The 115,343-nt window shown below is 37.8% G+C and carries 112 protein-coding genes and 2 riboswitches (1 of these 114 cut by a window edge); of the genes, 4 read left to right on the top strand and 108 right to left on the bottom strand.

The window, feature by feature from the left end:
• The 4 genes from LY28_RS04830 to LY28_RS04815 form a co-directional block, all read right to left on the bottom strand.
• Positions 1 to 164 carry the 5' portion of a hypothetical protein gene (locus LY28_RS04830; RefSeq protein ID WP_110461046.1) on the bottom strand. The gene continues 460 nt to the left of window position 1, outside the view, so 164 of the gene's 624 nt are visible here — the first part of the coding sequence; it begins with the start codon at positions 162 to 164; the stop codon falls past the left edge of the window.
• A gap of 200 nt (positions 165 to 364) precedes the next feature.
• The gene (cphA, locus tag LY28_RS04825; protein ID WP_110461045.1) at positions 365 to 3,067 is read right to left on the bottom strand and encodes a cyanophycin synthetase; all 2,703 of its coding nucleotides are present in this window, start codon (positions 3,065 to 3,067) and stop codon (positions 365 to 367) included.
• 19 nt (positions 3,068 to 3,086) lie between these two features.
• Positions 3,087 to 3,902: a cyanophycinase gene (locus LY28_RS04820; RefSeq protein ID WP_110461044.1), complete on the bottom strand. Its 816-nt coding sequence runs from the start codon at positions 3,900 to 3,902 to the stop codon at positions 3,087 to 3,089.
• Between the two features lie 45 nt (positions 3,903 to 3,947).
• Positions 3,948 to 4,205 carry a hypothetical protein gene (locus LY28_RS04815; protein ID WP_110461043.1) on the bottom strand — a complete coding sequence of 86 codons (258 nt, stop codon included), beginning with the start codon at positions 4,203 to 4,205 and terminating at the stop codon, positions 3,948 to 3,950.
• 356 nt (positions 4,206 to 4,561) lie between these two features.
• On the opposite strand from LY28_RS04815, the gene LY28_RS04810 reads away from it, so the two are divergent.
• Positions 4,562 to 5,590 carry an SAM-dependent methyltransferase gene (locus tag LY28_RS04810; protein WP_110461042.1) on the top strand — a complete coding sequence of 343 codons (1,029 nt, stop codon included), beginning with the start codon at positions 4,562 to 4,564 and terminating at the stop codon, positions 5,588 to 5,590.
• Between the two features lie 145 nt (positions 5,591 to 5,735).
• On the opposite strand, the gene LY28_RS04805 is transcribed toward LY28_RS04810, so the two are convergent.
• The 29 genes from LY28_RS04805 to LY28_RS04680 form a co-directional block, all read right to left on the bottom strand.
• Positions 5,736 to 6,332, bottom strand: coding sequence for a hypothetical protein (locus LY28_RS04805; RefSeq protein WP_110461041.1), 597 nt, complete (start codon positions 6,330 to 6,332; stop codon positions 5,736 to 5,738).
• A 114-nt stretch (positions 6,333 to 6,446) separates the two neighbouring features.
• Positions 6,447 to 7,721 (bottom strand): SpoIID/LytB domain-containing protein, encoded by a 1,275-nt coding sequence (locus LY28_RS04800; protein WP_110461040.1) that lies wholly within the window; start codon positions 7,719 to 7,721, stop codon positions 6,447 to 6,449.
• A 643-nt stretch (positions 7,722 to 8,364) separates the two neighbouring features.
• The gene (locus LY28_RS04795; RefSeq protein WP_110461039.1) at positions 8,365 to 9,423 is read right to left on the bottom strand and encodes a D-alanyl-lipoteichoic acid biosynthesis protein DltD; all 1,059 of its coding nucleotides are present in this window, start codon (positions 9,421 to 9,423) and stop codon (positions 8,365 to 8,367) included.
• An 18-nt stretch (positions 9,424 to 9,441) separates the two neighbouring features.
• Complete coding sequence (locus LY28_RS04790; protein ID WP_110461038.1) at positions 9,442 to 10,908, bottom strand: MBOAT family O-acyltransferase; 1,467 nt, start codon at positions 10,906 to 10,908, stop codon at positions 9,442 to 9,444.
• Positions 10,909 to 11,386: 478 nt separating this feature from the next.
• Positions 11,387 to 12,673: a sensor histidine kinase gene (locus LY28_RS04785; protein ID WP_110461037.1), complete on the bottom strand. Its 1,287-nt coding sequence runs from the start codon at positions 12,671 to 12,673 to the stop codon at positions 11,387 to 11,389.
• Positions 12,674 to 12,682: 9 nt separating this feature from the next.
• Positions 12,683 to 13,372 carry a response regulator transcription factor gene (locus LY28_RS04780; RefSeq protein WP_110461036.1) on the bottom strand — a complete coding sequence of 230 codons (690 nt, stop codon included), beginning with the start codon at positions 13,370 to 13,372 and terminating at the stop codon, positions 12,683 to 12,685.
• 200 nt (positions 13,373 to 13,572) lie between these two features.
• Positions 13,573 to 15,726, bottom strand: a complete 2,154-nt coding sequence (locus LY28_RS04775) for a hypothetical protein (protein ID WP_110461035.1) — start codon at positions 15,724 to 15,726, stop codon at positions 13,573 to 13,575.
• Between the two features lie 74 nt (positions 15,727 to 15,800).
• Entirely contained in the window at positions 15,801 to 17,927 is a 2,127-nt protein-coding gene (locus LY28_RS04770) for an efflux RND transporter permease subunit (RefSeq protein ID WP_165835498.1), read from the bottom strand.
• 475 nt (positions 17,928 to 18,402) lie between these two features.
• Positions 18,403 to 19,401: a cobalt transporter CbiM gene (cbiM, locus tag LY28_RS04765; RefSeq protein ID WP_110461110.1), complete on the bottom strand. Its 999-nt coding sequence runs from the start codon at positions 19,399 to 19,401 to the stop codon at positions 18,403 to 18,405.
• A 260-nt stretch (positions 19,402 to 19,661) separates the two neighbouring features.
• Positions 19,662 to 19,841, bottom strand: coding sequence for a hypothetical protein (locus LY28_RS04760; protein WP_110461033.1), 180 nt, complete (start codon positions 19,839 to 19,841; stop codon positions 19,662 to 19,664).
• Between the two features lie 608 nt (positions 19,842 to 20,449).
• Positions 20,450 to 21,526 carry a 3-isopropylmalate dehydrogenase gene (gene leuB / locus LY28_RS04755; RefSeq protein ID WP_110461032.1) on the bottom strand — a complete coding sequence of 359 codons (1,077 nt, stop codon included), beginning with the start codon at positions 21,524 to 21,526 and terminating at the stop codon, positions 20,450 to 20,452.
• An 88-nt stretch (positions 21,527 to 21,614) separates the two neighbouring features.
• Complete coding sequence (gene leuD, locus LY28_RS04750) at positions 21,615 to 22,103, bottom strand: 3-isopropylmalate dehydratase small subunit (RefSeq protein ID WP_110461031.1); 489 nt, start codon at positions 22,101 to 22,103, stop codon at positions 21,615 to 21,617.
• 102 nt (positions 22,104 to 22,205) lie between these two features.
• Positions 22,206 to 23,468 (bottom strand): 3-isopropylmalate dehydratase large subunit, encoded by a 1,263-nt coding sequence (leuC, locus tag LY28_RS04745; RefSeq protein WP_110461030.1) that lies wholly within the window; start codon positions 23,466 to 23,468, stop codon positions 22,206 to 22,208.
• A gap of 321 nt (positions 23,469 to 23,789) precedes the next feature.
• Complete coding sequence (locus LY28_RS04740) at positions 23,790 to 24,692, bottom strand: AraC family transcriptional regulator (protein ID WP_110461029.1); 903 nt, start codon at positions 24,690 to 24,692, stop codon at positions 23,790 to 23,792.
• 46 nt (positions 24,693 to 24,738) lie between these two features.
• Complete coding sequence (locus tag LY28_RS04735; RefSeq protein WP_110461028.1) at positions 24,739 to 26,115, bottom strand: DEAD/DEAH box helicase; 1,377 nt, start codon at positions 26,113 to 26,115, stop codon at positions 24,739 to 24,741.
• A gap of 65 nt (positions 26,116 to 26,180) precedes the next feature.
• Positions 26,181 to 28,118 carry an ABC-F family ATP-binding cassette domain-containing protein gene (locus LY28_RS04730; RefSeq protein WP_110461027.1) on the bottom strand — a complete coding sequence of 646 codons (1,938 nt, stop codon included), beginning with the start codon at positions 28,116 to 28,118 and terminating at the stop codon, positions 26,181 to 26,183.
• A 180-nt stretch (positions 28,119 to 28,298) separates the two neighbouring features.
• Complete coding sequence (locus LY28_RS04725) at positions 28,299 to 29,171, bottom strand: radical SAM/SPASM domain-containing protein (RefSeq protein ID WP_110461026.1); 873 nt, start codon at positions 29,169 to 29,171, stop codon at positions 28,299 to 28,301.
• Between the two features lie 202 nt (positions 29,172 to 29,373).
• The gene (locus LY28_RS04720; protein WP_242981152.1) at positions 29,374 to 30,135 is read right to left on the bottom strand and encodes a hypothetical protein; all 762 of its coding nucleotides are present in this window, start codon (positions 30,133 to 30,135) and stop codon (positions 29,374 to 29,376) included.
• Positions 30,068 to 30,511: a hypothetical protein gene (locus LY28_RS04715; protein ID WP_110461025.1), complete on the bottom strand. Its 444-nt coding sequence runs from the start codon at positions 30,509 to 30,511 to the stop codon at positions 30,068 to 30,070. The genes LY28_RS04720 and LY28_RS04715 overlap by 68 nt, the downstream gene beginning before the upstream one ends.
• Before the next feature lie 142 nt (positions 30,512 to 30,653).
• The gene (locus LY28_RS19065; protein WP_165835497.1) at positions 30,654 to 30,806 is read right to left on the bottom strand and encodes a hypothetical protein; all 153 of its coding nucleotides are present in this window, start codon (positions 30,804 to 30,806) and stop codon (positions 30,654 to 30,656) included.
• Between the two features lie 41 nt (positions 30,807 to 30,847).
• Complete coding sequence (locus LY28_RS19060; protein WP_165835496.1) at positions 30,848 to 31,018, bottom strand: hypothetical protein; 171 nt, start codon at positions 31,016 to 31,018, stop codon at positions 30,848 to 30,850.
• A 72-nt stretch (positions 31,019 to 31,090) separates the two neighbouring features.
• Positions 31,091 to 31,249 (bottom strand): hypothetical protein, encoded by a 159-nt coding sequence (locus tag LY28_RS19055; RefSeq protein ID WP_165835495.1) that lies wholly within the window; start codon positions 31,247 to 31,249, stop codon positions 31,091 to 31,093.
• 61 nt (positions 31,250 to 31,310) lie between these two features.
• Positions 31,311 to 32,510 carry a hypothetical protein gene (locus tag LY28_RS04710; protein WP_242981151.1) on the bottom strand — a complete coding sequence of 400 codons (1,200 nt, stop codon included), beginning with the start codon at positions 32,508 to 32,510 and terminating at the stop codon, positions 31,311 to 31,313.
• A 27-nt stretch (positions 32,511 to 32,537) separates the two neighbouring features.
• Positions 32,538 to 33,587, bottom strand: a complete 1,050-nt coding sequence (locus tag LY28_RS04705; protein ID WP_242981150.1) for a type II secretion system protein F — start codon at positions 33,585 to 33,587, stop codon at positions 32,538 to 32,540.
• Positions 33,588 to 33,590: 3 nt separating this feature from the next.
• Positions 33,591 to 35,144, bottom strand: a complete 1,554-nt coding sequence (locus LY28_RS04700; RefSeq protein WP_110461024.1) for an ATPase, T2SS/T4P/T4SS family — start codon at positions 35,142 to 35,144, stop codon at positions 33,591 to 33,593.
• Positions 35,095 to 35,982 (bottom strand): P-loop NTPase family protein, encoded by an 888-nt coding sequence (locus LY28_RS04695; RefSeq protein ID WP_110461023.1) that lies wholly within the window; start codon positions 35,980 to 35,982, stop codon positions 35,095 to 35,097. The genes LY28_RS04700 and LY28_RS04695 overlap by 50 nt, the downstream gene beginning before the upstream one ends.
• A gap of 60 nt (positions 35,983 to 36,042) precedes the next feature.
• Positions 36,043 to 36,696: an SAF domain-containing protein gene (locus tag LY28_RS04690; RefSeq protein WP_110461022.1), complete on the bottom strand. Its 654-nt coding sequence runs from the start codon at positions 36,694 to 36,696 to the stop codon at positions 36,043 to 36,045.
• A gap of 105 nt (positions 36,697 to 36,801) precedes the next feature.
• A complete protein-coding gene (locus LY28_RS04685) occupies positions 36,802 to 38,463 on the bottom strand; it encodes a serine/threonine-protein kinase (protein ID WP_110461021.1) in 1,662 nt (553 codons plus the stop codon).
• A gap of 351 nt (positions 38,464 to 38,814) precedes the next feature.
• Positions 38,815 to 39,705: a radical SAM protein gene (locus LY28_RS04680; RefSeq protein ID WP_110461020.1), complete on the bottom strand. Its 891-nt coding sequence runs from the start codon at positions 39,703 to 39,705 to the stop codon at positions 38,815 to 38,817.
• Positions 39,706 to 39,910: 205 nt separating this feature from the next.
• On the opposite strand from LY28_RS04680, the gene LY28_RS04675 reads away from it, so the two are divergent.
• Positions 39,911 to 40,891 carry an alpha/beta hydrolase gene (locus tag LY28_RS04675; RefSeq protein ID WP_110461019.1) on the top strand — a complete coding sequence of 327 codons (981 nt, stop codon included), beginning with the start codon at positions 39,911 to 39,913 and terminating at the stop codon, positions 40,889 to 40,891.
• Positions 40,892 to 40,902: 11 nt separating this feature from the next.
• Here the strand turns inward: LY28_RS04675 and flgN are convergent, their stop codons facing one another.
• The 38 genes from flgN to LY28_RS04490 form a co-directional block, all read right to left on the bottom strand.
• Positions 40,903 to 41,385, bottom strand: a complete 483-nt coding sequence (gene flgN, locus LY28_RS04670) for a flagellar export chaperone FlgN (protein WP_110461018.1) — start codon at positions 41,383 to 41,385, stop codon at positions 40,903 to 40,905.
• Between the two features lie 269 nt (positions 41,386 to 41,654).
• Positions 41,655 to 42,059, bottom strand: a complete 405-nt coding sequence (gene fliS / locus LY28_RS04665) for a flagellar export chaperone FliS (protein WP_110461017.1) — start codon at positions 42,057 to 42,059, stop codon at positions 41,655 to 41,657.
• A gap of 108 nt (positions 42,060 to 42,167) precedes the next feature.
• Entirely contained in the window at positions 42,168 to 44,126 is a 1,959-nt protein-coding gene (fliD, locus tag LY28_RS04660; protein ID WP_242981149.1) for a flagellar filament capping protein FliD, read from the bottom strand.
• Positions 44,127 to 44,131: 5 nt separating this feature from the next.
• Complete coding sequence (locus LY28_RS04655) at positions 44,132 to 44,560, bottom strand: flagellar protein FlaG (RefSeq protein WP_110461015.1); 429 nt, start codon at positions 44,558 to 44,560, stop codon at positions 44,132 to 44,134.
• A 111-nt stretch (positions 44,561 to 44,671) separates the two neighbouring features.
• Positions 44,672 to 45,829, bottom strand: a complete 1,158-nt coding sequence (pseC, locus tag LY28_RS04650; RefSeq protein WP_110461014.1) for a UDP-4-amino-4,6-dideoxy-N-acetyl-beta-L-altrosamine transaminase — start codon at positions 45,827 to 45,829, stop codon at positions 44,672 to 44,674.
• Positions 45,830 to 45,932: 103 nt separating this feature from the next.
• Positions 45,933 to 47,153 (bottom strand): PseG/SpsG family protein, encoded by a 1,221-nt coding sequence (locus LY28_RS04645; RefSeq protein ID WP_165835494.1) that lies wholly within the window; start codon positions 47,151 to 47,153, stop codon positions 45,933 to 45,935.
• The gene (locus LY28_RS04640) at positions 47,146 to 48,057 is read right to left on the bottom strand and encodes a methionyl-tRNA formyltransferase (RefSeq protein ID WP_110461012.1); all 912 of its coding nucleotides are present in this window, start codon (positions 48,055 to 48,057) and stop codon (positions 47,146 to 47,148) included. The genes LY28_RS04645 and LY28_RS04640 overlap by 8 nt, the downstream gene beginning before the upstream one ends.
• 2 nt (positions 48,058 to 48,059) lie before the next feature.
• Positions 48,060 to 49,115 carry a pseudaminic acid synthase gene (gene pseI, locus LY28_RS04635; RefSeq protein ID WP_110461011.1) on the bottom strand — a complete coding sequence of 352 codons (1,056 nt, stop codon included), beginning with the start codon at positions 49,113 to 49,115 and terminating at the stop codon, positions 48,060 to 48,062.
• 37 nt (positions 49,116 to 49,152) lie between these two features.
• Positions 49,153 to 49,842 (bottom strand): pseudaminic acid cytidylyltransferase, encoded by a 690-nt coding sequence (gene pseF, locus LY28_RS04630; RefSeq protein ID WP_110461010.1) that lies wholly within the window; start codon positions 49,840 to 49,842, stop codon positions 49,153 to 49,155.
• A 44-nt stretch (positions 49,843 to 49,886) separates the two neighbouring features.
• A complete protein-coding gene (gene pseB, locus LY28_RS04625) occupies positions 49,887 to 50,894 on the bottom strand; it encodes a UDP-N-acetylglucosamine 4,6-dehydratase (inverting) (protein ID WP_110461009.1) in 1,008 nt (335 codons plus the stop codon).
• A gap of 60 nt (positions 50,895 to 50,954) precedes the next feature.
• The gene (locus tag LY28_RS04620; protein ID WP_110461008.1) at positions 50,955 to 51,224 is read right to left on the bottom strand and encodes a hypothetical protein; all 270 of its coding nucleotides are present in this window, start codon (positions 51,222 to 51,224) and stop codon (positions 50,955 to 50,957) included.
• A complete protein-coding gene (locus LY28_RS04615) occupies positions 51,225 to 53,027 on the bottom strand; it encodes a motility associated factor glycosyltransferase family protein (protein ID WP_165835493.1) in 1,803 nt (600 codons plus the stop codon).
• An 86-nt stretch (positions 53,028 to 53,113) separates the two neighbouring features.
• On the bottom strand, positions 53,114 to 54,313 hold the full coding sequence (locus LY28_RS04610; protein ID WP_110461006.1) for a flagellin N-terminal helical domain-containing protein: 1,200 nt from the start codon (positions 54,311 to 54,313) through the stop codon (positions 53,114 to 53,116).
• 226 nt (positions 54,314 to 54,539) lie between these two features.
• The gene (gene csrA, locus LY28_RS04605) at positions 54,540 to 54,761 is read right to left on the bottom strand and encodes a carbon storage regulator CsrA (RefSeq protein WP_110461005.1); all 222 of its coding nucleotides are present in this window, start codon (positions 54,759 to 54,761) and stop codon (positions 54,540 to 54,542) included.
• A gap of 2 nt (positions 54,762 to 54,763) precedes the next feature.
• Positions 54,764 to 55,210: a flagellar assembly protein FliW gene (fliW, locus tag LY28_RS04600; RefSeq protein ID WP_110461004.1), complete on the bottom strand. Its 447-nt coding sequence runs from the start codon at positions 55,208 to 55,210 to the stop codon at positions 54,764 to 54,766.
• A 42-nt stretch (positions 55,211 to 55,252) separates the two neighbouring features.
• Positions 55,253 to 55,834, bottom strand: coding sequence for a DUF6470 family protein (locus LY28_RS04595; RefSeq protein WP_110461003.1), 582 nt, complete (start codon positions 55,832 to 55,834; stop codon positions 55,253 to 55,255).
• Positions 55,835 to 55,896: 62 nt separating this feature from the next.
• Positions 55,897 to 56,853, bottom strand: a complete 957-nt coding sequence (flgL, locus tag LY28_RS04590) for a flagellar hook-associated protein FlgL (RefSeq protein WP_110461002.1) — start codon at positions 56,851 to 56,853, stop codon at positions 55,897 to 55,899.
• Positions 56,854 to 56,935: 82 nt separating this feature from the next.
• Positions 56,936 to 58,564: a flagellar hook-associated protein FlgK gene (gene flgK / locus LY28_RS04585; protein ID WP_110461001.1), complete on the bottom strand. Its 1,629-nt coding sequence runs from the start codon at positions 58,562 to 58,564 to the stop codon at positions 56,936 to 56,938.
• A gap of 113 nt (positions 58,565 to 58,677) precedes the next feature.
• The gene (gene flgK, locus LY28_RS04580; protein ID WP_110461000.1) at positions 58,678 to 60,780 is read right to left on the bottom strand and encodes a flagellar hook-associated protein FlgK; all 2,103 of its coding nucleotides are present in this window, start codon (positions 60,778 to 60,780) and stop codon (positions 58,678 to 58,680) included.
• Between the two features lie 53 nt (positions 60,781 to 60,833).
• Complete coding sequence (locus LY28_RS04575; protein WP_110460999.1) at positions 60,834 to 61,334, bottom strand: flagellar protein FlgN; 501 nt, start codon at positions 61,332 to 61,334, stop codon at positions 60,834 to 60,836.
• 41 nt (positions 61,335 to 61,375) lie between these two features.
• Positions 61,376 to 61,663, bottom strand: a complete 288-nt coding sequence (locus LY28_RS04570; protein ID WP_110460998.1) for a flagellar biosynthesis anti-sigma factor FlgM — start codon at positions 61,661 to 61,663, stop codon at positions 61,376 to 61,378.
• Positions 61,664 to 61,889: 226 nt separating this feature from the next.
• A complete protein-coding gene (locus tag LY28_RS04565; protein WP_110460997.1) occupies positions 61,890 to 62,312 on the bottom strand; it encodes a MerR family transcriptional regulator in 423 nt (140 codons plus the stop codon).
• 59 nt (positions 62,313 to 62,371) lie between these two features.
• Positions 62,372 to 63,061: a ComF family protein gene (locus tag LY28_RS04560; protein ID WP_242981148.1), complete on the bottom strand. Its 690-nt coding sequence runs from the start codon at positions 63,059 to 63,061 to the stop codon at positions 62,372 to 62,374.
• A 135-nt stretch (positions 63,062 to 63,196) separates the two neighbouring features.
• Complete coding sequence (gene recD2, locus LY28_RS04555) at positions 63,197 to 65,620, bottom strand: SF1B family DNA helicase RecD2 (RefSeq protein WP_110460996.1); 2,424 nt, start codon at positions 65,618 to 65,620, stop codon at positions 63,197 to 63,199.
• Positions 65,621 to 65,838: 218 nt separating this feature from the next.
• On the bottom strand, positions 65,839 to 66,177 hold the full coding sequence (locus tag LY28_RS04550; RefSeq protein WP_242981146.1) for a glycosyltransferase family 2 protein: 339 nt from the start codon (positions 66,175 to 66,177) through the stop codon (positions 65,839 to 65,841).
• Positions 66,178 to 66,685: 508 nt separating this feature from the next.
• Positions 66,686 to 67,876 carry a methionine adenosyltransferase gene (gene metK / locus LY28_RS04545; protein WP_110460995.1) on the bottom strand — a complete coding sequence of 397 codons (1,191 nt, stop codon included), beginning with the start codon at positions 67,874 to 67,876 and terminating at the stop codon, positions 66,686 to 66,688.
• A gap of 85 nt (positions 67,877 to 67,961) precedes the next feature.
• Positions 67,962 to 68,084, bottom strand: coding sequence for a hypothetical protein (locus LY28_RS19660; protein ID WP_278302676.1), 123 nt, complete (start codon positions 68,082 to 68,084; stop codon positions 67,962 to 67,964).
• A gap of 12 nt (positions 68,085 to 68,096) precedes the next feature.
• A riboswitch (SAM riboswitch) is annotated at positions 68,097 to 68,195 on the bottom strand.
• Between the two features lie 109 nt (positions 68,196 to 68,304).
• On the bottom strand, positions 68,305 to 68,694 hold the full coding sequence (locus LY28_RS04540; protein ID WP_110460994.1) for a thioesterase family protein: 390 nt from the start codon (positions 68,692 to 68,694) through the stop codon (positions 68,305 to 68,307).
• 265 nt (positions 68,695 to 68,959) lie between these two features.
• Positions 68,960 to 70,822: an ATP-dependent zinc metalloprotease FtsH gene (ftsH, locus tag LY28_RS04535; RefSeq protein WP_110460993.1), complete on the bottom strand. Its 1,863-nt coding sequence runs from the start codon at positions 70,820 to 70,822 to the stop codon at positions 68,960 to 68,962.
• A 255-nt stretch (positions 70,823 to 71,077) separates the two neighbouring features.
• Entirely contained in the window at positions 71,078 to 71,614 is a 537-nt protein-coding gene (gene hpt / locus LY28_RS04530) for a hypoxanthine phosphoribosyltransferase (RefSeq protein WP_110461104.1), read from the bottom strand.
• Between the two features lie 129 nt (positions 71,615 to 71,743).
• The gene (gene tilS / locus LY28_RS04525) at positions 71,744 to 73,168 is read right to left on the bottom strand and encodes a tRNA lysidine(34) synthetase TilS (RefSeq protein WP_110460992.1); all 1,425 of its coding nucleotides are present in this window, start codon (positions 73,166 to 73,168) and stop codon (positions 71,744 to 71,746) included.
• A gap of 18 nt (positions 73,169 to 73,186) precedes the next feature.
• Positions 73,187 to 74,530 carry a replicative DNA helicase gene (dnaB, locus tag LY28_RS04520; RefSeq protein WP_110460991.1) on the bottom strand — a complete coding sequence of 448 codons (1,344 nt, stop codon included), beginning with the start codon at positions 74,528 to 74,530 and terminating at the stop codon, positions 73,187 to 73,189.
• Positions 74,531 to 74,584: 54 nt separating this feature from the next.
• The gene (gene rplI, locus LY28_RS04515; RefSeq protein ID WP_110460990.1) at positions 74,585 to 75,031 is read right to left on the bottom strand and encodes a 50S ribosomal protein L9; all 447 of its coding nucleotides are present in this window, start codon (positions 75,029 to 75,031) and stop codon (positions 74,585 to 74,587) included.
• A gap of 55 nt (positions 75,032 to 75,086) precedes the next feature.
• Positions 75,087 to 77,090: a DHH family phosphoesterase gene (locus LY28_RS04510; protein ID WP_110460989.1), complete on the bottom strand. Its 2,004-nt coding sequence runs from the start codon at positions 77,088 to 77,090 to the stop codon at positions 75,087 to 75,089.
• Positions 77,091 to 77,106: 16 nt separating this feature from the next.
• Complete coding sequence (locus tag LY28_RS04505) at positions 77,107 to 77,451, bottom strand: MazG-like family protein (RefSeq protein ID WP_110460988.1); 345 nt, start codon at positions 77,449 to 77,451, stop codon at positions 77,107 to 77,109.
• A gap of 124 nt (positions 77,452 to 77,575) precedes the next feature.
• On the bottom strand, positions 77,576 to 78,442 hold the full coding sequence (gene pheA / locus LY28_RS04500) for a prephenate dehydratase (RefSeq protein WP_110460987.1): 867 nt from the start codon (positions 78,440 to 78,442) through the stop codon (positions 77,576 to 77,578).
• A 288-nt stretch (positions 78,443 to 78,730) separates the two neighbouring features.
• Positions 78,731 to 79,078 carry a putative signal transducing protein gene (locus LY28_RS04495; RefSeq protein ID WP_110460986.1) on the bottom strand — a complete coding sequence of 116 codons (348 nt, stop codon included), beginning with the start codon at positions 79,076 to 79,078 and terminating at the stop codon, positions 78,731 to 78,733.
• 158 nt (positions 79,079 to 79,236) lie between these two features.
• The gene (locus LY28_RS04490) at positions 79,237 to 80,715 is read right to left on the bottom strand and encodes an amino acid permease (protein WP_110460985.1); all 1,479 of its coding nucleotides are present in this window, start codon (positions 80,713 to 80,715) and stop codon (positions 79,237 to 79,239) included.
• 455 nt (positions 80,716 to 81,170) lie between these two features.
• Between LY28_RS04490 and LY28_RS04485 the strand changes: the two genes are divergently transcribed.
• Positions 81,171 to 81,851, top strand: a complete 681-nt coding sequence (locus tag LY28_RS04485; protein WP_110460984.1) for a DUF2461 domain-containing protein — start codon at positions 81,171 to 81,173, stop codon at positions 81,849 to 81,851.
• Between the two features lie 107 nt (positions 81,852 to 81,958).
• Here the strand turns inward: LY28_RS04485 and rpsR are convergent, their stop codons facing one another.
• The 17 genes from rpsR to LY28_RS04400 form a co-directional block, all read right to left on the bottom strand.
• Entirely contained in the window at positions 81,959 to 82,252 is a 294-nt protein-coding gene (gene rpsR / locus LY28_RS04480; protein ID WP_110460983.1) for a 30S ribosomal protein S18, read from the bottom strand.
• A gap of 128 nt (positions 82,253 to 82,380) precedes the next feature.
• The gene (locus LY28_RS04475; RefSeq protein ID WP_110460982.1) at positions 82,381 to 82,815 is read right to left on the bottom strand and encodes a single-stranded DNA-binding protein; all 435 of its coding nucleotides are present in this window, start codon (positions 82,813 to 82,815) and stop codon (positions 82,381 to 82,383) included.
• Between the two features lie 11 nt (positions 82,816 to 82,826).
• Complete coding sequence (gene rpsF / locus LY28_RS04470; RefSeq protein WP_110460981.1) at positions 82,827 to 83,111, bottom strand: 30S ribosomal protein S6; 285 nt, start codon at positions 83,109 to 83,111, stop codon at positions 82,827 to 82,829.
• A 261-nt stretch (positions 83,112 to 83,372) separates the two neighbouring features.
• A complete protein-coding gene (locus LY28_RS04465) occupies positions 83,373 to 84,095 on the bottom strand; it encodes a tryptophan synthase subunit alpha (RefSeq protein WP_110460980.1) in 723 nt (240 codons plus the stop codon).
• Positions 84,096 to 84,143: 48 nt separating this feature from the next.
• Entirely contained in the window at positions 84,144 to 85,289 is a 1,146-nt protein-coding gene (locus LY28_RS04460; RefSeq protein ID WP_110460979.1) for an iron-containing alcohol dehydrogenase, read from the bottom strand.
• A gap of 62 nt (positions 85,290 to 85,351) precedes the next feature.
• Positions 85,352 to 86,140, bottom strand: a complete 789-nt coding sequence (locus LY28_RS04455) for a BtpA/SgcQ family protein (protein ID WP_110460978.1) — start codon at positions 86,138 to 86,140, stop codon at positions 85,352 to 85,354.
• The gene (locus LY28_RS04450) at positions 86,137 to 86,895 is read right to left on the bottom strand and encodes a nucleoside phosphorylase (protein WP_110460977.1); all 759 of its coding nucleotides are present in this window, start codon (positions 86,893 to 86,895) and stop codon (positions 86,137 to 86,139) included. The genes LY28_RS04455 and LY28_RS04450 overlap by 4 nt, the downstream gene beginning before the upstream one ends.
• A 4-nt stretch (positions 86,896 to 86,899) precedes the next feature.
• Positions 86,900 to 87,856: a carbohydrate kinase family protein gene (locus LY28_RS04445; RefSeq protein ID WP_110460976.1), complete on the bottom strand. Its 957-nt coding sequence runs from the start codon at positions 87,854 to 87,856 to the stop codon at positions 86,900 to 86,902.
• Complete coding sequence (locus tag LY28_RS04440; protein ID WP_110460975.1) at positions 87,856 to 88,425, bottom strand: cysteine hydrolase family protein; 570 nt, start codon at positions 88,423 to 88,425, stop codon at positions 87,856 to 87,858. Before LY28_RS04440 ends, LY28_RS04445 begins: the two co-directional genes overlap by 1 nt.
• Positions 88,418 to 89,335 (bottom strand): ABC transporter permease, encoded by a 918-nt coding sequence (locus LY28_RS04435; protein WP_110460974.1) that lies wholly within the window; start codon positions 89,333 to 89,335, stop codon positions 88,418 to 88,420. Before LY28_RS04435 ends, LY28_RS04440 begins: the two co-directional genes overlap by 8 nt.
• Positions 89,336 to 89,347: 12 nt before the next feature.
• Positions 89,348 to 90,430 carry an ABC transporter permease gene (locus tag LY28_RS04430; RefSeq protein ID WP_110460973.1) on the bottom strand — a complete coding sequence of 361 codons (1,083 nt, stop codon included), beginning with the start codon at positions 90,428 to 90,430 and terminating at the stop codon, positions 89,348 to 89,350.
• 19 nt (positions 90,431 to 90,449) lie between these two features.
• Entirely contained in the window at positions 90,450 to 91,970 is a 1,521-nt protein-coding gene (locus LY28_RS04425) for an ABC transporter ATP-binding protein (protein WP_110460972.1), read from the bottom strand.
• A 311-nt stretch (positions 91,971 to 92,281) separates the two neighbouring features.
• The gene (locus LY28_RS04420) at positions 92,282 to 93,499 is read right to left on the bottom strand and encodes a BMP family lipoprotein (RefSeq protein ID WP_110460971.1); all 1,218 of its coding nucleotides are present in this window, start codon (positions 93,497 to 93,499) and stop codon (positions 92,282 to 92,284) included.
• Positions 93,500 to 93,701: 202 nt separating this feature from the next.
• Positions 93,702 to 94,430, bottom strand: a complete 729-nt coding sequence (locus LY28_RS04415) for a GntR family transcriptional regulator (RefSeq protein WP_110460970.1) — start codon at positions 94,428 to 94,430, stop codon at positions 93,702 to 93,704.
• Between the two features lie 493 nt (positions 94,431 to 94,923).
• Entirely contained in the window at positions 94,924 to 95,730 is an 807-nt protein-coding gene (locus tag LY28_RS04410) for an ABC transporter ATP-binding protein (protein ID WP_110460969.1), read from the bottom strand.
• Positions 95,727 to 96,782, bottom strand: coding sequence for a FecCD family ABC transporter permease (locus LY28_RS04405; protein WP_110460968.1), 1,056 nt, complete (start codon positions 96,780 to 96,782; stop codon positions 95,727 to 95,729). Before LY28_RS04405 ends, LY28_RS04410 begins: the two co-directional genes overlap by 4 nt.
• 7 nt (positions 96,783 to 96,789) lie before the next feature.
• Complete coding sequence (locus tag LY28_RS04400) at positions 96,790 to 97,767, bottom strand: ABC transporter substrate-binding protein (protein WP_110460967.1); 978 nt, start codon at positions 97,765 to 97,767, stop codon at positions 96,790 to 96,792.
• A gap of 513 nt (positions 97,768 to 98,280) precedes the next feature.
• On the opposite strand from LY28_RS04400, the gene LY28_RS04395 reads away from it, so the two are divergent.
• Positions 98,281 to 99,315, top strand: a complete 1,035-nt coding sequence (locus LY28_RS04395; RefSeq protein ID WP_110460966.1) for a cysteine peptidase family C39 domain-containing protein — start codon at positions 98,281 to 98,283, stop codon at positions 99,313 to 99,315.
• A gap of 31 nt (positions 99,316 to 99,346) precedes the next feature.
• On the opposite strand, the gene thiE is transcribed toward LY28_RS04395, so the two are convergent.
• From thiE to LY28_RS04300, 20 genes are all read right to left on the bottom strand, one after another.
• A complete protein-coding gene (gene thiE, locus LY28_RS04390) occupies positions 99,347 to 99,985 on the bottom strand; it encodes a thiamine phosphate synthase (protein WP_110460965.1) in 639 nt (212 codons plus the stop codon).
• Positions 99,972 to 100,796: a hydroxyethylthiazole kinase gene (gene thiM, locus LY28_RS04385; RefSeq protein WP_110460964.1), complete on the bottom strand. Its 825-nt coding sequence runs from the start codon at positions 100,794 to 100,796 to the stop codon at positions 99,972 to 99,974. Before thiM ends, thiE begins: the two co-directional genes overlap by 14 nt.
• 26 nt (positions 100,797 to 100,822) lie before the next feature.
• On the bottom strand, positions 100,823 to 101,620 hold the full coding sequence (gene thiD / locus LY28_RS04380; protein ID WP_110460963.1) for a bifunctional hydroxymethylpyrimidine kinase/phosphomethylpyrimidine kinase: 798 nt from the start codon (positions 101,618 to 101,620) through the stop codon (positions 100,823 to 100,825).
• An 83-nt stretch (positions 101,621 to 101,703) separates the two neighbouring features.
• Positions 101,704 to 101,800: riboswitch (TPP riboswitch) on the bottom strand.
• 78 nt (positions 101,801 to 101,878) lie between these two features.
• Entirely contained in the window at positions 101,879 to 102,820 is a 942-nt protein-coding gene (locus LY28_RS04375; RefSeq protein WP_110460962.1) for a C-GCAxxG-C-C family (seleno)protein, read from the bottom strand.
• A 182-nt stretch (positions 102,821 to 103,002) separates the two neighbouring features.
• Positions 103,003 to 103,476: a DUF134 domain-containing protein gene (locus LY28_RS04370; protein ID WP_110460961.1), complete on the bottom strand. Its 474-nt coding sequence runs from the start codon at positions 103,474 to 103,476 to the stop codon at positions 103,003 to 103,005.
• Positions 103,477 to 103,613: 137 nt separating this feature from the next.
• On the bottom strand, positions 103,614 to 104,450 hold the full coding sequence (locus tag LY28_RS04365) for an MBL fold metallo-hydrolase (RefSeq protein ID WP_110460960.1): 837 nt from the start codon (positions 104,448 to 104,450) through the stop codon (positions 103,614 to 103,616).
• 43 nt (positions 104,451 to 104,493) lie between these two features.
• Positions 104,494 to 105,207, bottom strand: a complete 714-nt coding sequence (locus LY28_RS04360; RefSeq protein ID WP_110460959.1) for a thioesterase II family protein — start codon at positions 105,205 to 105,207, stop codon at positions 104,494 to 104,496.
• Between the two features lie 27 nt (positions 105,208 to 105,234).
• The gene (locus LY28_RS04355; RefSeq protein WP_110460958.1) at positions 105,235 to 105,597 is read right to left on the bottom strand and encodes a NifB/NifX family molybdenum-iron cluster-binding protein; all 363 of its coding nucleotides are present in this window, start codon (positions 105,595 to 105,597) and stop codon (positions 105,235 to 105,237) included.
• A 68-nt stretch (positions 105,598 to 105,665) separates the two neighbouring features.
• The gene (locus LY28_RS04350) at positions 105,666 to 106,556 is read right to left on the bottom strand and encodes an ATP-binding protein (RefSeq protein WP_110460957.1); all 891 of its coding nucleotides are present in this window, start codon (positions 106,554 to 106,556) and stop codon (positions 105,666 to 105,668) included.
• On the bottom strand, positions 106,528 to 107,388 hold the full coding sequence (locus LY28_RS04345) for a nucleotide-binding protein (RefSeq protein WP_110460956.1): 861 nt from the start codon (positions 107,386 to 107,388) through the stop codon (positions 106,528 to 106,530). The genes LY28_RS04350 and LY28_RS04345 overlap by 29 nt, the downstream gene beginning before the upstream one ends.
• A 34-nt stretch (positions 107,389 to 107,422) precedes the next feature.
• Positions 107,423 to 107,785 (bottom strand): NifB/NifX family molybdenum-iron cluster-binding protein, encoded by a 363-nt coding sequence (locus LY28_RS04340; protein WP_110460955.1) that lies wholly within the window; start codon positions 107,783 to 107,785, stop codon positions 107,423 to 107,425.
• A 20-nt stretch (positions 107,786 to 107,805) separates the two neighbouring features.
• Complete coding sequence (locus tag LY28_RS04335) at positions 107,806 to 108,660, bottom strand: Mrp/NBP35 family ATP-binding protein (protein ID WP_110460954.1); 855 nt, start codon at positions 108,658 to 108,660, stop codon at positions 107,806 to 107,808.
• 81 nt (positions 108,661 to 108,741) lie between these two features.
• Complete coding sequence (locus LY28_RS04330) at positions 108,742 to 109,158, bottom strand: MerR family transcriptional regulator (RefSeq protein ID WP_110460953.1); 417 nt, start codon at positions 109,156 to 109,158, stop codon at positions 108,742 to 108,744.
• Between the two features lie 322 nt (positions 109,159 to 109,480).
• Positions 109,481 to 109,657 carry a hypothetical protein gene (locus LY28_RS19050; RefSeq protein ID WP_165835492.1) on the bottom strand — a complete coding sequence of 59 codons (177 nt, stop codon included), beginning with the start codon at positions 109,655 to 109,657 and terminating at the stop codon, positions 109,481 to 109,483.
• A 36-nt stretch (positions 109,658 to 109,693) separates the two neighbouring features.
• A complete protein-coding gene (gene feoB / locus LY28_RS04325) occupies positions 109,694 to 111,706 on the bottom strand; it encodes a ferrous iron transport protein B (protein WP_110460952.1) in 2,013 nt (670 codons plus the stop codon).
• On the bottom strand, positions 111,703 to 111,942 hold the full coding sequence (locus LY28_RS04320) for a FeoA family protein (protein WP_110460951.1): 240 nt from the start codon (positions 111,940 to 111,942) through the stop codon (positions 111,703 to 111,705). The genes feoB (LY28_RS04325) and LY28_RS04320 overlap by 4 nt, the downstream gene beginning before the upstream one ends.
• 156 nt (positions 111,943 to 112,098) lie before the next feature.
• Positions 112,099 to 112,269 (bottom strand): FeoB-associated Cys-rich membrane protein, encoded by a 171-nt coding sequence (locus LY28_RS04315; protein ID WP_110460950.1) that lies wholly within the window; start codon positions 112,267 to 112,269, stop codon positions 112,099 to 112,101.
• 13 nt (positions 112,270 to 112,282) lie between these two features.
• The gene (gene feoB / locus LY28_RS04310; protein ID WP_110460949.1) at positions 112,283 to 114,436 is read right to left on the bottom strand and encodes a ferrous iron transport protein B; all 2,154 of its coding nucleotides are present in this window, start codon (positions 114,434 to 114,436) and stop codon (positions 112,283 to 112,285) included.
• 201 nt (positions 114,437 to 114,637) lie between these two features.
• Positions 114,638 to 114,865, bottom strand: coding sequence for a FeoA family protein (locus LY28_RS04305; protein ID WP_110461103.1), 228 nt, complete (start codon positions 114,863 to 114,865; stop codon positions 114,638 to 114,640).
• A gap of 162 nt (positions 114,866 to 115,027) precedes the next feature.
• The gene (locus tag LY28_RS04300) at positions 115,028 to 115,246 is read right to left on the bottom strand and encodes a FeoA family protein (protein WP_110460948.1); all 219 of its coding nucleotides are present in this window, start codon (positions 115,244 to 115,246) and stop codon (positions 115,028 to 115,030) included.
• Positions 115,247 to 115,343 lie beyond the last annotated feature (97 nt).

The raw sequence follows: 115,343 nt of genomic DNA, 5'->3' as shown, positions 1-115,343 counted from the left end.
CCGTATAGTTCCATGTCATCCTTAGGATTCAGAAGTGCAGAAAAGCACTGTTTTTTTTCATTTTCAATTATTACTTCCTTATCATAAAATTCAGACAGCTTAAGCCCGCAATCAGTAATATCCGATACCTCTTCCAGCTTAACATAATAATAAACCTCCGGCATTGCTACCCCCCAAGTGCTTATATACTGCTTTTAAAGCTTTTCTATATAAAAGCCCGTACACGTTACATTATATTACATATTCCTCTATTGTACCATATAAAAAGTTAATTACTATCGACCGAAAGGCCCGTTCCATCGGACGATAATCGGGGTTAAACGGATTAAAATGAAATCCTTTATATTACAGGTAAAATTAATATTCAATTTTTATACGAAGATTTAAAAGAAGGCTTTTCTCTCTCCGTCACATCAGCCTTACCTGTATTTATACTGTTCCGGATGATGAAATCAGTACTTTCCTGCTCCTGCTTAAATTTAGATATCAATTGAATAGCCTTGTCCAGTTCTTCAAAAAACAAAGCTATCATATCTCCGGGCCGTGCATCCAGCATAGCCTTTTCAAGAGCCTCGGTTTCACTTAATATTATTTCAACATCTTCTTTTTTTCCCCCTGAATTTATTATACTGGTTTTGAGAATATCCGCAACCTCTCCTTTTTTACGGCCTCTTAAATCAATATCTTCTTTGATATAAAGCTTTTCAAAGGCTTTCGCGCAGAGCTCTCCAACCTCTTTTATATTAGAATCCAGCCTGTCTCCGGGCATTCCCACTATACCCACCAGCCGCTTGGCCTTCAGCTTTTGTACAAATTTTATAACTGCGGTATAGCCTGCTATATTATGGCTATAATCCAGCATAACTTTAAATTCGCCCATATCAAATATGTTAAACCTGCCGGGATTAAGCTCTATATCCGGCCGGAAGGTTTCCATACCCTTTTTTATAATTTCCATAGGCACTTTCATTCCAACCAGCGCCGATACTGCTGCCAAGGCATTTTCAATATTGCAGTCAACAAGACCTCCAAAGGTTATAGGGATATCATTCAGGTCTATAAGAGGGATGCTTTTTGCATTTACTTTCACCCAGATGTAGCCTTCTCTTACGAATACCGCAATATTACCGGAGTTTTTGCAATGCTTTTTAAGAAGGGCATTAGTTTTAGTCCTGCTAAACATAATGACATTACTTCTAACCTTACTTAGCATATAAGGAGTCATATCGTCATCGGCATTTAAAACAGCATATCCATCGGGCTTTATAGCCTCAATAACAAGTGCCTTTATATCCGCAAGCTCCTCTATGGTATTTATACCGTCAATGCCCAGATGGTCATCACTTATGTTGACTAAAACACCTACATCGGCAAGATCATAGCCAAGCCCTTTCCTGACTATACCGCCTCTTGCAGTTTCCAGCACTGCCACATCTACCGACTTATCCGACAAAATGATGCCTGCACTGGCCGGCCCTGTCATATCACCTCCTTGAACACATGTATTCCCAACGTATATTCCGCTGGTAGAAGTCATTCCGACATTCAAGCCCATTATTGAAAAGGTATGCTTAATAAGTCTTGTGGTGGTAGTCTTGCCATTTGTACCTGTAATAGCTGCAATTGGAATACTATAGTCCTTTTCCTCAGGATATATCATTTTCAGTATATCCTCCGCAACCTCTACAGGCTCACCCTCACTTGGATGAAGATGCATTCTGAGTCCCGGAGCAGCATTCACCTCAATAATTGCTCCTTCATTCAAATCTATCGGACAGGAAATATCCTCCGCGGCAAAATCAATTCCTGCAATGTCCAGCCCCACGGCTCTGGCAGCCGCTACGGCATAGGATACATTCCTGGGGTGAATTTGATCCGTACAGTTTCTGGCAGTTCCGCCGGTGCTTATATTCCCGTTTTTTCTAAGTCTCACTGTTTCTCCCTGCATCGGAATGCTATCCGGTGTATATCCCTGAGACCTGATATAATTTACAGCTATTTCATCAAGACGTATATAGGTTAACGGCTTTTCATGGTCTGCCCCCCTCAAAGGGTTCAAATTCTCCCGCCTGACCAGCTCAGAAATTGTGCTGCAGCCATCGCCTGTAACTTCCGGAGGCCTTCTTTCAGCAACTGCACAAACCCTGTTGCCCACAACCAAAACACGATAATCTTTCCCGTGAATATATTTTTCTATAATTATTTTCCCGGAATATTTTTTAGCCTCACAAATAGCAGCTGGTATTTGTTCTTCAGATACTATATTTACTGTTACTCCTTTCCCTTGGTTTGCATCTGCCGGTTTAACAACCAATGGAAATCCAACTCTTTGTATTGCTTCAATGGCATCTTCCTCGGTCTGAACAACAACTCCATATGGAACGGGCAGCATATTATCCATTAATATTTTTTTTGTAAGCTGCTTGTCAGATACAATATCCGCAGTAATGCAGCTGGTACTGTCTGTAAGAGAAGCTTGGATTATCCTGCTGCCTCTTCCATACCCAAGCTTTAAAAGACTTCCTGTACCAACTCTGGAAACAGGAATATTTCTTCTCCTTGCCGCCTCGTATATTGCTCTTGTGCTGGGTCCCATATCCGTTTCTAAAGATATTTTTTTTAAATCATTAAGTATTTTGTCAATATCAATAAGCTTGTCCTCTGCAAACGCTTTAACTATTTCTATAACCTTTTTGCCGCACTCAACAGAAAAAGCTTCATTTATATACTCAAAAATTATATAATATCTGGATGAATTTCCAATTTGCCGCGTTTTACCATACTTCACAGAATACCCCATAATATTATGAATTTCTAAAATCAAGTGTTCGGCAACATGACCAATATAAGTACCTTCAATCAATCTTTCCCCGAAGCCTCCCGCATAACCCAAGCCACAGGTATGCTCCGCTATTTTAGGAAATTTTTTAAGCAGTTTTTTGTTAAAACCGGGTATCTCTCTGGTAGGACCGGCTTCAAATATTCCTATGTCTACTACCATACGGATTACCGGCTTATGACTGTATATATTTCTACCTTGAAAGCAATAAATGCTTTGAATCTGCACCTGAAAAGACCTCCTAAGATTAGATAACTCTAGTTTTTTTTACTGTTCTGTTGATTAAATCAAATCCGAAGCCACAAGGCAGGACATGGATTGTAACATTTGATAATGCTATCATTTCCTCCGGATTAAGCTCTGAAACATTAGATTTTTTTATAGTAGTTCCATCAATTACAGTAACACAGTTTGTGCCGACTACTTCGAAAGAAGCATTAGACTGTACCTTAATTGCCGTATCCTCATCTATCCCTATACCCAATATTGAAGGATTCTGGGCAACTCCTACAAGAAGTCTGCCTAACCTCCCCCTCTGTTCGAAATGCTGGTCAATTATTACTTGATTAAGAAGCCCCAATCCGGGAGACATCCCTAATGTACATTTTCTGGCAGCTGAATTACTGTTTCCGTCTACAATCATTGTGCTGCTCATTGCCGATGCACCTGCGCTCGTCCCAATAATAGGAACCCCGTGCATATAAGCCTCCAATAGCCCCTTAAATGCTTTTGTTCCGCCCAATATACTCGTAATCCGCAGCTGGTCTCCTCCAGTAAAAAAAATACCTGCCGCACCTGATATTAGTTGTGCCACAGAGTCTTCATTTGCATCATTTCTATTATCAATATTTAAAATATCAAGCTTTTTGACTCCCAGACGTGTGAATACTGTCCTGTATTCTTCTCCTACCTCTTGCGGTTTCTGCGTCGCAGTGGTTAAAACAATTATTTTTGACTCAGCACCTCCGCACATTTCAATCGCATGCTTTAATACCGAGCTTTGCCCCCACTTGTCCTCTGCTCCCCCGATTATTAAAAGGTTACCATTCACCAATTCACTCATTATTCCCTCCAGCATATCCCGGAGCCATACCGGTTACTATTATTGTTAAATTCCGGGCATAATTCTGGCATTTAAGGCCAATCCCACTCCCATAAGAACAATCGAAGATACAACAAGGTAAATTCCGATTCTGCTCCTATTATTCTTTGTAGCAAGGATACCGCAAATTACACCCATCATCCCAAAAACAAACGGAAATATAAACAATGCTAAAACAGCAGATGTCCAGCCTGTCAAAAGTAATAATGTCTTTTTAATGCTTTCACTGGCACTCAGTCCCAAAATATTTTGAATATTATTCATAATACCCTCCACGCCCAGTTCGGGCATAAATTTTTAGTAAGGCTTTCGTGGCGGTACGCTCTTTATTATTATGCTACCGCATTTTTGCCAGTATCACCGGCGACACAAATCCACAAAAAGCCGCTCGCTGCTTTTTGATATGCGAAGAGAACAATGAATGCACAAAATATAAACTTCGCATTTTTCAAACCAGCCTCAATTTGCATATATTAATTTTTTTTGCTACCATTGCGTATTATTTACATATTATAAAATTTATATTCAACTTTTATTAGTATCTGGATTTAGATATAATAATTGTATTAAAATTAAATTTTTTACTATGTTTTGTACCCAAATCAGGCGTGGAGGTTTATATGCAAAAAAACACCGAGAAATTACATAATATAACTAGGATTCTGCTTAATCCGGAGGATAATTATCCGGAGTTGACCAAAGCGATTGATGCCTTATATTCACTATTTTTGAGCACATCCGGGTTAGATGCGGATGACGATAAAAACAGGGAGGATGTATATCTTGCAAAAGGAAAAGCGATAGGTGCCACATGGGCTGCCATGTGTGTGAAAGAAATACTGAGAACCAAATATTTCATAAGAGGGCTTTACTCAGCAATAAAAGCTGCCCGGGAAAAATTCCCCGACACCCGCATACACATATTGTACGCAGGCACAGGCCCGTTTGCCACGATTGCTATGCCAATGACTACTGTCTTTACAAGCGAAGAAATCAGCTTTACCCTCCTTGAAATAAACCCGGAAAGCATAAGGTTTCTAAAAAGCAATATTGCCGCCTTCCAAGCGAAGGACTATGTAAATAAGATTGTGCAGTGCGATGCTACAACTTATCAGGCTGACAAGCTTAATCCGATACATATAGTTCTGACTGAAACCATGCAGAATGCCTTGCAAAAAGAGCCTCATGTTTCAATAGCCTTGAATCTTGTTTCTCAAATGCTGCCCGAGGGCATCCTGCTTCCTCAAAATATTAAAATAGACGCAGTATTAATGAGTCCTTCAAGGGTTATGAAAAGGCTTGCCGATCCCTGCTCCGGCAGGCAAAAATACTATCACCCGCTAAAAACAATATTTGAGCTGAATAAATCAACCTTCTCAGCCTGTGCTGTCAAGAATGCACCAGACGGCTCATGTGAATTCCCCGAGGTTATTGCAGAATTACCTTCTGATATAGACAGCGAATATAACGACTTAAATTTATTAACATATATTCAAGTATTTGGTGATATTGAATTAACTGACTACCAGTGCTCTCTGAATCTGCCTAAAAGATTGATATCCTTAAAGCAGAGCCGGATTCCGTCAGATAAGATAAGCTTTCAATATGTTATAAGCGAAAATCCCGGTTTCCGGTATAAATTTGTATAAATATGCAAAGCTTCTTTGTTATTTGCTATTCAAACAGTATTATAATTAATTATATATCGGGTACAAAGCTTTGCAGAAGTTCGAGACTAACTTGAATCGGGAGCTTGATAAATTGGTGGTTTGAATAAAATTTTAGTTTATGGAATTATGTACCAGAGCTTAATTTAAAACTCTTTGCTATATTTAGAATATTACTTTCATCAATAAATTTAGTATTAAAGAAGATTTCATAAACAACTTCTTTATCTTTTACGAAGAATACATATATCCAATTTTCGCTATTACTATCTCCTGAAACAGCTGGTTCCGTGCTAACTACATGCATTTCTTGTGTTTCAGTAAAGAAGCCTGTTAATTTTTTTGAATCAATAATTTCAGTATGATTAGGAAGCAAGCTACTTACAGGCTCTTCTACATCCTTATAGTATGGCTGAATATATATTCCCCCAATTTGGACATTATCTTTTTTTAGATTCAAAATATCACTATTAACTTCTTCATAAGACCAGCTTTTAGGAATAGATACTGAATAGCTGCTAGTTTCTATTTTTTTGTCAAGTAGTAATTCAATTGATTTATTAGTACTCCCAGCATCTGTTTGCTGCGTAGCAGTACTATTTTCATCATTATATTGAGTACTACCTGCTTGCTGGTTAGAATTGCCATTAGAAACCTTTTCTCCGCAAGAAGTAGTCAGAACCAATAAAAAAAACATACTTAAAATTACTATTAATTTTCTCATAAAACCTCCAAATTAAATCCTACTACTATTTGTTGGAGAGAAAAATTGCATTCTAATATAGCGTATGCAATTTTCTCTTCAATATTTTTAATTTTAAATTAAATACAATAAAAGTTATGGATAATTTACATTAAAAATTTTAATATCTCCTGAAGATTTGTCTGAATAGCTATAATAATATCTTAAAATAGATATAGCATTAGAGTATCCACCAGTTGTCGCAAGATACTGTGTTCCATATTGGGAGAGTACTCCACCATACTGTGTACCTGGACTTCCTGATGTTCCGGCTCTGTATTGTGCGTTAAAAATATTATCACTAGAACTTCTAATACATATAGATGTTTCAAGAATAGCGGCATTGTTACAATTAGGAGCTAGAGTATGCGAATTATACTCATACCTTTGATCTGATACTGTATCAACTACATCTGCTCCATATGTTGATGCAGGTGTCTTAGGATGTAAAATATTATACCAACCATATTCTTTAACAGCTAACGCACAAGCACAAAGAGCTTTTATGTCCCAAGAATCATAAACCTCAACAGGTAAACAGTCACTAACATATTCAACATCAAAAGATGGGTATGTTGTTGTGTGATAATACGGGTCTGCTTTACCTGTTAACGATGAATTACCATACATATGATACACAGCAATTATTGCTGGTTCTTGTAAAGTAAAGGATGACACAGAACTACTTTGAACAGCACTTACCTCAAGTATTTTAGCATTAGTGCTGGTTTCTGAGACTTTCTTGTTTGTAGATAATAATGCCCCTTTTTTATTAATGATATTGCCTTTATACTTCTCTTGTATAACTTTCAATGATGATGTTTCATCATCGCTATTAAAACCGTATCCTTTAGGGCGTAGAACTTCAAGAGGGGCATCTCCATTAAAAACTATTTTCCATTTATCATTTTCTTTTCCTACTAAAATTATGTTATAGTTAACTCCATTCAAAAAGTACTTGCTTTCTTTTTTTACTTTATATGTAGTACCAACTAAAAAGGAATAGACATCACCGTATTTTAATGTGTAACTTTCTAAATCAACAATACCTGTTAAAGCTGCTTTTGGAAGTGCTTTAATTTCCTTTATTGATGCAGATTGCACACTTAATATTCCGATGCTGGATTGCTGGTTATCAGTATTAAGTAAAAAATCCTTTAAACTATCCTTGTATTCATCTAGTTGCAATTCAGAATATGTGCCCCAGTCTTTATTGTTTATAGATTGAACCATTTGGTATATTATACTTTGTGCGACATCTGAGTTTATATCTATATCAGAATCAGTAGCAAAAACAAAACTAGACATGAGTAATGTGCAACAAAGTACTAATAATAAAGTAATAATAATATACTTCTTTTGTTTATTCATAGATTTTAATCCTCCAATTATTTTCAGAATGCATCCAATCAAATAATCATATCATCAATAATAAAGAGAATCAACTATTTTTTTACATTTAATTAAATTTTTGGTATACTTAGTCAAGTAGACTTACATTTTACAGGGTAATGCCATCTCAAAATCAAACACAACCAATTCAGTAGCTAACCAAAGTGATTGATGACTTATATTCACTATTTTTAAGCACATCCGAGTTAGATGCTGATGAATATAAAAAAACAGGGAGGATATATATCTTTCAAAAGGAAAAGCGGTGCCACATGGGCCGCTATGTGTGTGAAAGAGATACTGAAAATCAAATAGTTCATAAGGGGGGCTTTACTCAGCAAAAGCTGTCCAAAAAAACTCACCAACACCCGCATACACATATTGTACTCAGGCACAGACCCGTTTGCCACGATTGCTATGCCAATGATTACTGCCTTTACACGTAAAGGAATCAGCTTTACCTTCCTTGAAATAAACCCGATAATAATACAGTTTCTGAAAATAAATATTGAGCAATATTATATATAAGGTACAAAGCCTTGCAGAAGTTCGAGAAATCCATGTAATTTATGGATTTCTCAGACTCTGTAAGCTTTTATCTTTCACAATCAAATGGTACTTTTTAGTTCAAATATTTTTTTATTACCGGAATCAGCAAATTATCAAGAAATTCCGAACCATTTTTATTAAGATGATTACTATCAAAGAAAAACTCATTTTTAAAATTACCTTCTTTAATATTCATACTATTATAATCTATATATTCAAGTCCAAATTTCTTTGCAATATTCATTATTTTACTGCTATATTTTTTATAATCTTTGATATAGTCCATTGAAGGTTTGGGTAGTGGCGCAGTTATCACTAACACCTTAATATTATTATCGTTACATAACTTTATAGTCTTCTTAAAATATTCAATTTGAGTTTCATTCCATTTAAAGTACAATCCTGCTTTTTCAAATGGATTATTTTCAAATAACTTTTCATTATTTACGACCTCATCACTTTGAAAGTACCCATTTTGGTGGTATGTAAAATCAGCATATTTAATATGCTTAGACGGGGAAGAAGGTTTAATAATCCTTCCGGTTAAAACATTTTTAATTGTAGGGAAAAAACTATCTCTATACTTATATGTTCTAGACAAAGCTTCTGCTAAAAAGGAAGAAAAATTTCTATTGTCATATATACTTGCCAATAATTGTGATCTAGTATCAAATCCTTTAATATAGTCATATACAAAGTATGCAGTTGTCGTGTTGTCGTCAATGCCAAATACCCTCCAGTATGCTTCATATACCAATAGCTTAGGCTTTTGATTTTTTAAAACTTCCTTTAATGCATAATATCCGACTAAGGGTGTTTGTTCTGAACTTGATAGGTTAAAGGACTTTATATTTAAATTATTATCAAAGGTTTCTGTATCAAAAGCGAACCTTGCATGTGAAGATCCCAAAAATATCACATCAATAGAATTCGGCTCACTTTTATAGAAGTCATCCCACATTAATGAATTCATATTGGGAGTATCAAAATGATCATAATAGCTTAAAACCTCACCTATTACAAAGTCAAAAGCAAAAAAAAAGAAAACAAAAGTGATGCACAATAAAAAGTTTTTATGCTTTAGTAATAGCCCTCTTTTTAACAAATTATTTAACTGCATTTCTTTATTCATTTAAGTAACCCTCTCTATTTAAAACTGAAAATAAATAAACTGTGCTTTAGAAAACTGCCCCAAAATAATAACTGCAAATATTCCAGCATAGTATATTAACCAACATATATGAGGGAATCTCTTATCAATGGTCTCACGTATTACAACATTACGTTGTAGCAATTCTATTATTATCAAAAATAGAATTAAAACAAATGATAAAATAAGGCCTTCATTATTAAATGCCTGTATTCCTTCAGCCACCTTTATAACAGCTTCAAAATTACGTATATCAAAAATTCCAACAAACATGTTCCTTATGATATATATGGCTTGTCTAATATTTGCCGCTCTAAAAAATATCCATGCGAACATTGTAAGCGAAAATGTAAATACAATTTGAATAGATTTATGAATATTAGGGACCTTCTCTAATTTTGTAAATACTAAAATTTTATTTCTAATATTCCTTGTCATTAATGAAATTATTTGATAAATCCCATTTAGTGCTCCCCAAATAATATATGTCCAATTTGCACCGTGCCAAAGTCCGCTAAGCATAAATGTAATAAATAAATTAAAGTACCTGCGTGGTGCAGAGCACCTGTTTCCACCCAAAGGAATATAAACGTAATCTTTAAACCATGTAGAAAGTGAAATATGCCACCTTCTCCAAAACTCAGCTATAGACTTAGATAAATATGGTCTGTTAAAATTGGTCATTAAGTTAAAGCCCATAACTTTAGCTGCTCCAATGGCAATATCCGAATAACCGGAGAAATCACAATAAATTTGAAAGGCAAAGAAGAATGTAGCAGAAATAAGAGGCATTCCGTAATAATTTTCAGGATTTCCGTAAATTTGGTTAACAAACAATGCCAATCTATCTGCAATAACAACTTTCTTAATCATTCCCCATAACATCATTTTTAAGCCATCAGCTACTCTGCTGATTTCAAAATAATGTCTTTCATGGAATTGAGTCAAAAGATTCTGAGGCCTTTCTATAGGTCCGGCAACAAGCTGAGGGTAAAACATAACAAATAAGGCATAAATGCCAAAATTTCTTTCTGCCTTTTGCTTACCCTTATATACTTCAATTATATAACTTAAACTTTGAAAAGTATGGAACGACAATCCTATCGGTAAAATTATTTTTAAACTTTCGATTGGATAATTCCAATGAAAAAAGTCCGCGACCTTAACTATATTTGAATTGAAAAAATTAAAATATTTAAATACAAACAGTATTCCTATATTTGATAAGATACTTATTATTAAAAATAATTTTCTTTTTTCTCCATCTATTTTTTCTAATGCAATTCCCACAAAAAAATCTATAAAAATTGTAAAAGCTAAAATAAATATATACTTTGGAACAAATGCCATGTAAAAGATACAACTACTAGTTAAAAGCATGAACCATCTAAATTTATGTGGTAAAATAAAATACAATATTGTTACAATTGGGAAAAATATCAAAAACTTAAATGAATTAAATAACATTTTGCTTTCCTTTCATTTTTTTCAAATTAACATTATTATTTTAATGACATAAAAGATACTTGTCAAGATAATATACAACGTATCTATTCGAAATAAAGCAAGGTTTATAAATCTTGCAGCTAATATTTACAACAGTTTAAATGGGAATATCGCTGGAAGAATTCATTTACATTTTGGACAAACAAATTTTTAACTGGCAATCCAAGATATATATTTCAGATGCTACAAATGCTATATGTCTATTTTACTAGCTTATGAATATGTTATGAGGTGGAAGGAAAATACCGATATTTATGTTTATAGGTAATAATACAAATAGGGAGTGTGAAGTATGATAAAAATAATTAGAATCTTTATTGCAGTATGCATTTTAGGAATTGTAGCAGGTTTCTCTTTGCAACAAAAAGACGATATTCAAAGCTACATTGGAAAAACATTTAAATATAAAACTACCAAACCTGTAGATAAAACTGTTCCTTCAGTGAAAACAGATTGGCAGGGAGAATCGAACCGTCAGCCCTCCAAACTGATTGCTTTCTGCCCAGATATCACCGCCATGCGTATTTATGATTTCCTTGCATATGGCTAAGCCCAATCCTGCTACCGAGCGGCCCGCATCTGAAGTGTACAGGGGTTCAAAAATCTGGGACATCAGATTTTTCTCCACACCTGTTCCATTATCTGCAACAGAAAAAATAACGGTATTCTTTTCCTGCCTGCACCCCACAAATATTCTTTTAGCTTCGCCGGAAAAATGCTTCAGGCTGTTACCGATTATATTGCCAAATACTCTGCGCAGCTTTGAAATATCAACCTGCAGAGATAACCCGGGACAATGGTTTTCCACTTCCAGCTTAACACCTATATGCGAAAGCTCATCATCATAATCCATAAGGATAGCCTTCATTATCTCATTTACCGTAATCTCCTGCTTTTTAAAGGAGCGTCTGAGATTGCAGCTCAGATAGTCATCAAATTCCTCTATTAAATCTTTAATAACCAAGGATTTCAAATATATATTATCAACATACCGTTCCACACGTTCAGCTGTAAACTTTCCTTTTTTCAATCGTTCCGCATACCCCATGACAGATGTAAGAGGTGTTTTTATATCATGAGATATTGAAGCAATTATACGGTTTTGCTTTTGCCTCTCCTCCTCCAGATTCTCTGTCAGTGCAACAAAGGAGTTCTGAAGCTTTCCTATTTCATCTGCGCGTCGGGTACGCTCTGCCTTATTACAGCCTTGATAATTCACTATATTTCTCTGAAGATTCTCTATAGGTCTTACAAATCTGAAATACAAAACCAAGGACAATGCCAAAGTGATAATAAGTATTATCATAAGCTCAACATAAAACATATTCTTTACAGACGGCAGCCCCAGCACTTCATTTTCCAGCAATGGCTTCGTTGCTCTCAGAAGGTATATCTCATTATTTAATTTAACCGGCTTAACGGATGTAATATAAAGAAATTCAATCCCCCGGAGCTTACTTTCAAAGAATACCTTACCATTCAAATCCTCCAGCCGGAATATAAAATATTCCTTTTCCGAATAGCCATCCAGAATACTTCGATAATCGAGGTTATTACTGATGTCTTGTGCAATTTCATAGGTCTTATTGTCAACCCTGCTCTGCAAGACACTAAAGTCGCTAAAAAAGCTGTCGGAAACAAAAATGCTGAAATAACCGAACAATAGAATAATATTCAGTGCGATAGCACTTGCTATAATTATGATAAACCTGCGGCGCATACTCATAATATACTCTCAGCCTCTTGTCTGTGGTTTTATAAATTTATATCCTATTCCCCAAATAGTTTTTATATACTCATTGTCAGGATCAATTTTTTCTCTCAAATTTTTTATATTAACATTAACTGTTCCAATATCTCCGTAATCAATACCCCAAACAGCGTTAAATATTTGTTCCCTTGCCAGGACATGCCCTGCATTCTCCATCAGAAACTGCAGCAGCTGAAATTCTCTGGTTGAAAGGGCAACCGGCTTACCGCATATATATGTTTCAAAATTATCCCGCCTTATTTCAATATCACCTATGGTAAGCTTTTCCTTACTCTGCCTCTTCTCATGCCTTTGCTCTCTGCGTATATGAGCTTTGACCCTCGCAACCAGTTCTTCCACAACAAAGGGTTTGAAGATATAATCATCCCCGCCCAATTCAAAGCCAAGCATTGCATCTAACGTACGGCTTTTTGCCGTAACAAACAAAATAGGACAGGCTACAATGTCACGAATCCTTTTGCACAGTTCGATTCCATTCATTTCAGGCATCATAATATCCAGAATAATCAAATCAAAATCTCTGTTATTTTCTATTACCTGCAGTGCTTCCAGACCATTTCCGCAAACAGCTGTTTGAAGGTTTTCATCCTCCAGCGCATCTGAAATCAGCTCTGCAATAGCCTTATCATCATCAACAATTAATATTTTTTCCATATAATCATCTTCCGTTGACTTTTTTTTAATTTTATCATACTTTTTGATTAACCTCTACGTCTTTAACCCTTTTGTTCCTTTCCTGCTCCTTATATGCTTAACTCAGCCTTCACAGTTGAAAATTATAGGCATTTAAATTTATCACCGGAAGGTTGAGCTATTAATAGCTGCATGAATCAGCTAGCGAATATGCTATAAAATTATGCAAATAAAGAGGTTATTTTATTCCACAGTTCTTCGAATACATTGGCTATTCTGCCTGCAAAGCCAGTTTTATCCTTCGCTGTCTCCATATCCCTAATGCTTTTACTGTCATCTATGCTTATTTCATGCGTGCGCATAATTATTTGCAAGGTCTGAGGAGACGGGTTCCTTGCCGATGTGAAGGAAATCGGTGCTGCTTCGGCATCCATTTTCAGAAGGTTGCTGTCATCCTCCACTTCATCCAGCTTGTCATCAACAGTGCTCTTAATTTTATCACCGGCATTTTTTACGGTTGACGTTGCTTTTATACCCGACATACTGTCTTGAAGCAAGTCAATCAAACCATTAAGGCTTTGACGGGTGCCTTCGTCAAAATCACCGCCGCCGGCCTTCAAGGTATCTTCAACAGAAGATAGCAGTATCTTAGTATCGGTTAATCCGGTATTAAGCCTGTCGAATAATTTTTCGGTATCCTGAAGGGCTGTATCCGTACCACTCTGATACTTATTCATGGTAGCGTTCAGCGCGGTTATTTTATCCAGCAGCTCATTGCTTTTATCTGAAAAGCTCTTGGTTGTATCCCCTATTTCGTCCAGCTGCTTTATCAAGCTCTGAGCAGTGCCTATACCGGCATCTATTGAATCTACATACTTACTTCCCAAGGCACATGCCTCCTGTGCCGTATCCACCAAAGCCCCAGCCTTGCCGGACATCTCACCCAGCTCCTTTATAAGCATGTTTGTTGCGGCTGTTGTATATGATAAATCCACAAGCGTAGGCTCAATCGAGGCAATTATGCCTTTTAATTCGCCGTTCAGAATTGCCGCTGTTGTATCCTTATAGTATGCAGATGCAGCATCAAGCTGAGCAGGCATAGCCTTCATAGCAGTATCAAGTGCTGCCAGATCCTTTTCCAGTGCGGACAATCTTGTATTCATAAGCATCATTGCCGTATCCATTGCTTTTTTGTCATTCTCTGATATATCTATGGTATCATTGATTTTATTTAGCAGCTCTTTTGTATCACTTTTGTAACCTTTTACCGTACTTAAATTCTTGTATAATTCATCTGTACTGCTTTGAATCTTACTGATTGACTTTGAAAAGGAATTTGTATAGGTTTTTATACTGCCTAAGGTGTCAACCATTGCATTAACATCCGAATTAACATCCCTTACGAGCTTTTGTCCGTTCTGCAAGTGAGGAATCAGCACACTTATCTGCTTTGTTATATTCGTAATATCTTCAAGAGCTTTATCTGCATCGGTATATACCCCCTCCTTTGAAGAGCTGACCTTGCCCCGTGCGCTTTGTAATGACGAAAGACCTGATTTTATCTGATTTAAGCCATCTGATGTATTTTGAATACTGTCTAATATTTCATTTAAGCCAGCATAAAGAGCATCGCCGGAATCTCCCACAGTGTCCTTGGCTTCTTTAAAATCTTTTATTTTCTTAAGCTGTTCTAAGGTTCCCGGCATCATAGTTATCATAATTCCTGATGATTCAAAGCTTTTTGTACCTATTCTCATTGTAAAATCAGTCTCTTCTCCCGGCAAGGCTGCAAATATTACAGCCTTGTAATTGCCTGCCGACTGCAATTGCGCACCCGGTGCCTCAACACTGGTTGTATCAGCCATATCGAAAATTGATTCAACCGATAGTATCATATTATTCTTCAGGTATTCTCCGGCTTTTTTATTGGGGACAGCTTTTATATTGATTTCAACCAGCCCTGATACTCCTGCAAGCTTATCAGCATTAACCGGAACCCCGTTCAGCTTGTAAGAAATATCAAAATCCCAAGGCAGAACAACCGAGCCTGCTTTTGGCGTACATTCATAGAAAAAACGGTCAGCATTTCCGGAAAGCTTCCAGCTGACAGAATTACTCGAAATGCTCGGCTGAACCTCATTCGACATATTAGTTACTTTTTCATAGGAGCCATAATCGGTAAAGCTGAGATTGCCATTCATACTGCATCCCTTAACAACATTTACCTTCTCTGTTTTACCGTAATAATCCAAATTTACGTATACCGCCTCATCAACAGAAACTCCGGCTTGAGCGGCACTTACCCCACCTGACATCATAGTCAATGCGACAGTACCGGCAAGTATACCTGAAAACAACCTTTTTATTAATTTCATTTTTTATTCCTCCTATCCCGAAAACAAGCTTCTTATTATTTACCCGGCTCTTCAACCGATAGTAACTGACTTTTTCAAGAACCTATTGAAATTGATTTTATTTTTTGCAACCGCCGCTCCGACCTTTTTTTTGCATTGCTGATGTGCTTGATTACAGGTTTGTCAAAAATAGTAAGCAATGCCGGAAGCATGAAAACAACAAGCAATATTCCCAGAAATGCGCCTCTTGCAATCAGCTCTCCCATTCCGGCTATCGCTGTTATAGATGATGTCCGGTACAGAATAAAGCCTGCACAGGATAAAATCATGCCGGAGGTCAGGACAGGAGGCGTAGTTTCTGCTATAGCCTCCATTGCGGCTTCTTTTTTATCCGAATGCGAGCGGCTGTCAAGATAATTGCTCAGCATCAGGATAGCATAGTCAACGGTTGCCGCCAGCTGAATACAGCTTACGATTATGTATCCCATATAAACCATGGTATCACCCACTAAATACGGGAAGGCCATATTAATAAAAATAGCGGCTTCAATAGGCAGCAAAACCAGAAGAGCCAACAGAAGGGATCTGAATGCAATCATTACCACAATGGCAACTCCCAGCATTGAAAGCTTATCCACAAAATTATAGTCTTTTGTAATTGTGCTTTTGATTTCCTGCGTGCATGGTGTTGCACCTATTAAATATGAATTTTCCGGATAATATTTTTTTATGAGGGCTTTAATTTCATCCGAGCATTTAAATGCCAAAGCACTTTCATCCTTTGTGTTTATATAAACAAGCATTCTTGCATATTTGTCTGTATGAAGCAAAGCTGTTGTACTTTTGGGTAAAAAGCTTATGGGGATACCTTCCGGCACAGTATTTGCAAGTGATGTGACACTCTTTGCATAGTTTAAATTCTCTATTTCTTCTGAAAGCTGCTTTTCTTTTATGCTTGAAGTATTAGGAATCAATGCCATAAGTAAATTGCTTCTGCCAAACCGGGCATCTATAGCCTGCTCATCCTTATATACCAATGTGCCTTCACTGGAGCCGACAGAACTGTTACCGAAAAGGAAGCTGTTCATATCCTTTGCTATAAAACACGGAACTGCCATAATTACTGCAAGTATTAAAACTCCGTACCTTATTTTGTATGCTCCCTTTGCAAACTTATTAAACGGCGGCATAAAGGGCTTATGGGCTGTTCTTTCAATAAGCCTTGAGCATCTGAGAATAAGTGAAGGCATTAAGAAAATAACTGTCAGCAGGCTTACAAGTATACCCTTTGCCAAACAAACTCCCATATCGAAGCCAATAGAAAATTTCATCAGCGTAAGTGCTATAAAGCCTATAGTCGTTGCCAGCCCGCAATATATAACCGACCTTCCAGACTGCCTCAATGCCCGGGCAATCGCCTCAGCCGGTTCTGTCCCTGCCGCCCTCTCTCTGGTAAAGGAATGCATTAAGAAAATTGAATAATCCATCGCGACAGCCAGCTGCAAAATGGCGGAAACACTTTTTGTCAAAAATGAAATTTCACCCAGAAGAATATTTGTGCCTGTATTTATTATTATCGCAATTCCCATAACCAGTAAAAAAAGTATGGGTTCAAACCATGAGGTTGTGGTGAGCAATAGTATCAGTATAATTACTATAACAGCTATTACTGCAACACTCTTTACCTCCCTGTTCAGATTTTCATTAAGTGATTTATTCTGAATTGCAGAGCCTGTATAATGGCCTTTGTTTCCGCATATTTTTTTTATTTCATCAATCGCCTTTGATGTAACCTTGCTTGAATCTCCTTCATCAAAAATAATGTTCATAACCGAGTGCCCGTCTTTGTAATAATCCTCAATATCCTCTTTGCTTATAAATTCGTTAGCTTGATATACGTCAGCTGTCGTGTCCGCCCATGTTACTATATCAACACCCTTAACAGCCGCAATTTTGTCTTTATACTGCTTAGCCTCATACAGTGTAACATTATCAAGCATAATACGCGCCGACCCGGGATATCCAAACTCCTCCTCCATAATTTCTATTCCCTGCTTTGACTGAACTGTACCCGGCAGGTACTCAGTCAGGTCATAATTGACTTTTACAAATGGGCTGCAAATAATGCTAAGTACCACGAGAATGCCAAATATCATTTCAATAGTTTTTTTATGGTTAACAATTATTCCTACAATACCTTTTGACTTTTCATGTGAATTCATTATTACGTCCATGTGCGGCTCTTTTGCCTAAGACCTTTTAAGCCCCGGCATGGACTCGGTCCCCCCTTTATTCTTTTTTTTATCAAAGTCAATTACTGCCGGCTAAAGCCTCCCGAACTGCGTTAAAAATCAGCTTTAAGCTTAATTTTTCTGAAAAGACGCTATAAAGAGATCGTCTCAAAAGCTTGAACAGTAATTGACTTTAGTCACAGCTTTCTCTGCTTCTGTTGCTCATCTATAATTTTAATTGAATAGAATTAAGAAATAATGGGAGAAAAATTAAGAAAAATTAAGACGGAGAAAAACAAAAACCCCATCGATTATGATGAGGTCAGTTGAAAATTGCAGGTGCCCGGATTTCTCAAGGCAAAAGTAATTGACTTTAGTCAGCTTGCAAATAATTGCATGAATTAGCCGACAAACATATGTATTTGCCAAAAAACAGCTACGGCTGCGACTTTAACGCACTATAAACTTATCGGCCTTTGTCTGCATTATTTTTTTTAATGCCTGCTATAATTTTAAATAAAATAACAAAAATAGCTGCGCCTGCTGCTGCAGATACTATATATCCCGCAATTTCGGGTAAACCGTTTATAGTATAATCCGGCATGACAGCTTCAAAACTAAAGCCGTTTTTCATTCCCTCCGGAATAAAGCCCAAGGTATTGCCTCCGGACACAACGTCTTTTATTTCATCAGCACCCCATTCTCCCCAAGCAGTACCTGTTGCCAAAAGGCCGATTGGCGTCAGCAAAATTAAAGCGGCAACCAAACCGTATACAGCCTTAATTTTCTGCTTTGAGCCTTCATATATCGTCCCGGGTGATACCTTTTTTACAAACGCGAATACTGCAACCGTAAATACTGCTTCAACAATACCTGCAACAAGCAAATGCGGTATTGTCATTGCGGGTATGGACGCCGATAAAGGATACGGGCAATACAGCGGCTGTCCCAAAGCACTTTTAAAAAGTACCGGCTGAATTCCAAACTCGATTGCAGCCAACAATGCAGCAGCATTTATCCCCAGATACGAACCAATTACTATTGCCGCATATTCACCTTTTTCTGATTTCACCCTGTCCTTAATAAACTTATATACAAAATATCCCATAAAAGGAAGAACAAATGCCATATTAAAACAATTTGCACCAAAGGCAAGAATTCCTCCGTCCCCAAACATCAATGCCTGAATAAGCAGTGCGACTGTAACAGATATACAGGCAGAATACGGGCCAAGCAGAATTGCAAGCAGAGTTCCTCCTACCGCATGTCCTGTAGTTCCTCCGGGAAGAGGAACATTAAACATCATCATAAGAAAGGAAAAAGCAGAGCCTATTCCCAACAGCGGAATTCTCACCTTCGAGACTTCCTCCCTTACCTTCCTTACCGCAATTGTCCATACAGGAACCATAGCTGCGCCCATAACCGCACAGGTTGACGGGCTTAAATAATTATCAGGTATATGCATGAAAACTAATCCTTTCATAAAAAATAAAATAAAAACCCAAAAAGAGCCTAAAAATAAGCATCTTTTGGGTTCATCCCAAGGTTGATTCCTGCCGGCTAACCGATAGGAGGATTTCAAGGCAAAAGCCTCCTTGAAATCAGAAAAATTTTGCACAAAGCCTTCATGGCTTAATTTCAAATCTTAATATATCATAGCCTTTTACTTCCGGTCAACCGGTTTTTCATATTAATACGCATTTCTGCCTTAATATCCCTTCCGCCTTACTCATGTGTATGGACATGCTCATGGCTATGCTCAATAACTTCATGCCTAAGAGCTCTGTATAACTCAGCCACAGCTTTGACCTTTTCCTCTGCTGTCATATTTTCAAAAAACTTTTCGTTCTTTACCGTTTCTACCACAATTTCTGTTATAATGCTTTCATAATTTACTCCGCACATTCTTCAGCGCCTCCTTTCACACCTGTCCTCTTCAATACAACTCGCTTTTCATTAAGTAAATTTCCCTTAATTCCAGCCAAAATATACCTTCACTGAAAAAATATATTTAGAAGGCATAACCCTGCTGCCACAAGACTCTATTTTATCACACAACTCAAAAATCAGCCTCAATTTGCTCCTGAAACACAAAAAATCCTCTCTTTTAACAAACCTCAGGCAAATAAAAAACCGCAAAAAGAGCCATATTCTTATAGCATCCCTTCGTGGTTTAATTTTGTAAAAGCTTAATCATTAATCAAGCTAAATCATTATTTGAGTCAATAAAGCCTTCGTGGCTTATATTTTCTAAAAACAATATACCATTTAAGCGAACTTCCGTCAACCGCCTTTTTAATAGTATACCAGAAAAAAGCTTACAGGCTCCATTATATAATAAAAGTCAATCTTCAAACCCAAACTGCACTTAAATCAGCTTTAAAGCTTAATTCCAATGAAAAAGGAGAAGTAAATACCGTTGCAAAAGCTTGAACAGTAATTGACTTTAGTCAATATCTGTCTTATAAAATGGAGCCTGCCATAAAAAACATATATATATTTAGGGATTTTAACTATTTTAAAAGTTCCTCTCTTATAAGCCTTCCCATCTCTCTTGTACCCACAGCAGTTGTTCCGGCTGAGGCTATGTCTCCTGTTCTGCAGCCTTTATCCAGTATGTTGACTACCGCTTTTTCGATAGCAGCAGCTTCTTCCGGTAAATCAAGAGAATACCTAAGCATCATTGCAACAGAAAGTATCGTAGCTATAGGATTTGCTTTGTCCTGCCCTGCTATATCAGGTGCCGAGCCGTGTATAGGCTCATACAGTCCAAGCCTTGCAGCTCCGAGACTCGCCGAGGGCAGCATCCCGATTGAACCTGTTATCATTGAGGCTTCATCAGATAATATATCTCCGAATATATTGCTGGTAAGCACCACATCAAATTGTGCAGGGTTTCTGACAAGCTGCATAGCTGCATTATCCACATACATATGGCTCAGAGCCACTTCAGGATAATCCTTTGCAACCTCTTCAACAACCTGTCTCCAAAATCTTGAGCTTTCCAGAACATTGGCTTTATCAACAGACATCAGCTTTTTCCCGCGCCTCATGGCAGTCTCAAATCCAACCTTAGCTATTCTCTCAACCTCTGTTCTATTGTACATTTCAGTGTCAAAGGCAGCTTCTCCGCCATCAGTTTCAAGTCTGCCCCTCTTGCCGAAATAAATTCCCCCTGTAAGCTCACGGATAACCATTATGTCTATCCCATTGCTTATAATTTCCGATTTCAGCGGTGATGCATCCATTAATGCACTGTATATTATTGCAGGCCTTAAATTGGCATATAACCCTAACGCAGCTCTGATGCCCAGAAGCCCTGCCTCCGGCCTCAGATTTCCCGGTACCGTATCCCACTTAGGACCTCCGACCGCACCCAGCAATACGGCATCACTGCTTTTACAAGCATCTATCGTGGACTGTGGAAGCGGTTCTCCATGCTTGTCTATTGCTATTCCACCAAGATCTGCTTCCGTAAGCTCGAAGCTGTGCCCGTATTTATTCCCGATTGCTTTTAAAACCTCCAAGGACTCCCTGATTATATCAGGACCTATGCCATCTCCCGGCAGTACTGTAATTTTATAATTCACTTTCTCATCTCCATTCCTCATGTCAAGCCGGCTATTCCGGCGAAAACCCTGACAGCTCCTTTTTTAAAGCTGTTTTCAGACATAAATCTTATTTCGTCTTCTTTATATAGTTAATCAGCCCGTCAGCTGAGATAATTTCTTGCATAAATTCAGGAAAAGGCTGACCTTGGTATGCTTTACCCGTTGTTAAATTTTTAATGCTTCCCTTGTCAAAATCAATCTCAACCTCATCACTATCTTTTATATCGATAGCCGCCTCGGGACATTCAATAATAGGAAGCCCTATATTAATTGAATTTCTATAGAATATTCTTGCAAAGGTTTCAGCGATAACACAGGATATACCCGATGCCTTTATAGAAATAGGAGCATGCTCTCTTGATGAGCCGCAGCCAAAATTCTTGCCTGCCACCATTACATCTCCTTTTTTTACCTTTGATATAAAGCCAGCATCCAAATCCTCCATACAATGACTTGCCAGCTCGGCAGGATCTGATGTATTCAAGTATCTTGCAGGTATAATAACATCTGTATCAACATTGTTGCCGTATTTTATAACTTTGCCTTTAGCATTCATATATTTTCCTCCTCACACCTCGTAATTGTTCTCCTAACCTATATTAACGGACACATTTCATATATGCTTTTGCAGATGTGTCCTCTGAAAATAATTCATTGATTAATCCAATTCCTCCGGTCCTGCAATTTTCCCTAAAATTGCCGATGCCGCTGCTATAGCAGGACTCGCCAAATAAACCTCACTTTCGGGGTGTCCCATACGTCCTACAAAATTTCTGTTTGTGGTGGAAACCGCTCTTTCACCTTTAGCCAGAATTCCCATATGTCCTCCAAGACAAGGTCCGCATGTAGGTGTACTCACAGCTGCTCCCGAATCAATAAATATATCAAACAAGCCTTCATTCATTGCCTGCTTCCAAATCTTTTGAGTTGCAGGAATAATAATACATCTTACATCCCCGTGAACCTTCCGGCCCTTTAACACCTCAGCGGCAATTCTCATATCCTCAATTCTTCCGTTCGTACATGAACCGATTACTACCTGATGTATTTTTATATCTCCTACATTGTCTATTGTACGTGCATTTTCAGGAAGGTGGGGGAATGCAACCGTAGGCTTAATCGTGTCCAAATCAATCTCATAAGCTGAACAGTATTCCGCATCTTCATCTGCCTTATAAGCTGTATAGGCTCTTACAGAATGCTCCTTGACATATTCCTCTGTCTTTTCGTCAACCTCAAAGATTCCGTTCTTGGCACCTGCTTCAATAGCCATATTAGCAATGGTAAATCTATCATCCATGGAAAGCTCCCTGCATCCTTCTCCGGTAAATTCCATTGATTTATACAAAGCCCCGTCCACACCTATCATACCTATAATATGGAGAATAACATCTTTTCCTCCAACCCATTTGCGAGGTTTTCCCTTCAACTTAAACTTAATTGCCTCCGGCACCTTGAACCATGCCTCTCCTGTTGCCATTCCTGCTGCCATATCGGTACTTCCTATTCCTGTTGAAAAAGCGCCCAATGCACCATACGTACAGGTATGTGAGTCAGCCCCTATTACTACATCTCCCGGAACTACAAGTCCCTTTTCAGGAAGCAGTGCATGCTCGACACCCATTTGTCCGACTTCGAAGAAGTTTACAATCCCCATTTTTTTTGAAAACTCTCTGCAAATCTTTACCTGCTCGGCAGATTTAATATCCTTGTTTGGTGTAAAATGATCAGGAACTATTGCAATCTTGTTTATGTCAAATACTTTGTCCAGTCCTACCTTGTCAAATTCCTTAATAGCTACCGGCGAGGTTATGTCATTGCCTAAAACCATATCAAGCTTTGCTTTTATAAGTTGTCCCGGCTTCACCGAATTCAGTCCTGCATGAGCTGCAAGAATTTTTTGTGTCATTGTCATTCCCATATATAACGCCTCCTCTTTTTCTTAAAGTATTACACTGATTCATATAAAGGATTTAAGCCATTTATATTTAAAAACCTGCTATCTGTTATCTATAATTCTACGGAAAATTAACAGAGTTCTTAGATTAAGCTTCTGTATTTCCGCTCCGACTCTGGAAATTGTTATCCTGCTCCAATTGTTGTTTTTCTTCACTCTCAAAGACAGAAGAAGCAACGTACAGGAAAAAATAAATGAATCCTAAAAACACTCTTTAGTTTCTTTATGTAACAATTATATATTAATCCTAAAAAGTGTTCTTCCTGTTATTTATCGTTATTTTAATTAATTTTGAATGTTTTTTGACGTATTTCTGTATTGCATTGGAGTCATTTTTATTTGCTTTTTGAATATATCGTTAAATCTCTGCTGATTTGAAAAGCCCACGCTGTGTGCTATATCTGCGACCTTCAGATCGGTTTCTTCAAGCAACTCACAGGACCTCTTGATTCTGATATTCAGAAGATACTGCATGGGACTGAAGCCTGTTTCCTCTTTAAATGCCCTTGTAAAGTAGCTCGGACTCAGAAAAACATATCTTGCAATATCAGTAATGGATATTTCTCTCTCATAATTATTTTGTACAAATTGAATGGCTGATTGCATAAGCTCTTTAATTTTTGGACTTTTATTTTTTATACTGTTTTCCCACTCAGCCTTAAGTGCTCTTGAAATCAGAACAAACAGCTCCATAAGCATAAGATAATCCAGCAAATCACTTCCCAGCTGATCACTTGCTTTTTCTTTCAATATTCTGTTAAGAAGCCCTACAATATCATTTTTCTGGCTTACCTTAAGATTTATAAAGGCACCGGAATCCTTACCGCTCACAAAGTTTATAAAATCAGCCAGAGATGTTTCAGATAAGTCCTTGTGAGCCTTATTCATAAATTTAAAATAAAGCACAATAAAATCGCAGCCATGAGCTGACTTCGCGTTTAACTGGTGATGCTGATGCGGCTTAATTATAACTATATCATTTGCACCTACTTCAACACTTTGACTTCCTATTTCAAATAAGCCCTCACCTGACTTAATGTATACCATCTCAAAGGTTTCATGAATGCTAAGTCTCTTTGTCCAACGTGTATCGCGATAACGCTCAATAGACTTCATACTTGTAACCGGTATAAAGCTTGCCGAGTCCAAAATGCCTTCCCATGCTTTTGGTATAGTTGTTGAATCCATTAGAACTTAACCTCCTTAATTATATAAATGGTGTATTTATGCCGGCTTATTTCGGTTTTCTGAAAATCTTTGGCTTACTGCTTGCTCCACGGTTTGCAGAAAGCTGTTTATCTGACTTATGGATACCTTCTGAATTGTTTCTGCTGTCTGAACTTCCGTAGCCATTTTTTTTGTATCTGCCGTCTGTCTTGCTACGGCTGTTTTTTTTATATCCTGAGCCCGATTCACCGTATGTCCTGCTGTTTAAACCCGAAGAAGCCTTTTTATTTTTTGCATTGCTCTTCTTATACTCCATAATAACGCCATTCTGTATTAATTTAGGTATTATTTTGATGTTAAGCTCCCTTTCATACTGCTTTATAAACTCAATTTCCTTTTCTGTCACAATTGATATTGTCATCCCTGTCTTACCGTTTCTTCCTGTTCTTCCAGCTCTGTGCAGATATTCCATAGTTCTTTCAGGGATATCCAAATTTATTATATGAGTTATTCCTTCAATGTCAAGCCCTCTTGCTGCAATATCCGTAGCAATCAATATCTGAAGCTTACCGGATTTAAAATTATCCATTGTCCTTTTTCTGTCCAGCTTTACATTTGAACCATGCAAGCTGTCAGCATTAATTTTATGGTATTTAAGCTTTCCGGTTACCACCTCAATGTCATAGCCGCTGCCGCAGAATGCTATCGCCTTCTGTGGGTTAATTGCTCTGATAAGCTTTCTAAGCTCCTCAATTTTGTCACGCTGTTCTGCCACAAGGTATATATGCTCAATTGCATCCGGAATCTGCATTTTCGGGGTGCTCCTTATCAATAGCGGTTCCTTCATAAAAAGCCTTGCACGTTCAATTGTACGTGCAGATATACTTGCAGAGCAGATTAATATTTGTCTTTCCTTGAGAGTGGTTTTTACAACTGCTTTTGTTCCTTCAATATAGCTGTCATCCAGCAGTTTGTCAGCTTCATCTATAATAATCGTTTTAATTGTGTGGGCAGAAATTTTCTTTTTTTGAATTAATTCAAGTATCCTGCCTGCTGTTCCAACAATAATATTAGGCTTCTGCTTAAGCTTTTCGACTTGTCTCTGTATGTTAACATCCCCTATTACAGGTGTGGATGTTGCCTTTAATTCTGAATTCTGAGACAGCAGCTCTATCTGTCTCTCTACCTGTATAGCCAGTTCATGAGTTGGTACAAGTATTATCGCCTGCATTTCCTTCTTCTGCGTGTCAATTTTCTCAAAAAGAGGAAGCAGATACGCTAATGTTTTTCCTGTTCCCGTTTCCGACTGAATAATCAAATCCTTATTTCGCTGTGCCTCAGGTATCACCTTTGACTGAATCTCTGTAGGCTCTGTAATATTAACCTTCCTAAGAGCATCAACAAGTGATCTGTTCAGCTCCATAGTTTCAAATAACTGTTCCATTTGTTCTCCTTTTTTCTTGCAAATATCAACGAAAATTGCATTCTAAGCAACAGCCTGACGTATACCTACAAGCTTCCATTTTTGCTCTTTTCAATCCTATCCGCTAATTCATTCAAATAAGTCCAGCGCTCCATTGAGTATTCCAGCTGTTCCTCTAATTGCTGCTGTTTTTTCAACAGCTCCTGAAGTCTCTCAAAATCACTTGATGCTTTATCTATCTCTTTCTTTAATCTATCAAGCTCACACTCCTGCTTCTCTATAATACCGTCAATTTCTTCAAATTCCTTTTGTTCCTTAAACGTGAATTTACGGGGTCTGTCCTTCTGTCCGTGCCTTTCTGACTTGCTTTGAGGAATGCTTTCCTTCCTCTCATCAGCAGACCCTGCAGAAATATTGTCTGACTTTATTTTTCTTGCAGCATATTCACGGTAATCTGAATAGTTTCCTGAATACTTTTCAACAATACCATCACCTTCAAAGGAAAATATCCTTGCTGCAATTCTATCCAAAAAATATCTGTCATGGGAAACCGCTATCACCGCTCCGGGGAATTCATCAAGATAGCTTTCCAATATGGTCAGGGTCTGAATATCCAGATCATTCGTAGGCTCATCCAGTAAAAGTATATTTGGCGCACCCATAAGTATTTTCAGAAGATAAAGTCTTCTTCTTTCTCCTCCGGAGAGCTTTGATAGGGGTGTCCACTGAACAGCCGGAGGGAACAGAAATCTTTCCAGCATTTGTGAAGCACTAATAGTACCGCTTTTTGTTTCAATATTTTCTGCAACCTGCCTGATATAATCTATAACACGAAGGTTAGTATCCATTTCTGCATTCTCTTGAGTGAAAAAACCTATTCTCACGGTATCTCCCACTTCAACCCTGCCCGCATCAGGCTTAATCTCACCTGTAATGGTTCTCAGGAGGGTTGACTTCCCTATTCCATTTGGACCTATTATACCTATCCTGTCATCTCTGAGCAAAATATAGCTAAAATCCCTGATAACAGTATTCTCTCCATAAGACTTTCTTATGTTTTCCAGCTCAATAATTTTTCTGCCCAGCCTTGCAGAACCAACCTGAATTTCAACATTCTCATCCTGCAGGGGAGCATCTATTGCCTGTATTTTTTCAAACCTGTCTATTCTGGCCTTTTGCTTTGTAGAACGGGCTTGAGCACCTCTCCTGATCCATTCCAGCTCATTTCTCAATAAATTCTGACGCTTTCTCTCCGATGCCTGCTCCAACTCTTCACGCTCGGCTTTCATTTCCAGAAACCTGCTGTAGTTTGCCTGATAACTGTAAAGCTTTCCATGATCCAGCTCTATAATTCTATTTGCAACCCTTTCAAGGAAATACCTGTCATGAGTAACCATAAGAAGAGCACCCTTTCTGGCATTCAGATATCTTTCCAGCCAATCTACGGAATCATTATCAATATGGTTGGTAGGTTCATCCAGAATCAGAAGCTCAGTTGGATTTATCAGTGCTCCTGCCATAGCAATCCTCTTCCTTTGACCGCCCGATAAGGCAGCAACATCGGCATTGAAATCCTCTATTCCAAGCTTGGTAAGTATGATCTTTGCTTCACTTTCAATTGACCATGCATTCAGGCTGTCCATTTTATGCATTAGCTCCAATAACCGCTTTTGCAGTTTATCATCATCAGGCTTTTTTTCACTCTCCTTGAGAACAAGCTCATACTCTCGCAAAAGCAGCATAATAGGAGAAACTCCTGTAAAAACCTGTTCCAGCACAGTTGTACCGGCTTCAAACAAAGGACTCTGCTCAAGATAACCTACACTTATACTATTCCCTTTTATTATCCTTCCTGTATCCGTATATTCTAATCCGGCAATAACTTTTAAGAGAGTACTTTTCCCCGTTCCGTTTATCCCTATGAGACCTATTTTGTCTCCTTCATCTATTCCTACAGATATATCATTGAATAATACTTTTTCACTATAGCTTTTTGAAATGCCTTCTGCCGATAAAATATTCAATTTAAAATCCTGCTCATACCCATCTGTTTAAAAATTACCAAAAAATCAGTGATATGAACCCGTTCCCCCTCTTTGATTTATTCAAACCTTGTCAATCTGTCAGTATCGTATTATTATATCATTTATATTGCATAAAAGCTTTAAAATTATAGCAGGATTCATGTGTAGATAATACCGCCCTTACCGTTTATGTCTTTTGGAATAACCGCACCTCTTGCAGAGTTCCTCAACTGCCGTTCTGCCGGTGAAGCCTTCATATATCCTTTTGGCTCTGCCTGAGTTTAATATTTCTTCAAGAGGCTTATCAAAAACATTTCCCAGCGGAATACTCCCTTCACTGTCCATACAGCAGGGTACAACTGTTCCGTCAACAAGTATTCCGAACTGATCTCTCAGTCCGTAGCAAAATACAGCTTCCTTAAATGAATCCAATTCAATATCCGGCCATTCAAACTTTTGCGCAAATTGTAAAAACAGCCTGTCCCGTAGTTTAACACTGTTTCCTTGTTCTATCGCTGAGTGCAGGCAAAAATCAGGCTTAAAACCATATTCCAGCATTTCCAGTATATCTGTGTTCAAAGTATTGCTTGCTTTTATTCCTTCACTTTCTCCGTTCCACAGCCTTAGCTCACAAATTATTCCTCGATTCCATGCTTCTTTTGTGAAATCAATTACATCGATTATATATTCTTCTATTTTTGCTGCTGATTTATTTGCCTCGAAGCTGTGCAATGAAATACTTACCTTCCTCAATGCAGGAGAATTAAGCAATATGGCTTTTTGCTTATTCAGAAGTATTCCGTTTGTCGTTATATTCACCTTAATTCCAGCGTCAAAGCTAATAGCTAAAAAGCTGCCCAATTCCGGATTAAGCAAAGGCTCTCCCATCAGATGAAAATATATATATTCCGTATGCAGTTTAACTTGTGATATTACATGTATAAATTCTTTTTTGTTCATATGCTTTAGCTGCCTTTTTGTAGATGGGCAGAAATCACATTTTAAATTGCAGATATTTGTTATCTCAATATACGCCTTTTTGTACTTTTTCATTATATCTCCTGATATATGCTATTATATAATCCAAGCACAGCTGTATTTTTAATTGCTGCCATACTTATATTTTAGCTTAATACCGTTGTATTGACAAATTGATATAAAGATAAGGCATAACAGAAGAAAATACATATTCACTGCCAGCCTTAAAAGTATAGTGTAATTGAGTTATATTATACAACGGTTTTTGTTATTCTGATTAATATCTGTTGCTGTCTGCTCTGTCAGCTTTCGCTCCTGCAAAGCTTGACAGACATATACTTCTTTTAGAATAAATTCCCTTTATATTAATATCTTTAATAAACGCAAATAAGTATGTTCCCTTCTCTATCATATTTGTTTTCGGATTCCCGTTTATATAAACCCGACTGTTTTCCTCCGAAGCTATCCAATAGCTGCTTATCGCCTGATTAATCTTGTTTTCCAATAGCTCCGGACTTTCAATACTGCCAAGACCAATTTGTTCATCACCGGCTGTTATTGTATAATTCAGCTTTTTATTAAAAGCATATGTAGTACATAATAACAAATCAGAATCTATTTTATATTCAGTTAAATTGCAATTTTGATAGAATGTTGAGAGAAATATTTTCCGAGCCTTGGCCATGTTAATTTTTATTCCATCCATCCTTTTGTTTCCCGTATTTTCGTAAAACCCTTCTGCCAATCCTGCACTGCTTTCATTCAAATCAACCTCTTGTACTGCCGCATTTACAGCATAGTCCATTGCCTTTGAAACTAAATTCCTCTTGTATGTAAATAATGAGTAATCTGCAATATTAATTAAAATTATAAAAGCTAAAAAAGTTGCACCCAGCCCGATAAAAATTACACCAAAACCTCCGCCTGTCTTAGAATCTAAGACAGGCCCTCTATTTCTTGAAGTATCTCTTTTAATTCTTCTGTTGATTTTTTTCAACTCTGCAAACAGCCTTGGCCTTGTAAAAAAGCTTATTGCCATAGTCTGAGCCAGCCTCAATTTTCGAAAACCTACTTTCAGCCTCAGATTGAACATATATTCTGAAAACCTCACCTCTTTCAAGTACACTGCCCAAGCTATATGAACAAAGCTCTGACCAAGTCCCGTCCTGCTCCATACATCCACATTCCAATACTAAGTCAGTATCTTTAAATTTACCGAGCTTTCGCAGCTTGTACAGTAACTCTTCCTTATCAGTATCTGTCATTACTCCTGTAATCATAACCTTATGAGCAGTACTATCCACTGCATTTTTTATGTATCGCTGCTTTGTATCAAACTCATAAAAGCTAATTGCTTTTAGATATAATATTGCCATAAGAGGAATAATTAATAAAAAAGCATATATTTTGCTCATTTTTGCTTATATACTCCTTTAACTTTAATTTAAATGCCAGTATAAAATCGGTATCCTTTTTATAGCTGTATCTTGTTTTTAGGTAAAGCCTGCTAAATTAAACTGCGTAAAACATTCAGCTAAAAACACATATTTTGCCTGTTTAGTTCAGGGTAATATTGTCATTAAGCTGTTTAACGGTATTATATACTTCTCCTCCCGTATCAGATATAAGCTCTGTGACAGGCAGCACTGTTCCGATTACAAGTGCAACGCACAGTGCAAACAGAATTATCGATATAATTATATTTTTCACCTTTGTTTACACGCTCTCCCTCCATCAAAGAATTTTCATTATCACTCCCTTGCTGCGCCGGTCAAGGAATTGATTTTTGTATCTATGGTATCCATCTGTGCTTCTGCTTTAACTCCATTTTCTCTTCCATGTTCTGCAAGAGGTATTATTACTGCAATCATCAGTGCCATTGCTATAGCAAACATGGCTATGGAAATTATAATTTTTTTCATATTGACATCCTCCTTATTGCTTAAATATGTTAATTCTATATTTGCTTTGATTTCTTTAATAGCAAATCCTATCTACCTGAGAATCTGACTTATCCTTGAAATTACAGTCCCTCCTCTGAAAACAGCTGTATATCCGGCATTTCCGGCATGCTCAAATATTGGTACTATTACGCCGATTATAAGAATCAGAGCTATAGCCAACATAATAACTGTGATAATTATCTGCTTCATTTTCTCCTCCCTCTGAATCATTCCTCAACTATAAACGCATCGCTGAATTTAATTGTTCCTTTTATATGAACTCAAAGGCTCTGTAAACTATATCCAGCATTGGATCAAGCATTAATCTGGCAAGCTCGTACACGAGCGGGACTATGCTCAGGAATGCTGTCAAATCGATTATATCAATGCTCTCCTCTGCTGTTAGCAGCATCTGTTCATCTCTTTCCATCACTTCTCTATCTAATATCTGTATTGCCACTTCCTTATCTGATAGGCTGTATATTTCCAGAATACCCGCCATCCTTGACAAGCTTTTAATATTTCTGTCCTTTAAGTACGCAAATGCACTTTTTTTATCGTATTGGAAGATAGCCGCAAACATATGGAGATACTTTGAATATATTTTAGAGGATTTTTCCAATTGATTTATTATGTCTATTGTTTTGACTCCATCTACCCTTGCCAATAGTTCAAATATGTACTCAAGCTTTATTATTTCTTTCTTGTAAATACATCTTCTCAGTAGCCACCTGACAGTCAGAAGCAGCTCCGGTAAAAACAATGCCGGGACAGCAATTAAAACATAAAAATAATAATTAAGACAGCACATATTTTGCACTTCCGTCCAAACCTTCAAAAACCATTCTGTTTTTTCCTTGAGAATTTTCTCGTCAGAAATATTCAAATATTCCGCTATCTTAAATTCAACCAAAGAATACTTTTCAGTATCAATAGACGCTAAAAGCTTTTTTTCACCAACACCAGCTAAAACTATACTGTATAGCTGGTATTTTGACTCATCATATGGTTCACTTTGATACAGAGCTTGTCTTTCATCTGAGTATGCTACAATCAGCTTAGTTTTATTAATTGTATTTGTATAGCCAATTAGCATTGTCAGAAGGATACATAATACAAAGCACAAGATTTTGAAAAAATACAGTTGTTGCAGGTCTATTCCCGAATCACTATTCTCCAGTACTCTTGATTCGAGCTTGTTTAATATAAAATTTTTGTCTCTAGCCAGAATATCCAGTATCTTTTTAATAAATTTCCTATTTGTAATATATTCAAGTATTACAGGTATCAGCTTTTTTGCCTTCACTTTTTGTTTACCTGCCGATGCTTTCATAGGGTTAAAAATCAGTCCGCATGTAATCACAAGCAACCCTGTCATAATTAAGATTGGTGTATAAATTTTCAGCATAAAATGCCCATACTCATATTCAGTATTTAATTTTCCGGTATGGGCCCTCCTCCTTTCCTGCATTATTTCCTCTGAGGGATATCATCCTTGCTACATTTTTCTCAGCACACGTACAGTTACCAGTGCGATTAAGCAAAATAACACTATCCTTGTATATGCCGCAGTTGTGTCGTAATATGCTCCTGAATTAACCCCAAGAAGCATTTTGTTCATCAGTATAATTGCAGGAAGGCTGAATATACTCGCCAGAACAGCAAACACTTCGTACCATATCAGCCTTTTATTTTTCTTATTTTCAAGGTTATTATATCTGGTAATACTTCTGCTAAGCTTATAAAGCTGGGCTATGAGCTCTCCTCCATTTTTTCGGTAATTTAAAACAAGCAGGATAAATATACTAAACCATGAATCATTAACTCTATCCCGTATTTTACATAAGCTCTCATTTAAATCACTGCTGTCTGATACTCTTCTCATTATCCTTCCCGGTATTTTACCGGTATTCGCGCCACACTCCTGTATTGCAGGCTTCACCCTGAAATACACCATAAATGAACTTCGAAAGCTGTCTACAAGCTTTGGAATATTTAATCTAAAACTGTATTTCAGATAATCTGTCACCAACGTGAATATGTAATAGGGTAACATCATACATAAAACCAATGCAATCAGCTTTGTATACCAAAGCTTTAAAAACGTAATTATCACACAGCACAGCAAGGCTCCCATAGCAGGCAATATAAGAGCCAACGCTGCTGACAGTCCCCGCTGCACTGTATTCCCAAGCAGTAAATAATCCATAGCGCTATTAAGCTTGAAGTACAATAGTCTGAAAGGATACCTGCTTGCAATAAACTCTGCGTACTTTAAGTATTTAACACTATTTAAAAGAGTTATTTTTTTTCTGTTTTTGAATAATGATTTTTTATATATAGAAAGATATATACCTGCGAAAATCAGTAAAATTCCTGTCAGAAGCATTGATAAACATATTTTATTGCTGGTAATTACAGACTGCAGCCGAAACAGATATAAATTTATCTGTTCATACATATAATCCGGTGCCGTTTCAACAGGTATATTACTTATATAATCTTCGTTAAATATAGCTTGCCGCCCCCTGTCTCTATTTTTTATCAAGATTCACTTTGCAGAAGCAGCATAGGCAAATAAGGAGGCTTTAGTCTCTCGCTGTCCATTCTTGTTTAAGCAGAATAGCCTATTCAGCTCCTCCACATCTGATGGTGTCATTTCATATTCCATACATGAAATAATCTGGGCCTTTGATATACCATCAGGATTAGCCCAATAACTTCCGCTTTCTTTATCAAAAATAAAAAGATCATTTATTTTAAATGTCATATCACTTTCTTCAGCCAGAACTTCCGAAAGCTTATATACGTATCTTTGTCCTGTTTCTCTGTCGAGCTTTATATGTATTACTAAATCCACAGCATCCGCAACATCGAACTGGGCTTCTCTGAAGTCGGTATAATATCCTGTCTGCATTAAAAGCTGTCTCAGATCATGTACCATTCTTCGCGTATCAGATGAATGAAAAGTAAACAAGCTGCCTCTGGCCTGTCTGAGCATTGCCTTAATCATTTCAAAGGCCTCATATGAGTTTCTGACTTCTCCGTATATAACAATATCCCTGTTTAATCTAAAAAATATCTCAGTAATATCAGAAGGTTTGAAATCCCTTGTGTATTGAAGTTCAACTATGTTTTTCCGGGGATAATTTGTTGAAATATTTAATTCATGAATATTTTCTGCCAAGCCTATACTGATATCAGAATCCAGTTGCTTTATAATAAGTTCATCAGCAGCTGTAGTTTTCCCCGAGCCCTGTTCGCCTATTACAGCTACATTCCTTCTTCCCTTTCCTGCAAGTATTTCTATTATTCCTGATATTCTGTCCTCGACAAACCTGCTTCGATACTTTACCAGCTGGGCCTTTGACGAGAAAAGTCTTATATTAACCACGTAATATCTTGATAATGGCGGCCTCAAAGCAGTGACTCTTGCTCCATTATTCAGGATAGTATTAATCAAAGGTGTTCCTGCATTCATTTCTTCAAGTGCCGTTGATGTCAGCCTGTTCTCAATAATTTTTCTATAGCTGTCTTCATTTTTGAATATAAATTTTGGATTTGGTATATGTCTCTTTATACCTTTATACTGAATCCAAATATAATCCTTTCTTGTACATGCCACCTCATTCAGACATGGGTCAAATATTAATTCATCAAGTATCCCATAGCCGTATACCTCCTGATATATAATCTGTGTCAATTTTTGAAGCTTTATATCAAAATCCTCCTGATAACTTACGGAATACTTACTTAAATAATTTGCTATTTCATTATCAATTGGCTTAGTAAAACATTTGCTGTCATCACCCGTATAAATATTCTCAAAATAATTTATATGATATTCCTTCAATAAAGCGTCAATATTCTCAGAGCTTATAGTATCCGTTCTTTCAATTAAAAGAAAATAAATGCTGTTTTGCATAAACTCTCTTGCCTGAACACCTCCGTCAATAGCCATGAGCTTCTGCTTCTGCCTTGCATCTTCTAAATAACCCGCTTTCGTTTCATTAACTTCTCTGATTTCATTAACACCATTTATTCGTAATTCTTCTTCAATATAATTCATTAACCCTTTCAGGCATAAATCCTGAAGTATCTTCATGTTCCTCTCCTCCATCATCTATCAGCTTTAATTTTTTTAAAGTATTCCTAATGTTTCTTTTATACTTTCCCCGCAGTTCTCTTATTGGTTGTTCCTTAGAAATCAGGCTCATAGTCTCGGCTATATATTCTGATATACGCTTTACCGAATCATTACAGCTTGTATCATGGCAGCTGTATAAATGAAGGCTGTCTCTGTTTTTCATTTCCTGAAGCTTCTCGCAGTAATCTATTTTAAATATCTTTTTTAATGAATATCTTCTCTTAATATCACTGAATCTCGGATAAATATTTCTGTATTTGGATACTATGTATATGGTCTCCCGTCCATCTTGGAGCGGTATGCCACCCTTACAATTCAGCTTTCTCATGCTGTCATTATCCTGGATAAAAAGCTTAATCAGCACATCCGCCTTAAAAAGTATATATCCGGACAGCATATTTTCATTTGATGAAGCAGTATCAAATATTATAAGATCATAGCTATCCTTCAACTTATCAAATAATAAATAATATTGTTGAATATTCCTATGAATAAAAGCTTTCGTTGTCCTGTAGCTTCCTAAAAAGTAAATCCCATCACTTTGGGGAACTATGCTATATAATATATCTGACCTATTGCCGTCAAAAAGCTTAAGATTAACCAGCTCTTCCATTCCAACATCCGAGCAATCAATTCCAAACAGCTTGTATAGAGAACTATAATTCATATTTAAACAGCAAACCAATATTTTCAAATGCTTTCCTGATGATTTTTTAATTTCCTTTGCCAGCAAATATGTCACTATAGATTTTCCGGACTTTTTATCATCCGAGCATACAGCTACCAACTTTCCCATTTTCCCCTCCAAAGGCTGCTGTGCAGCTTTTATTTTATGTTTTCAGCCTTCCTTAATAACTTACGTTATTTTTACCGGTTTTTGCATTTCGTCGCAATATAATTCATAAATTAATTTTCCCTCCATCTCTGCAGAATAAATCCTTTGTCTCTCTTCCTCGTTAAGAATAAGCTCAATATATGCAGTTCTGGTATTCATAGCTGATTTTGAATCAAGAGAGCAGCCGGTTTCATCCAAAATATCCTCCACCCTTACTTTATACAAAATTGTATCAATAACATCACTTGACTCCTTCTTCAGTCTGATATCAACATACGTACCCTTTTTAATCAAATTTGCCAGTCTCTCCTCAATACTCATAGGTAACACGATTATTCTTTCATCATCTTTATACCAGCTATTCCTGAGAACTAAGTCGTTACTCCTTATATAATCATCTTTCTGAATCCCTGATTTTGCTTTCTTACCTATAATCTGCTTTATATTTATTGCTATTGCTGTACTTGAAGCCGACTTTGGTATTTCCTTTATTTTTAAATGCTTTTCCTGTATTACAGTCCCTTGCTTAATGTCTACAGCTGCTGCCGGAACAAAAACATGCTCTTCAATATCTAAGGGATAAGATTTAAAAATATATGTAAGAATTATTGTATTAAGGATCAAAAATATTCCGAAACAAATAAGTGCTGTCTTGATAATCAGCCTTCTGCCCACTTCCTTGCACCTCCAGAATTTTATTTATTATTGCTTAGTATGATTTCATTGGCTAAAAGCCAGCTCACGCTCTCGCAGACAGCTTGGTCTGAGCTCAACATGCTTTTAAATAACCACCTTCGAAAGCAGCTTTTTAAATGTAAAACGAGACTTTTTTCTTCTTGCAGGTAAAATTGTATCTGAAAGGATATTTAGAATTGCTTGCCGGAAACCTTCATCCATTAGCCTTTTAAAGCTCAAAGCTTCTCCGAAATAGCTGTACATCCATTTCAGATAAATCTTTTGTTCATATGGAACCTCAAAAATATTTGCATTAGCAGTCAAGTCTTGAATCTCTGCTGTTGCATCTTCAGTTAGCAATATACTTTGCAAAATATTATGTGAGCTTATTTCTCCCATATAAAACTTATTAATAACAAAGGATGTTTTAAAAATACATTTTGCTGCCAAGCCATCTGTCCTCATGACCTGACTTGCAGCAGATAAATTAAAGGGGTTCATATCCGAAACCAAAAAAATATGATTCAGATACTGTTCCAAATATGTCAGCAATGTCATATCGACATCCAGAACTATGTAAGAAAACCTTTTTTGAAGCTCTCCTAAATACTTATGCAGTGTAAGCATCTCAGAAGGAACTTTCCTTGCCAGACTATTTAGCTTTAGATAATATAAATTTGAATTAATTTTAGATATGTTATTTAAAAGATTTTTTGCCTCACTATCCGATTTACATATTTCACTTACAAATATACCTTTTTCAAGTAATCCCGATTTACTTAAATCAACTATACATACGGATGTAGGCTCTCTTGCCATATACTCAGCTATCGCAGCTGTTATTGTTGATACTCCTGTCCCCCTTGCACCGCTGATTGCAATAACCTTTGCAAAATCAAAAGTGCTCTTTAAACCAATCAAATCATTTTTACTGCAAACGCCGTATTTCAGATTGTACTGGCAGAATTCCTTCTTTAGTATGCCTGCACTTCTGTATCTCAGTACCGGATTGTAGTGTATGCACCTTTTTATTATTTTGTGAAGTTCAGGAGAAATATTCCTTGCATATCTGTCATTTTGAAATACCATGAATTCTGTAAGAGGATCAAATCCTGTTAAAAGTTGAATTATTGTTATTCCAAGGGAATAAATGTCACTTGCCCTGCTTATTCCATTCCCGGTAAATTGCTCCGGAGCTGCATATCCTTTTGTTCCTATAAAGGCTGTTTGAGGTATAGTATTGTCATTGTACTTGTTACTGTTACATGCTTCTTCATATTTATTATTTGTTTCGGAAACCATAGCAGATACTCCAAAATCAATTAATTTTACAAACCCCTCCTTTGTCAAAATTATGTTATGGGGTTTCATATCTCCATATATAATCGCACTTGGCTTTTGTGAATGCAAGTACTCCAGAACATCGCAAAGCTGGATTGCCCAATCAATTACTGTCGGTTCTTCGAATTTTCCTTTTTCATCAAGCTTCTGTTTTAAGCAGGTCCCTTCCAAATAATCCTCAACAATATATATTTTATCGTCATCCTCAAAGACATCACATATTCTTGGCAATGCAGGATGATTTACACGTTTTAGGATTTCCGGCTCAATATACCCGCTAATTGTGGTTTCCCTTCCTTTTACTATTTCCTTAACAGCCCATAAATTACCCAAAGCTATATTTCGTGCAAGAAAAACCTTCCCGCAGCCTCCGCTTCCCAAAGCCTTTATATATTTGTATTTTGAATAAAATGAATTACTCTGCACTGCTAATATCCTCCATATATTTTTATAGAAATGTTGAGTTTATGATAAGAAATTTAATCTCTTGAATTGTTTTATCAAACATCCGATAAGCTAAAAAGAAAACCCGAAGCTGTCTTTAGACGAACTAAGCTATCTAAATAACCAAAAACTGAACATGTATTACACATTAATAAGGAATAAAAGAATTTTTGATTTTGAATTTAATTTAATAATTAGAAAAATAACAAAAAGATATTCCATAAACTTCTAGATACTTTCAATAAAACAAATTATAATCCATTTTATATAATATTGCAACAGTAATTTTTAATATTTACAAATATTTCAGCGTATAAATCTATGTTATTTCTTCTATACACCCTCAAGATTAAAATCCGGAATATATTTGATGTCTGAAGATTGCCTTTCTTGAACATAGCCTTCTTCCATTCCTGATTTATACAAATGATTTACCACACTTTCGTATTCCCGTCTGGTAATGGGTCTGTTAATTTCAGGGTGCTTATCTGCACCATAATAAGGGGTATACTGACTCATAAGTGATACATATACACCTTTAGGAAGATTTTCGCTTATCCAGTCTAAAATCCTTGTGCTTTCCTTGGTGTGCCCCGGAAGAATTAAATGTCTTATAATAAGACCCCGGCTAATTAAGCCATCAGAACTAAGCACCGGGCTTCCAACCTGTCTGAACATCTCCAATATCGCTTTTTTACATATATCAGGGTAATCATATGCACTTGAGTAATTAAAGGCAGTATCTCCCGAAAAATATTTGAAATCCGGAAGATATACATCCACAAGCCCCTCCATTTCTTCTAACGAATCAATGGATTCATATCCATTCGTGTTATACACCACCGGAACATTAAGGATTCCTTTCCGTTTCGCTGAAAGCAAGGCCTGCTTGATCGCACCGGTATAATGTGAAGGATTAACAAGATTTATGTTGTGCGCACCTTTGCCCATCAATTCGGCAAATATCTTCTGAAGCCTTTCTACTGTAATTATTTTCCCATAATTATTCTGACTTATATCAAAATTCTGGCAATAAATACACTTAAGATTACATCCAGAAAAAAACACCGCACCCGAGCCATTTGTTCCGCTGATACAAGGCTCTTCCCACATATGCAAAAAAGCCTTTGCTACCTTTAGCTGCTCCTGCATGCCACAAAAGCCGATATTATCTTCTCTGTCAACCCCACATTGCCTTGGGCACTGCTTACAAATTTTACTCATAAATTTACTCCAGAATATTCTTTTAACAGAATCATAAAATCAGCTTATACTCTTAATTCGACTGAAAAAGACGAAATTAATATATTTAAACATTTTTATACATGCATATTTTGGTAAATGCAGATATTATATTTACTTTAACCGCAAATAAAAATATAATAAGTCTTAAGAACAGAATAGTCAATAGCTATGGAGGAAATTTCTAATGCAGCTTAATACTGTTGCTTACGCTGAACGCAAAAGCATTTTACCAAAAAATATTTTTTTAGCATGTATATATATAATTATACTCGTTTTTCTGGCAACAGGTATTCTTTCGTTTATATCTGCCTATAAAATTACTCATCCGAGCAAGGTAGAGACACCTCAGATAACCTCTAATATTGCTCCAAATTATAAAAACATCAGTTTCTATACCGGTGGTGAGGCTGAGGATAAAATTAATGGGTGGTTTTTCCCTTCAGGAACATCTAAAACCTCAGTTTTATTAGTTCACGGATATGGTAAAAACAGATTGCAATTTAATGAAGAAACCTTCAAATTAATCTCGCAGTTCACCAATAAAGATATAAATGTTCTGACTATTGATTTAAGAGGCTCCGGTAACTCTTCCGGCTCAATAAACACATTTGGGAAAAACGAAACTGCGGATATTTTAAGTTCAATCAAATATTTAAAACAAATCGGGACTGACAGAATAATTCTAATGGGATTTTCGACAGGCGCCTCCTCATGCCTTTCTGCTGTATCTGAAACACCTTACAGGGACAGCATTATAGGAGTGATTGGTGACAGCCCCTATTCCACTGTCGATAACTATACAGACTACTTGATTAACTCAAGCAGCTTACTGTCTGAATGGCCTTTTAAGTATACAATTAAATTTTGTGTCAATAAGCTTTCAAAGGTTACAAGTGACCTTGATATAATTCCTAAAATACCTGCTTTAATACCAACACCGGTATTTTTAATTGATGGGGCTCAGGAAGATATCCCTGCTTCAGATAATACTAAGCTGCTATACGAAATGTATTATAGAAAAAGTCCTGTGCCTGCCTATTATTGGAATTCAGGGGCACAAGAATATTGTAACAGCTTTTTAGAGTATCCGGAGCAATACATGGATAAGGTTATGGATTTTATTAATAAATGTATTAAGAAGGCTGACATGGCTGATAAAAATTAAAAGCAGAAATTTTATTTCTTTTTATCAAAAAAGTAAGAGGGTTTTTCAAGCTTAGAAGCCACGTTATATCCATTATTTACTATTTTATGCTGTTTAACACGTCTTATCTCACTTGCCAATCTGTCAAGTATTGTCTGGACTTCATTTTTATTATCTATCTCAAGCTTTTGAATCTGCTTAGTCGTATTTGATATGTCAGTAATAACTTGCTTTAGCTCTGCTGCTCCTTGCAACTGAACCATGCTTATTTCTTCGATGCTCTTTACTCCTAATATCGATTTCATTCGGGCATAATATACCTCAAACGACCCATCCAATTCACTTATCAGGTCTATTTGCTGCTGCTTCAGATTAATCAATCTGTCAAGCTTCTCAGCGCTCTCTTCACTAATAATTGCCGATTGCATTTTTGTTAAATTCAATATTTCTTTTAGAATATTTAACTTTTTTTCAGATATCTCAATTAGACGGTATATATACTGTTCCGGTGTCATTTTATCCTTCCTTTCCTAATTCCGCAATGCAACCCCTTGTCTTATGGTTAAGACTTTGAATACGTCAATTTTTATCGGCTGAAAAACGATAGAATACAGCCCAGATATTTCATCATGCAAAGGCTTTTCAACCTATCTGACTTTGGTAATTGATCCTACGTAAAAGACACCTCACAAGCTCCAGTGGGTCTGTGAGGTGCTTATATACATTAAGTCCCGGTTTTTCCAGCTAACCATTTCTGTATCAGCTATATCTTTGCAGTACTTATTTATTTCGCCATTTTCTCTGTAGCCTGAACGGAATTCTTCGCTATTTTCATTGCTTGAGCCCAAGTATCCCTCAGTTCCTTAGAATAACCGAGGATTTCAGCTATTATGTCAACATTCTTTTTAATATTTGCTTCAACCAGCTGCCTGTGCATATAGTCATATAGACTATTTAGTCCTTCTGATACCTCATAGTTCATATCTAATGTAGCCTTAAACTCACTTATAATTGCCTGTGCTCTTATAATACTATTACTGGCCTTTTCTATATTGCCTGTTTCAATGGCATTCTGAGCCTGCAAAAGGAACTTAACCAAGCCATTATAAAGCATTAATGTTAATTCCTCCGGCGTAGATGTCTTAATTGAACTCTCTTTATATTGGTTGAAACCATTACTTGTTACCATTAGCGTCCTCCTAAGTATCTAATAATTAATCAATAGTTATGTCCTTGCATATCAATTATGCATAACTATGTTCGTCTCCTGCCTTCAAGCTCTTTACACCTATTATAATCAAGTTCCTGTGCCAAGTAAAGAAGCTAAATTACTCTGCTGTTCATTGAGCTTGCTGAGAGCGGACTCCATAGCAGTGAACTTGGCATATAAGGCATCCTCCTTGGAATCCAGCCTTTCATTCATTTCATCAATGGCTTCCTCAAAGCCTAACATCTCTTTGAAAAGTAAATTTGTATACTCAGAACGGTCTCCTGTAATACCGGCCTTTTCCAGCAATGTGCCTTTGCGTCCGTCTTTATCTGTGCTGGTTCTTATTGCATCTTGTATTATATCAGAAAATCTCTGAGCTATACCCGATTCCTTATATCTTTGATCTTTGCCGGAAGGACTGTCTAACAAAGAATAATAAGTTATATCAGATGATTTTGTAAACAATCTTTTTATCTGCTCAGATTTATTTGCAAGTGCATCCTTAAGCTTGTCTTCATTTATTTCCAGCTTTCCGTTTTTTGTATAGTCAGAAGATGTTGTTATTCCTATTGACGAAAGTGAGATGCCGGCTCCCTCAACCGTATCGTATAGCGTGTTTCTCAGGTCTGACAGAATACCGGACAGAATACTGTCATTTTTAAGCAGCCCTGACTTTGCCTTTTCTTCCCACTTTTCTATCTGCTCGTCTGTCATTTCAGCCTTTTGGTCGTCTGTCAACGGAGTATAATTACGGTACTTATCCTCATTAAGCTTACTGTTAAACTTTTCAATCAGTTCATTATACTTGTCAACAAAGCCTTTAATATAATCATAAGTCTTTGTGATATCTGCTGTTATTGTAGCCTCAATGGGTTCCTTAACTTCACCTGTAACCGCATCTGTTCCTGCAGTATAATCCTGCTTAATATTATATGTAATTCCGTCATAGGTAAAGGAATTTGTCGATCTGACAATCTTCGTGCCGTCACTTAATGTAACACTGGCATCCGAACCATCATCCGAACCGGAAATACCAAGTGTAGCCATAAGGCTTCCTGTCGTATCTGAAACAGTAACCTTGTCTGTGGCACCGGTACTATTGGATTTAATAGTGAAGCTGTTTTTAGTTATATCATATTTCATAGTTACATTTGCTTTTGTATTTGCATTTACTTCATCCATAATATCCTGAATTGATGTATTTGAAGCATCAAAGCTAAAGTTAACACCATTAATTGCAAATGCAATAGCATTCCCAGAGCCTGTGGTAAGTGCAGTATTAAAAGAATCCGCCATATCTGTCAGATTTGAGTCCAAATCAATCTTGTTTGATAAACTTGACGAGTCTAGCCCGAGAACTGACAGGGCAGGACTTTCGGTATTGATACTAAAGGTATCGGTAGGTCTGACAGCAGAAAATTTAATACCGTCAGATGTTGAATTTAGCTCAACATTTATTTTGTCTGCACCAAAGGTATCATTAATCTTCTGCTGAAGTACAGTTTTAAGGTCAGAAACAGAAGTAATACTTCCGTCCGTAGGAAGACTAATAAAATTGGCATTACCATTAACAGTAATAAAAATACTGTTATCTGCACCGGACATACCTGCGAGATCTGTAAGGTTTATAGCTGCGCCCTCAATATCCTTACTTGCATTGCTGCCTGTCAAGACCGCTGAAGTAGCCATCTTAAGCTCAGTAATAGAATATTTTCCTGCTTGTGCACCTGATACTCCTGTCAGCGTAACATAATTTGATGAATCTGTATTCTTATATGAAGTAGCAAAGCTTGCAAATGAATTCTCAGATTTTAAATTTAACGCTGAAGTAGAATCAAAATAAGTATTGTAAAAGCTCTGGAGAGCAGATGTTACCTCTCTGTATGCATCTATTTTCCAATCATCAATCTGGACTTTTGCTTGCAGTTTATCAACTTTCGCTCTTTCAGCAGCCATCATCTGCTTTATTACAGCATCAGTGTCCATTCCTGATACTAAACCGGACAATCTCGTAGAACTGCTTGATACACCATTTACACTAGACATAATCATTACCTTCTTTCGTCAACTAATATTCCTGCCATTTCACAAATCTTTGCAACCATATCTAAAATCTTTTCATTTGGTATTTCCTTAATAAGCTCATTTGTATCGGAATCATAAACCTTTACCATTATTTGATTTGTCTCTTCATGAATTGAAAATTCAAATTTTCTATTACCGCCCTGAATTGCTTTATTAGCCTTTTCTATAGCTTCAATGACAACTCTCTCGGATATAGGCATACTTTCCATATCGTACTCGTTCAACTGAGAAATACTTTTACCGTTTGCCAAGGACCAATCTTTGTCAGTCCTCACTGAGGTATTGGTGTTGTTAATATTGCCTGTGCTCGCTCTTTTTATAGCGGATATATTATTTGCATTGTTGCTATTGATATTAACATTAGCACTAATGGAATCATTTTTTTCTATTTTCATCACACACCTCCATCAAACTCTTCTATTTGTTTTATCGGAAAGTTAACGGCAAGTGTTTAGCATTATTTAAATCGGAGTGTAATAAAAATCTTAAAGAATACCGCATAAAGGTTAATTTTTGTTTTTATTTATTATAGCCCTTGTATTTTCTATAACATATTCAATTTCACCCTGCTCCAGCTTGGCAAACAACGGTAATGTTAAAATTCTTTCATAAAGTGCTTCTGCATTTGGACAAATACCTTTTTTGTATCCCAGCATTTTATAATATGGGTGATAATAAACCGGTATATAATGCACATTCGCCCTGATGCCTTGTTCTTGCAATTCCATAAAAAATTCTTTTCTTCCAATACGTATTTTTTCTGTATTCAGCTGTACCGCATAAATATGCCAGGCTGAATTACCCTCGGCATTCTGGTAAGGTAGTATCAGTCCTTCTTCATTCTTAAACGCTTCATTGTACTGCCTTGCAAGCCCTCTTCTCAGTCTCACAAATTTATCAAGCTTCTTCAGCTGACTTATTCCTAATGCCGCCTGAATATCTGTCAGCCTGTAATTATATCCCAAGAACTGCTGTTCATAAAACCAAGGACCCTCTTGTACATTAACAAGCTTATTCTCATCTCTTGTAATTCCATGTGACCTGAAAAGAATTAATTTTTCATATAATTTTCTGCTGTTTGTCGTTACTGCTCCACCCTCTCCGGTAGTAATTGTTTTAACCGGATGAAAGCTAAAAGTCGTCATATCTGCAATACTGCCGATATTTCTTCCCTTATAGGTTGCTCCGATAGAATGAGCCGCATCCTCTATAACAATTAAGTTATATTTCTTTGCAATTTCCATTATCCTGTCCAAATCGCAGGGCTGACCTGTAAAATCTACAGGTATAATAGCTTTAGTCCTTGACGTTATTTTGTCTGCTATGTCAGAAGGATCTATATTATATGTATCGCTGCAAATATCAGCAAAAACCGGAAGTGCTCCAACATACAAAGCACAGTTCGCCGATGCGGCAAAGGTTATCGGAGTAGTTATAACCTCATCGCCTTCACTGATACCTGCTGCAAAGCATGCTCCATGCAGTGCCGAAGTCCCATTTGAAAATGCTACTGCATATTTTGCTCCGGTATACTCCGCAAGCCTTTCTTCAAATTCGGATACCTTCGGGCCTGTAGTCAAATAATCACTCTTTAGGACATCCACCACAGCTTTTATATCCTCATCATCTATCCATTGCCTTCCATATGGAATTAATTTATTCATATCAGCACATCCAATCAGAAAATTATTTAATTAATTGCCAAGCTATCAGCCGTAATAATAATTGACTTATACAAATTTTAACTTTCATGCCAACAAGCTTCTTTTAAGTCTTTAATAAATCAATTAAACTCTCAGCTATTCTCAATGCACCCTTGCCGTCAATAAGACCTTGCATCTTCTTTGAATAACCTTTCCTCAATTTAAAATCCCTAAGCAAATCATATACCATCTGCACCAGATTATTCTTTTCAATTTCGGCATACCATCCAATTGCCTGAATATATCCTTCCCTTGACAGCATGTCCACTATTCCCTTCTGGTTATCTGCCAAAACAAAAGCTATGGCAGGTGTCCCACAGCAGCATAATTCATACAATGTGCTGCCTCCGGAGGATATCGCCAAATCAGAACGCTGCATAACATCTGAAAGATATTTATAATCTATGTACAAAACTACCTTTGAGTTGCTCTTTGCTATTTCTTTAATTTCATCCTTATAAATAAATCCTGAGCTAACGATTACATTGTATCTGATATCTTCAGTTTTATTATCACCAAGCAGTATTTTTAAAAGCTTTCCTGTAAAATTATAGGGATCTGCTCCCCCTGTTGTAATCATTACCTCTGGTATCCAAGTGTCATTTTCATCCCTCTTAAGCGTATTAACTAATGAATCGGTTACAAGACAATGCCTGTTTTGTTCCAATATCTCATTACCGCTTGATTTTTTAAGCGTATTCCGCCAGCCTGATAAGCTTCTGATTTCTCTTTGGGGAATATCCCGGAATTCTCTGCGCAGCAGAGTGTAATTTGTACCCAGTAAAAGCTTCTGAGCAGCGAAACACTTCTTATATTCTAAAAGCTCCGCATTTATATTTCCGTTTATAATTATATCAGCCGCACAGCTAAACAGATTCAAATCATCAATAAAAGCTACTCTTTTATTAAACTCTCTTAATCTGTTAAAATACTCTGATGATAAATTATATTTGTCTACAATTAATAAATCACAGCCTTGCTGTTTAATTATTGTCCCGGTTGCAAGCAGCTCCTCCTCCAACTCTTCTATTCTTCCGTAATTAAAGCCCTCTGCACAGTCCTTGTGTGCACATGAATTTTCAGACTTAGCTTCACTTGAGGATATAGCTATTTCAAATGACTCAAACCCCATTTCCTTTGCCTTGTCTGAGCCCTGCCTGTACCTTCCGAGAAAATATACTCTGCAGCCTAAATTTTTCAGCTGCTCAGCTATTACGAGACACCTCATTATATGCCCTATGCCTACGGCAGATCCGCCATCTGCTCTGATTGCTATATTATACATTTTTAGTTTCTTTGAATTTAAGAATTTGTCCATTTTCTATTATTTGAGTTTTATCGATCATATCATATTCCGTAATTAAAATATTATCATTTTTTGTCTTAACACAGATTCCTGATTTGTTAATGGTAATTATATATCCATTTGGTAATAAACTCTCTTCCTCTTTCTGATTAATAACTTCAGCCCGCCAAATAATCAGCCTTGAGTTATTACAAAAGCTGAATGCCCCTGGATATGGCTTTGAAATTGCTCTTATTAAATTAAATATATCTTTTGTATTATTATTCCAGTTTATTTGTCCATCCTCAGGAGTTCTTTTGCCAAAATAATTGCCCTTGCTTAAATCTTGCTTTATTCTGACAAAGTCTCCTGACTGAATTAAATTGACTGCATTATTTACCACCGTTGGATAGACATCCTTAACTTTTTCAAGAACGCTATCTATATATTCTTCATCACCTATATCTATAGACTTTTGAATTATTATATCTCCTGTATCAATACCCTTTTCTATATAGTGAACTGTTACCCCAACTTGCCTTTCTCCATGAATTACTGCCCAGTTTAAGGGTGCTCTTCCGCGATATTTCGGCAGCAATGCTGCATGTGTATTAATGCAGCCTCTTTGGGGTATATTTATCAATTGTTCTTTTAATATCTGTTGAAAATTAACTACAACTATCAAATCAGGCTTTAAAGCCGTAATTTCATTTATAAAGCTTTCGCTGTTAACATCTACATTTTTATACAACAGTAAACCATTTTTCTCGGCGACCTCATCTACACCTGTATACCAATCATTTTCAATATTTGTAACCACTGCAATAATATCTTTTCTTTTATCTATCAAATACTGCAATGTATCTTTGCCAAGCTTATGTCCTCCCATAAAAACCATTCTCATATTTATTCCTCCATTACCATATCTGGCCTAAGAGGCTCACCTCTTTTTACATTTACTTTTGAACATTTACCGATTATATTCTCATAATATTTGGGCTTCATTCCCCAACCAGGTCTTATTACTCTAATATTTCTTTCGCTAAACCTTTCTCCCTCTTTCATATCCTTTACCACAAATATAGATTTCCTGAATATCTTACTCTCTGCTTCCTCTTGAGAAATATCATAGCTAATCGTTCCTATTGCTCTCTCTGCTTCTCTAATCTCCTTAACCATTATGGCAAACTCTTCCTTATCCATAGAAAATGAAGAATCAGGATTCTCAATATCTCTGCTTATACAAAAATGCTTTTCAATAATTTTAGCTCCTAAAGCCACGGCAGTTATAGCAGCAACAGAGCCCAAGCTATGATCAGAAAGCCCTACAGCCAAACCAAATCTATTTTTCATTTCTGCTATAGTAGCTAAATTCATATTTTCCGGTACAGCCGGATATGCACTTGAGCATTTCAATAAGCAAATATCCCTGCAACCACTTATTTGAGCAGCAGCAACAGCCTCTTCTATTTCTTCCAGTGAAGCCATTCCAGTCGAAATTATCATCGGCTTTGCTTTTGAAGCCACATATTTAATAAGTGGTATGTCAACAATTTCAAAAGAAGCTATTTTATAAAAACCTATCCCCATATTTTCTAGGAAATCAACTGAAGTTTTATCAAAAGGGGTTGATAAAAAGTCAATACCTATTCTATCAGCCTCTTTTTTCAATATAGGCTGCCACTCCCAGGGAGTATATGCCTTTCCATATAGACTATACAGGGTCTCTCCCTCCCATGTGCCATTATCAATCCTAAAGTATTTATTATCGCAGTCAATAGTTATGGTATCCGGGGTATATGTCTGTATTTTTATACAGTCAGCTCCGGCACCCTTAGCTGCATGTACGATTTCTATAGCTCTATTTATATCACCCGCGTGGTTTGCAGACATCTCGGCTATGATATAGCAGGGTTGAGAATCTTCTATTCTTTTATTTCCAACTAATGTACCATTATCCAAAATTTTATTTTCTCCTAATTTAAACTCTCAACTATAATTAAAGGTTTTTTAATATTTTATACTTCATTTCAGCAATATCCCAATCTTCACTTGTATCAATGTCCTGAACCTCTATATCCTGCATTATAAAAGGGATTGTATTTTCAGTTATTAAGCTTCGCTTCTCCAAAAATTTTTCAACTTTCATAATATAAAACTGCCCGCAATCATGATAAAAAGGCTCTAAATCCTGTGACCTTGTATTCATATTTTCAGGCCACTTATAATTAAGCCTGTCCTTCTTAATAATTAAACCCCTTTGCGGAGGGAAAGAAAACCTTACCACCGGCACCAAAGAATCAGCCTTAGTGAAAATAAGCGTTTCAATGGCATCCTTCAATCTTGCAGCCGTAATAAACGGAGCAGTTGGATATATACAGCAAAAATAGTCAAAGCAGCTCCCATTTATTTTATATTGTTGCAATACCTCGTCTATAACATCAGCAGTTACCGCGTTGTCATCCGAGGTTTTTCCGCTTCTGAAAAACGGCACCTTCGCACCATATTTTAAGCTAATTTCAGCAATTTCAGCATCATCCGTAGATACCATAACCTCGTCAAATATACTGCTGTTTAAAGCAGCTTCAATTGAATAACTTATAATAGGTCTCCCGCAAAACTCTTTAATGTTTTTTCTGGGTATCCGCTTGCTTCCGCCTCTGGCAGTAATTATAGCAATATTCTTCATAAGTGCTTGCCCTATTCTATCATAATATAAATTTCAAATAAGAATTAAAACATATCCTTAATACGGTGTCTTAAATCCTCAACGCTAAGCCAGTCTGTATTTGTACCAGAATTATATTCGAATCCGTCAGCTATACGTTCCCCACCTTCTGTAAAATGGCGCTTTGACTTCCACCAATCAAATTGAGGATAAATAATATAATGCTTTTCATATTCATAGGTAGATCTGGAGTCATCCTTTGTAATCATTACCTCATCCAGCTTTTCTCCTTCTCGTATCCCTACTTCATTAATACTTGTCTTTTCCCCGCCCATTGCTTTTGCAAGATCAGATACTTTAAATGATGGTATTTTAGATATATAGGTCTCGCCGCCCTTTGACTCATTGAGTGCTTTTAATACTAATGCCACACCCTCCTGCAAAGTTATCCAGAATCTTGTCATACGTATATCTGTTACAGGAAGCTCAGTTGCTCCCTTATCCAATAAGCTTTTAAAAAATGGAATAACGGACCCTCTGCTGCCGGCAACATTTCCATACCTGACTACAGAAAAAATTGTTCCATTATCTCCCGAATAGGCCCCCGCAGAAATAAAAAGCTTGTCAGACACAAGCTTAGTCCCACCATATAAATTTATAGGGTTTACTGCCTTGTCAGTTGATAATGCAACCACCTTTTTCACATCCTTGTCAAGCGCTGCATCAATAACATTTTGTGCTCCGTGGATATTTGTTTTTATGGCCTCAAAAGGATTATACTCACATGCTGGCACCTGCTTCATTGCAGCAGCATGAACAACATAATCAACTCCCTTAAGGGCTCTGTAAAGCCTATCCTTATCTCGAACATCTCCAATAAAAAACCTGAGCTTGGAAGTTTTGTTCTTGCCATATTTGCTTTCCAAATCCTTTTGCATTACAAATTGCTTATACTCATCTCTGGAATAAATAATTATTTTACCTACATCATATTCTTCCAGAAGTGTTTTTGTAAAGGTTTTGCCAAAGGAGCCTGTTCCTCCCGTTACTAAAATTGTCTTCCCAGTAATCAAATTTTCCACCTCAAATGTTATTTTCTTTATCAAATATAGGTATTTAACACAAAATAAATATTATACTGCACAATTTATATCTTCAAATATTGGTTTCACTGTATAATAAAGAACATCTGCCATTTTTATGTAATCATTTGTCTGCATAACTGCAAATAAATGCTCCAGTAAAGCTTTACTCTGACTAATAACATCCTCATTCTCAGAATAATTTTCTTCAAAAAAATCAGCTAGTTGTTCACATATGTTTACGTAATCATTTTTAATTTCATGTGGCATTTTAAAGTATATGTCTGTACTAAAGGCTTCAATCATTTTTAAAATTTTCATTTAAATAGTCTCCTCTTCCTTTTGACATATTTCCAAGTATCTATCTAAAATCAGTTTATATGCTTTAAAATCTTCACTCACTCTGTCACATACCTTTTTAATTGTATCATAAAAATCGATGCTTTTCCCAAGCATCTTCTTTTCATCCTCTTTGCTTAAATACATTGGGAAAGAGTGAATATCACGATTATAGCTTATTATTATTGATTGAAGAATGAACCTACCGGCACTGTTTTTATCAAGAGCAGCTTGCATTTCGCCTCTTTGTTTTTCCATCAAGTTAACCAGACCGACACCTTTGTGAGTTCTAATTTTATTTAAATATTGGAAAGCCTTTTTGGAGATTCTCCTTAAATATTTGTCGACTTCCTTAATATAATCTAAAGCTTTTTGTGTAGTACCTAACTTATCAATAGCAATATCCTCTTTTATTTTATCATACAAATCACTAAAAGGCGTTAAATCCTCCAGACAATATTTTTCAATAACCTCTGCTAATTTTTGATTTAGAGCTCCTTCTATCATCGCTCCGCCTTCGGTAGCATTAATAAATAAGTTCTGGCTGTTACGTACCATATTCATTTCTATCCAATTCTTTGCATACATAAAGAACTCCAAGGTTTCCAGCATTTCTCCGTTCTGTCCTTTTACATACACAATATTTTCTTTGTCTTTATATCCGATCATATTCTCCTTGCCAAGAGCCTCGGACACTCCAGCGGTATGAGTTCTTCCACCAGTGTATGCCAAATCCAATCCTATAAAGGTTATGGGATTACACCCAAGGTGCTCTGTAAAGGCTATAAGAACATTTGAAACATTACCACCAATGTCTAAGTTATTAAACCCTATATAGCTGCCAAAATCCCTTATAAGAGCATCACCTGCTCTTCCAGTAAATATAATTCTTTCAAACTTATTTAGGGTAAAGTCCTTTACTACATTAGGCCCAACAAAAACAATTTCGTCAGGAATATCCTCCCGATTATAAAACTTAGACGTTAACTCCAGCCTTTCTATAGATGCTACTAAATCAGGCACTATTCCTACATTAAGGAGAGAATTTAACGCTGCATCAACACATAAAATTAAAGCTTTTCCTTTAGCCCTCTTCAGTTGCTGTATATTTTTATCCAATGATGGACCAGCACCAACAATTATTGCAGGCTTATCCTTGTACATGTCTTTAAAATGTATATAATCTATACTTCTAAAAATATGTCTCCAGTTATCCAAGTAATTGTCCATCCCAAGCAATATATCTTCAACTGAATTCCCATAACTTGAAACAAATGTGTGTAACCTTTCAAAAATTATTTTAGTCAGACCTTGCATCTCATTGGGATACATAGATTTCATATATGGCATTGATATTATTTCTGTATTTCTTAGGTTGTATAGCTTAAGCATATCGCCAAGTACTATACTTAACTGTGCAACCAACTCATCCTGAGATCCTATAGTAAGGTTAACCCTTTTCCTGTCAAATAAAAAAGCTAAATCCTTTTCATCACATTCAACAAATAAATTCTCTTCTGTTTCTTTACAAATCTCTATTATTACCATTGTACTGACTATAGTTTTTCTTTTATAAATCTCAGATAACAGCTTGATATTCTTCATTCCGAAGACAATAAAGTTCTTATGATGACTAAAATCAATTCTGCCTAATACCATATCCAGCTCTTTTTCTTTATCAATTTGGCTGTTCAATAAATATTTGGGGGTCTGTTTTTCAGAATTTGTAGATCCTTCTATTTCCCATACCAAATCTTGAACTTTTTTAAGTTTGAAGTATCCCATATACCCCTCCATCTTATCCTGCGTTTTAAGCCTAATAAAAAGAGGCATCGGCCTAAAGCCAGTGCCTCTTTTATTAAACCAATTTATTATTGTAATAATTGCAATACGCTCTGTGGCTGCTGATTTGCCTGAGCAAGCATTGCCTGAGCTGCCTGTGTCAGGATATTGTTCTTTGTGAACTCAGTCATTTCTTTAGCCATATCTACATCGCGAATACGTGATTCAGAAGCCTGCAAGTTCTCAGAAGATGTATCCAAGTTGTTAATAGTATGCTCAAGCCTGTTCTGAACAGCACCGAGAGAAGATCTCTGTGATGATACCTGAGTAATAGCATTGTTTACAGTCTCAATAGCTGTAGCTGCGCCCCACTTAGTGGATATATCAATTGTATCAACACCGATAGCTTCTGATCTCATGTCATCAATTGATATAAACATGGTCTGACCGGAGTTTGCACCAATCTGAGCCATAATTGAATTATCCAATTCAGAAGAAGCAGATTTAGCTTCACCAAATACAAGAGTGATGCTTTCACCAACTGCCATAGCACTGATATTAGCAGCAGAAAGAGTAGCACCACCAGTCAATGGTGAACCAGCAGCAGCGGCAAAAGCAATCTCACCAGCTGTAACTGTAACAGAAGCAATAGTTTTGCCATCCTTACCAATTATTTTGAAATCTCCGGCAGTAATAGCTGTAGAAGTACCTGCAACTCTTACTATTGCAACAGCTCCGTTATAGTTACCGCTTGTTCTTATAGCGGATAATACCGCTGCATTTGCTCCAGTAACAACCATATCAATTGCAACCTTTGAAGAGTTGTTGTTGATATTTAATGTTCCGTCAACAGCTTCCTTAACACCCTTTGCACTGCCATCCAACAATTTCTTTGTATTGAATTCAGTAGTGTTACCGATTCTGTCGATTTCTGAAGTCAACTGCTTAACCTCGGCCTGAAGCTCTTTTCTATCAGCATCTGTATTAGTATCATTTGAAGACTGAACAGCAAGCTCTCTCATTCTTTGCAGAATTGAGTGAGTTTCATTTAAGGCGCCTTCTGCAGTCTGTACCAATGATATTGAATCCTGTGCATTACTGGAAGCTTTATCCAAACCTCTAATCTGGCCTCTCATTTTTTCAGATATTGCCAAACCAGCTGCATCGTCTCCGGCTCTGTTGATTCTGAGACCTGATGATAACTTTTCAAGTGACTTCTGAGTGTTTCCTCTGTTTACTCCTAACGCTCTGTTAGTGTTCATACTTGCGATGTTGTGATTAATTCTCATAATAAAAATCCTCCTTGATTTTTTATTTTCCGGGAATCCTTTCCCGAATGGTATGCAGGTATGTCATTTACCATATCCGGCCGGTATAAAGTATATGTACTTCCCTGCTTGATAAGTATATCGTAACTTATTTCAAAAAACTTTAGAGGAATTTAGAGGAAAAAATAAAAAACTATCAAAAATAGTTTTTTATCTGTAACTTATCTATCAATCATATCTCTTAATATTACTTATTTTTTAATATAGCATCCAGCTGAATCATTCCGCTTCTTGCAGCTTTCCTGTTTTCTTCCTGAATTTCAACAAATATTTCCTTACGGTATATAGTCACACTCTTTGGAGCATTTATACCTATTCTTACCTGATCACCCTGTATTTCAATAATAGTAAGCTCAATATTATCACCAAGCATAATAGCCTGATCCTTTTTTCTTGAAAGCACCAGCATATTTACACCTCCTGATTTTGAAGCTCATCTATAATGAAATGCCTCACCGTATATTTATCTGAATTGAGAACTACCTGTGCCGCCTTTTTATTTTTTTTATTTATAATAACAGGCGCTTTCAGATTCATGCTGATTTTGCTTACATCCTCCGGCACCACAACAACTGCATATACCTCTACCTGTGAAGGCTCTTCTATGCCCAAGGCAGCTACATTTTCATCATTTAATTCAAAATCATAGTCCTTTTTGATTGCAAACGGATCTACAAGAGCAAAAGCAAGCTCCTGCTTCTCCATAGCCTGAATCCAGCAAAACGGTGACTCCGGGTCTTCGTTATTAATTATTCCGTACCTGTGTATATCCTCAAAGCCTGGTATTCCTTCTTCAAAAACCACTATATTTTCTTCCTTCATTTCTATTTTTCCAAAGTGTTTTGTTTCGACAATCATGCTAACCTCCGCCGCTAACCAGCTGCTTTTTATTTTATCCTGCTAAATATATGCATCAACATCATTTCCTGTATATCTTATATCTATTGACCCATAGGATACAACACTTATATCCACCCGGGCAGGTGTGTAGTTATAGCTTATCTTACCGGGTGTGTAATTACCCGTCACACCATTGATCTCTCCTAAATTATTTCTGAACTCAGCTTTCAAATCCAAGGTACCTCCCGTGGAACTTATTCTGGGTCTGGACTTTGGGATATAACCCAATCCGAATTCATGCTTGGTAATGGCCTCATTCTTTGCTATATTAATCATAATATTAGCATGATATCCAATTTTGGCCATTTCATCCCCGTTTCTTGCGATTTTCCCTGTATATGAAATGGCTTTCTGAAGCCCTTTTTGTGCCTGTTCCTTAATAAAATCAACGTTATTTTTCAGACCTTCCTCAGCAAAGCATGGATACTGGTCTATCAGTATCCTTGCCTGCTCAGTTTTAATGTTTATCAAAGGCGGCTTTTGTTCAAGCTCCAGCTTGGCATATACAGTATGAGCATTCAAGCTGGCAGGTGTAGATTGTATTGATATTTCGGCTGGCGTCGTTCTGATAGACAGACCCATTCTCTTCACATCCTTGTGTAAAACTCATATGAATTTGTGGCTGCTTTCCTATAAAAAAGAAATTAATTTAAAAAATCTACTAATGATTGCTGTATAACTCTTGCCCCTGCTGCCAAAGAAGCTTGATATACATTTTCTTCATTTTTGAGATTCATTATAGTCTCTGCAATATCTACATCTTCATTCAAGCTCATTGACTGAGTGAAATTAACTAAATCGTTACCCATTCTATCTTCGGTCAAATCCATCCTGTTTTGTCTCGCACCTATATCCGCTCTCACTCTGAGAACATTTTGTATTTCTGCATCCATAGTGTCAAGAGATGCACTAATCTGTTCAAAATCTCCCGCTTCCATATTTGCAATAACATCATCAAACATTTTTACCATTGATGATGTTTCTCCCGACGCTGCCAATCCGGTATTCGCTGTACCAGTATCACGGCTGTTGAATATATCTCCGCCTGTAACATTAATATTTATATTGTCGCCTACCCCTACTTCATAAAATATTTTTTCCTGCTTGGCTGCTGTATCTACATCTATTGCAAACTTTCCGAAGTTTGCACTTGTTTCATCATCATCCATTAATTTTTGGTCTGTTTTAAAGCCCGAAAAAATGTATCTTCCTGAATATGTTGAATTAGACAAATGAATTGCCTGTGTCCTAAGCTGTTTTATTTCCTCACATATAGCCTGAGTTTCCTCAACGGTATTTGTACCGTTGGCAGCCTGCACCATCTTCTCTCTTGCAGTCTGCAATACCTTGCCTATTGCTGCTAAAGCCTCATCTGTAGCACTTAACCATGACTGTGCATCATTTATATTTTTCTTGTATTGTTCAATCTTGGATACATCTGTTCTCAACTTCAGGGCTCTGGCCGCAACAACGGGATCATCTGACGGTACGGATATCTTTTTGCCTGTACTGAGCTGAGTCTGATATTTATTCTCGCGTTCCTGATTATTGCTGATATTTCTTATCATATTCGCAATAATCATATTGTTAGTTATCCTCATATTTTATATCCTCCATAAGCCTAATTAAATATTCATAATTACATCCAAAGCTGCATCACAGAACGTATGCCAACAGTAATGCTTATCCCACACCTAATCTGTTTATTAAAGTATCATATACCTCATCCATTGTATTAATCATCTTAGCAGATGCCTTAAAGGACTGCTGATACTTAATCATATTAGCTAATTCCTCATTCAATTGAACACCTGAAACAGACATTCTTCTATTGTCAATTTGCTTAACTATCGTTTTCTGACTGTCAGAAAAGGTAGAAGCCTGCTGAGAATCTATACCCAAGGTAGCTATAAGCGATTTCATAAAATCCTCAGGAGCCCCTTCTGTAAATAGATTTGCATCTGATCTTATCTTCATCAGCTCGTTTAATACGTTTATATTTCCATTTTCACCGGCAGCATCTGTAGTAGCAATTGCATTTGGATTACTCATAACATCAAGCCCGACAGTAAAGTTTTTTGCCGTAATCTTCTGGTACTGCGCCATAACAGCACTCATTCCCGTTGCTCCGTCAATAAACTCATCACTTGATACAGCTGTGTCTCCTTCACCGAACATTGTAAAAAATCTCAAACCGGATGTGGCTGTTGCAGGACCTGTTCCATCAGTGTCAACTCCATATCCGTCAACATGTCCCGTACCGTCAACCATTACGCCGTTTTCAGTTTTATATCCCTCATTAAATGCCATTGCAAAGGTTCTGACAAATTCATTAAGCATACTTTGATAATAAGGCACACCCTTATATGACGGGGTTTCAGTCTCTTCATCAGCACCTGCAGCTCCATCCTTGCCATCCCTAACATCAATCAGCCCTTTAAGAACTCCTCCTGTCAGAATTAACTTGTTACCGTTATCCCATTCAACATCATAAAGATTTGGTACATCTTCTGAGTTCAATTCGTTATCCCTTTGATTAAGCACCAATTTTCTTGAGCTATAGTGATCAACGAGATTATTTCCGCCTATTGTTATGACAAAGTGTATATCATCCTCACCATTAGGAAGCTTTCCGTATTTAACCTCTGTTGCATTAATATTTACAAGCTTTGAAAGCTCATCCACCAAAACTGTTCTTGAATCTCTTAAGTCATTGGCTGACTCTCCTGTAAGCTCAAAAGCATATATCTGCTTATTCAGCTTCGCAATTTGATCTCCCAGAGAATTAATTTTTTCAACATTAATTTTAACCTGATCATTTATATCCTCCTGCAAGCCTTCAAATCTTGCAGCTAAAGTATTGAAGTAATTTGCCAATGTCACACCGTTTTCACGTACAAGAGCGCGAACAGCCTGACTGGAGGGATCCTTGGACAGTTCCTGAAGCGAACTATAAAAGCTATCCATTATCTTGGTAAACCCGCTGCCTGAGGGTTCATTGAAAGTAGTCTCTATTTCTGAAAGAAGTTCGGCCTTTTTGCTCCACTCACCATTTGCAATATTTTCACTCCAATATTTAAAATCAAGATAAGTATCTCTTATTCTTTTAACTCCGGTAATCTCAGAACCTGTGCCAATCATTCCTGTTCCATCATAAGTATTCAAAGGCTTTGATGCAGACTGGACATTTTGCTGTCTTGAATAACCGGTAGTTGATGCATTTGATATATTGTGGCCAACTGTAATCAAATTTTTCTGTGCCGTATAAATTCCGCTTACTGCAATATTTAGTCCAAAAAAACTCTGTCTCATTTTTACCACCTGCTCCTATAATATAAGAATTACTTTATTTAAATTTCATTTCATAAGTATGTGGGAAGTTTCTTGTTAAAACTAAGTTACCAGCTTTTTGTCAATAATTAATTTTACCTTCCAACCACTCCCATGGAGTTTACTATTTTGTCTATCATAGAGTCAATTATATTAAGAACTCTGGAGGATGCATCATAAGCAAACTTATACTTCATCATATTTGACAATTCTTCATCCATAGCTACTCCTGATATGGCAGTTCTCTGTTCATCTGCCGACAAAACAAGTGTCTGCTGGTTATTTGCAGCAGTAACTGCTTCAGAGCCCTGATTTCCTATATCAAGTATAATTGCTCTATAATACTCATCAATACTGACCTCTCCCGAAGCATCCTCCAATAAATCCTTATTTCTCAGATTGGCAATGAGCCTTGAAATTGTATTGTCTCCCACTGCATTAGTAGATGAAGCAACAATGTTATTCAGCCCCTTATCCCCTGCCAGTTCGTCACTCAAAGTAAAGTTTCCCATTTCTATGGGATAATCATCATCAATTGCTTTAAAGAAATTTACACCGGAATTACCGTCTAAAGTAAATCCTGTGCTTGACAAATAATTGACTTCTCTTATCATGGAATTTAATAAAGAATTCAGTTTTATTTTTAAATCAGATACAATATTGGTAGATGATGAAACGTTGCTCATACTGCCATTGACAGTCAGCCTTGTATCGCTGTTTAGATCTGAAAGCAAGCTGTCATAGCTATCTGCGTCTGTTCCTATTGCCAATACCTCTCCGCCTGTTCCATAAGCTATTGTACTCCATCCTTCTTCCAATACATCTTCACCCTGATTTTCATAATCCTCGGTTGTTGCAATACATGTCTTCATACCGATAGCATTCAATCTATTTATATAGCCTGCAGCATCTTCGGCAGTAACAGGGGTACCATTATTGCCGTTAATACTCATGTTTGAAAGCACATAGGTAACCTTTGCAGCCTTCGTTCTGAAGCTCTCCGTTGAATTTAATCCTTCCAATGTAGTTATCAGTCCATCAAAATTTCCATCTGCAGCTGTAGCAGAAAAAAATGCATCAAGTCCCGCAGTATCATTTAAAAAATCATCTATATTATCAGAAGTATATACCATATCATTGTAAACACTTGAAGTACTGCCCATTGAAACAAATCTGATGTTATAGTCAACACCTGACTTTTCTAAACCATCAACATATGAACCGATTTGAGCTCTCAGCTCTGTCGAACCTAAAGATGCATCAACAGCAAAGGTAATATCAATTTTTTCATTCGGTGTGCCATTCGCATAGTTTCCTTTAATCCCGGAAACCTCTCCTCGTGATTCCATCAGCCCTTTTAATTTACCGCTTTTTATATTAATCTGAGTTTCAGTACCTTCAAGCATCGGATAATAAAAGTTACCATTTTCGCTGCTTGGTTTAACATACAAATTCTTTGAGCTTCCTTTTGACACAAGAAGATATCCCCCCAAGGTAACATCCACCTGACCGTCCTGCATTTCATTTGCCTTGGCATCACAAATATAAGACAGCTTATCAAGCAGCAAATTCCTCTGATCCCTGAAATCATTGGCACTGTCTCCGGCTATTTCCTCTGAAGCAATCCTTTGATTAAGCGCTGCTATCTGGCTTGTTATTCTGTTTACCTCATCTATTTGTACCTGTATCTCAGAATTTAAATCATTTTGAAGCCTGTCCAGCTGCGAGCCCACCTGATTGAAATAATAAACAACAGCCTGACCCCTCTCTCTTACCAATGCTCTTACAGTCAAGCTTTCCGGTGCCTTTGAGAGCTCTTGCCATGAATCCCAGAATTGGTTCATTACCTTCTGGAGACCATCACCCATAGGATCATTTAATATAGCTTCTATATCCTCTATTGCAGAGCTTCGGGTCTGATAATATCCGAGGGACGTGTTCTCCTGTCTGTAAATAATATCAAGGAAGGTATTTCTAATTTGTCGCGTTTCTTGAATATCCGCACCCAATCCGTATTGAAAGGTTTTATTATTTTTGCCGTAAACAGTCTGATACGGACTGGTCTCAATAATGGCCTGCTGCCTCACATATCCGGCCGTATCTGCGTTAGCTATATTATGCCCGGTTACGAATAAGCCTCTTTCGCTTACCTTTAATCCCGAACGAGCTATTTGATAACTTGAAAATCCTACAGCCATGTGCTGTCCCCCTAAAAAATAATTCAATAAAATACAACTGATATTTTTATATGTTAAAGCTTCATATCAAAGAAATTCCTCTTTTTTGCTTCCCCTGAGAAGCCCGAACTTCCGTAACTATTGTTCACAGTATCAATACTGGTCATCATGTTAATTGAAAAATCTATATATTCAAGTGAATTTTTTATAAGCTTTGCATTCAAATCATTTGTTTTTTTCAAATTTTTAATTGTATTTATAATTTTGGCCTGACAAGCCTTCAGTTCATCTGCCTGATCTTGTCCTAATCTTTCTACAAGAGCTGAAATAGTTATATCCTCAGCTCTTGCACCAAGTAAGGCGCATAATTTATCAACAAGCTTTTCTCTATCATCCTCAAGCTTGGCTATTTTAATAACTAAGGATTGTTCAATCCTGGTAATATTCTCTAATTCATTTACCTTACCGCCAACAACTAATTCGGTCTTATTATTTGATATCTTAGAAAGTGTCTCATATATCTCGTTTTCCTGATTAAGTACATCAGCCAGTTGTTTTGTCAGCGTTGCTACCATTCATACACCTCCGAGCATTAAGCTCTAAATAACAATAAAAATTACGCCTTTTTATCCATTACAGACTTTCCTATTTTTTCTAAAATCTCTTTTCCACTGATGTCGTATCCTCCGGATCTGTATAAATCCGCAAATTCGTCAACCTTATTCTGCCTGATGTCAGGTACATCCTTCAAAGCCTTTGAGACTGTCTGGAAGTCTCTTGCATCATTTGAAATTGACACAACATCCTTCTTAGGTACAACTTGACCGGCTTTAGCAATATTTCCAACAGATTTCTGTTTATTGTAAACCTTGGCCACATTATAAATATCTCCGGTAATTTTCATATAAACACCCACTTTCCATGAAACACACGATAACAAAAGTCTTATATAATTATTATCGTCAGTTTGAAAGATTTATTTAGTATTGCTTTTAATTTCCCACAAAAAAAGCTATCTATGACAATAATATCAACAAAAATAGCTTGGGGAATATATCCTTTGGGAATATACTGTTACAAACATAAAGCGAGGTACTATTACTCACCTCGCTTAAAAACAGCAATATCAATTAGTGGTTTTTGTTAAGATAACGTAAGCCCTGTTCCTTTCTCTTCGCCTCTGTAAGAGCTTCCTTCGGCCTTTCAGGCGGCCTTGGAGCTACTCCTGCAATATCGTTTGTCACCTCGTGCTGGCATGAATCACAAAATCTTCCTGTCTTTATTGCTTTTCCGCATCTTTCACATTCAAGAATTATGTTTGCACCGTCTGTTATCTCAAGGCGTCCTTCTTTTAAAAACAGCTTTATTTTTTCCACACTTACATCACATTCCATGGATACCTGAGACAATGTCGCTCCCGGATTGTCATATAAATAATCCTTTACCCTTTTAAAAACCTCCTCATCCGCCTTCTTACAGTCAGGACATATCGGCGGTCCGCCCAAATAATTGTACATCCTTCCGCATCTTCTGCAGTTTCTGATATCTGGCATATAAATTACCTCCCCTATAAAAATTTTATATCCAAAAATATCACATATTCTTACGATTATTAATAATTTCTGGTCGTTGCAATAACTCCGGCAATAATACGGCTTGCACCAGCTAGCTTTAAAGCTTTGCTGCTCTGGTTTACAGTACTTCCTGTAGTAATAATATCATCTACCAATAATATGTTTTTATCAGATATGCTCTCTGCCTTTATCACCTTAAATAATCCTTCAACATTAATTAACCTTTCATTTCTGTTTAAAGCACTTTGGCTCTTTGATTCCGAAGTCTTGACTAAGACGCCTCCTGCAAATGGCAATTTAAGCTGTTCTGCAGCATACTTTGCAATTAATTCGGCTTGATTATATCCCCGTAGCTTTTGCTTATATCTATAAAGCGGGACTGGAACAACCATATCTATTTTCTCTGAATGTATTGTGTTTTGAACTTTCAGCGCCAAAAGCTTCCCAAAAGCACGGTAATAAGAAGGCTTGCTGTTAAACTTAAATCTTTTCAGGGAACTTTTAAGACCGCCGGAATATCTGCCGACACAAATCATTCCGTCACAGTAGGTTTCCATATTCCCCGGCAGATTTAGAGAATTAATACAGTTATTATAATATCCAATCTTTTTTGCGCATTTTCCACATATGTATATCGGCACTCCTGCCGTTAATATTTCATTACAGAAAACACAGCGCGGAGGAAAAACATACTCAATTAAGCTTATAAAATCACTTCCCCGTTGCAAAGTCAATTGCTGCTGAAAACCTTTGTGCAATAAATATCAAGGCGATATACCGCTTTTTGCCGATAATAATTGACTTTAAGAAAATCTGTCTTTATTTATAGTTTACACCAATTTACAGAGTTATGCAATAAAACATTATATCCTCAATAATTCGCACAGCATTGAGTTTCGTTCATTAATCTTAACATTGGAAACCATGATTTTCACAGCTCTTTTCTGACCAATAATGCACGCCATTTTTTTTGCTCTTGTAACTGCCGTATACCCAAGATTCCTATTAAGCATAATAAAATTTCTGATATGGCAAAGAATTATAGCCGCTTCACATTGTGAGCCCTGCATTTTATGAACAGTTAAGCTGTAAGCTAAATCTATTTCTTCAAGCTGACTTATTTGATATATGATAATAAAATCATCATATTGTACTGCTACTCTTTTTTCATCGGCCGCTTTATTGTCTGATATACCGCCGTATTCCTCTTCCTCTGAATTTGCTGCCACATCCTCTATCTTGGAGATTTCAATAATCTTCCCGATATCCCCGTTAAAAACTCCACAGCTTTCCTCGGCAACATATCTTCCCAACAAATCTTTTTTATAGTGAGGCGCTTCATAATTATTACTCAAATGAATAACCTTGTCACCTTCCCTGAAAACGCTGTTTCCTCTCTTAATCTCTGCTTTCCCGTCAGCAGCAGGATTTACCATTTTCTGCATAGCCTTGTTCATTTCATAAGTGCCTATTTCCGAAGTTTTCTGAGGGCATATAACCTGTATGTCGTCAATAGTATAATTGTATGCCGTCATAAGTCTTGTTACTGCCTCTAATGTTTTTTTGACAACTCTGTTTTTATCCTCTTCTTCAATAATAAAGAAGTCCTTGTTTGCATTGATTATCTCAGGCATTTCTCCGTTTATTATTTTATTGGCGTTTGTTATAATACCCGATCCGTCAGCCTGCCTTTTTATAACATCTAATTTTACTACCTTTACCGCTTCACTTCTTATTATATCATCCAGAACATTACCGGCTCCTACTGACGGAAGCTGCTGCGTATCCCCTATTAAAACAACTGTTGTCCCAGGTGAAATCGCGGTAAACAGTGCATGAGCCAAATCAATACTGAGCATGGAGCTTTCATCTACAACTATCAAGTCATACGGAAGCTCATTTCCCTGTCTGTAAAAAAAACCTTTATTCTCATATGAAAACTGCAGCAGTCTATGTATTGTCATTGCCTCAAAGCCTGTAATCTCCGTCAGCCTTTTTGCTGCCTTTCCTGTCGGAGCAGCAAGCATAAAGCTCATTTCTTCCTTATTCTCAAAATATCTCTTAAGGACATAAATCATGCATTCAACCGTAGTCGTTTTACCGCTTCCGGCAGATCCTGTCAGTATGAGCATATTTGTTGAGAATACAGCCTTAACAGCCTCCTTTTGCATTTCCTCAAGAGCAAAACCCTTTGCATGCTCAAATTCGTTTATAAGCATGTCTACATCACATATTTTTTCAAATGCCCGGGAACGGCATATATTCTTTATAGCCAATGCCGCCTCATATTCCAGCTTGTACATTTCTCTGGTATACACGGCTTCAAGACTTTCATCCTCTTCCGAATAAGCTTTGCTTACGAGGGCACCGGAATGCAGCATCCTGCCGAAGGCTTCTTCAAGCTCACCCTCTTCAATTATATCTGCTCCGTCACTAAGAGCCTTTGCCGTCAATTCTGTAAGCTTGTCCTTAAATAAAAAGCAATGCCCTTCCATTTCTGAGCTCTCCAAAACACTTTTCAAAGCTGACTCAAGCCTGAATATGGAGTGTGTGTCTATACCTAACTTTTTTGCTATTTCATCACAAATTTTGAAACCAAACCCCTTGATGTTAGCAAACATATACGGGTTTTCCTCTGCAACAGCAATAGAGGTCCCTTTATATGCATTATATATTTTCATGGCTTTTGCAGAAGATACTCCAAAGCGCTGGAAAAATATCATCACATTCTGATACTCCATATTTTCCATATATGAATCGTGTATAACCTGTGCCTTGTCGCTGTTAATTCCGCGTATCCTGACCAGCAGCAGAGGATCATTCTTGATAACCTCAAGGGTTTTACTGCCAAAACCATCTACATATCCCCTCGGAGTTGCATATCCCTGAACAATATTTCTTGCTGTTTTTTCACCGACACCCTTTATAATTCCACAGGACAAAAAGGATATTATACCTTCATCAGTAGCAGGTTCAATAAACTCAACCGCTTCTGCCTTCAGCTGCTTCTCTCCCTTATATACTCCTACAGTTCCCACAATCTTGCACGGCAATACAGAACAATGCTCATTTACATCATAATAGCCTGTTACGCTTATTTGTTCCTGGACCTCATGTTCAAAATCATCCTCATCAATAATCTTCTCTATTTCAAAAGTATAGATTTTGTACCCGTTTTCCGTATTCTCATATATTTTATAATCAAATCTTCCGATGATTTTCAAATCAGTTCCTACAGCATAGCTTTCAAAAGACCATCTTTGCTGTTGAAATTGTCCTGTCGCCATATTATCTATCATTCCTTTCGCTGTGCTCAAGGCATAAAAAGTGATAAACTACATTACTTATATTAACCCATTTTAATTATTACAGCAATATACCAATTAATCCTATCAGAGATTAAAAATTGTCTTTGAAGCTGTTGCTGTGACGCAGTAATTTATAAAACCCGAATAAAGTATCTCCGCAGATTATACTTTCATTTATGTATTCTAACCTTCTGCTTCTATTCCTTAAAAAATACACATTCCCTTTCATCAAAGGAACATACCTCCATAAGAGGGAATTGATTCTCAAGCTTCTTTAATAGTTTAAGCGTCTCATCCTTGGAGTCCATATCTACCACAACAAAGCTTCCATTTATGGCAATATTCCGTACAAACCTGCTTTCCATGGCTTCTCTTATCATCCTTTCTATATTCTGCTCCTGATTGTTTACCAATAATACAATGTTTGCATTTTCAACAAAGTATTTTTTTCTTCCTATCATCTTATAAATATTTATAAACAGGCTTATCATTCCGTACATAGCAAACAAGGAAAGTATCGCATAATTTATATCCATAATAACCTCCCACGCCGAGCTTCCGGCACAAAAATTTGATAAAGACTTCTCGGAAAATCTCTGCCTCGCATAGGTATTACAGCCTTTTAATACCTGTATGTAAAATTCTTTAGCTAACCTCCATGACCTATTCAGACACAAAATTTATAATAATATCTCGTATAGACATGCAGCTCTGACCGCCTCATCCACCTATACTGCCTGAAAACTCATTATGGTTTAACAACTTTAGGTTTTCAAGTTTCCATTCATAAACTCACTGGTATTTTATCCTATGAAATTTAATTCATTTATGTTACAGAGCCAGATTCAGAGGAATCAGCAGGTATTAGTCTCACAAATATTGGAATAGGTTGCATCAGTTAATTTCAGCAATAAATCTTGGTGAGCTATATCTAATATAAATTGCATATTCTTGATAATATTTTAAGGGCTGCATTCCATTCAATCATGAAATACAGCCCTCTATTTTGCATTCGTTTAATAAAGCTTAATCAATTTACCCTTATTACAGTCCTGCTTCCTTCCTCAATACTGCGGCAACATCTGTCTTTTCCCACGTAAACTCCGCATCCTGTCTTCCAAAATGACCATAAGCTGCAGTTTTCCTGTATATCGGCCTTCTCAAATCCAAAGCTTTTATTATTGCAGCCGGTCTCAAGTCAAAATGCCGGTTTACCAGCTCAGAAATTTTTTCTTCAGGGATAACCGCAGTTCCAAATGTATCAACAAGTACGGATACCGGTTTAGCAACACCTATGGCATACGCAATCTGCACCTCACACTTCTTTGCAATGCCTGCGGCAACAATATTTTTTGCAACATATCTGGCTGCATAAGCTGCCGAACGGTCAACCTTAGTAGGATCCTTTCCTGAAAAGGCTCCGCCGCCATGTCTTGCATATCCTCCATATGTATCAACAATTATCTTTCTGCCTGTAAGTCCTGAATCTCCCTGAGGGCCTCCTACAACAAACCTGCCGGTAGGATTAATAAAGTATTTGGTATTTTCGTCTAAAAGCTCTGCCGGAATAACAGGTTTTATAACATATTCCATTATATCCTTTTCAATTGTTTCATGACTTACTTCCGCACTGTGCTGAGTTGAAATAACGACTGCATCTACTCTAACAGGCTTATCTCCGTCGTACTCAACCGTAACCTGAGATTTCCCGTCAGGCCTGAGATAGCTTACTACTTTATTTTTTCTGATCTCGCTTAATTTTCTTGAAAGCTTATGAGCTAAAGTGACAGGCATAGGCATCAATTCGGGAGTTTCATCACATGCATAACCAAACATCATGCCCTGATCTCCTGCTCCAATAGCCTGAAGCTGTTCCTCACCCATCTCACCTGCTTTTGCTTCCAGTGCCTTATCAACACCCAATGCAATATCGGCTGACTGCTCATCTATAGATGTAAGAACCGCACAGGTGTCACAGTCAAATCCATATTTCGCTCTGTCATAACCTATTTCTCTTATAGTATTTCTGACTATCTTTGGAATGTCTACATAGCACTTTGTGGATATTTCACCCATAACCATAACCATACCTGTTGCTACTGCTGTTTCACAAGCAACTCTTGCCTGCGGATCCTGCTCATAAATTGCGTCTAATACTGCGTCTGAAATCTGGTCGCACATTTTATCGGGATGTCCCTCAGTTACTGACTCTGACGTAAATAGTCTTTTTGACATTTTGTTTCCTCCTTGTATACCATTAATTTAAATTACTGCGCCAACGTTTCTCTCATTTAAAACTTTGCAAGTCAATTACTATCGGCTAAAAGCCGATGTCATTGACCGATAGCTTGGGTTTTTCAAACCAAAACTGCTTTCTATCGAGGATATTTTCATTATTTTTGGCAATAAAAAAACCTCTTTCGAGGTTTGTCATGTTTGTCATTACAATGAACACCCCTCATCTTTCAGGCAAAGCCTGCAGGAATTGGCACCATACATAAATGCTGGTTGCCAGGTTTCATCGGGCCGTTCCCTCCACCTATCTTGATAAGGACTAAATATTTACTTTTCATATTTATTTAACCACGAATATCTTTAAAGGTCAATACAAAAAATAAAAATTGTTATATTTTTTTATATTTTACTTTTATTTGTAATTGGGTTTATTGTTTTTTCCCGTTAGCTTTATTCATAAACCTATCAATTGTAATTATAAATCTTTCATGCTGACCTTCCCCTATTTTTTCTTTGCTGTCAAAGGCTTCAACCGTAAACAATAACCGTTTCCCATCAGCTTCAGCCAAAGTTGCCCTTGCGGTTACCTTCATACCTACAGGTGTTGCAGCCAAATGCCTGATATTTATTTGTGTTCCGACTGTAGAGCTCCCATCAGGTAACCCTTCTTTTACGGCAATAGTTGCCGCCTTTTCCATAAGTGCTACCAGTGCAGGAGTTGCAAGCACCTCTAAATCACCGCTGCCCATCGCTTTTGCCGTAATATTGCCATCTACTGTAATTTCTGCACTTCCTGTCATTCCAAGATTAATCTCCATACTAACCTCCCACGCCGAATTTTCGGCAAAAAAATTTGGTAAAGCTTTCGTGGAGGTACGCTAGTATTTTCGCAACTGTAGCTAACGTCTTTCAAGCTAACCTCCCACGCCGAGTTTTCGCTTATCTGTCAAATATATAACTTAAAGAGGCCGCTCTCTTGATGTGAACAGCCTCCTTATATGCTTCAATACTTAAAGTCCTCTGATATAAGCTCCATGCAGAACATGGATGTGAAATATCAGCTTAATCCTTAAAGCCTTTATACTAGCTCTCCAGCTGTGGCTGGGGAGCAGAATCCAATACCGAGCCCTCAAAAATCGCTTCAAACTCGGCGCCCTCTACCTTTTCCTTTTCAAGAAGAGTCTGAGCCAGTCTGTTGAGTTTATCAATATTTTCTTTTAATAAATTAATAGTCTTCTCGTAAGCATTATCAATTATTTGTTTAACCTCGTTGTCAATAATTCCGGCAATCTCATCACTAATATTGCTGGTATGACCATAATCTCTGCCAAGGAAAACCTCATCATTTTCATTGCCGAAAATCATATTGCCCAGCTTATCGCTCATTCCATACTTGGTAACCATATTTCTCGCTATTTGATTAACCTTTTTCAGGTCACTTGACGCACCTGTACTTACTTCATTCATAACAATTTCTTCGGCTGCTCTTCCTCCCAAAGCAATTATTATCTCTTCAATAAGCTGTGATTTCGTGTGATAGCTTTTATCCTCCTGCGGCCTGCTTGCAGTATATCCTCCGGCCATTCCGGCAGGAATAATGGATACCCTGTCAACCTTCTGTGTCTTTGATACCAGCTTTATAGCTATTGCATGCCCGGCCTCATGAAAAGCGGTCACCTTCTTGTCAATCTCACTCATAACACGGCTCTTCTTCTCAGGTCCCATCATAACCTTAAAGGCTGCTTCTTTAATTTCATCATGCCCTATTTTCTTCTTGTTTGCTCTGGCTGTAAGTAATGCAGCTTCATTCAGCAAGTTCTCCAAATCAGCACCTGTAAAACCGGGTGTAATTCTTGCAAGGTCATCCAACTTAACGTCACCCTCTAATGGCTTGCCCCTTGAATGAACCTTCAAAATCTGTTCCCTGCCTCGTATATCTGGCAGTCCTACAACAACTCTTCTGTCAAAACGTCCCGGTCTTAAAAGTGCAGGATCCAGAATATCAGGTCTGTTTGTTGCCGCCAGTATTATGACTCCCTCATTTATTCCAAAACCATCCATTTCAACAAGCAGCTGGTTAAGCGTCTGCTCTCTTTCATCATGGCCGCCGCCCATGCCTGCCCCTCTATGTCTGCCCACTGCATCAATTTCATCAATAAATACAATACATGGCGCGTTCTTCTTTGCCTGTTCAAACAAATCACGCACTCTGGATGCTCCCACACCTACAAACATTTCTACAAAGTCTGAACCGCTTATGCTGAAAAACGGAACTCCGGCTTCTCCTGAAACCGCCTTCGCCAACAGGGTTTTACCAGTTCCGGGAGGTCCTACCAAAAGCACACCCTTAGGGATTCTTGCTCCAAGCTCTACGAATTTTTTCGGTGCCTTCAAAAACTCAACTATTTCAGCAAGCTCCTCTTTTTCCTCATCTGCTCCCGCAACATTCTCAAATGTGACCTTTTTCTTATCGTCAACAGAAAGCTTGGCTCGGCTTTTGCCGAAAGACATAACCCTGTTGCCTCCGCCTCCTCCTTGAGATTGCTGGATAAAGAAAAACCATATTAGAATAAGTATTATCAAAAACCCGACAGTCGGTAAAATTGATACCCACCAAGGTGCTTGCGGCGGCGTAACAACAGTATACCTTTCAATCTGTTTATTTTCATATGCTTCTGTAAATCTATTAGATGCAGAAGTAACATCCGGCGGAACAACAACTACATACTTAGTAACCTTACTATTTTCCTCCAAAGGCTTTTTCAGTACTACCGTAGCATTGTCAGTCTGCAGCTCTACACTCTTTACATTTCCGGCGCTCATCTGTGTCAGCAAATCTGAATAAACCATCTTTGTCGGACTGTCAGATGTTTGATAGAATGTAATTATTACTATAATTACTATAAAAATAATTATATAAAAGCTGATACCCTTAATATATTTCAAAAATCTCCCTCCTTATGATAGCCAAGGTACCAAATTGCAGCCCGCAAGTCATTAATCTGTATTCTACAATGTAAAACTGCAAACCTACGTTTTAATTTGGTCTATACTTAAATACCAATTTTTCGCTCATTTTAAACTAAATAATCTATTAATTCTTATTTCAAATGGATTATTTTTCAACCCAATATAGTATATATTATATTAGCATATACATTTATAAAACACAATAAAGGCAATTTATGTTTAAATTCTGTTCTATTTCATGTATATTTCTTTTTTAAGAATGCATACCTCGGGAATGTTTCTGTATTTCCCTGCATAATCCAAACCATAACCTACTACAAATTCATCTGGTATCTCTATTCCCTTGTAATCCACCTGTACATTTGCCTTTCTCTTTGAAGGCTTATCTAATGCGGCGCATATTTTTACACTTAACGGACCTCTGGTTTTTAACAGCTCGACAAGGTGATTAAGCGTAAGTCCTGTGTCAATAATATCTTCAACTATAAGAACATGTTTACCGCCTATATTTGTATCCACATCCTTAATTATTTTAACAACTCCTGATGACTTTGACGAATCACCATAACTGGAAACCGACATAAAATCCAAATCAACAGGAATAGTAATCTTCCTTGCCAAATCTGCAAGAAAAATAAAGCCGCCCTTTAATACTCCGATTATAACAAGCTCCTTACCTGCATAATCCTCGGAAATACGGCGTCCAAGCTCTTCAGCCTGCCTGTCAAGTTCTCCTTTGGAAATTAAAACACGTTCAATTACTTCCATCATTTGTTACAAATCCCCCTTAAAATATTGTATCAATAGCAGTGAATAGATATTTTTAATTATGATTATTTTTGCTGACAAATTATATTCTAAATCATTTTATGCTTAAAAGCTGTAATATTTAACTATTCATTTCATTTTTATAAAATCAATCATCAATACAGATTTAGTATTATCAGTTACTTTATAATTATCACTTGTTTTATTTCCTATAATCCAAATTATCTCCTTATTTATAGCAATTAAAGGAAATTTATTTCTTTCTTCTCTAGGAATTTTGTTGTCTATAAAATACTCTTTCAGCTTTTTAGTTCCATTTGAGTTTAACGGTTTGAATATATCACCGTTCTGCCTATTCCTTACCATAATATCCAAATTTTTTGCCGCTTCAATTCTATTGAAATCAAAAAATTGTGTGTAAGCTCCCTTATTTTTATTAACAAACTCAAGACAGCCTTGATTTGAAGGGAAACTAAGTGCTTGAATTTTAATAACAGCTTTAATATCAGTTAACTCCAGTTCCCCCGGTATTTCAAGCCCGTACGCAAAGCCTTGCATACTCTCTTCTTTCTTTTTTTTTATAATTATTGAGGTATACGACTTTATAGCTGTTATTCCATGCGGAATATCAATGCGTGAACCTGTCTGCCCATTCCTTATTAACCATATAAGCTTTTCAATATGAACAAATCCTATGCCCGTCATACTTCCACAGCTGTCTGAAACAGCCATTCTAAGTATTCTGCACATTATGGCCTGATGCATTTCCGATAATTCTGCCAAATCCAGCTCGACAATGCATGAATTTTTGTTTTTGCATACTTTTTTATATGCTATTTCTGCATTATACCGTAAAAAATCCTCATCTGTCACTACTAATTTTGATAATCTAAGTAAATTTTCTGTGACATCCATTTTGGCAGCACTATTAATTTCCGGAAGAACATTGAGTCTAATCCTGTTTCTAAAATAGTCTGTATGCATATTTGAGCTGTCAGTAACAGCCTTGAGGTCATTTCCGTTGACATAGTCCTCAATCTGCAGCCTGTCTATATCCAATAAAGGTCTTATAATATTATCTCTTTTGTACTCTATACCCTTGAGACCTTCCAGCCCTGTTCCCCTGAAAATTCTCATAAGAATTGTCTCAGCCTGATCATTTCTGGAATGTGCAACTGCAATTTTGGATGCGGAATTTTCCAACGCAACACTCCTGAATTCATCATATCTTGCATTTCTTCCTGCTTCCTCAATTGAAACCTTATCATTTTTTGCCTTCTGAGCAATATCTATTCTTTTAATATGCGGGTTAAGCCCTAATGACAAGCAAAGGCCTTCCACAAAGCTTTCATCCCTCAACGCTTCAGAGCCTCTAAGCATATGATTGACATGCACAGGAAACAGCCTTAATCTAAACTCATCAGAAATATGATATAAAATATGGAGTAGGCATACAGAGTCATATCCTCCCGATATGCCTACAACTATACCATCTCCATACTCAATAAGATTGTTTTTTTCAATTGTGTCCAGAACCTGTTTCAGTATGACCATTTTCCCATTACCGCCTGCTTATTGTCTAAATTTTTCCAGATTCGCAAACTTGGTATATTGTCCAAGCCACACCAACTCTACTGTTCCAGTTGAACCATTTCTATGCTTTGCAATTATCAGCTCAGCTATATTTTTCTTTTCTGTCTCCGGATTGTAATAATCATCTCTGTATAAAAACATTACTATATCAGCATCCTGCTCTATGGCCCCTGACTCTCTGAGGTCACTGAGTATCGGCCTGTGGTCAGTTCTGGCTTCGGGTGCACGGCTTAGCTGTGACAAACAAATAACAGGGACATTTATTTCCTTTGCCAATATCTTTAATGACCTTGATATTTCCGATATCTCCTGCTGCCTGTTGTCTCCGCCCTTTTTACCGCTGCCCTGCATCAACTGTAAATAATCTATTACAACCAGCCCCAGATTATGCTCAAGCTTTAATCTTCTGCATTTTGCCCTTATCTCTGTAATAGACACACCCGGTGTGTCATCAATATAAATGGGAGCTTCAGATAAAGGAGCCAAAGCCTTGGCAACCTTTTGCCAATCATTATCCTCCAGCTTTCCGGTTTTCATTCTGTTACTGTCAACCATTGCCTCGCTGCATAATATTCTGTTTACAAGCTGTTCCTTCGACATCTCAAGGCTGAACACCGCTACCGGTATATGACTGTGTACAGCGGCATTCTGAGCCAGATTTAATGCAAAGGCTGTCTTTCCCATTGCAGGGCGGGCAGCTACAAGAATCAGATCAGAATTATGAAGACCTGAAGTTTTATAATCCAAATCTGAAAAGCCGGTTGGTATTCCGGTAATATTTCCCTTATTGTTATATAAATCCTCCAGCTTGTTAAAAGCATCTACGAGAACTTCCTTTATAGGTACAAATCCCTGTGAGCTTCGTTTCTGTAAGATATCAAATACACTTTGTTCAGCTTTATCAATAATAAAGGATACTTCCTCAGAAGCATTAAAGCCCAAATCAACTATATCGGAAGAAGCCTTGATAAGCCTTCTGAGAATAGCCTTTTCTTCTACAATTTTCGAATAATGCCTTACATTTGCAGTTGTCGGCACCTCTATCGCGATATTTGACAAATACTCAAGTCCACCGACTAATTCCAGCTTTCCATGTGTTTTCAAGCGTTCTGACACAGTTATTAAATCAATAGGCTGAGCTCTGTCAAACAGCTCTATAATAACATTATATATTTCTCTATGGTCAGGTCTGTAAAAGTCCTCCGGCTTTAAAATCTCCATTACTACAGGAACTACTTCTTTATCAATAAGCATTGATCCCAGCACTGACTGTTCTGCCTCTATACTCTGAGGAGGGATTCTTCCAAGAGAGCCTACATCCATTGCTTATTCCACCATTTCCGTTATTTTTTACATTGTATCGAGTATATTTCTTATTTAAAGACTTTCTATTTTGACTGTGAATTTTGAATTTATCTCCGGATAGAGCTTAACCTCCACATCAAAGGTTCCAACTGACTTGAGTGCATCCGGCATAACCAATTTCTTTTTGTCAATCTCAAGCTTTTGCTGTGCCTTCATTGCTTCCGCTACATCCTTACTGGTTATGGAACCGAACAGCTTTCCATTTTCTCCGGCTTTCACCTTCAGTGTCAGTGTTATATCCTTGATTTTTTTTGCGAGCTCCTTTGCCTGAGCTATCTCTCTTTCCTTTTTCTGAGACTCGGCTTCTTTTTTTGTTTTCATTATATTCACATTTGCAGCACTGGCTTCAACAGCCAACCCCTTCGGGAATAAAAAATTCCTGGCATATCCGTCGCTGGCTTCCACCATCTGCTCTTTTTTGCCTAAACCCTTTACATCCTGCTTTAATATAACCTTCATTTGTTTACCTCCCGTGACTTCAATAATAACAACAAAATATAAACTATATATAAACTTATTCTTTATTCAAGCTGTCAATATACTCATATATTGCACTCTTGAGCCTTCCCTTCGCCTCCTCGACAGGCACATTCTCCAGCTGTGCTCCTGCAACAGTCATGTGTCCTCCTCCGCCAAGCTTTTCAAGAATCATCTGAACATTTATTTCACCCAATGATCTTCCGCTGATAACAGTCTCATTTTCGTGAGAACTAAGCACAAATGCCGCCACAAGTCCTGACAGGCTTAAAAGCTGGTCTGCCGCTTGCGCAGCAATAAGCTGGGCATTCTTTATGTTTGAAGGGCAAATAGATATCGCAATATTATCATACACTACTTCAGCATCTTTGACTATATTTGATATTATAATATATGTTTTTAAATCATTCTGAAACAGCTGTTTAACAGACACCGTGTCAACACCTTGACGTCTTAAATACGAAGCCGCTTCAAAGGTTCTTACTCCTGTCTTGAAAATAAAGTTTTTAGTATCTACCACAATTCCGGCATATAACGCTTCCGTTTCTATACTTGTAAGCCTGATTTTCTCTTCCAGATACTGCATTAACTCTGTCACAAGCTCACAGGTTGATGATGCATACGTCTCATGATAGGATAAAACTACGTCCTGAATATAGTCTGCTCCTCTTCTGTGATGATCTATTATTACTATCTGATCTGTCATTTTAAGCAGCTCCGGTGTTTCTGTAAAGCTTGGCCTGTGAGTGTCAAGTACTATTAAAAGAGTTTTCTTTGTTATAATATCAAAAGCCTCATTTCTTCCCACAAAAACATTGCTGTATTCCGGTTCCTTGCCAAGCTTATTCAATACCGCATCAATATTTGCATTTGAGTGATTTAATACTATGTTAACTCTCTTGTCTCTGCTTTTTACAATTCTATAGATGCCAAGTGCCGCACCCAAGCAGTCTATGTCCGCATTCTCATGCCCCATTATCAATACTGACGGAGCCTGATCAATCAGTCCCCTTAATGCATAGGCAATAACTCTCGCCTTAACCCTTGTACGCTTTTCCAGCTCTCTTGTCCGTCCTCCGAAAAATCTGAAATTATCACCGTCTTTAATAACAACATGGTCTCCGCCCCGTCCCAAGGCAATATCTATACTTGCATTTGCATTCTGCATATTTTCAAGTATTGTTGGGGCATTTATCCCCATACCTATGCTTAAAGTTACAGGAATCTTGTTGCCGAAATGAATCTCCTTAACTGTTTCAAGTATTTCAAACTTCTTTTCTTCAAGCTCTTTTAAATACTTAAATGCAAATATACATAAAAACTTATCCCGTTCAAATTTCTTCAAAACCCCGCCTGTATGAGCTAACCATGCTGAAATGCTCTTTTCAATCTCAGCCATCATCTGAGGCCTTTGAGTGTCCTCCATGCTTTGCATTAAGTCGTCATAATTGTCTATAACAATTAAGCCTACTGTATTTTTATTATCCTCAAACTTCTGTCTCTCATTTATCAAGTCTGTATTGTCAATGAAATACAGCATAACAATAATACTATGCTCAGTATTATCATTATCAATCTTTACCAAGCTTCCCAAAATAGTATAGTAATGATTATTTATCGCGGCATCCTTTGATATTGAAATGCAATCTCCTTCTGTCATTTCAGGCTTTATATCCTCAACAATGCCAGATATGGTTTTATGAAGAAAATTGTCATCGTCAAACATGCACTTAAAAGACGAATTATACCATACGGCAGTTCCATCCAGCTCTGCCAGAACCAAAGGCATAGGAAAATTGAGCAAAGTATCCTTTGTCGCACAATCAATATTGAAAGTCAAAGTCTCTATGTACTTTGCTATTTCCCTGTTTCTGATATGAGTTGATTTGTAGTTATAAATCACTAGAAAAACAAACAGAACATATCCCGGAATAGCTACAAAAGGATTCAATATTGTAATTATCACAACAAGAAATAATATTACCCAGAGGTAAAATCCCGCCTTAGGTATAAAAATTCGTGATAGTTTCTTGCTATCCATTTAAAATCTCCCTGTTTCAGGCTCCTTGTTTCTTTACTCTGGAGCTGTCGAGATGCTTCGCCAGCTCAGACAAATCACCGTAGTATTTCTCAACATCGTGATTTTCAACAAGACCAAGCCTAATCTTGTTTTCAATTTTTTTTTCAACTGCTCTATAATTAATGCCCAATCTTTTTCCTAAAAGATAACATATTAAAATTATGTTCGCCAAGGTATCCGCCAAGGTCTCGGATACCTCCTCATGAACGCCGTTTACCAAGCCTTTAAACAAATTTGCAACATCAGTAAGCAATTCACTTTTGAGCCATTCAATAATTTTAATATTTCTTGTAATATCAATCTGGTTATCAAACAAAGCCATAGTGTCACCCCACACAGGTAATTTGCATTTTTTGTATGTAAATTATATCATTTATACAACCAAATAACTTTATTTCCCTCACTATAACTAAAATTTTTATCTTTATATAAAAGCTGTTTCTTTATTATACATCATAGGGACAATCAAAAGTCGGATACGACCCAATAAATCTATAAAATGAGGTTTTCCTCCTTACCATGGTAAGTGCATCCGAAACATCCTGCTCATTGATATGCCCGTCTATGTCAATAAAAAAGATATATTGGCCCAGCACATTTTTTGCCGGTCTGGACTCTATTCTGGTCATATTTATATCCCATAGGCTGAATATATCCAATATCTTGTATAAGCTGCCCGGTCTGTTTTCCGTAGAAAAAACTATAGACGTTTTATCCCTTCCGGTTTTATTCTTCATAGCCTTAGACAGCACAACAAATCTGGTATAGTTGTTTTTAGCATCCTGAATATTGCTGTTTAAAATCTGAAGCCCATACATCTTTGCTGCAATGCTTGACGCAACGGCAGCATATGTACCGTCTCCCGCCGCCACTCTTTGGGCCGCCTTCGAAGTGCTGCTTTCCTCCAGCTGAACAATAGCTTGAAAGGTATCATTAAGGTAGTTTCTGCACTGGCCCAGCGGCTGCGGATGTGAGATTATTACTTTTATGTCCTTTGGCAATGTCCCTTCCTTCGCCACAAGATTAAGATTAATAGGAATTATGTGTTCGTCAACAATATACAACCCATCTTCTTCGGCAAGTATATCCAAGGTCACGTTAACCGCTCCCTCCAACGAATTTTCTATCGGTACTATTGCCTCATCAATTTCATTATTTTTCAAACCCAAAAGAACTTCCCTGATTGTATAAAAATCCTTTAGCAGATATGCCTTATTCATTGGTTCATTCTTTACACGTGAATCAATATACGACTGGGCCGCCTCGTGTGAAAAAGTACCTTGAGGCCCTAAAAAGCCTAAAATTCTATTCATCCTTTTCTTATATCCATCCTTATTAGTTTTTATAATTTAACCTTCACACCTGATTACTCTTTTAAAATATAATGAAACTATAAAAAAACCCGGTTTGTAAAAAATAACAGAAAAACCGAATGAAGCAGCCACCGCATTTTGACATGTATCTAAATTCTATCCCTGCAGTAATATATAATATCATTTTTTCTCAACATTTCCAACTGTAAAAGCCAATTACTATCACCCAAGAAGCCTAAGCCGTCGGGATATCATTCTGAAGCCATACACCACATTCAGCTGTAATACTTATCCTTCGCCGGATTCTTCCTGACCGGCATTTATTGCCTGTTCTTCGAGCTCCTCGTCACTTACCTTCAAATTTATAATCTGTAGTGCTTCATCATACATTTCCTTTGGGACTATAACCTCAATAGGAATACAAGGCCCTAGAACAATTTGTAACAGCCCGCTGTCAAGCAAGTCGTAATCCTTGCCCTTTCCAATGCAAATAATATTATTCTGTTCCAGCTTTGCCTTAATAATATTGAACTCAAATTCATTTTCCGCCGTTGTTAAAGGCACCCAATTATCAGCATTCTGTCTTTCAGTTTCTAATCTTTCATCCGCACTGACAGTCTCTTTATTATTCTCCATAACTTCCACCTTTCTTTCGAAACCTTGATTTCAAAGAAGCCTCTTACATAAATTACCTGAATATATAATATCATTAATAGCTTAAGATTAACAGTCCTTTTCAGCTTTTCATACGGACATTACAGCTGAAACCCTTATGTTTCCTCAATTCCATTGCTTTATTCTTCATTATTATTATTTTCTTTTAGATTATCCTTTTCATTTTTTATTATGCCATCATCCTTTTTATCTTCAAAGGATGTCAGTTCATCTGAAGCTTCTGTTAAAAAATCTGATTTATAAACACTTTTAACAGAAAGCCTGTTTTTAGGAAAGGAAGATACCGCTCTCATCCCAACATAAAGCAAGGAATATACAGCTATCATAATTACACCTGCAACAAGCCCTGTTCCTTGCCCGTCTATATACGGCATACTGAAAATTATTGCCGTCAGGCTGATTAAAACCACCCAAGAGGTATATGGAAACCCCTTCATCTGGCATTTCCCATCAGGCGGGCAGCCATTTCTCCTGCGTAACCGGATATGCGTACCCATAATTACAGCGTAGGTAAACAGCAAAGCAAAGCCTCCCGAGCTTGTTAAAAACAGATATACCTTAGGAACCAGCATACCGAATCCTAACCCCATAAGCATAAAAAATCCCGAGAAAAGTATTCCACGCTTCGGAACCTCCTTTTTGTCTATTAATAGCTTAGGTGCAAGTCCTTCATCAGCCAGCGACCTTATCATTCTTCCTATTCCGAACATTGCTGCCAGCATCGTAGAAAGTATTGCAGTAATCAGGACAATATTTATACCCGTCCCTGCCCAGCCTATTCCCCATCTGTTAAGCGCTGTCACCATCGGACTCACCTTCGAGTTCAAATCCGCCGTAGCAATTAACGGCAGCATTACGCCAACCGAAACTATATAAAAACCCACAAGGCATATAACTGTATAGTTTATCGCTTTGGGAACTGTCCTTTTTGCATTCTTTGATTCTGATGCAGCTAAGCCTATTACTTCAAAGCCTGCATATGAAAACATGACAATAAGCATACTCCCGGCAATTCCCTTTATTCCTCCCGGCATTAATGGCTCAGATGCAAGTTCCCCCATTCCTACCTGTGCAATTCCGGGTATAAATCCTATAATCAATAGAATTGCCAAAATTATAAATAAAGCTATGGCCAAAAGCTTGACTGCGGCAAGTCCGCTTTCCAGCTTGCTCAGCTTGTCAGCCCCCAATAGATTGAGAAGCGTAATGCTTATTATAATAATACTTCCTAATACAGTCAAAGATATATTTGGAATCCACTCTCTAATAAGTATTGATACAGCAGTTGCCTCACTTGACATGGCAAAAACCATTCCAGTCCAATAAACCCATCCTACTATAAATCCTGCACCTTTTCCAAAAGCCTGCGCCGCAAAGGTCCTGAACGATCCTGAATCAGGGTTTGCAACCGTCAATTCAGATAAAGCACTTAATATAAAATAAACAAGTACTCCTCCTATTATATAGGAAATCAATATAGAAGGACCGGCAGCGTTAATAGCTATTGAAGAGCCTACAAAAAACGAGCCGCCTATTACAGTTCCTAATGCCATCATTGTAAGCTGCCATGCAGACAGACCTTTATTTTTATTTTCCATGCTAACCTCCATTTCGCCAGTATTGCTGGCGACATAAATAGTAAAGAAAAAGTGTATAAATCCACAAAAAGCTGCTCGAAGCTTTTTGATATGCGAAGAGAACGATGAATGCACAAAATGTAAACTTCGCATTTTCCACGCTAACCTCCACGATTTTTCGGCATAAAATTTACACCCCTATTATTCCTCAAATCAGCAAATACATTCTAAATTTGACAATCCATTTATCATTTTTAAGCCTCCTTAGTCAAAAAGCTTTTAAATGCGGGGATATGAGGTTATGCTAATATTTAGTTATATTTCTCGTTGGTTTGGATTTTGAAATTATGAAATTATAAGAACAGGTGTTTTATTTTTTTAAAATTTTTGTTAGAATTATAATATAAGTAGATTATAAAACTTATGGAAAGCTTTATTAAAATGGTTTGATATTAAATTGAACGGAGACAAAAAACATGAGCTTTAGCGGTTTTAATTCAGATGTATTAAAGTTTCTTTTTGAAAACAAAATGCGTAATAATAAAGAATGGTATGACAGCCACAAGGATATTTACAAGGAAAAAGTATACAACCCTTTCGTGCAGCTTATAACTGAGGTAGCTCCCACGATTGCGGAAATCGACAGCCAGTTAATAACCATTCCCTCCAAGATTCTTTCAAGGGTTAGAAGAGATACACGCTTTACTAAAGATAAAACCATGTATAGAGATAATGTCTGGTTTGTTTTTCTGAGAGACAAAAGCGCTGTTTCAACATCTCCCTGCTACTGGTTCGAACTGAATCAGAAGGGGTCAAGCTATGGCATCGGCTACTATGGTGCTCAGACGAGCTCTATGTCCAATATGCGGGATATGATTACAAACAGTCACCCTCTCTTTTTGAAAGCGTTAAAATACTATGAATCACAGAAGCAATTTGTTCTTGGAGGAGAAATGTACAAAAGAAGCAAGTTCCCCTCTCAGCCGGAAAATCTCAGAGCATGGCTGGACAGAAAAAATATTTATTTTGAATGCGTCCAGAATGATTTTGAGCTTGCCTTTTCAAAAGAACTTCCTGAGGTATTAATAAAAGGTTTCAAAGAGTTAAAACCCATATATGACTTTTTATGTATGGTTGAGGCTTACGGAAATAGCTAAGCTGGCGCGGCTGCAGTACACAGAGGTGCAGGCGGTTTTTATATGCTGTCATAAAAAGATACCGTCAGAATATACTCCAACGGTATCTCTATTGCTGTTATATAAGTTTAGTCTGTAGTAAATGGGAGCAAAGCAATATGTCTTGCTCTCTTTATTGCAGTTGTTAACTGACGCTGGTGTTTTGCACAGTTTCCTGATATTCTTCTGGGAAGAATCTTGCCTTTTTCAGAAACATACTTCCTGATTTTTGCAACATCTTTATAATCTATATCAGTAGCCTTATCAACACAGAATGAGCAAACTTTTCTTTTAGCTCTTCTCATTCTCATGCCGTTTTTCCCTTCGCCCTTATCATAAGAATCTCTGTCATTTCTTTTGTTATCTCTCTTAGGTCCTGGCATTTAAATTTCTCCTTTCAAGCACCAACCCCGCAGTGCTTATTATCATTTATAAATAACCGAATAATTTACATTTTCACAAACAAAGCAATACAAAAAACAGCATTGCTTATGTTAATCAAAATACCATATCAAAATGGCAATTCGTCATCCTCATCCATTGGATAAAAACCATCACCTGAGGCCGCAGGTGCATCCGAATAAGTCTTCTGTGCTGTACCGCCAAAATTACCGCCGGCATCTCCGCCTCTTTTGCTGTCTGCAAAATAAGTCTCATCTGCTACTACTTCGGTAACATAGTGGCGTTTGCCCTCATTGTCATCCCAAGTTCTGGTCTGTATTCGTCCCACAACAGCTACCTGCTGACCCTTTGTGAAATATTTTCCGCAAAACTCCGCAGTCTTACTCCATGCGACGATATTTATAAAATCAGCCTGAGGCTGACCCTCTTGCGCAAAACGTCTGTTTACAGCAAGCGTAAAACTGGCAACCGCAGTATTATTACCGCTGGTATACCTTAGCTCAGGGTCTTTTGTAAGTCTGCCCATCAAAATAACTTTGTTCATATTTCCACCTACTAATCCTTATTTATTATAATATACTTAAGAATTCCTTCAGTGATTTTATACACTCTCTCTAATTCAGCAGGAAACTCCGGACTTGATGAAAAATTCACAAGAACGTAATAACCCTCGTTCTTATCCTTGATTTCATAAGCTAACTTTCTCTTACCCCACTCATCAATGCTTTCAATCTGAGCAGAAGCCTCAATCAAAGCTTTAAACTTCTCAACAAGAGCTTTTGTATTTTCTTCTCCAACCTCTGGATTAATAATAAAGATAGTTTCATACTTCTTTAACATAACTGGTCACCTCCCCTCGGACTTAACGGCTCTGTCACTCGAGTACAGAGCAAGGATGTAAAATATATTCATATTCAACATACAACTAAGTATTCTATCATATTGTTATAAAATATGCAAGTCCATTTAATCAGATAAATTTTAGAAACCCTTATATCCCTCAAAATAGGCAAAGCCGGAACAACCTATTTTTCAGGCTCCAGCTTTGTCCACGTAACAGCCATATCTATTTTTGCAGTCGGAAAGCCTCAAAAACCAGCTCTATTCTTCACAAGTTTTCTTGAAAAGAGTAATTGTTTCTTTCATCCTTGGTATATCCGTATGAAGCTTCAGAACTGTGCTCCCTACAAAAACTCCGTCGGCCCCGGCTTCCTTTGCCATTTGTATATCTTCAGGCGAATATATACCCACACCGCAATATATCTCTCTGTTAATACCTAAGCCTTTCAGATGGTCTATACAGTGCTTCAATGTAGGAAATCCAGGATTAATATTGTTTGTTGTAGGCTTCGCCTGCATATAAACAAATCCGTTTGACTCAACCGCAGAATTAATTTCCTCTTCATCCATATGAAATTGAATGTAGCAGGAAATTTTAATTCCGCTCTGTATCATTTTCTTTTTTACCTCTTCATTATTATTTCCAACATAAATCAAATCCGTCATACTATTATCTGTGCAAAAGCTTATAAAGCGGTCAAGCCCTATTTCCAAAATAGTATTCTCATATGCAAGAAGTATAAATTTTGTATTCGGATGACTGCTTTTTATTTTTATGATACCATCCATATACCTGCTGTAATCATTACAAGCTGTAAGCGCTTCTTTCATCCTGTTTGCGATATATTCCCCCTCAAGATAAGGGTCAGACGAAGGAAAATCCACCTCAATAATATCACAGCCTGCCTCTATATAATCCTTCGCCATATTTATACTTGCTTCTATGGTCGGATATCCATTAGACAAATAACAAATTAATTTCACATTAACCTCCATGTGCCTCACGGCAAAAATTTTTAAAGTTTCCTGTAATTATGCTTTATATACTTGTATAAACAACGCCTTCATCTGCTCTGCTGTAGGTATGACAGGATTAGTTTTTGTACAGCCGTCCTTCAGAGCCATATCAGTCATTGCATCCAGATTCTCCATATACTTCTGTTCATCAGTCATTACACCGGATATATATGCAGGAATACTTATTGCTTTGTTCAATCCTTCAACGACATTGATTAAATCCTTCTTCCCAAGCTCCTCCGCCAATTTTGAGTAAATATCCGACGCAGAAATGTCCGCAGAATTAAATTTCATAACAAAAGGAAGGAGTATGGCATCGGCTAATCCATGTGAAATACCGAAAAAGCTGCCCAAAGTATGCGCCATAGAATGCACAATACCCAGTGAAACGTTGGTAAATGCCAGACCCGCAGCCATTGACGCATTTATCATAGCCTCCCGGTACTGGATTTTATCACCCTCTCTGCAAGCCTTAGGAAGATTTTCTATGATATCCTTCGCCGCACTCTTTGCCAATATATTGCTTAAATAATTGGCTCTGTTTGATACTAATGCTTCCAATGCGTGTGTCAGTGCATCCATACCTGTTTCCGCCGTTATCTTAGGAGGCATTGTAACCGTCACTTCGGGATCACAAATTGCTATGTCGGGCATCATTTCCATATCGCCTATACCAAATTTTACATGAGTGCCATCCTCGGTTATTACTACCGAGCGGCTGACTTCACTGGCTGTGCCGCTGGTTGAAGGTATACAAACCAGTATCGCTTTATTTCTGAGCTTTGGAAAGGGCTTTTTCCCTACGATATCACTGAGAGTTTTTAATTCGGGATGCTCGTAATATACCCACATAGCCTTGGCGGCATCCATTGCCGATCCTCCTCCGAGTCCCACGATTATATCAGGCCGGAACTGCTTCATAGCCTCTGCGCCTCTGTACACCGTACTGAATAAAGGATCAGGTTCAACACCTTCAAATACCGTACTTTCTATTCCCGCTTCTTTTAAATAATCTATTGTTTTTTGCAAAATACCGCTTTTTTTCATGCTTGAGCCGCCGGTTACAATTATTGCCCTGCTGCCTTTTAAAGTTTTCAAGTGCTCAAGTGAGCCTGCGCCAAACATCAGCTGACTTCCTGCAAGCTTCATTGGTCTCATCATAATTTCTTCATCCCTTTGCTTATGTTTTAGTTATATAATGTCCTTTAAAATAATTCTGCTTCTTATGCCTTAAATGCTTTTATCAGCTCTGTGCACAGCTCAAGTGAAACAGGATTTGATATTTTCCCGCCTTCCTTCAGGCTTGAGCCTACTATGGCACCGTCAGCTATAGCAAGCTGTTCCTTTATGTTGGAGGCCTTTACTCCGCTGCCTGCAATAACCGGTATTCTTGCAACCTTTTTAACTCTTTTAATAATTTCAATAGGAGTTTCAACGCCTATATGAGTTCCGGTTACAATAATAGCATCTGCACCGCAGTCCTGCGCCGCTCTTGCCGAATCCTCAATGCTCACATGCGTAAGCACCATATGAGTGTGCTTAACCTGAATATCCGCAAATATTTTAATATCCCCGGCATCAAGATTTTTTCTGAATTTCATGGCATCTCTTGCACATGGCTTTATAATTCCTCCGTAAAACTCAACAGTATCCACAAAAACAGGTACTCTTATAAAATCCGCACCCACAGCCTTTGCAATGGATAAGCCTGCCGCATAGTCATTCATAGCCGCATCAATACCAATCGGAATATTAACCTTTTGAGCCACAATTGCGCTGATTGCCGCAAGTGCACAGGTTTGCTCCATATCCATATTAACTCCGAAAACATTGTCTCCCATATTTTCTATAATAATCGCATCCATACCTGATTTCTCAAGCGCTATAGCATCATTGACCGCCTGTTCGGTTATCTTTTTCATATCACCGCAGAAATCAGGCGTACCCGGCAGTGCCAAACAATGCACCATTCCGATTACAAGACTTTTATCACCAAATTTTATTCCCTTCATATATCCGCCACCCCTTTGTCATAAATTGCAATCCCATCAAGAGCTATCTTACATAAATCAATCTCGGATTGTGTTCTTGCCTCCCCCTTCAAGAAGTCCTTCAGGTTTTCAAGAACAGTTGTCATAGTTACAATGCAGGCTTTTATTCCCATAAGGTTTGCAAGCGTAAGCATACAGCTGGATTCCATATCCACAGCCAAAATGTTATACTTCTTGAGCCTTGCAAAGGTTTCTCCAATATCTCGGTTCATTTCTTCCGACAGCCTTGAATCTCTCATCTGACTGTAAAAACCGTCCATTGAGCAGGTAATACCATTTATATACTGCCTTCCGTTTTTAAGAGTGCTTTTATTCATGCAATTAATCAGCTCAATATCGGCAACAGCAGGATATGACTCAGGTACATATGTCTTGCTGGTTGCCTCCTCTCTCATGGCGCCTGTTGAAATCAGAAGCTTGCCCAGCATATCATCCTTAAGGCCCATTGTTGTTCCCATTCTTACCGCGACCTCCATTCCGCACTGATACATTTCCTCCATTGCGATAGCTGCGGAAGGTGCTCCTATACCTGTGGAAGTGACAGTAATTCTGACTCCCTTGTAAAATCCCGTATAAGTGTTGAATTCCCTTGCAAAGGCTATATGCTTCACATCCTCCAGCTGCTTTGCAACTGTTTCCACTCTCCATGGATCTCCTGAAAAAAGCACATATTTTGCTATATCCTTTTCAGTTGTTTTTGAGTATAAAGTCTCCAAAATGCTATTTCACTTCCTCTTCTGTAAATTTTTCAAAACGCTCCAAAAATTCCTTTTCATCAGGAGCATTTGTCGTACATCCAACCTTTTCTATAATAAATGAAGAGAGAACGCTGCCCATTCTGCAGCAATCCTTAATATCCCTTCCTTTGCGGTATCCATACAGAAAGCCTGCCATAAAAGCATCTCCCGAGCCTGTCGTATCAACTACCCTTCCAAATTCGGCGGCAGTGATACTGTCTGATTTTATTCCTTCATCTGTTTTATGATGATACATGCTCCCCTTTTTTCCCAAGGTAGTAACAATAATTTCAGTATCCGCCTTGTCAAATAATTCCTTTATATCCTTCAGCCCAAGTATCCTCATGATTTCGCCTTGCTCACCCTCATTGCAGAAGATAATATTGCTTGAAAGCAAAACCTGCCTGAAAAAAGGTTCCGGGAAGGCATCAAAATCACATTTCATACCAAATACCAGAGGCACCTTTGCCGCTTTGCACTGCTTATAAAATTCCGCATTGTCTTCATACGAACCCACAGTCATAACACCTATCCCGGCATTTTTAAAGAATTCAGAATTCAGCTCTTTAGAATATTTCCCATGCATAGCACCGGGATAAAAAATTGTAATATGATTATTTTCCGAATCTGCAATAAGATAGCAGTTTGAGGTGGTCTCCTCAGGTACTATGTCAACTGCTTCCATGCAGACTCCGGCTTTCTCCAGATAATCATAAACTCCTGTTTCCCTGTAGTCTTCTTCCCCAACCCGTATAAGCGGAAGAGGCTTCATGTTTAACTTTGCTAAAAGGTATGCAATATTTGTGGAGCACCCGCCATATTGAATCCGCGCATTATCGCTGTTTTCCACAAGTGAAGTATATCCGTATCTTAGCGGAGTTGTTGTTTTTATTATTCTGTCCAAGCTTATATAGCCGTTTATTAAAACATCGTATTTCATTATGCAAGCCCCCCTTTATCCATGAGGTCAAAAAGCTCCTGTGAAGTAACTACCTTGCCTAAATATTTCCTTATATCTGTCAAATGAACCTGATTTACCACTTCATCATTTGTTGCTACGCAGTCAGATACAACAATAGGATTATAATCCAGATAATATGCATCCGTAACGGTAGCTCTTATACAGCAGTTTGTTTTTGTGCCTACAATTATTACATTCTTTATATTATTTTCTCTTAAAACCATATCCAGATCAGTTCCGAAAAATCCGCTGTAACGCCTTTTTTTGATAACATAATCCTTTTCGGAATTTACCTCAAGCATAGGGTCGATAGCATCTCCGCCTGTACCTTCAATACAATTAGACCTCATATTCACAAGATTTTTATCAAACTTACCGGCTCTGTAGCTATGCTGCATAAAAATCACCAGAATATCATGTTTTCTGCATTCATCAAGAACACGCTTTATATTTGGCAATATCTCTCTGTTCTGAGGATAAAACACCAGCCCCTCCGGGTCTGTAAAATCCTTTACCATATCAACAACAATAAGTGCAGTATTATTCAAGCTTAAACCCCCTTATAGTATTATGACGGGTCTCAACTGCGGAAACTATAAACAGTACTATTACAATCATAAGGTATGGTACCATTTCAAACAGTCCGGAAATAGGTCCTGCAAACAATGCCAGATTTATAGCCAGTGACTTTGCCAGTCCGAATATAATGGCATATATAGAGGATTTGAGCGGCCTAGCCTGCCCGCAATATATCGCAGCAATAGCTATGAAGCCTCTGCCTGCCGTCATATTATTTGTGAACAGAGCCATTCTTTCAACAGCCAGATTTGCTCCTGCGAAAGCACAAAGCGCTGCTCCTATAAGAACTGCGGCATACTTCACAGTAGTACTGTTAATACCTACCGACTTTGCAGCCTCCTCATTTTCTCCCACGACCCGCACATATACGCCAAATTTGGTGCTATACATAACAATGCTTGTAACTGCAATCAGTATAAAGCTTAAATAGGTAATTACAGTATGTCCGCTTAGAAGGCTCCCCAGAAGAGGTATCTCCTTTATAACAGGAATATTTATTTTCAAGCCTGTTACATCTACAATTGAGCTGACATTGATATTTGCCATCTGCATATATTTAAGAATGAACGAGCTGAGGGCCAATACAAAAATATTAATTCCAAAACCTGTAATAATAAAATTACTTTTCATTGTTATGCCGAAAAACGAGAATATCAAACCCAATATAAGTGTAACTAACACACTTAGCAAAATCCCAACCCACAGACTTCCTGTAAGAAATACAAAAAGTGTACTGCTAAAGGCACCCATAAGCATCATACCCTCAAGGCCTATATTCAGCACATTGGCTTTATGTGCGAACAACCCGCCGAGCACAGCCAGAATTAACGGAGCGCTATGATAAACCATGTCATACAAAATGCTACTCAATAAGCTCATAATCATCTACCTCTATTTATTAAAGTCTGTTTTTGAAGATTTCTTAAACAAAAACCTTATTTTATTTGAAAATCTAAACCTTTCATTTAAAAACTTCACAGAAAGAAGCAATATCAGAAGTCCCTGAATAACACCTACAATATCCTTCGGGACATTGGTAAACACTCCGATATACTCGCTTCCTGTTTTCAATGCCGCATAGAATATAGCTGCAATCAGTATTCCAACAGGATTATGGCTGCCCAGAAGTGCAATAAGCATACCGTCCCAGCCCAGTCCCGGGCTTCCCGAAAAATCCATGGTAAACCTGTACTTTTCGCTCATGAGGAAGCCTGATCCTGCTAAGCCCCCGATAGCACCACTTATAAGCATAATAATTATTATTTTATTTTTTACTCTCATACCGGTAGCCTCTGAAAATTCAGGATTTTTTCCGATAGCCTTTATTTCATACCCAAGCTTTGATTTCTTAAATACAACGTACATAACCGCAAAAACAAGCAGCGCTATAAAGAAAAATACAGTTAAATCAGAATTAAATATTTTTTTGAACATTGCACTGTCTAAAATAGGATAAGTTGAAACATATCCTGATGACGGATCCTTAAACACACCCTGCGAAAGAAACTTTACTATTTCAACCACCACATAATTCATCATCAGAGTCACAACCATCTCGTTAACATTAAAATATGCTTTAAGAAGTGCCGGTATCAGCGAAAATAACATGCCGACAACAATACCTGTCAATAAGCACACTGCAATATGAAGCACAGTTGGCAGCCCTTTTACTGTAAAACCGACTACACATGCAAAAAATCCCCCCAAGACAGCTGCACCTTCAACACCCATATTAAAAATATTTGCCTTAAAGGTTATTGCAATTGCAAGCCCTGTTAAAATTAACGGGGATGCAAAATGCAATGTTTTCAGAAGCCCATCCACGCTGAACAGGGATTTCTGAATCATTACCCAATAGGTTAAAAAAGGGTTCTCCCCTATTGCAGCAATTAAAATCCCTCCTAATACAAAGGCACAAGCTACCGGGAATACAACATTAAATATATTTTTTAAAATTGTGTCATTTTTTTTCATAATTGACCTCTTATCAATATTAGTCTGCGGCCATTCCTGCCATTAGTAGGCCCAATTGAGCACTGGTTGCTTTTTTCCCATCTACTTCTCCTGCGATTCTGCCCTTATACATAACTATAATCCTATCACTCAAATTCATTATTTCCGTCAATTCACTTGAGACCAGCAAAATCGCTTTGTTTTCATTTCTTAATTCCAGGATTTTATTATGAATAAACTCAATTGACCCTATATCGACTCCTCGGGTAGGCTGGCTTACTATTAATACATTAGGATTTGAATCAAACTCCCTTGCTACAATAATCTTTTGGGCATTTCCTCCCGAAAGCTGTGAAACATTTCCATTCTTTTCAGCTACTCTGATATCATACTTCTCAATAAGGCCGTCACTTAAGCCTTCAATTTCGTTTCTGCGCATTATTCCGTTCTTGCATACCTTATCATCGCTATGATAGCCGGCTATCATATTCTCATATATAGTCATATCCTTACAAAGGCCTTGAGCATATCTATCCTCCGGAACTATCCCGACACCCGAACTGCGCAGCTCATCCGGCCATTTGTTGGTTATGTTTTTATCATATAAATAAACCTCTCCCTCGGTGGCTACCATAAGACCAGACAATACCTTGACAAGCTCACTCTGTCCGTTGCCTTCCACTCCTGCCACACCTAGTATTTCTCCTTCTTTTATTTCAAAGCTTATATCTTCAATAACCTTCTTGCCCGAATTATTTTTTGTAGATATGTTCTTTACAGAATACGCAGTTTTATTTTTACTTGAATCCTTGTATTCCTTGTTAACATTCATAACAACTTCACGGCCAACCATCATCCTTGCTATTTCTTTTGCATCTGTATCCTTTGTAGCCTTGCTTCCTATAATCCTGCCTCTCTTTATTACAATTACCTGATCACTTACTTCCATAACCTCACGAAGCTTGTGAGTAATCAATATAATTGTCTTACCCTGATTTTTAAGCTCCTTGAAGCTGATTAAAAGCTCGTCCACTTCCTGAGGTGTTAATACTGCCGTAGGCTCATCAAATATAAGAATATCCACGTTGCGGTACAGCATCTTTAAAATTTCCACTCTCTGTTTTGCACCAATAGAGATATTTTCTACAACATCGTCGGCATGTAATTCGAATTTATATTCTTCTATTATTTTCTGAACTTCCTTTTTTTCGACCTTTTTATCGATTAAAGGGCTCTTTTTTCTGGTTATTTCTGCACCAAGCATAATATTTTCATATACGGTCAGGCTGGGAACCAGCTTAAAATGCTGATGTACCATTCCTAAGCCACAGTTAATGGCATCTAACGAAGAATTAAAAGCAACTTTTTTCCCATCTACTATCAATTCACCGCTTGTAGGGCGCTGCAATCCAAAAAACATATTCATCAAGGTTGTTTTCCCCGCCCCGTTTTCACCTACAATTGCAGTAATTTCTCCTTTATTGACAGTTATGCTTATATTATCGTTAGCAACAAAATCGCCAAATTTTTTTGTCAGATTGATAGTTTCTATCGCGTACATATTGGCCGCCCTCATTCTGGTTTATTTTATTTACTCAGCATTACCACATAAAAAGTTTATCGATGCTCAAACTTATCAATGGTTTGTCAGCAAAATAATTACTTGTAATTATTAATATTTTCAGCCTTACTTTCCATTGATAAGTTTAAGCACCTGCAATTTTTACCGGAAAAATTGAGTTATTCACTTTCTGCCACTGATATACATATTACATTAAGCCTTTAAGCAAATTATGCGGAGCTACGGCTCGGATTACTGTTTCTAATGCATTCAGCAAGCTGAATACATTAGAAACATAAGAAACATATTTATTAGTCGTTCGGCATATTCAGATTTTCAAGCTTTGCTTTATCGAAGGCTTCTCCTGCCTGAGCATTTGTTACTTTGATTTCACCGCTTGCAATCTTATCTGCAATAGTATCCAATTTTGCTTTTATTTCATCCCACTTTGCTTTTCCCGAAGCTGCTATTTTGGATTCAATTACACTTAAATCAGTAATTCCTGTTGCACCGGATGCAAGGTTATAGCTCAAAACCTTACCGTTTATCTGATCCAATGTATTTTCCTTGTAATTTTTCGAAATCTCATAAACAGGCACTTCAGTATTCTTTAAAACACTTGTCAATACGTAACCGGGCTGGTTACTGTCTTTATTTGCATCAACCTCTATAGAAAGCTTCTTAACTTCCTTTGCTTTCGCATCCACACCGTCACCGACAGCACCGGCTACAGCATATACTATATTTGCGCCGTCTGTATAATAGGTGTTGGCTTTAGTCGCACCTGCAGCCGAATCACTGAAGCCTGCATTATAATCACTGTAGAAAGTATATTTAACTCCAAGCTCTTTAGCCACATAGTTGATGCCCTCTGCAAAGCCATAACCAAATACTGTTATACCATTTGATTTTGAGCCTCCGAGGAAACCCACCTTTCTTCCTGCAGCACCGGTGGTAAACGCGTAATCTGCTGAATTAAACAAGGCTGAAGCATTTTCATTCACCAAAGTGCTTAATGCCCCTGCCAGGAAGGAGGCTTCATGAACATCAAATAAAACAGATACCACATTTTTATGCTTTACGCTTCCGTCTTCCTTAACATTCGGATTATCATTAAATACTACAAAGGTAGTATCCGGATATTGCTCTGCAATTGACTTGCTGCCTCCCACACCATTTATAAGTGCATCAAAATTATATTCCAGAGAAAAAATTAATTTATAGCCTGCTGATGCCAGCTGGGTTAAGCTTCCAGGAACGTCTGTCGCTTCAACAACCTTATAGTTTATGCCAAATTCATCCTTGACCTTTTTAAGTCCTTCAATTGCAGACTGATTATAGCCCTTGTCATTAGCTCCTGCCGCAGAGGTTATAAGCGCGATCCCCAAATCATCCTTACCTTTAGTGGTATCAGTGCTGGTTCCGGTATTTGTCGAATTAGCTCCGTTATTATTAGTTGTACAGCCTGTAAAAGCCATAGATACTAACATAACAAGTGCAAGCAATAAAGATAGGCTTTTTTTCTTCATGTTAAATCTCTCCTTTGATAACTGTTATAGTAGCTTCCAAATTTAATTTTTATGCGAAGCCTTAGTCGCGACATTAAGACTTCATCTATATATAAAAAGCTATGCTCTTATGCCTTTTTTGGGTATATAAAGCTAAGCCATAGCAAATTACCTCTTTGGCATGTTTTAACTTCCAATTTATGTTTACTTTTTATTTTAAATTCTATTCATGAATTTGATTAATATAAAATTTAAATTTATCTGATCTATAAAAACTCTTGAAGGTTTCTATAGGTACTTCCCTCCCATTTACAATACCGTGTGTCACTGCCCTGAAAAGCAGAATCGGGTCACCCTCTTTTATTCTGAGCTCTCTTGCCACCTCATCAACAGCCAATACAGCCTCGATTGTCCTTGTAGCTTTTGTAATCCTCGTGCTGTATTTTGTTTCAAGAATGTTGTAGACCGATTCAACTCCGAAATCATAGCTGTCAATAAACGGAAAAAGCTTGCATGGCAAGTAGGTGGTTGTCAAATTTATAGGCTCCTTATTTGCATAATATACACGCTTTACCTTGTAAACTCTGTCTCCCTGACATAGCTGCAGCTTTCTCATTCTATTCTTGTCTGCTTCTATAATTTCTGCTGTAATAAGCTGCTTTGATGGAGTCATTCCCAGCCTTATTATATCTTGTGTACAGCTGGTTATGGAAACTAAATCCTGATCTAAGGTATCCTTCTTTACAAAGGTTCCTTTTCCTTGAATCCGGTAAAGATATCCCTCATTGACAAGCTCATCAATGGCTTTTTTTACAGTTATTCTGCTTATTCCGAATATCGCCATCAATTCTCTTTCACTGGGAATCATTCCTTCCGGGCCCGTTTCCTCATTATTAATCATTTCCACTATTTTCTGCTTTACCAAATAATATTTCGGCACCATTCCTATCATGAATATCCTCCTAATAGAACATCAATCATTCCATATTACTCTGAATATGCTTTCCGGCTAATATAATAATTCTACAATAGCAGAGTCTTCTATTCCATCAAAATATGATGTATATTAAAAGTTATCTTAAAGCGACTTAGCATGTTAATATATTGTTATGTTGATATGTCCAGTTCAATAATATAACACATTAATGCAAAAGTCAATAATATTCGACACGTTTTTTGTGCAATCTTACCCTGATTTTTTTCTGGTTTTTAACCCAAGGAGGCTTCCGATGATAGTAATCACCCTTACTATATATGATTTGTTTATAATCAAAGAGATATACATTTTCTATTATTTTTTGAGAGCATCAGCTTAATTTTAAAAAATTGCCGATAGCTCAGATATTTACCTGAACTATCGGCAACCGTATTTTTGCCCAATATTTTTTTAGACTATGCGGTATAACTATTTCCATGCTCACTGCTCACACCTTGCCAGCTTTAAATCAAAGCCTTCTTTTTCTGTATTTTGACGGTATAATAAGGGGCTTGTCTGTCTCAGGATTCTTTAATATCTGTACCTCCATATCATACACCTCCAGAATTATATCCTTGCTTAATACCTCATCAGGGCTCCCGCACTTAACTGCCTTCCCCTTATTTATAAGGATAATAAAATCACTGTACTGGGAAGCCATATTCAAATCATGCAAAACAGCAACAACAGTAATTCCATGTTTTTCCACCATGCTGTCAAGGGTATCCATAAGCTCAACCTGATGATGTATATCAAGCTGGGATATGGGTTCATCCAAAAGTATAATAGGTGTATCCTGTGTTAAAGCTCTTGCTGCAACAACTCTTTGCCGTTCTCCCCCGCTTATCTCATCCAGCTTCTTTTCCCGCAGATACCATGTATTCGTTATTTCCATTGACCTTCTGGCATATGCAAGGTCATTTTCCCCTTCCCTCTGAAGCAGTCCCAGATATGGATAACGCCCCATAAGTACATAGTCCAGTACATTAAAATCAACGTCACTATTTGTATTTTGAGAAACATAGGAAAGCTTCCTTGCAAGCTCCTTCTCCTTCAAACCGCATACGGAAATATTGTCTATCAATAATTCTCCGCTTTCAGGCTTGACAGCAGCGGCTATTGTCCGTAAAAGTGTTGTCTTTCCTGACCCGTTAGGGCCTATAATACTGTAAAACTTACCTTTTTCTACTGTAAAATTTATTCCTGAAAGGATCTCACACCCGCCAAGAGAGCATGTCAAGTTTTTAGCTTCTATCGGTTTTGTTTCCTTGTTCATTGCCTTACCTTCTTTTTGGATTTAATAAGCAAATATATAAAATACGGTGCTCCAAATAAAGATGTAACAGCTCCCACCGGCAGCTCCGAGGGTGGCATAAGGCTTCTTGCGAGAGTATCACATATTACCAGAAAAATGGCCCCTCCAATAGCAGAAAAGGGAAGCATAACCCTATGGTCCGAGCCTGTAATCAATCTTGCACAATGTGGTACCACAAGACCCACAAACCCGATTATTCCGCTTACCGAAACACAAACTGCTATCAGCAGGGAACAAACTCCCAGTAAAAGCTTTTTAACAGTCTCTACCTTTACCCCAAGGCTTCTGGCTGTTTCTTCATTGGATGAGATAACATTTAAATCTCTTGCAAACAGGCAGACAGCGATCACACCGATTATTGCTATTGGAGTCAGAAAAGCTGCCTGCTGCCAGCTTGCCGCATTAACACTCCCCATAAGCCACATAAAAATACCTTCAATTTTGTCTCTTCTTAAAATCATCAGAATAGTAATAAGAGAGTACTCAAACAAGCCGACAGCAACACCTGAAAGCAAAAGGTTTGCCGAAGGCAGTCTGCCTCCCACATTTGCAATTGCATATACAACCACAGTTGTAGTCAATGCTCCGGCAAATGCCAAAAAAGGAACCATTCCCGCGCCCCAGAGAATACTGTCCATACCAAAAGCAATGGCAATGGCAGCACCTAATCCTGCTCCGTTTGATATTCCCAATACATATGGATCAGCCATAGGATTTCTGAATAATCCTTGAAAGCAGCCTCCGACAGCAGCGAGAATTGCACCAATTGCCGCTGCTAATACTATTCTGGGCATTCTTATATCCAGCACTATCATTTTATAAGTACTATTAATTGAGTCACCGCCTATAAGCAAGCCTATGCCCGGAATTTTAGAAACCAGTATCTTCAAGGCATTGAAAATTCCTATATCGGCAATTCCTATAGTACAGGATATCAGCATAATAAATACAAGTATTCCAAAGGCTATCAGCAGCAGCAAATTATACTTTAGTTTTTTTTGGAAATATGACATAAGGCTCCTATCTAAAGGCTTCCGGATGAATTATTTTAGCCAGCTCAACAAGTCCCTCCGCCAATCTTGGCCCTTGTCTGTTTATAAGATTTTCATCAATCTCAAAAAGCTTATTGTTCTTTACGGCGCTTAAGTCCTTATAGCCGTTTGTGGCTTCAAGTCCTTGCTTATAGCCTCCTATTGAGGGGCATATCATAATATCCGGATTTTTTTCAATTAATCTTTCAAGGCTGTATTTCCAGTCGGCAACATCGGCAGCGGCATTTTCAGCTCCTGCCGTCTCAAGGAGCTGCCCTATAAAGGTATCCTTGCCTGCCGTATAATCACCGGACTTGCCGTAGCTTATGACATAATATACGGAAGGCTTGTCCCTACCTTCCACACTCTTTTTTACGTTTTCTGTTTTTTCCTTCATTCCGGCTATCAAGCTTTTTGCTTTCTCTTCCTTATTAATAATCTTACCTACACTTGAAATAGTAGCATAAACACCATCAAAGCTTTCTTCACCGTATAATACTACTGTTGGAATTTTTAAGCCTTCGAGCTTTGCCAGAGTATCCTCGCTGAAATGAGTGGAAGCGATTACCAAATCCGGCTTGAGCTCCGCTATTTTTTCTATGCTGGGTTCCTGTAGTGTGCCAACAGACTCAATTTTTGATGCCTCAGCAGGATAATCACAATAATCTGTCCTTCCCACTAAGCCTGTTCCACCTTCGAGTGCAAAAATCGTTTCGGTAATATTAGGTGCTACAGAAACTATTCTCTGCGGTTCTTTTTCAATTATAATCTCTCTATCATAAGAATCCTTAATTGTCATAGGATACCTTGCATTTTGAACCGTTGTGCCTGAAGCGGCACTTGTATTTGTTACCGAGCCCGCCTGACTCATTTCGGCAGTGTTTAACGCCGTGTCATTTATATTTCCGCAAGCAGCCAGACTTACAACAAAAAATAATACTGCCAGCAAGTTAATAATTCTTTTCATTATAATCCTCCCATAAATCGTAAACTCAAAAGCTAAGCTTTTTAAAGTTAATTACTATATAAAAACACAAAAATAATACCCCCATAATCCTTCATAAAGGTATCATTTGCATAAGAATAATAAGCACATATTCTGAATATTAGCCTTAATTCCCTCTCAGCCCCAATAAACGATACAACCGGCAACCAATATTTTTAATATTAAGTTTAATTTTGTTACTATCATACCATAAGTATATAAAAAGTCAATTACTGGTCAGCTATAGAAACCCAATATTAAATATAAATTTAACATAAAAATATTTCCTTAATCAGAATTATTTGTTAAAATAATATATAATTCCATTTATCAGTAAAATACTTTGGATGCCATAACTTACAGATTAATAGCAGCAATTCAAGAAAACTCTCTGATTTCTATCATTTAGTTTTGCTGCTTTCTTTTTTGAATTTTGAATCATTTAAGATGTACTTATCATAAAACTATATATTTCAACAGAAAGGATTTCTGTCTATGAAAAAAATACTTGAACCTATGCAGGCCTTTTATGCAATGAAGGAAATGCTGGGAAGCGACGCTCCCTACGGCGATTGTATGTGTATGGCAGACTTGGCCACTCTCAATCATTTTAGCCTAAGTAATCTGGAAATCATATATAACCTCCAATTTACATATAAATTTGTTGAAAGTAATTCTGTCGGTAACCTTGCCTTTGGCTTGGATACCCCTTTGTTTGTTAAAAGGGAGGATATATTGAAGGGTCTTGGAATAAATATCATCGAAAAACACCCTCAAACAGATTTGCTTGTTGATAATATCAGAGAATCCATAATGAATAACAGACCTATTTTTCTTTTTGTGGATCTGTTCTACCAAAAAGGGAGATATTTTTACTATAATAATCAGCACGGAGTTCATGCCTGCCTTGTGTATGGCTTCGATGACGAAAACCAAGCCGTATATACCATTGATAACTATGACGGATATAACACCTACATAGTATCCTATGATATGATTGTCCAGTATTGCAAGGGTATATTTGAATACTGCCACAATTTCAGAAAGGATTCTCTGTATTTTCGTGAGTACTGTTTTGAAGGGACAGACCTGAAATTTGATGAAGCCTATAATAATACGATTATTTGCAGATTTTTTAAAAACTCTCTGGGCAAAGCGGATGAAAGAAATAAGTCTTTAGGCTCCATTGCTGTCCTAAATGAAAGATTAGAAGAGCTTATGAATATATCCGGCTTTGAAGAAAATCTTTCTTCTGTCTCGTATAAAAAAAATTCTGAATACTTTATGATCAGAAATCTCTATCAATACAATGTATTTAATAAAGCTACTCAGCTTGAAATAGACCGCAGGCTCAATATAATAATTGAAAACTGGGCACGTATAGGGAGCATCGTTCAGCATTATACAAAAACCAAAAAGAATCTTGATGAAAAATGCAAAAAAATCCGTATGCGCTTAAACAGCATTTACGAATATGAAATTGGATACACTGATTTTTTATACAGCCAATTCAAGCAGTTCGTGGGATAAAAGCAATTTTGCCCCCTTTTCCGGCAGCCTTTCAGCCAAAGCAGCTGTCTGACAAGGCTCTCAATTCCTTTGCAGCCTCATAAATATTCTCCTGAGCAAAAATTGCCGATACAACAGCCACACCATCGGCTCCGCTTCCTTTTAATTCCATAATATTATTTTTAGAAATACCCCCTATGGCAACAACAGGAATTGAAACCGCTTCACAGATTGCTTTTAATGTTTCGTATGTCACATCACTTGCATCTGCCTTTGTAGCAGTTGAAAAAACTGCTCCCACACCTATATAATCCGCACCCATTCCTTCTGCAAGCACCGCCTGCTCTACATTTTGGGCAGACACACCGATAATCATATTCCCGCCTGCCTTTTTCCGTACCTCGCCTGCCTGCATATCATGCTGCCCAACGTGAATACCGTCCGCCTTGCAAGCGATTGCAACATCTGTATCATCATTAACAATAAATGGGATATCATGCTTTCCGGTAACCTTTTTTATTTCTATAGCCAGCTTCACATATTCATCAAAGGAAATATCCTTTTCACGTATTTGTATACAGGTCGCTCCTCCTCTGATACACTCTTCGACCTGTTCCGGCAGCGAATTTTGTCCCAGCCACATTCTGTCGGTAACAGCATATAATCTCATTGCCTTCCTACTTAACTTCAATTCTGGCACCTCCTTCAAGCCTTCCGGCAGTCATCCTGCTTATTTCATCAATAATATATGCACGCAGGGTAGAAGTTCCCTTGTCCTCTTCCTCAATACGCTTAAATGCCAATTCTCCTGCCAAGCCCATCGTACATACAGCCGCAGTTGCCGCAAGCAAGGTTTTTCCCTTATTTGCACCTGCAAAAGCAGCTACCATGCCTGACAGCATACAGCCAGTCCCTGTGACCTTTGACATCGCAGGATTCCCATTCCGTATAACATAAGCCTTTTCAGAATCGGCAGCTATATCAATAGCTCCTGTAATGACAATTACAGCCCCCGTTTTACGGCTTAATCCCTTCGCAAAGGCAACAGCCTCCTCCAAATTTTCATCCGTAACCGCATCACTTACATCTGCATCTACTCCCTGAGTTGTTCCGCAGCCCTTGTCCACTGTTTTGATTTCTGAAATATTCCCTCGAATAACACTGAATTTTACCTTCTCAAGCAATTCAAAGGTTGTTTTCGTTCTGAAAGCCGAAGCTCCTGCTCCCACAGGATCAAGTACAACAGTATGAGAAAGCTCATTTGCCTTTTTACCTGCTGCAAGCATAGACTTAACTGTTCTGCTGTTTAGTGTCCCGATATTAATATTCAAAGCAGTACATATCGAAGTAATTTCTTCAGCCTCCTTCTCATCATCCGCCATGATGGGCGATGCTCCGCAAGCCAGCAATACATTGGCTACATCATTTACCGTTACATAATTGGTAATGCAGTGAACCAAAGGGTGCTTAACAATAATATTTTCCATAATATCTTCAAACATAACTATTCCTCCAATTTAAAAAGCTTTCAGACAAAATTGACCCTGTCAAGCGCAAAGGTATGATCCAGCGGGCCGCTCCCTTTGCCTAGATTCAGGTTTGCTTTCAATGCTCCTGATATATATTTCTTGGCATTATATACACTTTCCGGCAGACTACAGCCCATAGCCAGATTGCTTGCTATTGCAGCTGATAAGGTACAGCCTGTTCCGTGGGTATTGGGATTGTCAATACGCTCTCCACGAAACCATTCCGCCCTTCCCTTCTGATACAGCAGGTCATTCGCGGAATTTAACTGATGTCCTCCCTTTATCAGGATCGCTCCGCCATAATTGGCTGCTATCCTTTCGGCAGCGGTTATCATTTCCTCTGGCTTTGTTATCCTTATTCCGCTTAAAACCTCTGCCTCGGGAATATTAGGAGTAATGATCGCTGCAATGGGAATAAGCCTTTCAGCCAAAGCGACGGCGGCATCATCAGCCATAAGCCTGCATCCGCTGGTTGATACCATAACAGTGTCTAAAACAATATTTTTAGCATTTACACTAATCAGCTTTGATGCTATGGCTTCTATTAATTCTCTGCTTGAAACCATTCCTATTTTAACGGCATCAGGGTAAATATCACTAAAGATACACTCCAATTGTTTTTCCAAAAAATCAGGAGGCACCTCCATAATTCCATATACCCCTGTTGTATTTTGAGCAGTAAGCGCAGTAACAGCACTCATTGCATAGCTTTTATGTGCCGTAATGGTTTTTATATCCGCCTGAATGCCTGCACCGCCGCTGCAATCACTTCCGGCTATTGTCAAAACAGTTTTCATATATCTCTCTCCCTGCAAAAGTTCTAATATTTAATAATTGCATACATAAAAAAGATGCCTATCATAAAAAACAGGCATCACAGTATTCCGCGATTTATGCTCCCTACAACAGTATTAACTGACAGGTTCAAAGGGTCAGACAATGTCTTCTCAACTAAACAAGTTCCCCTGCAAATAGCATATTCAATTAAGTAGTATTATAACCATGCTGTCAGCCCTTGTCAAGCTCAGCTTAATTCTTATTTCACTTAAATAGGCTCAGCTTCTACTTGCTTTCTGCAGCTTTGCCAAGAACTCCGAGCTCCTTACCACGCAGCCTGTGCAGGAAAGCTTTCTGCCTTCCTTAATTTCTTTACATTTTACACTTCCTGCATACTCCGAAAAGTAGTTTTCCAGTTCATATGCTTTATCTTCCGCCCCTTTTTCGTGCAAAACATAGCTTGCTGCATAATAGGCTCCGCATAAGCCATCAGGTGCATTTCCTCCGCCCATCTTTCTGAAATCCTCTATAACCTTTTCATCTATTTCAAATTCCTCCTTGAATGCACATATCACAGCTTGTGCACAATTCATTCGCCTGCAGCCTTCTTTTCCGAGGAAACAATCCTCAGCAATTTCTACGGGGGTTTTTAAATAATCAATAGAATTATATAACTCTATAGTCCACTTTTCATCCTCATATTTTATTATATTCAAGCACGCATTTTTAACAAAGGTTTCCCCAACACTGATAAAATTATCTGAAACATATTTAATGATAGCGTTTATAACTGCTCCATGGGAAACAAGAATGACTTTTTCCCCTTTATAGGCTTTGGTTATGTATTCCAATCCCTTTTTAATCCTGTCAGATAACTCATCATCACTCTCCTTACCCGGAATACTTCCATCAGGAAAGCTCTGTGCTTGCTGCTCCCGTGTCATGCCAGAGCCATTTCCGAAATCTCTTTCTATAAAAGAAGCTAATATTTCTATTTCCTCTATTCCAAGGCTTTCCCCTATTATTTCAGCTGTTCTTAATGCTCTTTTAAGGGGACTTGACAGAACTGCATTCCATCTGTATCTTTTAAGATGCCTTGCAACCGCATTTGCCTGCTCTTCCCCATTTTCGTTCAGCTCAGTATCTTCTCTGCCCTGATATCTTTTCTGCACATTCCAATCAGTTTCACCATGTCTTACTATACAAATTTCTGTAGCCATAATTAAAATAAATGTCCCTCAATCCGGTATAAGCTTCGCTGATATGCCGGTCAAACCAAGACCCTCCCTTTTTTATAATTAATGCCTGTATCCCTAGCCATATATACTTCAATTAAATAAATTTTCAGTTTATACGCTAATTTGAGGGCTGAGAATTCAAGGAATCCTGCTGCATCTTGTTATTAGTCAATTGTTACATGCCTCCGGCAGCTTCTCTTGCAGAAGCTATGTCCATTTGAATCCTTGCAGACTATCCTACCGGATTTACAATCCGGACATGTATAAACTCCGTCTGTCAGCCTTTCAAAGCTTTCGCAGCTCGTATTCCACCTCTTATTGCAGTCAAGGCAATGAATATGGCATATATTTCTGGTAAAGCTTCCGCCTTCAATACGTATTGCCTTACCGTTTATAATACTGTCGGCTATTTTTTCTCTTCCTGAATTAAGAATTCTCTGAAAGGTTTGTCTGGAAACCTCCATCTTTTCGGCACACTCTTCCTGTTCTAATTTCTCTGCATCCTTTAATCGAATAGCCTCAACTTCCTCAATTTTCAAGATATTTTCTTTCATATCATCTTTTAGCACATTTATGGGTATAAACTGCTGTACCTTGGGAATAAATTCGACTTTTCTCAATTTTGTAGGCCGCGGCAACTTGGCATTCCCCTTTCAGATAGCGCAAAATAACAAGCTTTTATAATATTATATCATTTTTTGTCTTTATATAAAAGAATACCGGTCAAAGAAAGCGATACTACCCACGCTTACTGATTATTTCCTGCCATGGCAGGCTATTCTTCAAGTACAAATTCATCACCCGCATTCATAATTCTGCAGCGCTCACCCAATAGCCTTTTCATTTCGCAGATAGCTGTCATTCCGGTACAATGCAGCGGAATAACAGTTTTAATATTCAAGTCAGACAGCTTTCGGATTGTCTTTTGAATTCTCATGTCCGAAACCCCGTTTAAATGCATGCCGGCTATCACACCGGCAATATTTTTATCAGGGAACTGCTTTATTACATGCGTTATGCCGTTTATAACTCCGGCATGACTGCATCCGGCAAAAATATAAATTCCCTCTTTACCCCGTATAATAAGCATTTGCTCATCAGTAATCATGTCCTTGGATATACTTCCCTTTCCGTCATCCATATAAAAATTCTGAGGCACCTCCTCAAATGAAACTAAGCTTGGAATTTTACCCAATATGAAAGTGTCCTCGTCTATCTCTGCCAAACCTTTATTAATAATAATCCTTTCAAAATAAGCCTCTTTGTTTTTGTCCTTCAGCCAAGGTATGCCAATATTTATGCGGGCTTCTCCATTACCGTTATACCTCTTATGAAAAGCTCCTTCATCTGCATATGCAGGTGCATGCTTATTAAGCTTAAAAAACTCAGGCAGACCCCCTGTATGGTCATAGTGTCCGTGACTCAAAACCGCCATATCAGCCTTTGAGATATCAACCCCGGCCTGTCTTGCATTAAGTGAAAAAATACCTGATTGTCCTGTATCAAATAAAATATTTCTGTTATGTGTTTCAATCCATATTGAAAGCCCATGTTCAGCCAGCATATATCGTTTTCTTGCATAGTTTTCACATAGAATACGTATTTTTATCATTTACCTTTTCCATCCTTATGCATACTCCTGCCAAGTACCCTTTCTAATCCTTATACGAGGCCAGAATATTGTTAATATCACATATAATCTCTTTCATATAAGTATTAATGAAAAAGTGACCTCCCTCGTACTCAATAAAATCACACCGCCTTGTGGTATATTTCTCCCAGCTTTTTATATCAGATTTTATATATGCATCCTCCGTACCATAGAAAACCGTCATATCAGTATTAAGCTTAGTTTTCTTTTTTGCGTAATTGTATGTATCAATCAATTTGTAGTCAGCTCTGAGTATGGGAATAAAAATCTTTGCAAGCTCTTCATTTTCAAATATTTGATCAGGTATGCCTCCGAATTTATTTAACTCAAACTTAAACTCCTCGTCAGACAGCGTATGCACAACCTTGTTTTCAACCTTTATATCAGGAGAATTCCTGCCTGAGAAAAAAATGTGTACAGGCTCACTGTCATATACCTCCTTAATTCTATTCACCAGCTCATATACTATAAGAGTACCCATGCTATGTCCGAAGAATGCATATTTACCGCCGTCTGATATCTTACTCTCAATCTGTTTAATAATGTCCTCCACAGCTTCATCAATATTTCCGCAAAAGGGGGAAGAATACCGTCTGCCCCTTCCGGGCAATTCAACTTCCTGCAATTCAATAAAATCTGCCAGACCCTTTTTCCACTTCGAATACACCATTGATGAAGCCCCTGCATAAGGTACACAAAACAATTTTATCCTGCTCATAATTTAACCCTTCTGCCGTTTTTATTATTAATGACCGCCGCAGCTGTCACTGTGCTCATGCTTCTGACATACACTGCCTGTTGATTCCAGCCTTCCTGCCATATAGCTTTTGACATTTTCCTCCGCATCACCTGCCGCTCCTGTAACTACAGTAATTCCCTTTTCATCGAATATTTCTATCGCTCCGCCGCCCATACCTCCGGAAATAATAACGTTAACTCCTAAATCGTTCAGATAATTAGGCAAAAAGCCGGGTTTATGCCCCGGATTTTGGATAAATTCACTTTTTGTTATCTCATTTCCCTGAACAGTAAAAATATTGAATCCCTCACAATGTCCAAAATGCTCTGTTACTGCCTTTCCTTCACTCGCAACTGCTATTTTCATAATAATCCCTCTCCTTTTATTTTATAATATATTTTCCATTCTTTAAGCTCTCTGGCAAAATCAATTAGAGTTTAATGCCTTTGCAATAAATATTCCGATACTGCTTCCCAAATATCTGAAATCGATTCCCCTGCAATGCTGTCCTCCATGGACACAACAGGCTTTCCTGCGTTAACAGCCTCCGGAACCTTTTCATCAAAGGGTATTTTTCCTGCCATCATAATGCTTCTTTCTTTGCAATATTCCTCGATTCTCTGAGTATTCTCAACATTTACATCATACTTATTTACACATACGGCACAGACGGCACCAAACCTTCCTGCTGTTTCAACTATTCTCTCCATATCATGAATTCCTGACAAGGTAGGCTCGGCAACCACAAGCACCATATCAGCTCCTGTAACAGAAGCAATAACGGGACAGCCTATCCCCGGAGAGCCATCAATAATGAGAATCCCTTGATTATTCTTACAGCAGTCAGAAGCATACAGGTTTCTTCTTACCTGCGTCACCAGCTTTCCTGAAGCACCGTTTCCCATTTCAAGCTCTGCACTTGAAAATACCTTGTTATTATTTTTATAAACAATAGTTTTACCTGAAACATTTTTCTCAAGCCGTACCGCCTTCTTGCCGTCACTGCCGGTTGCCGGACAAAAAGCCTCACAGACTCCGCAGCCCTCACACTCGTATTGATTTAATTTTCCGTCCCTTATCGCTCCAAATTGACATACTTCCTCGCATTTTCCGCAATTAAGGCATAGCTCATCATATTTGACTGCCTTTTGATATCCGTAAAAATCTTCCGTTACCGGATTTTCATCTGCCCCATGGACAAGATGAAGATTAGGCGCATCTACGTCACAGTCAGCAGATACCTTGCTGCTTGAAAGCTCTATGAAGGATGCCGCAACAGTAGTCTTGCCTGTACCGCCTTTACCGCTTAAAATTACCAGCTGCTTCATAATGCACCTCCTTTTCAATGCTGTCAAGTATCATATTGAAAAGCTCCCTGAAGCAAGGATATTTCTCTGCTGCTATAAATCCCTTGGAATTTGCAAGAGCCAGCTCTGTATCATACGGTATGGATACCAGAACTTTTATTTTGTTCTGGGCGCAGTATTCTTCAACAATAAGCTTATCCCCCATATCCTTGTTGACTATGAGCGCATGTGGCTTATTAAACAGCTTTACAAGCTTATAAACCATATCAAGGTTGTGAAGCCCAAATCTGGTCGGTTCAGCTACCAGCACGCAGAAATCCGCATCCTTTATGCTTTCCATAACAGTGCAGGCACTTCCGGGAGGACAGTCTATAATGACATCCCTGTCTGAGGGCAGCTCTGCCAGAAGCCTTCGTATTACAGGAACACCCGTTGCCTCACCTGTATTCATCATACCCGTAATAACTTCGATATCCTTCTTCATACCATACTCAATTTTACCTACAGGCTTCTTTCCTTCCTTTAAAGCTTTTTCAGGGCATATGAGTATACAGCCCTTACAAGCATGGCATAGCTCAGGGAAAACAAGCAGCTTATTTCTTATATAAGCCAAGGCATTAAATTTGCAAAAATCCGCACACCTTCTGCAGCCTGTACACTTTTCAGCATTATTTACAGGTATCATAGTGCATACCTCTTCCGTACGGCAAACCTTTGGTTTCAAAAATAATCTTCCGTTAGGCTCTTCAACATCACAATCGGCATAGACTGCTTTGCCCAATGCATAAGCCAGATTCACCGATACAAAAGTCTTACCGGTGCCTCCCTTTCCGCTTAAAACCGCTATTCTCATACCAACCTCCGCGCCAAGTACCGGCGCAAAAAATTTATACGTGCTTGTGGTAGCCGGCATGTATCTCCAAAAGCTCTTTCAGCTCACCGGCCTTGTATTTTTGCACCATTTCCCCAATAGTACCCGGAACAGCCTTAAATATTTTTATGCTTGCTGCTTTCAGAACATCAGCAGCATTCTGCCCGCAGTGAAATGTCACAACCACATCCGCACCGCTGTCAGCTATAGCCTGAGCAGCCTTTATTCCAGCACCTCCTCCACTGCTTACAGCTTCATTGTCAATCACTTCAAATTCAGAGGCTTGCGTATCAGCGATTACAAAGTAATAAGTACGTCCGAATGATTGACATACATTACTTTCCATTGTCTTTCCCTCAGCCGGAACTGCAATCTTCATAGGTGTCCTCTCCAATCTGTTTATTTTTTACCACTGCTGTCAATAAAATTTTCTATGTATTCAACTGCACCGTTCAGATATGAATGCTCCAGCTTCTCAATCTCTCCCTTATCACATAATTCTGCAACAGCGGGATCTATAGGCATTTTCCCAAGGACATTGATTCCCAGCTCAGAAGCTATTTCATCTATTCTGCTTTCACCAAACAGCTTTATGTCCTTTCCGCAGCCGGGACATTTTAGCCAGCTCATATTTTCGATAATGCCAAGTACAGGTATATTCATTGTCTTAGCCATGTTAAAAGCCTTCTTTACAATAAGTGAAACCAAATCCTGCGGTGATGTTACAATTACTATCCCATCCAAGGGTATTGACTGAAATACAGTCAGAGGAACATCTCCTGTTCCCGGCGGCATATCAAGAAAAAGGTAGTCAACCTCACCCCATATAACATCAGTCCAGAATTGCTTTACAGTTCCCGCAATAACAGGACCTCTCCAAATTACAGGAGTATCCTCCTTCTCAAGCAGGAGATTAACAGACATAACCTTGCTGTTGTTACAGGTATACTCCGGATATAATCCAAACTCACAGCCCTGAGCCTTCTTTTTAATGCCAAACATTTTAGGTATTGACGGACCTGTAATATCTGCATCAAGAATACCGACCTCATACCCCTTTCTTCTCATCAGAACAGAAAGTGCCGCTGTAACAAGAGACTTTCCTACACCGCCTTTTCCGCTTACTACACCTATTACTCTTTTGATGTTGTTCAGCTCATGTGTCTTTTCAATAAAGCTCTCAGGCTTGCTTCCGCAGCTCCCGCCTTCTCCTTTGCATTCTGTGCTGTCACAATTGCAGCTGCAATCACTCATCTTCACATCCCCTAACTAATATTTTTTATATTTCTTCAATAATTTTATTGAAGTTATTTTCAAAAAATTTTACTGCTTTATTTATTCTTTGCATTTTGTACATCCCGTACAGTTTCTAAGCATATCACAGGAATTGCACATTTCAGCCTTGTCACTTGCCACAAGGCAAAAGGTTCCTTCCAGCTTCCAGCACGGTTTTGACTCATTTACCTGAACCGGGCTGTTCTTACCTGCCCCGCCGCTGCAATTTCTCTTGTACCAGCAGGAATACATAGAGGTCAATTGCTTTACCCCAGCAATATTCAACCTCTTTTCATTCATAAGATATTTTATAAATCTTAGTCTTTTCAAATCATTGTTTGAATATTTTCTCTGATATCCTTCCCTGTCAGGCCGCAAAAGATCATTACGCTCCCATACTCTGAGGGTTTCTGGATGTTCTTCAATTAATTTCGCTACTGTTCCTATGGTGTACAAGCTTTCATCTTCATCAAACATAATCTCAGCTCCGGATTTATCTTGGATACAAAATCAGTAACACAATTTCAAGTATATTTTGAGTATCTCTTTTTGTCAATTTTGATAATTTATAAAGCATTTCCCGTCAAGATAATTCTTAATGGCTTTTCTTAAAGCACCCTGCTCCTATATTTAAACAGTATTTTTCTCTTGCTTTCTATATTCAAAGCACAGTTATGTGCATTTGCCCATAACTGTATTATGATTTATTTTCTGTAGCATGTCAATGCTTACCTTAATTTTTCCACTATTATATATTATTTCTACAGCTTTATTTTTATTATCATTTATATTCCTTATTTTAAGACTTATTCTCTTCTGAATCCTTTTTACACTTCTCACAGCCTTCCGTACAAGAACCACAGCTCCTGCCGCAGCATATACTTCTGCCCTTCCTTTTTGCCCGCACTAAAAACCATACCGCCGCAACAAACCATATTGAAACCATCGAAACGATGATATAATCCAATAATTTCATATTTAGCCTCCACTCCGAGTCTCCGTAACAATAAAATTATGTAAGATTTACAAGGCTGCATAATTGATAAAGCAAGAAAGCCACTACCCACGCTATGCCGCATTGCGCTATTACAACGGCAATAGTCTGTATCCCCGAATTTAATTCCCTTCTTATGGCGGCAACTGCGGCAACACAAGGCGTGTACAGCAATGTAAACACCAGAAAGCTCAAGGCTGTCACTGGTGTAAAAAGGGAGCTAAGAGTTGTACTTAGTTCAGCGGCTGCAGTACCTGTCAAAACTCCCATTGTACTAACAACAGCTTCCTTTGCGGTAAATCCGGTAATCAATGCTGTGGATACCCTCCAGTCATCAAAGCCCAGAGGCTCAAATACCGGTGAAATAAATTTTCCAATCACCGCGAGCAAGCTGTCTGTGCTGTTTGCTACAACATTCAGCCTGCTGTCAAAGGTTTGCAGGAACCATATAATTACAGATGCCACAAATATGACTGTAAACGCTTTTACTAAAAAGTCCCTTGCCTTTTCCCACATCAGAATAATAACACTCTTGAAAGATGGAAATCTATAATTTGGAAGCTCCATGACAAAAGGAACAGGATTCCCGTGAAGAAAAGTTCTTCTGGAAATCAGAGCCGCTATAATACCGGCAGCAATCCCCGCAATATAAAGGCCTATCATTACTATTGCCTGATATTCAGTAAAAAATGCAGCTGTGAATAACGCATAAATGGGAATTTTTGCAGAGCAGCTCATAAAAGGGGTAAGCAGTATTGTCATCTTTCGATCCCTTTCCGATGACAAGGTACGGGTTGCCATTACAGCAGGCACCGTACAGCCGAAGCCTATAAGCATAGGAACAATGCTGCGGCCTGACAGGCCTATTTTGCGCATAAGCTTATCCATAACATACGCAACTCTTGCCATATATCCGGTATCCTCAAGAATAGAAAGAAAGAAAAACAGTGTTACTATAATCGGCAAAAAGCTTAACACACTGCCGACTCCCGCAAAAACGCCATCAATCAGGAGCCCATGTACCACAGGATTTATCCCGTATATAGTCAGTCCCGTATCTGCCAGATCTGACAGTCCTGTAATTCCCATTGCCAGAAGGTCACTGAGATAAGCACCTATAATACTGAAGGTCAGCCAGAAGATAGAAAACATAATCCCCAAAAATATAGGAATTGCCAAATATTTACCGGTTAAAATATTATCGATTTTTACACTTCTCAGGTGCTCCTTGCTCTCCTTACACTTGACAACCGACCTTGCGCATATCCTTTCAATAAAAGTATACCTCATATCCGCAAGTGCGGCGTTTCTGTCCATATCGTGATTGGTCTCCATTTCAATTACACTGTGCTCTATGGTGTCCAGCTCGTTTTGATTCAACTCCAGCCTTGATATTATGTCTTCATCGCCCTCAATAATCTTAGTTGCTGCAAATCGTGACGACATACCACAGTTATCCGCGTGATCCTCAATAATATGTGATATGGCGTGGATACATCTGTGAACAGGCCCCGCCCCGCAAAAATCAACTTTTTTCGGGTATACCCTATTCTTTGCTGTACTTAGCATTTTATCAATTAATTCATCGATACCCTCATTTTTTGCTGCACTTATAGGAACAATCGGTATACCCAAGTCCTGAGACATTCCGGCAATATTAATTGTTCCTCCGTTTCCGCGCACCTCATCCATCATATTAAAAGCCAGCACCATTGGAATATTCATCTCAATAAGCTGTAATGTCAGATAAAGATTGCGTTCGATATTCGTAGCATCTATTATGTTTATCATACCGTCAGGCTTGTTTTCCAAAATAAAATTACGTGTTATGATTTCTTCGTTTGTATATGGACGAATGGAGTATATTCCGGGCAAGTCCACCACAGAGCAGTTTTTTACAGAACGTATCTCTCCTATCTTCTGATCGACAGTCACACCCGGAAAATTACCCACATGCTGATTTGAACCGGTCAACTGATTAAACAGAGTTGTTTTACCGCAGTTTTGATTACCGACAAGGGCAAATATCATAAGGCTTCCCCCTCTATCGGATCAACTTCTATTTTTTCCGCATCCTCCATCCGTAAGGTAAGGGTGTAGTCTCTTATTCTTATTTCTATAGGATCACCTAATGGTGCAACAGATCTGATTACTATTCTTGTTTTGGGTATAATTCCCATATCTAAAAGCCTGCAGCGTAAAGCTCCTTCTCCGCCGACCTTTGTAATAACAGCATTTCTGCCTATAGGCAAATTACTCAGCTTCATATATTGCCGCCTCTCCTGGAAGTGCAACCAAACCGAAAAAAGCGGCCAGCGCATACTAACTACACGAGTTAGTATATGCTGGCTTACTGTTATTGTCAATATATCTGATATTAATTAAAACTATTTTGCTTTTGTTTAGTTTTCATATGCCGCAGCTCACTTATGACACACTGATGAACCCGGGCAGCTGCCGCATTCACTTCCGCAGGAACACGCCTTACCTGCCTTTTTGTCTTTTCTCATATTAATAATAATAAGGATTACAACTGCTAAAACTACTGCACTTATAATGATAGTTGATAAATTATCTTTTAAAAATGCCAACATGCTTATCCCTCCTTTACATACCCTGTGGAACTCCCTTCGTTTTAAGTGAAATGCTCTGCTTATATGGTTTAAATAATGCAAACAGCAATAAAGCAACAATTACAAATGCAACAACCGTTCCAATGCCGAATGTCCCATCAATAATCAAAGTACCTATTTGATATACACAAAGAGAAAGTGCATACGCAAACACCGTTTGATATCCAATTGCAAACCAGGTCCATTTAGCTGAATTCATCTCTCGCTTGATTGCGCCTATCGCTGCGAAGCAAGGTGCACAAATGAGGTTGAATACCAGAAAGGCATATGCTGAAATCGCCGTAAAGCTTGCAGCAAGAGTACCCCATATTTCCGAACCGTCTTCCGCAACTTCAGCAAATCCGAATAAAACACCGAAGGTTCCTACAACATTCTCCTTTGCAACCAGTCCTGTAATCGCAGCTACTGCTGCCTGCCAGTTTCCGAAGCCAAGAGGAGCAAACACCGGAGCAATCAAGCTGCCGATAGAAGCAAGGAAGCCTTGGCCTAAATCCTCAACCATTGCAAATTTTCCGTCCACTATTCCAAAATTGGATGCAAACCAAATTACTATTGTTGAAAGCAGTATAATTGTTCCCGCCTTTTTAATAAAGGACCAGCCGCGCTCCCACATTGAACGAAGCAAATTACCGAGTGTAGGCATATGATATGCAGGAAGCTCCATAACAAACGGTGCTGGATTCCCGCTGAATATCTTTGTCTTCTTGAGTATAATACCAGATATAATAATAGCTGCAACACCAACAAAGTATGCACTTGGTGCAACCCATGACGCCCCGTCAAACAACGCCCCCGCAATAAGAGCAATAATAGGAAGCTTTGCTCCGCAAGGAATAAATGTAGTAGTTATAATGGTCATTTTACGGTCACGGTCATTTTCTATGGTTCTGGATGCCATTATCCCCGGAACACCGCAGCCGCTTCCAATAAGCATCGGAATAAATGACTTGCCTGAAAGTCCGAATTTCCGGAAAATCCTGTCCATAATAAACGCAATACGAGCCATGTATCCACAGGCTTCAAGGAAAGCAAGCAAAAGGAACAATACCAGCATCTGCGGCACAAATCCCAATACGGCACCAACACCGCCGATAATACCATCAACAATCAGCCCTTGCAGCCACGCCGCACAGCCGATTGCCTCAAGTCCGGCAGCTGCCGCAGGAGCGACCCATTCTGCGAATAAAACATCATTGGTCCAATCTGTCAGAAACGCACCTACTGTTGTTACTGAAACATAATACACAAGGAACATTATAACGGCAAAAATCGGAAGCGCCAGCCAACGATTCGTTACAATTCTATCTATCTTATCAGTAGTAGTCAGCTTTCCCTTGCTTATTTTTGTATAACAGCTGCCTATAACAGATGCAATATATGAATATCTTTCATTTGTGATAATGCTTTCCGCATCATCGTCCAGCTCACTTTCACATTTTGCGATATCCTGTTCAATGTGAGAAAGTGTTTTTACATCTATTTTTAATTTTTCAATTATCTTTTCGTCACGTTCAAACAGCTTTATTGCATACCAACGCTGCTGCTGTTCTGGCAAATCATGAAGAACAGCCTCCTCAATGTGGGCAATGGTATGCTCCACACTTCCGCTGAAGCTGTGCTGAGGAACTACCTCCTTTTTCTCTCTTGCAGCTTTAAGTGCTGCTTGCGCTGCTTCTGCAATACCCGTTGATTTTAATGCGGAAATCTCAACAACCTCGCACCCAAGTACCTTGGAAAGCTGTTTAATATTAATCTTATCTCCGTTTTTATTGACGACATCCATCATGTTCACGGCAACCACAACAGGAATTCCCAATTCGATAAGCTGTGTTGTCAAATATAAATTACGTTCCAGATTTGTACCGTCAATAATATTAAGAATCGCATCCGGACGTTCATTTATTAAATAATTTCTTGCAACCACTTCCTCGAGCGTGTACGGTGAAAGTGAGTATATTCCGGGTAAGTCTGTAATAATTACGTCCTTATGATTCTTTAATTTTCCTTCTTTTTTTTCAACAGTAACGCCGGGCCAATTACCAACAAACTGGTTTGAGCCTGTCAAAGCGTTAAACAATGTAGTCTTACCGCTGTTAGGGTTTCCGGCAAGTGCAATTTTAACCAACATCTTATTTCCTCCTTTATTTCAGTTAGTGGATGCTAACCAATTCTTAAATAAAAAACTGAGATTTCCTCAATTTTTACCAAAGGCAATTGCAGTTTAACACCTTCTGACGATGTAAATCGTCTTTCAATGTTAAATATTGCTTTCAAGCTGGCTTTCAGCCAATAGTAATTGCCTTTTTTGTCGGCAGCAGCCTCCACAACCTTATGCCATCTGAACTTCGATCATTTCTGCGTCAGCCTTGCGTATAGAAAGCTCATAACCTCGTACATTAACTTCAATAGGATCTCCAAGAGGTGCAACCTTACGAATATTTACTTCTACGCCTTTCGTAATGCCCATATCCATAATTCTGCGTTTAGTCGCTCCTTCACCGTGCAGCTTTTTCACAATTACAGTCTGACCTGTTTTGACTTCCTTGAGTGTATTCATAAATTTACTCCTTCCAACCTTTCCACATTCATAAATTACTGATTGAATTAATGCATCCGATACAGCATGTATATCAAGTCTTTCATATTTTAACCCTTGTATATTTAAAAAGCCACGCTCAAAAGGCATTAGCCCCGTATCGATTTCCGGTTTATCAATATGTTAATTGACTGATACGAGAATCCTGTTAGCCATTTCCTTGCTTATGGCTACACGCGTATCCTTAACATTTACAATCAGATTCCCTGCGTTCTCAGATATAACTGTGATTTCTCCACCCTCTACAAATCCTAGATTGTTGAGAAAATGCTTAGTTTCATCCTTACCGCCGATTTTTTTTATTCTGTTCACTTCCCCTGCTTTTGCAAAAATTAAAGGCATAATAACCTCCGCGCCATATTTCGGCATATAAATAGTTTTAGCTCCTGCGGAGGTACGCAGCTTGTTCCAACTGCATCTTGACTTCTTAAAGCTAACC

This window comes from Ruminiclostridium sufflavum DSM 19573, from assembly GCF_003208175.1.
In the GTDB taxonomy this organism is placed as follows: Bacteria; Bacillota; Clostridia; order Acetivibrionales; family DSM-1351; genus Ruminiclostridium; species Ruminiclostridium sufflavum.
The sequence above is the reverse complement of the archived record's forward strand: the minus strand, read 5'-3'. Positions and strand labels throughout refer to the sequence as shown.

Excerpts from the sequence above, each read along its gene's own strand:
- feoB (WP_110460949.1), bottom strand. The coding sequence starts at position 114,436 with ATGTTGGTTAAAATTGCACTTGCCGGAAACCCTAACAGCGGTAAGACT.
- LY28_RS04785 (WP_110461037.1), bottom strand. The coding sequence starts at position 12,673 with ATGAGTATGCGCCGCAGGTTTATCATAATTATAGCAAGTGCTATCGCA.
- LY28_RS04700 (WP_110461024.1), bottom strand. The coding sequence starts at position 35,144 with ATGAAGATACTTCAGGATTTATGCCTGAAAGGGTTAATGAATTATATT.
- metK (WP_110460995.1), bottom strand. The coding sequence starts at position 67,876 with ATGTCAAAAAGACTATTTACGTCAGAGTCAGTAACTGAGGGACATCCC.
- LY28_RS04615 (WP_165835493.1), bottom strand. The coding sequence starts at position 53,027 with ATGGGATACTTCAAACTTAAAAAAGTTCAAGATTTGGTATGGGAAATA.
- LY28_RS19050 (WP_165835492.1), bottom strand. The coding sequence starts at position 109,657 with ATGAAATTATTGGATTATATCATCGTTTCGATGGTTTCAATATGGTTT.
- LY28_RS04550 (WP_242981146.1), bottom strand. The coding sequence starts at position 66,177 with ATGGATATAAATTATGCGATACTTTCCTTGTTTGCTATGTACGGAATG.
- LY28_RS04565 (WP_110460997.1), bottom strand. The coding sequence starts at position 62,312 with ATGCCAGATATCAGAAACTGCAGAAGATGCGGAAGGATGTACAATTAT.
- LY28_RS04335 (WP_110460954.1), bottom strand. The coding sequence starts at position 108,660 with ATGAGTGATTGCAGCTGCAATTGTGACAGCACAGAATGCAAAGGAGAA.
- dnaB (WP_110460991.1), bottom strand. The coding sequence starts at position 74,530 with ATGGATGTAGGCTCTCTTGGAAGAATCCCTCCTCAGAGTATAGAGGCA.
- LY28_RS04400 (WP_110460967.1), bottom strand. The coding sequence starts at position 97,767 with ATGAAAAGAATTATTAACTTGCTGGCAGTATTATTTTTTGTTGTAAGT.
- LY28_RS19055 (WP_165835495.1), bottom strand. The coding sequence starts at position 31,249 with ATGAAGCAGATAATTATCACAGTTATTATGTTGGCTATAGCTCTGATT.
- leuD (WP_110461031.1), bottom strand. The coding sequence starts at position 22,103 with ATGAATGCTAAAGGCAAAGTTATAAAATACGGCAACAATGTTGATACA.
- LY28_RS04655 (WP_110461015.1), bottom strand. The coding sequence starts at position 44,560 with ATGAAAATAGAAAAAAATGATTCCATTAGTGCTAATGTTAATATCAAT.
- LY28_RS04800 (WP_110461040.1), bottom strand. The coding sequence starts at position 7,721 with ATGAATAAACAAAAGAAGTATATTATTATTACTTTATTATTAGTACTT.
- LY28_RS04365 (WP_110460960.1), bottom strand. The coding sequence starts at position 104,450 with ATGATAAAAATACGTATTCTATGTGAAAACTATGCAAGAAAACGATAT.
- LY28_RS04720 (WP_242981152.1), bottom strand. The coding sequence starts at position 30,135 with ATGGCAATAAGCTTTTTTACAAGGCCAAGGCTGTTTGCAGAGTTGAAA.
- LY28_RS04510 (WP_110460989.1), bottom strand. The coding sequence starts at position 77,090 with ATGGATAGCAAGAAACTATCACGAATTTTTATACCTAAGGCGGGATTT.
- LY28_RS04820 (WP_110461044.1), bottom strand. The coding sequence starts at position 3,902 with ATGAGTGAATTGGTGAATGGTAACCTTTTAATAATCGGGGGAGCAGAG.
- LY28_RS04435 (WP_110460974.1), bottom strand. The coding sequence starts at position 89,335 with ATGAGCTTATTGAGTAGCATTTTGTATGACATGGTTTATCATAGCGCT.
- LY28_RS04430 (WP_110460973.1), bottom strand. The coding sequence starts at position 90,430 with ATGAAAAAAAATGACACAATTTTAAAAAATATATTTAATGTTGTATTC.
- LY28_RS04780 (WP_110461036.1), bottom strand. The coding sequence starts at position 13,372 with ATGGAAAAAATATTAATTGTTGATGATGATAAGGCTATTGCAGAGCTG.
- LY28_RS04415 (WP_110460970.1), bottom strand. The coding sequence starts at position 94,430 with ATGATAGGAATGGTGCCGAAATATTATTTGGTAAAGCAGAAAATAGTG.
- LY28_RS04350 (WP_110460957.1), bottom strand. The coding sequence starts at position 106,556 with ATGAAGCAGCTGGTAATTTTAAGCGGTAAAGGCGGTACAGGCAAGACT.
- LY28_RS04770 (WP_165835498.1), bottom strand. The coding sequence starts at position 17,927 with ATGAATTCACATGAAAAGTCAAAAGGTATTGTAGGAATAATTGTTAAC.
- LY28_RS04710 (WP_242981151.1), bottom strand. The coding sequence starts at position 32,510 with ATGCAGGAAAGGAGGAGGGCCCATACCGGAAAATTAAATACTGAATAT.
- LY28_RS04395 (WP_110460966.1), top strand. The coding sequence starts at position 98,281 with ATGAAAAAAATACTTGAACCTATGCAGGCCTTTTATGCAATGAAGGAA.
- LY28_RS04300 (WP_110460948.1), bottom strand. The coding sequence starts at position 115,246 with ATGCCTTTAATTTTTGCAAAAGCAGGGGAAGTGAACAGAATAAAAAAA.
- rpsF (WP_110460981.1), bottom strand. The coding sequence starts at position 83,111 with ATGTTAAAGAAGTATGAAACTATCTTTATTATTAATCCAGAGGTTGGA.
- LY28_RS04645 (WP_165835494.1), bottom strand. The coding sequence starts at position 47,153 with ATGTATAATATAGCAATCAGAGCAGATGGCGGATCTGCCGTAGGCATA.
- LY28_RS04760 (WP_110461033.1), bottom strand. The coding sequence starts at position 19,841 with ATGTGCGGAGTAAATTATGAAAGCATTATAACAGAAATTGTGGTAGAA.
- LY28_RS04460 (WP_110460979.1), bottom strand. The coding sequence starts at position 85,289 with ATGATGAGACCAATGAAGCTTGCAGGAAGTCAGCTGATGTTTGGCGCA.
- pheA (WP_110460987.1), bottom strand. The coding sequence starts at position 78,442 with ATGAATAGAATTTTAGGCTTTTTAGGGCCTCAAGGTACTTTTTCACAC.
- rpsR (WP_110460983.1), bottom strand. The coding sequence starts at position 82,252 with ATGCCAGGACCTAAGAGAGATAACAAAAGAAATGACAGAGATTCTTAT.
- LY28_RS04805 (WP_110461041.1), bottom strand. The coding sequence starts at position 6,332 with ATGAGAAAATTAATAGTAATTTTAAGTATGTTTTTTTTATTGGTTCTG.
- cbiM (WP_110461110.1), bottom strand. The coding sequence starts at position 19,401 with ATGCATATACCTGATAATTATTTAAGCCCGTCAACCTGTGCGGTTATG.
- flgL (WP_110461002.1), bottom strand. The coding sequence starts at position 56,853 with ATGAGGATAACTAACAATATGATTATTGCGAATATGATAAGAAATATC.
- LY28_RS04305 (WP_110461103.1), bottom strand. The coding sequence starts at position 114,865 with ATGAATACACTCAAGGAAGTCAAAACAGGTCAGACTGTAATTGTGAAA.
- LY28_RS04340 (WP_110460955.1), bottom strand. The coding sequence starts at position 107,785 with ATGAAGATTGCAGTTCCGGCTGAGGGAAAGACAATGGAAAGTAATGTA.
- LY28_RS04725 (WP_110461026.1), bottom strand. The coding sequence starts at position 29,171 with ATGAAAAAGTACAAAAAGGCGTATATTGAGATAACAAATATCTGCAAT.
- LY28_RS04425 (WP_110460972.1), bottom strand. The coding sequence starts at position 91,970 with ATGTACGCGATAGAAACTATCAATCTGACAAAAAAATTTGGCGATTTT.
- LY28_RS04735 (WP_110461028.1), bottom strand. The coding sequence starts at position 26,115 with ATGGAACAGTTATTTGAAACTATGGAGCTGAACAGATCACTTGTTGAT.
- flgN (WP_110461018.1), bottom strand. The coding sequence starts at position 41,385 with ATGACACCGGAACAGTATATATACCGTCTAATTGAGATATCTGAAAAA.
- pseC (WP_110461014.1), bottom strand. The coding sequence starts at position 45,829 with ATGAATAAATTAATTCCATATGGAAGGCAATGGATAGATGATGAGGAT.
- LY28_RS04595 (WP_110461003.1), bottom strand. The coding sequence starts at position 55,834 with ATGGGTCTGTCTATCAGAACGACGCCAGCCGAAATATCAATACAATCT.
- rplI (WP_110460990.1), bottom strand. The coding sequence starts at position 75,031 with ATGAAGGTTATATTAAAGCAGGATGTAAAGGGTTTAGGCAAAAAAGAG.
- feoB (WP_110460952.1), bottom strand. The coding sequence starts at position 111,706 with ATGATATTTGCCCTTGTCGGTAATCAAAACTGCGGTAAAACAACTCTG.
- LY28_RS04455 (WP_110460978.1), bottom strand. The coding sequence starts at position 86,140 with ATGAAGGGAATAAAATTTGGTGATAAAAGTCTTGTAATCGGAATGGTG.
- LY28_RS04490 (WP_110460985.1), bottom strand. The coding sequence starts at position 80,715 with ATGGAAAATAAAAATAAAGGTCTGTCTGCATGGCAGCTTACAATGATG.
- LY28_RS04345 (WP_110460956.1), bottom strand. The coding sequence starts at position 107,388 with ATGAGAATAGCGGTTTTAAGCGGAAAGGGAGGCACCGGTAAGACTTTT.
- csrA (WP_110461005.1), bottom strand. The coding sequence starts at position 54,761 with ATGCTGGTGCTTTCAAGAAAAAAGGATCAGGCTATTATGCTTGGTGAT.
- LY28_RS04420 (WP_110460971.1), bottom strand. The coding sequence starts at position 93,499 with ATGAAGAAAAAAAGCCTATCTTTATTGCTTGCACTTGTTATGTTAGTA.
- LY28_RS04445 (WP_110460976.1), bottom strand. The coding sequence starts at position 87,856 with ATGAAATACGATGTTTTAATAAACGGCTATATAAGCTTGGACAGAATA.
- recD2 (WP_110460996.1), bottom strand. The coding sequence starts at position 65,620 with ATGGCGACAGGACAATTTCAACAGCAAAGATGGTCTTTTGAAAGCTAT.
- fliS (WP_110461017.1), bottom strand. The coding sequence starts at position 42,059 with ATGGTAACAAGTAATGGTTTCAACCAATATAAAGAGAGTTCAATTAAG.
- leuC (WP_110461030.1), bottom strand. The coding sequence starts at position 23,468 with ATGGGAATGACAATGACACAAAAAATTCTTGCAGCTCATGCAGGACTG.
- LY28_RS04485 (WP_110460984.1), top strand. The coding sequence starts at position 81,171 with ATGAGCTTTAGCGGTTTTAATTCAGATGTATTAAAGTTTCTTTTTGAA.
- LY28_RS19660 (WP_278302676.1), bottom strand. The coding sequence starts at position 68,084 with ATGACAAACATGACAAACCTCGAAAGAGGTTTTTTTATTGCCAAAAAT.
- pseF (WP_110461010.1), bottom strand. The coding sequence starts at position 49,842 with ATGAAGAATATTGCTATAATTACTGCCAGAGGCGGAAGCAAGCGGATA.
- LY28_RS04640 (WP_110461012.1), bottom strand. The coding sequence starts at position 48,057 with ATGAGAATGGTTTTTATGGGAGGACATAAGCTTGGCAAAGATACATTG.
- LY28_RS04405 (WP_110460968.1), bottom strand. The coding sequence starts at position 96,782 with ATGTCATATTTCCAAAAAAAACTAAAGTATAATTTGCTGCTGCTGATA.
- LY28_RS04330 (WP_110460953.1), bottom strand. The coding sequence starts at position 109,158 with ATGTTTGATGAAGATGAAAGCTTGTACACCATAGGAACAGTAGCGAAA.
- fliD (WP_242981149.1), bottom strand. The coding sequence starts at position 44,126 with ATGTCTAGTGTAAATGGTGTATCAAGCAGTTCTACGAGATTGTCCGGT.
- LY28_RS04795 (WP_110461039.1), bottom strand. The coding sequence starts at position 9,423 with ATGAATAAAGAAATGCAGTTAAATAATTTGTTAAAAAGAGGGCTATTA.
- LY28_RS04540 (WP_110460994.1), bottom strand. The coding sequence starts at position 68,694 with ATGGAGATTAATCTTGGAATGACAGGAAGTGCAGAAATTACAGTAGAT.
- LY28_RS04815 (WP_110461043.1), bottom strand. The coding sequence starts at position 4,205 with ATGAATAATATTCAAAATATTTTGGGACTGAGTGCCAGTGAAAGCATT.
- LY28_RS04610 (WP_110461006.1), bottom strand. The coding sequence starts at position 54,313 with ATGAGAATTAATCACAACATCGCAAGTATGAACACTAACAGAGCGTTA.
- flgK (WP_110461000.1), bottom strand. The coding sequence starts at position 60,780 with ATGGCTGTAGGATTTTCAAGTTATCAAATAGCTCGTTCGGGATTAAAG.
- LY28_RS04505 (WP_110460988.1), bottom strand. The coding sequence starts at position 77,451 with ATGGCTTTGTTTGATAACCAGATTGATATTACAAGAAATATTAAAATT.
- hpt (WP_110461104.1), bottom strand. The coding sequence starts at position 71,614 with ATGGAAGTAATTGAACGTGTTTTAATTTCCAAAGGAGAACTTGACAGG.
- LY28_RS04810 (WP_110461042.1), top strand. The coding sequence starts at position 4,562 with ATGCAAAAAAACACCGAGAAATTACATAATATAACTAGGATTCTGCTT.
- LY28_RS04410 (WP_110460969.1), bottom strand. The coding sequence starts at position 95,730 with ATGAACAAGGAAACAAAACCGATAGAAGCTAAAAACTTGACATGCTCT.
- thiM (WP_110460964.1), bottom strand. The coding sequence starts at position 100,796 with ATGTTTGAAGATATTATGGAAAATATTATTGTTAAGCACCCTTTGGTT.
- LY28_RS04320 (WP_110460951.1), bottom strand. The coding sequence starts at position 111,942 with ATGAAGCTGAGTAATTTGCCTATAGGCAGAAATGCTGTTATTACAAAG.
- LY28_RS04570 (WP_110460998.1), bottom strand. The coding sequence starts at position 61,663 with ATGAAAATTACCGGAGATATTTATAATGTGGCCAAGGTTTACAATAAA.
- LY28_RS04695 (WP_110461023.1), bottom strand. The coding sequence starts at position 35,982 with ATGGGAAAGTTGGTAGCTGTATGCTCGGATGATAAAAAGTCCGGAAAA.
- flgK (WP_110461001.1), bottom strand. The coding sequence starts at position 58,564 with ATGAGACAGAGTTTTTTTGGACTAAATATTGCAGTAAGCGGAATTTAT.
- fliW (WP_110461004.1), bottom strand. The coding sequence starts at position 55,210 with ATGATTGTCGAAACAAAACACTTTGGAAAAATAGAAATGAAGGAAGAA.
- LY28_RS04675 (WP_110461019.1), top strand. The coding sequence starts at position 39,911 with ATGCAGCTTAATACTGTTGCTTACGCTGAACGCAAAAGCATTTTACCA.
- tilS (WP_110460992.1), bottom strand. The coding sequence starts at position 73,168 with ATGGTCATACTGAAACAGGTTCTGGACACAATTGAAAAAAACAATCTT.
- LY28_RS04495 (WP_110460986.1), bottom strand. The coding sequence starts at position 79,078 with ATGGAGAATAATAAAGAGACTGTCAGTGCGGATGAAAGATTAGAAACT.
- LY28_RS04575 (WP_110460999.1), bottom strand. The coding sequence starts at position 61,334 with ATGGTAGCAACGCTGACAAAACAACTGGCTGATGTACTTAATCAGGAA.
- LY28_RS04715 (WP_110461025.1), bottom strand. The coding sequence starts at position 30,511 with ATGAGCAAAATATATGCTTTTTTATTAATTATTCCTCTTATGGCAATA.
- LY28_RS04375 (WP_110460962.1), bottom strand. The coding sequence starts at position 102,820 with ATGGCTACAGAAATTTGTATAGTAAGACATGGTGAAACTGATTGGAAT.
- LY28_RS04475 (WP_110460982.1), bottom strand. The coding sequence starts at position 82,815 with ATGAACAAAGTTATTTTGATGGGCAGACTTACAAAAGACCCTGAGCTA.
- LY28_RS04790 (WP_110461038.1), bottom strand. The coding sequence starts at position 10,908 with ATGTTATTTAATTCATTTAAGTTTTTGATATTTTTCCCAATTGTAACA.
- LY28_RS04775 (WP_110461035.1), bottom strand. The coding sequence starts at position 15,726 with ATGAAATTAATAAAAAGGTTGTTTTCAGGTATACTTGCCGGTACTGTC.
- LY28_RS04315 (WP_110460950.1), bottom strand. The coding sequence starts at position 112,269 with ATGTTGGCATTTTTAAAAGATAATTTATCAACTATCATTATAAGTGCA.
- LY28_RS19060 (WP_165835496.1), bottom strand. The coding sequence starts at position 31,018 with ATGAAAAAAATTATAATTTCCATAGCCATGTTTGCTATAGCAATGGCA.
- thiD (WP_110460963.1), bottom strand. The coding sequence starts at position 101,620 with ATGAAAACTGTTTTGACAATAGCCGGAAGTGATTGCAGCGGCGGTGCA.
- LY28_RS04360 (WP_110460959.1), bottom strand. The coding sequence starts at position 105,207 with ATGAGCAGGATAAAATTGTTTTGTGTACCTTATGCAGGGGCTTCATCA.
- LY28_RS04620 (WP_110461008.1), bottom strand. The coding sequence starts at position 51,224 with ATGAAAATTTTAAAAATGATTGAAGCCTTTAGTACAGACATATACTTT.
- LY28_RS04680 (WP_110461020.1), bottom strand. The coding sequence starts at position 39,705 with ATGAGTAAAATTTGTAAGCAGTGCCCAAGGCAATGTGGGGTTGACAGA.
- LY28_RS04740 (WP_110461029.1), bottom strand. The coding sequence starts at position 24,692 with ATGGATTCAACAACTATACCAAAAGCATGGGAAGGCATTTTGGACTCG.